The organism is Pseudoalteromonas sp. BMB (assembly GCF_001709235.1).
Lineage (GTDB): Bacteria > Pseudomonadota > Gammaproteobacteria > Enterobacterales > Alteromonadaceae > Pseudoalteromonas > Pseudoalteromonas maricaloris.
In genome coordinates this window covers 1-114,144 of sequence record NZ_MBQA01000167.1, presented here as the reverse complement: position 1 = coordinate 114,144, position 114,144 = coordinate 1, and the positions used below count along the sequence as shown (strand labels likewise).

Below are 114,144 nucleotides of genomic sequence, written 5' to 3'. Positions count from 1 at the left end.
CGCATCAAACCCTTGCTCACCATCCACCTGATTCCGTAGCGCCAAGGTGTTCACAAACATCCCTATCAGCCCTTCCGTTTCTATATGTTGCCTATTGGCGATAGGTGTCCCCAAACAGATATCATGTTGTCCCGTGTAACGATAAAGTAGTCCATTAAATACCGCCAACAACGTCATAAATAATGTGCTGCCGCAATGATCTGACAATGACTTTAATTGCTCAGTCAGTCGTTCATCGATTGCAAACTCGGCCGTAGCCCCTTGAAAGCTTTCTTCTCTGGTTCTTGGGTGATCGGTGGTCAGTTCAAGACTTGCTGGTAACTTAGCAAGTTTTTCCCGCCAATAACCTAGCTGTTGCTCCAGTACGCCTCCTTCATCAAGATGCTTTCTTTGCCACACACTGTAATCTGCATATTGGATTGGCAAGATCGGTAAATTCGGCTCTTTATCTAGGCTTAGCGCGCTCAAAATCTCGCTAAACTCTCTGACCATAACACTTGTAGACCAACCGTCACTGATGATGTGATGCAGTGTGATGATTAGAACATACTGCTGTTCTTTTAACTTTATAAGCTTGGCGCGAAGTAGTGGTCCCTTAGACAGTTCGAATGGTGTTTCGGCTTCTAATAGACAAATCGCTTTGGCCTTTTCATGACGTGTGATGATATCGTTATGATGACTCAAATCTATCTGGGTCAATCGAAAATCAACCTCACCCAAAACCACCTGCTGAGCTTTACCTTGGTGCTCTGTAAATACGGTTCTAAGCACCTCATGACGGGAAATTATCAGCTTAAAGGCCTGCTCCAAATGTACAATGTCTAGATCACCATTAATCAATACCGTCTTTGGAATATTGTATGTCGCGCTGTTAGGCTCTAATTGATCAATAAACCATAATCTTTCTTGGGAATAACTAAGTGGAAACGAAACAATCTCATTTCCTGCCGGTGTTGTTCTATTTACTTTTTGGACCTGGGATGTGTGACTTCTGCTGGAAACCTGTTGCAAAAAAGCAATGATCTCTGGCTTATTTGCAATGAGTTCATCTTTTAACTCATTGGTTAATGCCCCTTTTGGCGCTTTAAATTTAAGCTGCCCATCCTTAACGAATAGATTTATGCCTTTTGCATTGAATTTATTAATAAGAGCATATATAGACATGAAGTACTCCTCACACGGTCCAATTGTATGTATTGAACAATCTTCCCTAAGCTTGCTTTGATAGGTAGGATTTATTGTTATTGTTATTTTTTTACTATTGATATTAGCCAGTCTGAGTATGTGTACCATATGCTCAGACTGGCTAATTAATATCTGTAATGTAAGTTATCTCAGATCGCTCTCGACCATAGGATCACCCAGTGCCACTCGCACTTGACGCTCTCCTTTATAAGGCAAACGACAATGTGCAACCAATAAATTATCAACGTAGATAATGTCTCCTTCCTTGGCATAGATAGTCTCACTTTGCTCTTGTAGAACCTGAGAAATCAAGGACAGTGTCTCTTGCGGTATCGGCGTCCCATCACCGAAGCAAACATATCGAGGAAAATCAAATTCCTCATAGCTTTTACGAAACACCTTATAGATTTTTTCTTCCATCATTCCAGGGTGATGCAGCTGGATTTGATTAAACCAAGTTAATTCTTTCGTAATGGGGTGCGTAATAATTGCTGGAGCAACTCGTCTGGTGGAGAAAATGTCTCCTTTTTTCCACTCAAACTCTAATCCGTCATCGTGGCATGCCGCTTCTAGCTCAATTTTGCACGTGGTTTTAAAGAAATCCTGCCACTTCACATCAACATAAGGTATGAAATTACGACAATACATCAGCTTTTTCGCTGCAAACTCTTCAACCAGCTCTGGGGGTAAATTGCGTAGTACATTTCGCCCATCGACAATGCTTAACCCGCCCCCCTCTGGGGCGGCTTTAATACATAAAAATAGCTGCTTAGAGGGGAACGTCGGTGTGTGTGAAGCCTCATTGTGAAAGTAAATGGTTTTGTCTGGGGGGTAAGGTGTCGCACCATAGACTTTCTTACTTTCTGCAATCGAAGGTAAATCACCATACTTGGTGTATAGGTTCTCACAAAACAGCTCAGAAACGTTTTCAAATTGAGATATCGCGTCAATCCCGAAACCTTTGAAATAAATGGCACCATGTTCTCTTAGTTTTAAATCAATTTCTGATTTATGGTCTCGGATCAATTGTTCTACCGTGATTTTCTGATCACATTCGATTGTAAGAGGTATACCGTTGCCAGGCGACAACTTTGCAATAGTCATTAAGTTACTCATCACTTCCATCTTTTAGTTTTGATGCTTACACATCGTTTATTGTTATTTTTTAGGGGCTCTTACAGAGCCCCTTCCTCAAACTCAATATCTTCTGACTCACCATCAGTGACTGATGCTTCTAGTTGATATTGCGCAGCAGCGACAAATTCAGCGATTCCAGCGATAGTCGGTAAGCCAAACACCTCTGCGATGGTCAGCTTAACTCCAAATTGGCTCTGAATTTTATACACTAATCGAGTAACCGAAAGTGAGTGCCCACCCAGTTCAAAGAAACTATCGTTAATACCAATATTAGCTGGGTTGAGCTCAAGTACCTCAGCCCAAATATTGACCAGCACATGCTCAACCTCAGTGCAAGGCGCGACATAGCTTCGGCTAGAGGTAATAGTTACATCAACTTGCTGCAACGCGTTTCTGTCTACTTTACCGTTATGTGTCAGTGGGATAGATGTCAAGCTAACAAAAGCTGCAGGCAGCATATAATCCGGTAAAACTTGCTGAAGATGCTGCCTAAGTGCAATCGCGTCAAGTTCAACTACTTCATTTTCAGTTGAGCTTTTAGCGACATAGAAAGCAATGAGTTTACTATCTTGCTGCTGTCCTTGCATAACAACGACACAATCCTTAATCGCATCAAACCGATTTAATAGTGCTTCTATTTCGCCGGTCTCGATACGGAAGCCTCGAACTTTCACCTGATTGTCAATTCGGCCTAAGTACTCAATATTGCCATCTTCCAACCAGCGCACGAGATCGCCAGTTTTATACATTCTAGAATCTGCATTGCTAACGAATGGATTAGCAATAAATTGCTTCTCCGTAAGCTCAGGGTGATTTAGATACCCTCTCGCGACGCCAACACCTGCGATGCATAACTCTCCAGGAACACCTATGGGCTGAGGGTTGCCATAAACATCCAGCACATACGCTTGAGTATTAGCCAAAGGCTGACCTAAATGCACAGTTGTTGTATCAACTAACTCAGCACTGCTAAGTGCTGTTGAGGATAGCTTTGAAACCGTCGTTTCCGTAGGGCCATAGTTATTGAACACTTTACAGCTTGGGTTTTGTTCATTAACCAGTGCGACGATTTGCTGAGATAGCGGCTCGCCTGCAAAAATTAGCGCCTTATTCACCGTTATGATTTCAGAATCAGATAACTTAAACATCTCAAAATGTGATGGCGTTATCTTCATACAATCAATCGGATGAACCGCCACATAGTCATGCAGTGCTTTTGGCTCATTTACGGTGGCATTTGCAATCAGATGTAATGTTTTACCAAACAATATAGGTACATAAAGTGCCAAGTTCCCCAAATCAGCAGAGAAGCTGGACACAGCCGCAAAGGTATCACACGCTCGCAAGTCCATTTTATCGACTACACTGTAGGTATAATCAACCACCATTCCATGTTCAATCATTACCCCTTTAGGTTTACCTGTAGAACCAGAGGTGTAGATAACGTATGCCAAGTTATCGTGACTCACCTCGCGACTAAGCTCCATGCCTTGCATTAATGCCAGCTCTGCTGCCTGGGCTTCGGCCAGATACCCATCTTCATCTAACCCGATGACTTGTACATCTTGGCCCACAAGTGCTGTTACTTTATCTTTGCTGTGCTGATGGGTAATTATGATTTCAGCTTGGCTATCTTCAAGCATCATCGTCAATCTATCCACGGGAAGCTCAATATCTAGAGGTAGATAAGCTGCACCGGCTTCCAATATGGATAAGACACCTACCATCATTTCCACTGACCTTTCTACACATAAGCCAACGAGCGCATCTGGCTTAACTCCCTGCGACTGTAGATATAATGCAAGTGTCTGGCTTCTTTCATACAACTGTTTGAAACTAAGCGTACGATCATCGCAAACCAAAGCAAGTTTATCAGGCGTATTCATCACCTGCTCTTCAAACAACTGATGAATGCACTTGTCATGCGGGTAATCAGACTGAGTTCCATTGCGTTCAACTAACAGCTGATGTCTTTGCTGCTGTGAAATCAAACTTACATCGCACAGCGACGACTCTGGATTAGCAAGGATTTGTAACACCAATCTTTCAAATTGTGCTAGCAAGGTATCAATAGTGCCTTCGCTGTAGTAGAACTCATCCCACGTTAGATTAATTTTCAGCGTCTCGTGTAATACAGCAATCATCGACAATGGATAGTTCGGAGATTGATAGCCTGACAGTTCCGTTATTAAGCTATTCGCTTCTGTAATTTTCTCGACCGGGTAATTCTCATAAACCACCAAGGTTTGGAAGAACTCTTCGTTTGAACCTTTACCCAGCAACTCTTGTATTTGCACCAGCGGTGTAATCTCATGATTTAACTTTTCAGATTCTCTTACTTGCATCTGTTTAAGGTGCTCAAGTAGGTTAAGCTGAGTGTTAAAACGAATACTTGTTGGCGTTGTGTTGATACATAGTCCAACCATTTGATCGCTGTGTTTAGTGTTCAATATACCCGTTCGACCAGAGCTGACACTGCCGAAAGTCACTGCTTCATTGCCACTTTGCAGATGCAGCAATAACCCCCACACATACTGCAACACGGTATTCATCGTCAACCTGTGGTCTTTTAGTAATTGCTCAAGCTGTATCGTCGTATCAGCAGATAAACTGAGTCCTTTTTTACGGAACGAAGTTTTTGCAGTCTCAGCTTTGCGCTCATCGTGCTTAAACAACTTAGCCATTGGCAGTGGCGTCGACTCATCATGATACTTCAGATACGCCTGCCAGTACTCATTCTCTTGTTGTTGATCGCGACTCATTAACGCATTGACATAAGCACTATATGGCGCGGTTGCTGGGATTTGGTAATCCACCTTTTTGCTCAAAGACTGGTACAGTTTGAATAAATTGGACAAAATAATTCCCTGTGACCAACCATCCATCACGATATGGTGCTGTTCAAAAACCAGCCTGCTAGAATCTCTACCTTGGAACAAGGTCATACGCATTACAGCTGTGGTGTCGAAACTAATTCCAGCACGCTTACTTCTTTGCATCCAATGCTCACACGCCTGTTTGAGTGCAGCATCATCTTTTTCAGACCAGTCCACATAATCAATGTGTACATCTACTTGCTTAAGAATAACTTGTAGTCCAGCATTGATATTAGCGGTATTATCTGTGATCAGCTGCATTCTCAATGCATCGTAGTGATGCACTATGGTGTGCCATGCCTGATTCAAAATGGTCATGTCCACATGCCCATTTATCCCAATCATCAGCTGTGATAAATACATACCATTGTAATCTTCGGTTTGTGCATATAGTGTTTCGTACAACATCCCTGATTGCAGTGGCGTCAATGGATAGATGTCGTGGATATTATCCAATGAGATCTGTGTACGTTGCGCTAACTCAGGTATGAGTTTGTCTAACTGTGATAATGACGCTGGCAACAGCGGGAAGTCATCTGGTGTATAGCCCTGTCTAGGCATATCACAACAATGCTCAAGCAAGGCTTCCAGTGCTGTTACAAAGTTGTCTTGCCATTGACTGATCGGCTTCCCTTGCCATTGTTGTGGGTAATTAAATGTGAAAGATAACTGCCCAAATACAACCAAGCCATTAACGGTAACCAGTTTGTCAGCTTCTCGTTTGTCTGAGCTACTCTCACCGCTGGAGTGTTCACTGAACTCAAAATGGCTATCTCCCGACGAAGGATTATTCGACTGGAAATCACCTAAGTAATTAAACACCACCTGAGACTCAGGCATACTACAAATAACCTCATCACAATTGATGTAGCGGAAGATGCCATAACCAATACCTTTGTTAGGAATTGCGTGTAACGCCGCTTTCACGTCCTTAATACATTGGCCAATATCACTTGGGCTAGACAACGCAAAATTTGCGGGATAAAGACTGGTAAACCAACCAACCGTGTTAGTGATATCAATCGCCGAGTCTAACTGCTCTCGACCATGCCCTTCCAAGTCAATCATCAACTGCGTGCTGCCTGTCGATTGGTAATAACTAATCATCAGAGCCGTCAATAGTAAGTCATTGATGTCCGTTCCATAAGCCTGATGACAGTGCTTGAGCAACATCGTCGTGTTGGTTTTGGATAATGAGACTTTACTACTTAGTATCTCGCTATCTTTATAAACATTAGGACCGAATGTATCGTTTACGTCTTGCACTTGCTGACTTTGCGCCTGCCAAAATGCGAGATCTTTCTTTCCTTGTTCAGAGTTTTTGTATGCTGATAACGAGTCAACCCAGTTACGATATGAACTGCGCTTTTTAGACAATGCTAAGACTTTATTATCAAGCAGCTGCGTGATCAGTTGATTGAGGTCTTCGAGAAGAATACGCCAAGAAACACCATCTACAGCTAAGTGGTGAATGATAATTGCTAATTGATCTTGGCCTGTTCCTTTCGCATCGAAGTAGACCCACCTCATAATTGGACCATGAATGAGATCTAAACTGCGTTGCCAGTGATCGCACGTCTCTCGTACAGTCTGTTCAGCCAATTCCCGTTGCATATTTGAAATATCTTGATACTGAATACCCAACTGTTCAGTGTCTAAAGCAACTTCGCCGACATAGCGCTGCTGCCAACATACCTTGCCACCATCATCAACCGAGCTGGTATATCTGAATCTCAGCACATCATGCTGCTGCGCCAACATAGCAACCAACTCCTGAAGCTGTGTAATAGATAGGTTGACATTTAAATTCAGCAACACCGACTGATTAAAGTGATGCAGATCAGTCTGAGTATGACTGAAGAAGTCTGATTGAATAGGACCTAATGGCACATTTCCATGTAGCACTCCGTCTTCTTTAATCACCTGCTTAGATTTCGATGTATCACAGTTTGCTAGTAATGCTCTGATCGTCGGATATGTGAACATATCGCGTACATCAAAGTGAATTCCTTGCTCAATTGCTTTAGAGACAACTTGAATGGTCTTAATTGAATCACCGCCTAATTCAAAGAAGTTATCATTGACTCCTGTAGCTTCAATAGCAGTGCCGAGCACATCAGACCAAATCGCGGCGAGTTTACGCTCTATGGCATTACCCGGAGCGACATACTGTTTGCTAGCTTCTAGTCCTACTTCCATAGTCTCTAGTGCTTTACGGTCCACTTTACCATTATGGTTTAGAGGCATAGCCTCCAAGCAAACCAATATGGCTGGTACCATATAATCTGGGAGTGACTGATGTAGCCAAGCTTTTAGTGCTTCTGTCGAAAGCTCAACGTCATTTGAAGCCACTGTATAAAAGGCAACTAACTGTTTACTTTCTACGTCTCCTTGCGCCACAACGGTACAGTCTTTCACCTCGCGATGCTGATTCAGCTTAGCCTCGATTTCACCCGTTTCAACACGGAAACCGCGCACCTTAACCTGAGTATCAATACGGCCGATATATTCAATATTACCATCTTCCAACAAGCGTACTAAGTCACCGGTCTTATACATCCGAGTGCCGCTTAAGAATGGATTAGCGATGAACTTCTCGTCGGTAAGCTCAGGGCGATTGAGATAGCCTCTTGCCAAACAAGCACCAGCAATATGCAGCTCTCCCGGAACGCCTTGTGGTAACAAATTACCGTACTGGTCAAGTACATAAGCATGAGTGTTACTGATTGGTGTTCCAATTGGAACTACCTCATATTGACTGATAGCATCTCGCGTAACGGTCATTACGGTACTAATGATCGTGGTTTCCGTCGGTCCATAAGTATTGTATAGAGTACAATTCGGGTACTGAGTCACAAACGTTTGAGCTTTATCGTAAACTAGCTTCTCACCACCAATAATCACCGTTTCCACTGAGTCCATAGGCATCTCGGTGGCAACAAGTTGATGGAAGAAGGCCGTTGGAATATTTAACACGGTAATGCCATGATCAACAATCAAGCTTTGCAAATGCTGAGGTGATAGCAGTTTATCTTTTTGCTCAATCACTAACTCAGCCCCGTTGTTCAATGCAACGAACACTTCTTCGATAAACAAGTCAAAATTCATAGTAGAGAACAATAACTGCTTATCAGTCTCAGTAATCTGGTAGGTATCACTAGCATATAGGTTGTGATTGACTAGACTTCGGTGTTCAACCATGACCCCTTTAGGTTGACCTGTCGAGCCCGAGGTATAAATGACATAAGCCAAGTTGCTCGGTGTGCATAGTCTCTGTAGCTCAGCCTGAGATGCAGCCACATCTGCTTGCTCGGTACTTGACGGTTCAAGGGCTATGATTTGTGTTTCTTGCGAAACTAACGCACGGAGCTTGCTTATCAATCTCGGTTGACTTAACACAATCTCTGCTTGGCTGTCTTCAAGCATGAAACGCAATCGCTCTTCTGGATAATCAGGGTCAAGTGGAACATATGCACCACCGGCCATTAAAATACCCATTATGGCTATTATCATTTCAGGTGAGCGCTCGACACATAGTCCCACTAACGTATCAGGTGCCACACCGTTCGACTGTAGATGTAAGGCCAAAGCGTAGCTCTTATCATAAAGTTCTTGGTAGCTTAATTGCCTTTCCTGATAAACAATCGCTGTATTTGTTGGGCTTTTAAGCACCTGCTCTGCAAACAAGTGATGAATACACTTATCTTGTGGATACTCTGCTTTAGTTCTATCACAGTCTTGCAATAACCATTGTGCTTGAGCTTCAGAAGCCAACATTACCTCATGAAGATGTGCTGTTGGTTTTGCAATAAGTTGCAAGATCAGTCGTTCATACTGCGCAATAAGGCATTTCACTGTCTCGTTATCATAGTAATAGGTGTCAAATTCAAAAGAAATTGACAGCTTCTCAGCAGGCTCACCAATAATTGCCAGTGGATAGTTAGGCGCTGACTCATCAATTAGATCTATGAATAACTCACTGGTATTTGATTCTTCATCTACCGGATAACTCTCATAAACAAATAAGGTTTCAAAGAAGTCTTTATTAGTTTTGATACCCAGCAGCTCTTGAATACGTACAAGCGGAGTTATTTCATAACTGAGCTTTTCAGATTCACGACCTTGCATCTGCTTAATTTGCTCTATCAAGCTCCGTTGTGTGTCAAAATCAATAGAGGTCGGGATAGTGTTGATACACAAACCCACCATTTGATCGCTATGCTTAGCGTTTAGAATCGCAGAACGCCCTGAGCTAACACTACCAAAGGTCACTGCTTTGTGGCCACTATGTAAGTGCAGCATCAATCCCCACACATACTGCAATACCGTGTTCATGGTCAGCTGATTTGTTTTCACCAGCTGCTCTAGCCTAGCTGTATCCTCGTCAGTCAGACTGAATGACAACTTATCGAAAATATCGCCTGGCTGAGCTGCTAGCGTGCAGCGCTTTAAACCGACTCCTTGTTTCATCGGTAGAGGTGTACGTTCATTATGATGACGAAGATAGCGCTGCCAGTATGACGCTTCTTCTTCTAAGTCTCTGCTGTATATCGCTTTGACAAACGCACCATAAGATGATGTTGGCGGTAAACTGTATTCTTGCCCTGCAACAATTGCCAGATATAGCTTGAACACATTAGCCAACACCACGCTCTTAGCCCAACCATCCATAACAATATGATGCTGCTCGTAGATGATATAACCCGTTTCTTTTCCTTGAATTAATGTCACTCGCATTAGCGGTGCACTAGTTAACTCAATACCAGAACGTTTACTGTCATTCATCCATTGCGTCACCGCCGGTTTCATCTCTGACTCAGATTTATCAGACCAATCGACTTTATTCACCTTTAGATCAACATGGTTAAGAATGACTTGAACATCCATTTCGGCGTTACCAATATTCACCGATACAATTTGAGTTCGGAATGCTTCATAGTGGTTAACTATCTCCTGCCATGCTTGCTGCAGGGCATTCAAGTCAGCTTCACCACGAATACCAAAACCATATTGCTGCAAGTACATGCCTTTATTTTCGTCGGTTTGTGCATACATGGTTTCGAATAAAATACCAGACTGTAATGGCACCAGCGGGTAAATATCCTGAATATTATCCAACGGAATATGTTGCTGCCTTTCTAGATTCGGCAACAAATTATCCAATTGTGGTAACGAGACAGGAAGTAGCGGGAAGTCTCCTGGTGTATAACCCAACCTGTTCGTGTCGCTACAATGCGCCACTAAGGCTTGCAATGCAGAGATAAAGCGTGATTGCCACAATGCCATAGTGTCGCTTTGCCACGCTTTTGGATAGTTGAAAACAAATGACAACTGCCCATCCTCTGTCACCCCATTGATAGTTACTTGGCGGTCAATCTCAGTGCGTTCAGAAAGCGGGGTACCGCTTGAGTTCTGGCTATAGCCGATATGGTGGCTCGCAGCGTCTTGAGAATTTGAACCAACTTCGCCTAAGTAGTTGAACTTCACTTGTGGCTTCGTCATGTTTCTTATTGCTTCAATATTATTGATATAATTGAAGATAGAGAAACCCACACCCTTATTTGGAATCGCATGTAATGTTGTTTTTACTTCCTTGATACACTGGCCAATATCCTGCGGATCAGACAACTCAAGACCAACTGGATAGATACTAGTAAACCAGCCAATTGTCTTAGTGATATCGATTGCCGGATCTATCATATCTCGGCCGTGCCCTTCCATTTCTACCATCAGGGCAGTATTTCCAGTAGCCTGATGGTAGCCTTGTATCAATGCGGTCAATAACAAATCATTGATATTCGTTCCATAAGCATGGTGACAATGCTTCAATAGCTTTTCGGTATCAGCAGTTGATAGCTGTACTTTTGCTGGCTGAATATCTTTGTTCTGCCAAACTTTTGCCGAGAACGCTTGCTCTATGTGCTTGGTCTTCTCACTTTGATCCAGCCAATAAGCCAACTCTTGTTTGCCTTGTTTAGAGTCTTTATACATCGCTAGCGAATTTACCCAATCACGGTAAGAACTGCGCTTTTGTGATAGTGACAGTGATTGCTCAGTGGCTTGCTGACCAATCAGCTGATTAAGGTCTTCCAATAGAATGCGCCACGATACCGCGTCAATCATTAAGTGATGAATGATTATCGCGAGTTGATCTTGACCCATACCGTTAGAGTCAAACCATACCCAACGCATAATCGGGCCCTGTTCGATATCTAAACTCGCTTGCCACTGATTACAAATTTCTTCTATGTGGGCTGGAAGCTGGGCAGGCTCAATAGCAGAAATATCATACGCATGTAGCCCCAACAAATCTGACGAAATCGCTTCTGCGCCGAGATAGTGCTGCTGCCAGCCATCATCTCCATTGACATATCTGAACCGCAGAGCATCGTGTTGCTCCACAAGTGTAGAAATGATCGTCTGTAGCTTTTCAACCGACAGACGAGTATTCAAATCAAGTAATACCGACTGGTTAAAGTGATGTAGATCGGTTTTAACTCGTTCAAAGAAATACGTTTGGATCGGGCTTAAATCCACTGCATCAACGAGAATACCTTCTTCTCTGATGATTTCGCGAGCATCTTCAATTTCACAGTTATCCATCAAACTTTGAATGCTTGGATGATTGAACATGTCACGTATCTCAAAGTAGATTTCGTGATCAACTGCGTTAGACACCATCATAATCGCCAATAGTGAATGACCGCCAAGTTCAAAGAAATTATCATTGATACCGATTTTTTCAGGCGCTATTTCTAACACTTCCGCCCACAGCTCAACCAGTTTCTTTTCTGTTTCGTTACGTGGTGCAACATAGTCTTGACTCGATGCAATCTCAACATCTAATTGTGCAAGTACACGGCGGTCTATTTTTCCATTTAATGTCAAAGGGATAGCATCCATACAAACAAAGGCAGACGGCAGCATGTACTCTGGCAAGGTTTGGAGTAAATGTTCCTTAAGGTCATCACTACTCACCTTACCCGCGTCTTCCATTACCTCGCTATAAAAGGCGATCAACTGCTTGTTCGCATCTTGTCCTTGAACCACCACAGCACAGTCTTTAATAGCCACAACATTTCTCAGTTGTGCTTCAATTTCGCTCAACTCAATACGGAAACCACGGATTTTAACCTGACTATCGATACGACCTAGGTACTCAATATTGCCATCATCAACCCAGCGAACCAGATCTCCTGTTTTGTACATTCGTGTACCATGACCATTCATCTCGACAGCAAATGGATTGGCCACAAAGCTAGCTTCAGTGAGTTCCGGACGATTCAAGTAACCTCGGGCTACCCCGTCACCAGCAATGCATAATTCACCGGGGACCCCTATTGGCTGCAACTGACTCTGTTTGTCAAGCACATACATTTGTGTGTTATGCAGCGGCTTACCTAGATAAATCATTGAAATATCGTTTGCTACTAGCTGATCTGAAGACAGCTTTGAAATCGTTGTTTCTGTCGGGCCATAGTTATTAAATACCCGACAACTAGGCACAAGATTATTAACAGTTTCAACAACACGTTTTGTCAGTGGCTCACCTGCAAAAATTAAAACTTTTGATGGTGCGACTATTTCACTATCTGAAATTTTAAACATTTCAAAATGTGAAGGAGTGATCTTCATACAATCAATCGGATGGTTGTCTAAATACTCCTTCAAACGGATCGGATGATGCACGTAGTGATTAGAAAAAAGGTACAGTGTTTTACTAAATAGCATCGGAACATACAGAGAAATGTTACCCAAATCCGCCGAGAATGTAGAGACGGCACCAAACGTATCACAGTGCTGTAGATCCATTCGGTCAAATACAGAGTAGCAATAATCGACAACCATGCGGTGTTCTATCATCACTCCTTTTGGCTGACCTGTCGATCCAGAAGTGTAGATAACGTACGCGAGATTATCTGACTTAACTTCATTGTTTAAGCACTGATTTTCATCTGTTAGATACGTGCTAAACCCTGACGGTAAGCCTTTTGGATCATCTAGTACAATCAGCTGCGTATCTGAGTCGAGCAATCCCTGCAACTTATCTTTATACGCGCTTAACGTAAGCACAACACTTGCTTGGCTATCCTCAAGCATGTAAGACAAGCGTTCATCAGGATAGTCAGGGTCAAGAGGCACATACGCACCTCCTGCTTTTAATATCCCCAAGATCCCAACCATCATTTCTATGGTTCTATCGACACACAAACCAACCAAGCAATCCGGTTTAATTCCCAAAGACTGCAGATATAGGGCTAAGTTATGACTATGCGCTTGCAGGTTTTCAAAGCTTAGGGTTGATACCCCGGCTGCGTCAGAATCCCCTTGCGCTCCCACTTGTACCACCGCGGTTTTTTCTGGATTGAGGCTAGCCTGCTGCTCAAACAGTTGATGGATGCACTGGTCTTGTGGATAAACTCCTTCAGTCCTGTTGAACTCTACAAGTAATTGTTGCTTTTCAACGTCACCAATAAACTGTAACTCATCTAGTTTGGTATTAGGCGCTTGGCTGATCGCCTCACACAAAGCAACAAAGTGTTCAAGTAAACGCGCTATTGTATGTGCTTTATACAGTGATGTTCGATAACCAATGAAGCCTTCTACACCGGCGGCTGTTTCTTTAACATGAATAATTTGATCAAAACGGCTAAAGTTAAAATCTAGAGGATACGGCTGAATAGAATGTTGCGCTGAAGCCAGTGGATCGCTGTGCTGAATAAACATTATCTGGAACAACGCACTGATACTCATGTCTCTTTCTGGCTGCACCAACTCTACCACCTTTTCAAATGGTGCATCTTGATGGTCGTATGCTTCCAAACATGTCTGCTTAACTTGACCGAGCAAATCAACGAACGAATTATCACCTGAAATCAGGTCACGTAATGTTATCGTGTTAACAAAAGGCCCCAGTAAACCCTTAGTTTCTTCGTACTGTCTGTTGGCAATAGGGCTACCAAAGCAAATATCTTGCTGTCCGGTGTAGCGATAGTAAAGCACCTTAAATAGCGTTACTAAGGCCATATAAAGCGTGCACCCCTGCTGTTCTGCCAGTCCTTTGATCTGCGCTGTAAGCTTCTCGTTTAGGTAAAATGTTGGACTAATTGCCCCTGCCGAATCCTGTACTGCTGGACGCGGGTAATCGGTTGGGAAGTCCAACAACTCTGGAACCCCCGCTAACTTGTCCTGCCAGTAAGATAACTGTTGCTGAATAGCACCGCCGTCTTCAGCAAGCTTACGCTGCCAAAGACTGTAATCAAGGTACTGAATTGGTAATACAGGTAAAGTAAGTGCATCTGGGCACAATCCCTTAGATAGATGCTCAGTAATTAGTCCCAATTCCCTGATCATGATTTCTAGGGATGTCTCATCAGTAATGATGTGATGCATGACAACAACGAGAATGCTTTGTCGCTCATCAAGTCGAATGACTTTGCCCCGCAATAGTGGCGCTTTACCTAAATCAAATGGTATTGCGGCTTCGTACTGACAAATGCTTTGCGCCATTTGGTGACGACAAGCTGAGTTAGCTTCATGTCGTAAATCCACCAGCTCTAGCTTGAAATCAACGCTGTCTAAAATGACTTGTTGAGGCTTCCCACCCTTGTTAATAAATACGGTTCTCAGTATTTCATGGCGTTGCATCACAAGGTTAAAGGCATGTTCTAAATGTGTTAGTTCAACAGTGTCATCAAGCATCGCTGCACCCGCGATGTTGTAGCTCGGGTTATTTGAATCTAATTGACTAACGAACCAGAACCTTTCTTGCGACAAACTCAGTGGTAGTGGCTGTCCAGCTATCAGACTGCGATCTGCCGGGGTAATGGCAGGTATTCTACTTCTTTCTGTTTTGATTATCAGTTTAGCCAAGTCAGCAATCGTAGACTGCTCAAATATTGCTGTCATTGGCAAGTCGATATCCATCAGGCTGCGTACTTTGGCCGTGACCTGAGTGACCATCAGAGAATGACCACCAAGCTCAAAGAAGTTATCGTTGACACCTATTTTTTCTACCGCACACCTGAGTACTTCAGACCAAATAGTAGTCAACTGTTCTTCTATCTGATTTCGAGGTGCAACATATTGCTGGCCTGACGTTAATTTCACATCGATGCTTGCCAGCTTACGACGATCCACCTTTCCATTTGCCGTTAGCGGAATTTGCTCTAAGGCCTTAAAGGCCTCTGGAACCATGTACTCGGGTAATGTGTTGAGTAGATGGGCTTTTAGATCATTACTATTTATGGGTTGCTCAATTGTGCAATGACTCTGACGATAAAATGCCACTAAGCGAATGTTTTCTTCACTGCCTACCGTGATCACAACACTGTCTTTGACACTCGGATGTTGATCTAGCCTTGCCTCGATTTCTCCAAGTTCAATACGGAATCCACGGATCTTAACCTGATGATCGATACGACCAATATACTCCAGATTACCAGCCAATTCCTCTGTGTCTGGTAGCCAACGAACAAGATCGCCAGTTTTATAAAGCCTATCACCGGCTTCAGTAGAGAATGGGTTAGCAATGAACTTTTCTTCTGTAAGCTGTGGAAGATTCAGATACCCTTTAGCCAAGTTATCACCACCAATGTGGAGCTCTCCTGGCACACCAATTGGCACTGGATTTAAATGTTGATCTAAAACATACAGCTGGGTATTACTAATCGCACGACCAATAGGAATACTATTCAAGTCACAGCGTTCGCTACACTCCCAAAAGCTGACATCGATTGACGCTTCGGTAGGCCCATACAAGTTGATTAACCTTGTATTGGTCGATTTCGTCGCGAGAAAATCGTTAGCCAATTTCTTCGGTAATGCTTCACCACTACAGAACACACAACGTACAGAAGATAGCTCTGAGAAATTCACTGTTGCAACCATACTCGCTAGCATTGATGGCACAAAGTGCAATATTGATACCTGTTGCGTTTGGATGAGATTACTCAAGTAGGATGGGTCTTTGTGTCCTTCTGGTTTAGCCACTACTAGCTGAGCTCCGAAACCTAATGTCCAGAAGAATTCCCATACAGATACATCGAAGCTATACGGTGTCTTTTGTAAAACACGGTCTCCAGTCTGCAACTGATACTTCGAGTCCATCCACTCAATACGGTTCATCATACCTTGATGAATTGATTCAACCCCTTTCGGCTTACCCGTACTTCCTGAGGTATAAATTACATAAGCTAGATGATGTGGCGTTAGACCTATCGCCTGAGGAGCAATGTTATCCGCTGGAAAGTCAACAAATGTCTCAAACTTATCCAAATATGCGAGCGTGTTAGCTTCGCCACTAAATAAGGTCGCAAACTGATGTTGAGTCAAAACAATGTCGACACTCGAATCTTGTAACATGTATTCAAGGCGTTCTTTAGGCAAGCTTGGCTCTAACGGTACGTACGCCCCACCAGCTTTAACAATGCCTAGTAAACCGATTACCATCTCTATTGAGCGCTCAACGCATAATCCGACCAAAGAGCCTGTCTTCACACCTTGCGCCATTAGATAATGTGCGACTTGGTTTGCCTTGGCGTTCAGTTCTGCATACGAAAGACCCGCTTCATTCTCACCATCAAAGACTACAGCTAGCGAGTTGGGTTGTTGTTGCACTTGTGCTTCGAACAATTCATGAATACATCTGTCATGACGATATTCTGCTGCTGTGCCATTCCACTCTGTGAGCAGCTGAGATTTTTCCTGATCTGTGAGCAACGGTAGTTCAGCTACATACTGGCAACTTTGTTGTGATAATCCACTGAGAATGACTTCTAGGTGACTTAACAGGCGTGCCACCGTAGCTTCGCTAAAGCGCTCAGCTCGATAGCCCAATTCAAACCCTAGCTTGCCATCGACTTCTGAGTTGTTAGGCAATACTGTCAGCGTGAGTCCGTAATTGGTTTGTTCGTCATTACGAATGTCTGAAACTTGTAAACCTGAACCTGAAACTATGTTTTCAATTTCTTTGTCCACGGGATAGTTTTCAAATACTACTAAGGTATCAAACAAGTTGCGATCACGATCCAACTTAGTGCTTGTAGGTGCTTGATTTTGGATCTCTGTCAAAGATAGGAAACCGTTCTCAACGCGACCCATACTTGCCTGATGCATGGATTGCAGTAAATGACGAATAGTCATGCTTGAATCAACGTTCACCACTACTGGCAGACTGTTAATAAATAGCCCCACCATTTCTTCAACATGTGCTATTTCAGTCGGACGACCGGAAATTGTTTCACCAAACACTAGTTGCTCATTACCACTGTAACGGTGCAGCAAATACGCCCATGCCGCTTGAACAACTGTATTCAGAGTGACGGCATACCTTCTCGCCACAGTCTGGAGTTGCTGGTGCATATCCTTGGTCAACACTAAGCTTTGCTTTCTCGGCCCGTGTTCACTGTCTACTGCTGCCGAGTCAACATTAAGCTGTGTAGGCGCATCTACTGTGGACAATGTCTGTTTCCAAAACGCTTCTGCTTTACTTTGATCTTGTTGCTGTAACCAAGCGATATAGTTTTCATAAGGCTGTGATTTTGATAATACAGAAGAAAGCTGAGGTACATTGCCACTGGCAGCTACATATAACGAGATAAGCTCTTTGAACACCAGTGGGAAAGACCACCCATCGGACAATGCATGGTGGCTTGTCCAGACTAAACAGTGCTGCTGCTCACTTAACTTAATCAATGTTATCCGCATTAACGGAGCTTTGTCCAAGGCAAAGCCCCTAGCCTTATCTTGCACGGAGAACTGAGTTAGCTGTGACTGTTGCTCCTGCTCGGATAATTCAGACCAATCCAGAGTATTAAAATAGCCACTCGCTTGTGCCACCACGAATTGATATGTGTGCTCCTCGGTAAATACTGTTCTAAAGACATCATGACGACTCACAATTTCAGCTAACGCTTGCTCCAATGCCGCCTCGTCCAGCTTTCCTGATAACTTCACTGATAACTGAGAAACATAAGCAGAAGCGTCTAGACCACTATGGAACAACATCCCTTTTTGCATTCCAGTCGTTGGGTACAACTTCAAGAGTGTTCCGTGCTGGTTAGCCATGTTTTGCAGTTGGCCGTAAGCGAATTGAGTTAACCAAGTTGCTCGTTGCGCAGACAGTACGTCAGCCGAAACTTGTTCGGCCACAAATTGCTGCCACATTTGTGCCTCGTCAGCCTCAGTTTGTGCATCTTGCCAAGAGACGAAGCTCTCTAGCAATTGCTGTAATGGCATTTCATTCACATCACTAATTACGGTAGAGTCAGGCTCTGCGGTGGTTACTTCTAGCGCTAATTTTTCAATGGTTTGACACTCAAATAGTTGCCGCGTGGTGAACACTAAATCTAGCTTTGCTGCACGAGTCACGGCTTGAATCGCAAGAATCGAGTCACCCCCAATGGTGAAGAAATTCTCACGAATACCTACTTTGCTTAACCCTAGTAGGTCACCCCACAGTTGACACAATTGCTGCTCAATTTCAGTATTCGGTGCCACATATTGGTGAAGTAACTGTAATGAAACCTCTTTTTCCTGCAAGGCGTTGCGGTCAACTTTTCCATTTGGTGTTTGCGGAAGTTTTGCCATCAATACAAAGACAGACGGCATCTTATAGCTCAGTAAGCTCTTCGAAAGCTGTAGCTGTAGCTGCTCTCGATAAGCTATTTCATTATTTTGCGCTTCGTCAAAGTTCTCAGGAACAATGTAAGCCACTAGTTGAACGTTGGTTTGACTAGCATCGATAGCCTTAGCCAACACCACAGCTTCGGTGACCTGCACCTGATCAGTGATGACACCTTCGATTTCTCCCAGCTCGATTCTAAAGCCGCGGATCTTAACCTGATGGTCCTGACGTCCGATAAACTCTAGATTACCGGGAGCACCTTCTGTATCAGGTACGCAACGTACCAAATCCCCTGTTTTGTATAATCGTTGGCTACTGTCGAACGGACTGACAACAAATTTTTCTGCTGTCAAATCTGGTCGATTCAGGTAGCCTCTAGCCAAGTTATCACCACCGATATACAGCTCGCCTGTTACACCTAACGGGCACAACTGCCTTTCACTGTCTAATACAAAAAGTTCAGAATGCGGTGTGGTTTTTCCAATTGGAACACTGCCACCACGGTGTCCAGTACACTCATAAAAACTACTCCACACACAAGCTTCTGTTGGTCCGTACTCATTGAATAGGCGGCAACCTTGCCATTGTGTATGGGACTGATGCTGTTCGACCAGATGCGTATCACATGCTTCACCAGCCACAATCACTGTCTTCATCGCAGGACCTGGGTTGATATCCCCGCTTAACATGGCTTGATAAACACTTGGTAACGTCAAGAAATGACTAACCGCTTCTTCAGCCATCATGGCTTGAAAGGAAGTGAGGTCAACACCTTGTTTAATGTCTACGATGCACAGCTTGCCTCCCGCACTGAATGTCCAGAATATGCCAGCAATTGAGCTGTCAAATGCGATAGAAGAAAACAGCGCGAAGCTCGAAGGCGCCTCTTGGTAAACCTTGAACCTAGACAATGTAGATTGCATTAACGCTTTATGTTCGACGGCCACGCCCTTTGGCATGCCTGTTGAGCCCGAGGTATAAATAACATATGCCAGATTAGCTGGCGAAAACTGTATCTCATCTCGTAGCGGATTAGTTTGCGGTTGCTCTCCTAGAAAGCTATCCCACATTTCTTCATCCAGTGGCAGGATCTGCAAATCATCGAAAGGAAGCTCAGAAAGTAGCTCAGAGCTAGTCAGAATGATTTCAACTTCAGAGTCGTCCAAGATGTGTTCAATATGTTTTTCAGGATAATCTGGATCAATGGCAACATATGCAGCGCCAGCTTTCAAAATACCCCAAATGCCCACAATCATTTCTAATGAACGTTCGACACATAAGCCAACCAAAGTATCAGGTTCAATCTCCTGCTCTAACAGATAATGAGCAACCTGATTTGCTTTGTAATTAAGCTCTGCATAACTCAAACTGACGCGAGATTGTGTGGACTCATCATATGTAACTGCAATCTTTTCAGGGTTTTTAGCGACTTGATCTTCAAACATCTCAATAATTGAATGACCAGAGACATCACTAAGACATTGATTATTAGAATCACTTTCTTGACCCAGCCACTTAGACCAACGTAATAGCTCAGTTTGCTCAATGTCGGTAACCACAGGTAATTCACTCACCTTGGCACTCGGATCAGCAATCACCCCTCTTAACAATACTTCAAAATGGCTAGCTAAACGCTGAATGGTTGCTACATCAAATAAGCTCGTAGCATATTCCCAATTAAGCTCTAATCCTTTATTTTCACCAGCTTCTTGCAATTCATAAATATCAAGACTCAAATCGTGAAGCGCAGCTGAGTGAGATGTTTCAAGCTGCTTAATAGCCAAACCTGGCATATCAATCTCAGCAAGCTCATTATTCTGCAGAGCAAGCTTGATTTGATAAAGTGGTGAGTAACTCAAATTTCGTTGCTGTTGTAACTCATCAACGAGCTTTTCAAATGGCAATTGTTGGTGCTCATAGGCGCCAACTAAATAGTCTTTACTGCGTTGCAACAGATCAATGAAGTTCGGGTTATCTGATAAGTCTGTTCTGATCACCAACGCATTAGTGAAAAAGCCGACAAGCGAAGCTTGTTCTGCATGATCACGATTTGCTACTGGCGTACCAAAGACAATATCAGTTTCCCCAGAATAACGTGATAACAATACCGAATATGCTGCACTCAGTACCATGTACAATGTTGCATCGTACTTACGAGCCAGCGCATTTAAGCCACGTTGAATATCTCGGCTGAGGGTCTGACGAAACACTTTACCTTGGTGATCTTGCTCGACGGGACGAGCATAATCCAAAGGTAGGCTGTGCACTTCAGGTAAACCCTGTAGTTTGTTTTTCCAAAAGCCTATCTGCTGCTCTAATACTTCACCGGTTAACCATTGTCGCTGTGCAATCGCATAATCACTATATTGAACAGGTAACTCATCGAGTGCTGCCACTTTCTCGCCAAGTGCAGCACGATAAAGCGAGCTAAACTCACGCAATAAGATATTATGAGACCAACCATCAGAAGCTATGTGATGCATTGTAACTAGTACAACATGACGTACTTTCGACAATTTGAGAAGTCGTACACGTAGCATTAAATCACGACTAAGATCGAAAGGCATCTCTGCCTGCTGGCCACTTAGTCGCGCAACTTCTACTAACTGCGCTTGTACCGACAAATGTGATAGGTCTTGCTCTGGAATATCAAATGACACATTTGCTAGTACATGAGGTTGTGGCTCACCCGACTCAGACAAGAGTACCGTAGTTCTAAGTACTTGATGACGCTCAATGATCCCTTCAAATGCGGACTTTAACGCCTGAGTATCCAGCTCACCATCCAGCTGTATAGCTAGTGGAATGTTGTATTGTGTATGGTCAGGGTTGATTTGATCAATCAGCCATAAGCTCTGCTGGGCATATGAGAGTACCAAAGGCTGATCAGATTCAGCTTGACGCAATACAGGCATAGCCGCCGATTCTGCTTTGTTGATCAACGATGCCAGCTGCGCAATCGATGGCAGCTTAAATATGTCACCAACAGTAATGTTAACAGCAAAGCGCGAACGGATCTCAGATACCAAACGAACTGCCAGTAATGAGTGACCACCTAGTTCAAAGAAGTTGTCATAAATACCAACGCTTGTCTCACTATTGAGTTTTAACAAGGTTTGCCAAATCTCGCTCAGCTGAACTTCAGTGTCATGACTAGGTGCAACAAATTCGCTACTCAGTTGGGCTTGTACGTCTGGCTTCGGTAATGCACGGCGATCAATTTTACCACTGGCCGTCAATGGCAAACTATCCAAAATTACAAAAGCACTCGGGATCATATGCTCAGGTAGAGATAGTTTAAGGTGGTGGCGGAGCTCCTTAATAATTGAAGATGTTCCTCCGTTAACCTGATCAGAGACGACATATCCGATGATATGTTGTGGCCCATTTTGTTCATCACCTTGAGCAATGACAACGGCATCCTTCACCTGTTCATGTGCCAATAATACCGACTCAATTTCACCCAGTTCAATACGGAAGCCACGTACCTTAACCTGATGGTCAATTCGGCCAATAAACTCTAGATTGCCCGCTAACTCTTGTGAATCAGATAACCAACGAACCAAGTCTCCTGTTTTATACAGTTTTGCATCTGGGTCACTAGAAAAAGGATTAGCTACAAAAGCAGCGCTGGTTAATTGTGGTTGATTTAAGTAGCCACGAGCTAAGCCATCTCCTCCAATGTACAGCTCACCCGTAACACCGACAGGTACTGGGTTCATTTGTTTATCCAGCACGTGTAGCTGAGTATTATAAATCGCTTTACCAATCGGAATGTTGCTTAATTGGTTGTGTTCATCACATGCCCAATAGCTCACTTCAATAGAAGCTTCAGTTGGACCGTACAAATTAAACAGCTGAGTATTTGCAGGTTTATTCGCATTGAAGTCATCTGCGAGTTTCTTAGTTAATGCCTCACCACTACAGAATACATAACGAACCGACGACAACGTTGAAATACTTACTGCATTGAGCATATTTGCGAGCATGGACGGTACAAAGTGGATGATTGACACTTGCTCTGACTGAATAACCGCACTTAAATACTCTGGATCTTTATGTCCCTCAGGTTTTGCCATCACGAGCTGTGCACCATAACCAAGTGGCCAGAAGAACTCCCAGACGGACACGTCGAAGCTGTAAGGCGTCTTTTGTAACAACTTATCTTCAGGACGAATCTGATACTCAGATTGCATCCAGTTTAAGCGGTTCATCATGCCTAGATGAGTTGATTCCACCCCTTTAGGTCGACCTGTACTACCAGATGTGTAAATAACATAAGCTAAATGTTTAGAAGTTAAACCTAATGCAGCTTTATCTGGATTTTGGGTTGGATAATCAGCACAATTTGCAAGTTGATCAATCTGCACTACAACCTGCTGGCCGCTAGAGAAAAGCTGAGAAAAACGCGTTTGTGTCAGTACCACATCTACCTGTGCATCTTGCAACATGTAGCCCAATCGCTCTGCAGGCAGACTTGGATCAAGTGGTACATAGGCTCCACCGGCTTTAAAAATAGCCAACAATCCAATGACCATCTCGATAGAACGCTCAGTGCACAAGCCAACCAATGAATCCGGTTTAATCCCCTGCGTCAATAGATAATGTGCGAGTTGATTTGCCTTGGCATTGAGCTCTGCATAGCAAATCGTTTGCCCCTCATAAATGACTGCATTGGCACTTGGAGTCGCTTCAGCATGTGCCTCAAATAATTCATGAATACATTTATCTTTGGGATAGTCTGCAGCAGTGTCATTCCACACGCTCAATTGCAGCTGTTCTGTTTGAGTCAACAGAGGCAACTGATGAATAGTGGCGGTAGGTTTGTCCAGCAATCCATTTAACAAGACTTCAAAATGCCCAGCCATACGCGCAATTGTATCACTATCAAACAGCGCTGATGCATATTCCCAAGTTAGCCTCAAGCCATTTTCATTACCCTCTGCTGAAACGTTTTCGGTTACGCTCAACATCAGGTCATATCGTGCAATGGTATTACTTGGTTCATATTCCGACACAGCAACGTCTGATAACTGCAACGAACCCTGCTCATTGTTTTGCATCGAAAGCATAATTTGAAACAGTGGTGCGTAACTTAAGCTGCGCTCTGGTTGAAGTTCTTCAATTAATTTGTCAAACGACAGCTGCTGGTGCTCATATGCTTCCAAGAGATATTCTTTGCTTTGCTTTAACACACTCTCGAAGCTTGGGTTACCTGATAGGTCACTCCGTAACACCAGAGTATTAACGAAAAAGCCAACCAATGGCGCTAAGTCTGCTTGTTCACGGTTCGCAACCGGGGTGCCAATCACAATATCTTCTTCGTGAGAATGGCGTGCGATCAGTATCGCCAATGCGGTATTCAGCACCATAAACACAGTCGCATCGTATTGGTTCGCCAAATTTTGTAGTCGAGTATGCACTTCAGCGCTCAGGTATTGCGTGTATCTGCTGCCTTCGTAAGTCTGCATCGCAGGCCGTGGTCGATCTAGCGGCAAGTTATGTACCTCAGGCATACCGTCTAAGCGCACTTTCCAAAACTGTTGATGCTGTTCAATCGCTTTACCTTGCATCCACTCGTTTTGCCAACGCGCATAATCTACATACTGAATTCTCAGTGCCGGTAAAGTGTTTTCTTTGGCCTGATAAAGCGCATTAAGTTCTTCAATAATAATACGCTCTGACCAACCGTCTAAGGCAATATGGTGAATGGTAACCAGTAGCGCATGCTGATCTTCTGAGAACTTAAGTACTTTCACACGTAGCATCAGATCTTGGCTAAGGTCAAAGGTCTGATAGCTCTGTTGCTGCATTGACTCATGTACAGCATGCTGTTGCTGAACGGTATCAAGCCCAGTTAACTCCTCAACTGGTATCGTAATATTTGCGTTAGCGTTGATCACTTGAATAGCATCACCCGCTTCACTATTTTTATACACAGTGCGCAGTATTTCATGGCGTTCTACAATGGTGGCAAACGCAAAACGTAATGCGGCTATATCGAGTTTGCCGCTCAGTTGGAAACCTCGACACAAGTTATATTGGTGGCGACCTTCTTCTATTTGGTCGATAAACCAAAGCCGCTGCTGCGAGAAAGACAGTGGGGTTGCATCTTTACTCGCCCCCGGAGATATTTCAGGAACTTGACTCGTAGCGGCATCATCAATTGCCGCCGCTAATTTACGAACTGTCTGCTGTGCAAACATGGTTCGCATCGGAATATCAACATTCCACTGTTTGCGAATCTGAGAAATTAAATTGGCAGCAAGTAACGACTGTCCTCCTAATTGGAAGAAGTTACTTGTCGCACTGATATACTGGCCCTCTTGTACTGGGATATCCAACAACTTCTGCCACATTTGGCAAAGTTGTTTTTCCGTTTCGCTATCAGGCGCTACAAACTCCATTGCGTCGTCAAATGTTGGCTTGGGCAACGCGTTACGATTTATTTTTCCATTCGGTGTTAAAGGCAACTTATCCAAGCGAACAAATGCGTTGGGTATCATGTAAGAAGGTAAAATAGTTGCTAAATAATCCGCTAAGTCCTGCTGCCAACTAGGCCCCATTTTACCAGCGAGGCTAACAATGTAAGCCACTAGACTGGTGCTTTCTGCTTCTCCATGTACCTGTACAACAACATCTTCCACATCTGGGTAACGTGACAAAGTCGTCTCTATCTCACCTAGCTCAATACGATGCCCTCGTACCTTAACTTGTGCATCCATACGACGCAGATACACCAACGAACCATCAGCTAACCAGCGAACTAAATCTCCAGTTTTATATAAACGAGTGTCAGAGTAAGGACTTTGAATAAACTTCTCAGCAGTGAGTGCTGAACGGTTGAGATAACCCCTAGCAACACCTTCCCCACCAATATAAAGTTCACCAGCTACACCGACAGGTAACGGAGCTAAATGTTCATCCAATACGTAGAACTGGGTGTTGGTAATTGGCTTACCCAAAGAGACTGAATTGTCGATCCGGCTTGTTGCGGACCACACAGCGGTTTCCGTTGGACCATACATGTTCCATAGCTCTAAATGCTGACAGGATAGCATGGACTCCTTAAGTTCATCATTTAACGCCTCGCCACCGCACAATGCTTTGAAGCTGCTTTGAGGCTGCCAACCATGGCTTAATAACATTTTCCAAGTCGCTGGCGTTGCCTGCATACAAGAAACTTGTTTGGCTGCAATTAGCCCAGCCAATGCATCAGGTGACTGCACATCGCTGGTTGTAGCAATAACCACGCTCGCTCCCACAGACAGTGGTAGGTACAACTCTAAGACATGAATATCAAACGACAAAGAAGTCACTGCGAGTAGCGAATCCGCAGCAACTAGGCCAGGCTCTTGTTGCATCGACACCAAGAAGTTCACCGCATTGCGATGCTCTAACATCACACCTTTCGGCAGCCCGGTTGAACCTGAGGTGTATATGAGATAAGCCAAATGATTGGCATTGAGACCCAAACTCGTGGTGTCTAAATTACCATGTTCAAATTGCGCTAATTCAGAGTACAATGTATCGTCATCTATGCAGATGACTTGCTCTGCTGTTAGCTGATTACTCAAATTGCTTTGGGTGATCACCCACTGCACGCCAGAATCTTCCAACATATACGACAATCGCGCTTGCGGATATGTAGGATCTAAAGGTAAATAGGCACCACCCGCTTTCATAATTGCCAATGTGCCAACAAGCATCTCTAAACCGCGTTCGACACCTAAAGCGACCACAGAGTCCGGTTTCACGCCTTGCTGAACTAGGTATCTTGCCAGCTGGTTAGCACGCTGATTCAACTGCTCATAGGTTACTGTATCGTTGTGGAATACAACAGCGACAGCATCTGGAGTGCGCTCTACCTGCTGTTCGAATAGTTCATGGATACAAAGGCCTTGATGGTTATTTTCGGTTCGTCCCACTCCAATACTAACCAGCTTTTTAGATTCTGACTGGCTGATCAGTGGCAATTGACTGATCCTAATTTTCGGATTTTCAATAACCCCATTCAATAAGGTATCAAAGCTTTCTATCAGCTGTTCAATAGTGGCTTGTTCGAATAAATCCGACGCATATTGCCACTCCATCTCCAAGCCATTACCGTTATCATTGAGTGTCAATGCAAGATCATACTGTGCATATGTTTTCGATGATTCTAGTTGCTTTATCTCTAGCCCCGGCAAGTCCAAGGGCTCTACTTGTTGATTGTGTAAAGTCAACATGACTTGGAACAAAGGAGCGTGACTGAGATTACGTGCCGGCTGCAACTCATCCACTAGCTTTTCAAACGGCACTTGCTGATGCTCATATGCCGCTAGCAGCATGTTGTTACTTTGTGCTAATAAGTCGACAAATTTCGGATCATCCGATAGTTCCGAACGCAGCACTAAGTTATTAATAAATAGACCTATTAAAGGAGCAACTTCAGCTTGCTCTCGGTTCGCTACTGGCGAACCAATCACAATGTCTGTTTCGCCTGAGAAACGGCTTAAAAGGCTAGCAAAAGCGGCCTGTAGCAAGACAAATAAGGTGACCTCATTTTGCTTCGCTAATTCCTTCAGTGCCTGTAATTGGTCATCACTGAGTTTATGCTTCAACGTCTTACCTGCAAAGCTCTGTACAGCAGGCCTTACGTGATCTAATGGTAGACTGTGAAGCGCTGGTAAACCTTGTAACTGGCTTTGCCAGTAGGCTAAATGACTCTGCAATGTATCGTCGTTTAACCACTTGCGTTGCCAACAAGCGTAATCAACATACTGAATATCCAACGCATCTAACGCTAGGGATGAACCATGAACTTCAGCGGCATACAACGTATTGAGCTCTTTGGTAAAGACGCCTAATGACCAACCATCAGCTGCAATGTGGTGCATCGTCAGCAACATGATACGTGACTGAGCACCAAGCTGTAGCAAAGTGACTCGGAGCATTAAGTCATTTGCTAGGTCAAACTGTTTAGTGGCTTCTTTACGACTGAGCTGCTCTACCTGTTTAGCTTGTTCCGCAGAAGAGAGCGCAGTTAAATCAAGCTGTTCGACGACGAATGAGGCTGGCTGCTGAACAAACTGGTAAAGCTGCCCATCTTGCTGCTTATAAGTTGTTCTTAATGTCTGATGTCGAGTGACAATAGTCGTAAGTGCTTGCTGCAATGCTGACACATTCAACTCACCATAAAGCTTTAACGCAAACGATAAATTATAGTGAGCAGATCCAGACTCAATATTGCTAGCAAGCCACATCCGCTCCTGTGCAAAGGATGGTGTGACAAAGCCATGAGTATTTGCTGGCTGAATTGTATTTAGTTGACGCGTAGGTGCAGTCTCTATTAAACAAGCTAACTTGCGAATTGTATTGGCAGTAAAGAAATCTTTTATCGAAACTTCTACTTGCCACTTCTGTTCAATTTGGGCGATTAACGTTGTAGCCAGTAAGGAGTGACCACCCAATGCTAGGAAGTTGTCTTCTACGCCAATGCTATCAACACCGAAAACTTCGCGCCACAATGCACATAACTGTAGTTCGATTTCGGACTCTGACTGAACACGACTAACTTCTTGCTCACTGTCAATATCGTTTCCTACAAGTCCCCCTGATAAAGCGCTATAGAGATATTCTATATCTCCCGCAAGGTAACGTTTTTGAGACAACGAACGCTGAATTTTTCCACTTGAAGTTCTGTTAATTCTACCAGCCTTTAGGAACAGGATATCTTCTACAATGACTTCAAATTGTTCAAAAATGGCCGCTTTAAGCGTTTCAACTGCGACAGAAAAGTCGAACTCTTTCATTTCGTTGCGACTGACTTCTAGCAGTAATACAGCCTTACCATTAACTTCAAACGCAGCCGCACCATTTTGGTTTAAGCCAGGATATACATGATAAGCTAATTTCTCGAAGTCCTGCGGGTAGTAATTCCGGCCATTGATTATAATGACATCTTTGATTCGACCAGAAATAAATAGCTCACTATTATGGATAAAACCAAGGTCACCAGTACGTAGATAGCTGTTGTCATCATTTTGCAAACGAGCACCAAAGCTAGCTTTGGTTTTTTCTTCATCGTTCCAATATCCTACAGCAAGACTCGGCCCTGCAAACCAGATTTCCCCCACCTGCCCGTCAGCCACTTCGGTAAGCGTTTCTGGCGACACGATTTTAAGGTGGTGCTGCGATTGAACGTGACCATGCCCAACTAACAGCTGTTGCTTGGCTACATCATCTTGAATTTCAGCCTTTCCGGTTTGCAATGAGTCACTACTAAAAGGGACTGCCGTATACGGTGCCTGATGAGTACCGCCACAAATAAACACTGTCGCTTCAGCCATACCGTAAGCAGGAAATATCGAAGATTCTTTAAACCCGGCGCGGGCGTAACGATCGCAAAAACGCATTAAAGTATCTGCATCTACAGGCTCTGCAGCATTGAACGCAATGCGCCACGAAGACAGATCGATCCCGGCTAATTGATGAGGCTTGATACGCTCTAAACAATGATCAAATGCGAAATTAGGTGCGCCACATATGCTAGCGTTAAATTCGGTAATGGCTTTAAACCAAGTAAGTGGATTTTTGATAAACCTGACTGGCGACATCAACACGGAATGCGCGCCCAAATAAATAGGCAGCAACAAAGTATTTACTAAGCCTAAGTCATGAAATAGCGGTAACCAGTTGCAGAACACATCTGTTTCTGAACAATCTGTCGCTTGCTGTAAAGTTTTTAAGTTAGCAACAATATTCTCGTGAGAGACCACAACTCCCTTCGGTGTCCCCGTTGAACCAGACGTATACTGAAGGAATGCAACTTGGCTTGCATCAGGAAGCGCGATTGCTTGTGCTTTTTCGCCTTGCTGTAGATCGCTAAACCCTTTGATAGGTAAAGGAGCTAATTCCGCTTGCAACTGAGGTTGTAACACATTCGAAGTAAGCACAACACTAGCTTGGCAGTCATCAATGACGGTTAACACTCTACCCGCGTGCTTTTTGCTTTGTGGTGGATACAAAGGAACGGCAACCATGCCAGCATATAAACAACCTAAAAATGCCTGAATATACTCAAGGCCAGGAGGATACAATAAAACTACTCGAGATCCCGCTTCAAGTTCTGCTGTCAAAGTGCGAGCAATAGAATGCGCACTTTGGTGCAAATCATTAAAACCAATATGTGATTGCTCACCGTTATCTTCAATAAAAGTAAAAGCCTGATTATCAGATTTTGAATCAGCATGCGCAGCTAAATAATCGTGAATAGTTTGCATCAGTGTTCCCTTCCCAGTATATATTTTATTCTTTTTAGTTATTAAATAAGGTTGATTGCTTTTTTGCAGAACAGCATTTCAGCTGGTACATTTCTCTCTTCACAAGCCGCCAAAAACTTACTGGACTCCATGACTTGTCTTGAGTCTTCTTCGTGCTCCAACCCATTGAAATATTTGAAGCAAGTTTCTAAGCCAATCGCATATACACAAACTTGCTTTGCGTTAAAGGCTTCCACCATTGGAATTGCCTGTTCACAATCTGAACCATCTAGGCGTCGAGAGTTTTTGATCGCTTTTGGAACTTTTTTCGTGTGTAGTGCTCCATAGGCCCATGTATAAGGCGCTCCAACACACTCCATGCCAATCGCAAGGACATCGAGGTCAGGAAACATACTTCCCAGCTTTTCATATAAATTGCGATCAGGGTTTGATGAATCTGCACCAAAAAAGCACTTTTTACCGTAAGCTTCGATATACCATGCAGCTTTAGACCGGATATTCAGATCACCGTGCTCACCGAGGAAAGGTAAGCTCACAATACGGCCATTGGGGATTGCGATTTCTTCTAAATCATCGACCTCTATCACATCAAAGTTGAGTTGCCGTAACATCAATCTAAGTGACGGATCAGGTAATGTGCCACCATTGTTTTTGGGCACCACCACTTTTTTGGTTTTGTATCTAAGCTGCAATAACGTTTCGATGTTGGCATGGTCCATGTGAGTGTGAGTTAGCAGAATAAAATCTATTACTTGAGGAAGCTCACTGAAGCCAATCATAGTGTCGTCATTGTTGTTCTCTCTAGATGCAATAATTGGGTCGACTAAAATGCTGGTATCTTTTGTTTCAATTAAAAAGCCCGCATGACCAGTGTAGTTAAGCCTCACCCCTTCGGTAACTGGAACATGTTTAATCGTCGGTGCTTCTGTAGTGAATAAATCGCGATACGATAATCCTCCTTTTTGTTCGATCCCGTTAAATAGTTCATCAACGTGCTGCGCTGATATCGGCAACTCTCTGGCCTTGAATAGCGCATCAACAATCTCAGCATTAAAGTCTGCGTCCAACTGTAGATGATTCTCATCGGGTAGCCTGGGTGTACTCAGAACAAAGGGACGTTCGCCAACTCTAGATAGCAATCCAAAAGATAAGCTTTGTAAAGAACACTTATAGTATGGGCTGCGATACATCAAAGGCTCGATAATACGAAAGGAAGGGCGATGCTCCATATCTAAAAATAGCTCAACACAACCCTTTAGAGGATCCGGCACTTTTGCATATAAGTACTCAATGCTCTCACCGCTAGTGTGCTGATATAGCAGATCATCCAAATATTTAACCGCATCAGATAATTCAATTAGGTCACCGCATCTTTCATCCAACTCGGTGATCAATGCTTTGATATCATCAACCTGCTCTTCAGTACAATTGAGAAACTCACCGCCTGTTAGCACGGATTCTTTTGAAGCAAGAATATGTAGCTTATAGTTCTTTACAAATGACTGCATAATCCGGCGATGCGTATTCACAATATGACGAGCACATGTCACTGGAGGAATTAAGTAAGGCCACGCATACCAATGATTAATAAGTGGTTCAAAGTAAGCATCAGGTTTTAGATAGAGCATTTCGTTATTCATTTTCTTCTACTCTTTGTTAATTCGTAAAACAATCTCGCAGCCGTATTGAAAAGACCGCGTAATCTTTATTGCCAACTAAATTCTTTCCCTAATAAATCAAAGAGCTTTTGATTGTAGGGACGATAGAATTCGGCTAATTTCGCTTTCGTTTCTGGGTCTGCGGGTGGCAACTTGATAGGATTTTCATTGGCTTTCTTTCCGTATTCAGGAATATCAACAACAGGCAGATCAAGGAAGTTTTGGATTTTTTCGAGTGTGGGTTGCCGCTGCGAGAAATAGTCACTGATGTTTAGCACCATGACATTTTCTCTGCCAAACAAGTTGATCCATTGCTCAACTGCTTTGCAATAAATCCCTGTTTGTAAAATGGGATAACCGCAGGCACTTTCCACAGACACACAAGGAAATAGATCGATTGCACGATCAATGTAAGCTGCAAAACTGTCATAAAACCGGTACTTCTTCACCCGGCTCCCACCGAGAAAAATGTCCCACTTATAATGAGAATAAGCACGATCAACTGGGTCTCTCAGCGTAACAATGACCTTTGCATTTGGGTTTAATCTATGTAGGCCACGCATCATGAGTAAGTTCATCAGCACAGGCTCTAGATAACCGCACCTCACAGGGCCGTTCAATTTGGCCTCGCGCTTCTGCTTTTCTTTGAGCGTAGGATAAAATGCATGAACATCATTAAACGCCCAAGATTTCACTTCTTTTGCAAGTGGGTGCATCACATTGGGGTGTGTCAGCAAATGGCTAACTAGATCACTAGAGCCACTCTTTGGCGTCGTTGTCATAATATAGTCAGGCACGATGCGCTTGCTTTTGGGAGTCAGCTTTCGTGCTGCAAGCCGCCATTTTGGTGGATCAGAAAAGTAGTAAGTCAGAAATTGATATTCGATATGTCCTGCAATCACCTTAGGCAGCTCAGAAAACACCGATTTCCCAGAAAACTTTAATTCTCGCCACTGGGAGGTCATCTCAAACGCTCTGAAAAACTTTCCGATTTCTGGATTGTCTGTTTGTTGTTTATTAGCCGACATTCTCTATCTCTTTATTTTTCTTTTATTGCCAATCAAAGTTAGTTTCGATGATGTCGAAAAGTTGTTGATTGAAAGGTTTGTAGAATTTTGCAAGCATGTGCTTCGCTTCTTCAGTCGGACGCGGCAACTTGATAGGGTTTTCATTCGCCTTTTTTCCATACTCTGGGATCTCAACCAATGGAAGACCTAGAAACTCTTGAATTCTTGTCAAAGTCGGCTGTCTTGCTTTGAAGTAGTCTGCTACATCTAAAACCAGTACATTTTCTTTGCCAAACGTTGTTATCCAGTGCTGTACAGCTTTGTAGTAAATACCGGTTTCTAACACCGGAGAGCCACAAAAAGATTCCATTCGAATACTCGGGAACAGATCGATGGCACGCGCGACATAGTTTTCATATTCTTTGAAATAGGGATGGTTTTTGATCACCTCACCCCCTTGAAAATGTTCCCACTTCCAATAGGAATAGGCTCTATCTACGGGATCTCTTAAAGTAATAACAACTTTAGCATTAGGGTTAGCTTCATAGAGCTTTTTCATCCCTGACATATTGTTTAGGTAGGGTTCCAAACAACCACACATAACAGGTTGGCCCATTTCCTGCTCTAAGCGTAGCTTTTCTTTTTCTGTCGGATAGAAGTCTCGCCAATGTTTATTTCTATGTACCCGAATTTCTTTTGATAATGGGTGCATAACATTTGGGTGCAGTAATAAATGACTTACCAAATCACTAGAGCCACTTTTAGCAGGACCTGTCATGATGTAGTCAGGCGCAATTCTGGCTTCTTTACGAAGCCTTCTTGCTAGTAAGCGCCATTTCGGTGGATCAGCAAAATAATAAGAAAGAAACTGATACTCAATAAAACCAGCGGCAATCTCCGGCAGCTTTTTCAAGCCCAAATTTTTACTAAACTGAAGCTCGTTCCAGTCTGTAGAAATTTCAAATGGCCTGAAGAACTTATCCATTTGAGCATCTTCTATGGATGCTTTCGTCTTAGTTGACATCTACTGTCTCCTTAGTATTTTTATCATGCTCTATCGTTTTTATGGTCGAAGACGAGTCCTCATTTATTACTTTGCCGCTTTCCATCTTCACTAGCTTGTCCGCGACATGGAAATACCGATCATCATGGGTAATCACGATCACTAGCTTATTTCGGCTTTTCAGCTCTGGAAGAATTTGGTTATAGAAAATATCTTTAAACTCTGGATCTTGGTCTGCCGCCCATTCATCAAAAACATAAATAGAGCGGTCTTCTAAATAAGTCACCAGCAAAGCGAGGCGCTTTTTTTGCCCCGCAGATAGGTTTGTGGTTGAAAACTCACCATTACGGATAGCGACTTTCTTGTCCAAACCAAGCGATTTAAGATGTGCCGATGCTCGGCTATCTAGCTCCTGATCTGATAACCCAAATAATTTAGAAAATAGGTGAAAATCTGAGTAGATTGCTGAGATGCTTTGTCGACAAGCGTTTCGGTTATCCGCTGTCACTTTGTGACCATCGAAATGAATCGCACCTTTCTCGGGGATGTAATGCAGTGAAAGTAGTTTTGCTAGTGTCGTTTTGCCTGAGCCATTTCCACCAACAAGGAATGTCACCTCTCCACGATGAATCGATAGATCGATAGTACCCAACTTAAAACCATCTTCGGTGTTCTTATTACCACCATATGCATACTCAACACCTTTGACATGTATCGTGTCACAATCGATGGGTTTAGTTACTTCAGTTTGGTGCTCTATTTGCATATCATTGAGCAATTTATCTAGCTTTTTAGCTGCTACTTTAGCCATCAAAATATTTGGAATGATATTGGTCATCGCAGTAATGGGCCCCGTGATATACAAAAGCACCATCACCACAGCAACCGTATCTTCAAGAGATAATGCATAGAAATTAGACATCACGTAAGTAACTGCACCAATCGCCAAAAAGGCCATTAAGTTGCTCCATGTCATCGCGAAAATTAGCAACATGCGTCCACGTTTATAATCTGCACCAAAGCGATCTTCGCTCTTGTGAATACTTTCGTTTAGGAAGTCCTGTCTTTTTTGTTGATTGAGTTTTAGCTCCTTTGAACCATACACTAACCCCCTCATTCCTTCTTGAATATCGTCGTAACTGTCACGCGCTTTCACTAAATACATGCGTCCCAACTTGGTAGGGATCTGATAAAAAGCCAATCCAAATAGAAGTACCCCCATCACAAAAAGAAAGACTTCAAATTTCAAGTAAACCAAAAAGCCAAGCAGCCCAAGAAACGTGAACATCGCAATCAATAAACCTGGTATTGCAGAAGCACCATTAGTGACTTCTTTGATGTCATTATTCATGGCAGTAAGTAAGCGTGATGGACCGATATGATCTAGGTTCTGAATGGGCAGTTGAGTGATGCGCTCATAGAATCTTTTTCTCAAACCAACCGTGGCATCAACTGCAACCTGCGCCATTAAGGTGCCTGACATCACTCGACAAAAAATAATGACCAAACATATAAATACAAAAAACAAAGCCTGCTTCGGGGAGGTAACCTCAAATACGCCAAAAACCCAATACGAGGATTCGAAACCCGGCTGCATTAGACGAGAAATAGATGGCTCTAAAGCAAGAAGGATTAAAGGTACAAATATCGCGTAAGCGAGCCCCCCAATACATCCTGATAGAATAGAAAAAAACACTTTACTGGGAGCAACGTCACTCAGAAGTTTAAACAGTACTATTGATGACTTTTGATTCGTTTGTTTCATCAACACAGTCCTTTTTATCTTAGATTCTTATTGGATTGGCTTTAAATGTAACGTGGGTGCTTCACTGGAGTTCAACTCAGCATCAAAGTGCATAGGTAACAGCTTTTGATCTTTGAACGGCTGGATGTTGTCGTCGTAATGTGGGCTAAACACGTTGCCACTTTGCCCGGTACTGTTGATAAAACCGCTATTTTTCAAATTACCTAAATCGATTACCTGACGATATGCAGCACTAATAAGTGTTCTATATTTTTCTTGCTGAGAGTAATTCCAGGTACCTGCATTCAATGTCGTTCTATCGCCTCCCCAACCAGTTTTACGGTTGAAAACAAAGTCTAAAATTCGCACATTCGAAAAAATACTGTGGCCATAATTGATTTCATGTATATCTTTCCAACGCTTTCCGGCCGTAACGAAGCGGCTTAGCTCCTCATTCGTTTCATCAATTGCAAGCAGTGCAATTTCTTCACATGATTCTCTTTCTGTCGTGCCAATGCGATCGCACCAATCAGAGCGCAGTTGTTTATCTTTATTCAGCACTTTTCCAATAAGGCTATATTGCACAGCGGAACCGACATAGTGTTGTAATTCATTAGACCTTCTCTCGTGGAGTAAACTACCTCTAAGGTCATCACCAACCAGTAACATGTTGAAATGCTTCAACCATACTTGGTAGACAGCCGCCTCTTCACTATCTTCGGACATCACACCATCCCACTGCGACAACCTCTCAATAACCTCTTTCTGCTCAGGTGTTTGTCCGGTTAATTGTTGTAGAAATGGCTGTACCTCTTTGAACTGTAAGCTTTTTACATCACCTTGCATGCGAGAAAAGAGTTGACCGTCGAGCTTTTTCCCTGACTCAATCTGGTCATTTAATATCTCGTGAATACGATCTCCTCGGTATGAGAGTCCCCAATGATTGGCAACTAAATACGGGTAATCATCTGAGTGATTCTTGCTGTTTGCATTAACAATATAGCCTTCCTTTGGATTGAGCTGCTGTGGTAACTCAGTAAATGGGATGTATCCGCGCCAATCATAACGAGAATGCCAACCTGGGGTAGGTAACCTGCCATCACTATCACCGCGGATAGGAACTTTCCCAGCCCCGAATAAACCTATATCTCCGTGAACATCGGCATATACAAAGTTGATTGCAGGAGCAGAATAATCCGATAGTGCGGCTTTGAAGCTATTCCAATTGTTTGCGTAATTAACCTCTAGAAAACTCTGAAAAGTCTTATCTTGTTTATCTAAAGCGGTCCACCTTAGCGCAACAGGAGTCGATGCTTGTGTGTTCACATCCGAAATGAGAGGCCCATTACGAGTACTGCGAACTTGCCAAGACACAGGGGTTATCGGGTCTGTCAAAAATGCGGGAAAATTAGGCTTTACATGAATAACTTCATCTCTGATATCCATATCAAGCCATTTACCGTCTAACTCATACTGATTTTCATTTAATGGATTAATACGTTCCAGATACAGGTCTTGCGTATCGGCGTACATATTGGTTGTACTCCAAGCAATCGAGTCATTGTGACCCATTAATACAATAGGAACACCTGGATACGTAGCGCCAGTCACATGAAGCCGATCACCTTGAATTTCAGCCAAATACCACACTGAAGGCATCTCTACCCCCAGATGAGGGTCACCAGCTAAGTAGGGCAAGCCACTGTTAGTAAACTTTCCTGAAACAGCCCAAGCATTACTGCCAATACCCTCTTCACTAAAACGTAAGTGAGTCGATAACTGCTCACCTTGCGCCAACATATCTGTGATTAAACTGGCATCAATCAAATCATGCGTGTTTGCAATCAAGGCTTCGTCTGTATCGTTGGAATTGATATTCGGCATAAACTCATCCGCCTTATCGATTCCTAGTTCTTTGATTAATAAATCTAGACTGAGTTCTCGCTGATAATTCTGGCCTAAGGTTAAAGACATTAACTTGATAAGAAGTAATGAATCGGCCGGTTTCCAGTGTTCAGGCTCAACACCTAATACATAAAACTCAATGGGTAGAGTGTGTTGCTCATCGATCCATGCGTTCACTCCGTTGGCATAGGCACTTAAGCTTTTCCGAGCAGGCTCATCTAGGGACTCAAGTGCATTTTCTGCAGCTCGATACAAACCGAAAGTTCTCATTAGCTTATCAGCGTTTAATGCATCCAAACCGATGATTTCGCTTAATCGCCCCTGCCCTAGTCGCACGGAAAAACTCATTTGCCACATACGATCCTGAGCATGTACATACCCCAATGCAAAGAAGGCATCTTCATCGGTTGAAGCATTAATTCGAGGGACACCATGTTCATCTCGAGTTATGGCTACTGGTGCTTGTAGCCCTTCAACACTAATCACACCTTGCTGCTTTGGGAGACTCTGCAGAATGAATAGATAACCAGAGATCAACATCAACGCTAATGGTAAGAAAACCCAGATAACGAAGCGGGATAATATGGGATAAGATCGTGTAAACATTCCATCCTTTCCTATTTTTATTATTATTTCCGTTAACAGCCATATCGATTAATCGTGTACAAACTCACATTACAATTAACCTCAGACGAATCAATTCAAGCCTAGAAATGAAACCAACTCATCAAGCGCAAGGTAAAATCTTTCAATTTCTTCAGTGGTGTTGTAGATGTACGCTGAAATTCTTAAGATTTCACCTCCCATCTGATCATCCACTATAGGTTGTGCGCACATATGGCCAGTACGGCACATAATGCCGTAGGAGTCACTTAGAGCTCTGGCAATATCAGAAATATTGTCACAACCAATGACCTTCAGGCTGCCAATAGCACAGCGGTTTTCAGCATTGTGCGAACCTAGAAGTTGTAAATATTCTCGCTCTGTCGCACCTTTAATAATCGCCTTGGTTAACTCTTCGGTATGTTCCAATGACTCTTGATCGTCAAACTGTTTCAGGTATGTAAGAGCCTCACCAAATCCTAATGTAGAGGCAATAGGCGGTGTACCCGCTTCAAAGCGATGTGGGATTTTTCGTTCTTGTGAACCATTTGTATCAACCCAATCAACCATTCCGCCGCCATACATAAGCGGGCGCAGCTCATTCAATCTGGCACTTTTCCCATACAAACACCCGACCCCTGTCGGTCCCAACATTTTGTGTGCGGAAAACGCCAGAAAGTCGACATCAATTTTAGAAACATCAATACGTAAATGGGGATGAGGCATTGATTGGGCTGCATCCACAACCACTATCGCATCACATGCTTGTTTTGCTGCAACCGTCATTTCCTCGATAGGGGCAACATTCCCCGTGACATTAGAACAATGTGTTAAAGCAACAACTTTTGGATTCAACTTAAGTAATTCGTGATAATGATCCATATCAATTTGGCCATTACTGTCGATGTTAACCAACTTTAAGTTAGCAACTCTGCGCCAAGGCAGTAGCTGAGCATGATGCGAGTCCAGACAGCCGATAACAATATCATCAGGCTGTAAATTTAAGCCATGAGCTACTAGGTTTAGCGCCTCAGTAGTTCCTTTTGTAAAAACAATCTCATTACCAAAAGCTCCTAAATATTGAGCTATCGCGGATCTTACTCTTTCGTATGCGTCAGACGCTTCTTCGGACAGGTAATACTTGCCTCTGTGGATATTTACACCACTTTGCGAATAGTAGTTAGATACAGCATCAATAACTGATCGCGGTTTTAATGATGTTGCCGCACTATCTAAATACGTTATTTTTTGTCCATCAAGTAAGCGTTCCAATACTGGAAAGTCTGATTTACATGTGACTAAACCCATGATATTAACCTTCTTTTTTCTTCTCTCATTGCCACACTAGATATACATGATAGGAACTTTCCACCCCTATCCGCAGGTAAGTAGCTTTTTGCATCACAGCTGATATTTTTTGTCTTCAATGTTGCTTGCAGCTTTGCTAACAATTCATCCTCAGCACCTTGTGTCCAGGCATCATTACGTATGTATTGAAACGAAAACTCGTCATCGTTGGTCTGATTCATCTGGTACATGTCAATCCACTGCGCGGGCCCGATTAACTCATCTAACTCTTTGGGCGTTACCAAAGAACCATCGTGTAACCAAAGCACGTTCTTAGATCTACCCTCATGACGTACAACTGGAGCAGTACTCCCGCAAGAACAAGCATCTGAGCTCAATCGGTAGATATCACCAGTGGCATAACGAATGTGAGGGGATAAACTATCTCCAAGGGTAGTAATTACCAACTCAGCCAATTCACCTGGTTCAGCAGGGCGGCCGTCTCTAATAAATTCAATATGGAAATCTTTAGTATTCATGTGTTGTTGACCCGCTGGACACTCAAAGCCTAAGTACCCCAGCTCAGACATTCCGAGCATGTCTGCAAATGCAACCTTATCACCGTATACTTCGGTTATTTGTCGTCGAGCAACCTGAGTACAAAGGGTAAATCCCGACATGATGCAAAAGCCATCCGTTTTATGAGGTGTACGACCAGATTTACGCATCTCTCTAGCCAAAAACGCAAAATGGGTTGGGTCAACAAACAACAAATGCGGGTCATAAATCTCAATTTCGTCCAGAGCCATGTTAATCATTCGCTCTGGTGTTGTAAGGAGATCGTGATAGACAGGAAGCACCAACGTTCCATCGCACAGTAGGCGACTTTCCATCGTACTATTCGGATTTGCACATTCCACATCTGAGCAATTAGGTGCTGCAAACCTACATGTTCGAAGCTTAAGCCCTGGTTTCCAAAGCGGTTTAAAAGCGGAATTGAGCGAGATGCTATTTGCCTGTCTACGTGCCAGATCATAGGACAAAGACACACTGATAAGACGATCCCCTTCTGTGCCGGAGCTCTGAGTACGCAGGACATGATCACTTTTGAGGTTATAACCAGAAGCAATAACATCTACAGGAAAGCCCTTCCGATAATCTCTTTTCACAGTTGGTGGTATTTTGAGTAAGTCCTGGGGTGTCGATATATCTTCTGGTGATAGCCCAACCTGCTCTAAATGCCTCTTAAAAAACTTCGTGTTCTTATAGGCATACTGCACTTCGTTTTTAATTCTCTTAAAAGTCGAATCCTTGATGATCATAAGTCCACTTACATTACTGAAATGATAAATTCGATGATAAAATGCACACATAAAAATAACAAGATAAATATCATGCATTTATAAAACATTATCATTTGTTAACATTTTTGATATTTTGAAAACAAAAACATTTAATTTTTCACAATATTGAGAGGACTAAGGTGAATTGAATGATTAAAAATTGACTTATCGCCTTAAAAGGACACTAAATGAACACCTAACCAAAAAAACAAAAAACACTTGATTTTAAAACTTTTTATTTATGAAATATTTATTAACACCACAACAAACACACAACTCATTACACAACATTACAAACCAGAAGCGACACAAAAGAAAAAAACATAAAATAAACACACTGTTAACACAAAAAACATAAAACAAACTTAACCCCCCTTTGGTATGGTTGTTTTTTGAGCTAAAAAACAACTTTGTATATCTGTAAAACCGTTTAAATATGGACTTGTTAACCTTTTTAGTGGATATGCCTAAAAGATGGATTTATTCGTAGAGGGAATTGGTCATCACAAGTTATTGATAGGGGCGAGAAGCTCGCTTATGCGAACGATTGGATAAATTTTGATATTAGGATTTTTAACTTAAAATATCATAATCTTAATAAAGATTTCGGACTAAAAAAACTCGGTTTAAAACGCATTGTTGTCGTTGTTCCACTTACCAAGTAGATACCTTCAAAGCAACGATTCAGATGAGTAAATTGCTAAGCTCTAAAATGTGGAGATATCCGGGTTACTTCAAGGCTTCTAATGTATTGCGATACGTGATTTACATAAATAATTATATTTGTCACTAATAGCCAACACTAAAAGCCCTTGATGGGAAGAAAAAGAGTATTTATAGGTGCTCAGCACTTGCCGCCACCTTATAGGCAATGAGTGCAATGAAACCGATGATGAGTGGTATCGGTGCTGCGATATAGCCAAAGGTATCTGAGTTTGCGATGCTTGCGCCAGCTAAGTGACCTACTAGCCCAACAACAAAAGCCACTAAAGCGATAACAACGACGACGAGTTCCATTTTATGTTCTGATTTTGTTTTGCCTTTCATACTCATTTCCTCAAGTAGTAGACACCGCGTTTTTTGTGTCTTGATGAAATGATTATGCGCTTATAACACGGTGATATTTTGACCTAAATCAAGTTTAAAACCGCCAAAACACGAACGAGATTAAACACTTGTCTTAGATCAAAAACTACGCGCTCTGGTAAGATTTTGGGAAAAGTTGGCAAGCTTTATTCCCGCCAAGTATTCATGTCACTTTCTTATTTTTTAGCGCTTTTGGGGATTTCATCTTGTTTTTAACCACGCTCATCCCAACGTTATATTGTATTAATATTTGATATGTTTTTATTTTATTGATTGATTTTTCCGATTAAACACTTTGATTTTAATCATTGGGCAATCACCTAAGGTTGCGCCATACTGACTGTGAATCAACAAGGAGCATCGCATGACAAACATTAATTCTATCGGTTTAGACAAAGCCAAGAGCCAAGCGCTGGTAACGTCACTTAATACGCTACTAAGTAGCTACCAAATTCAATATATGAATGCCCGTGGTTTTCACTGGAACATCAAAGGTCGTGAGTTTTTTGAACTACACCTAAAATTTGAAGAAATTTATACGCTATTACTTGAGAAGGTAGACGAAATCGCAGAGCGTATTTTGACGATTGAAGGCAATCCATTGCATGCATTTTCTGATTATTTGGAAACCAGTAAAATTCAAGAAGCAAAAGGGATCAGTAATGGCACACAAGCACTAGAAACCCTGCTTGATGGCTACACAACGCTTATTTCTATGCAGCGTGAAATTTTAGCACAGGCCGGTGAAGCCGAAGATGAAGGGACAGCTGCGCTAATGAGTGATTACATCAAAGAGCAAGAAAAGCTGGTGTGGATGCTTAAAGCATATTTAAACTAAGATAGACGGTAGTTCGGGCTAAAGCTGTGATGTACAAGTCGAGCTAAAGCTACGACCTACAAGCGAGCCAGCTCCTACCTAGGCTCTTCTTTGGTAGGAGCGAGTTTACCTCGCGATCTTTTATCGCTTTTTGTCGAGCTAAAGCTACGACCTACAAGCGAGGCAGCTCCTACTTAGGTTCTTCTTTGGTAGGAACGAGTTTACCTCGCGATCTTTTATCTCGCTGTTATCTAAAGCTCCGACCCACCATCCAATAAACTGATAAAGAATGCCATTTCTAACGCTCTTTCATGTAGGCTTTTAAATCGGCCTGAGGCACCACCATGACCCGCTTCCAAGTCGGTTTTAAAGAGCAGTACATTATCATCCGTTTTATATTCTCTAAGCTTAGCAACCCACTTCATTGGCTCCCAATACTGCACTTGCGAGTCGTGCAGACCCGTGGTGACTAGAATATTTGGATAGGCTTTGGCTTCAATATTGTCATACGGCGAATACGCTAAAATATTCTGGTAGTCCGCTTCATTATTCGGATTACCCCATTCATCATACTCGTTGGTGGTCAATGGGATTGACTCATCCAACATGGTAGTTAACACATCCAAGAAAGGCACATGGCAGCCTAACCCTAAATACAGCTCTGGAGCTTGGTTTGCAATTGCACCCATTAACAGGCCACCTGCACTTCCACCTGATGCAAACACTTTGTCTTTATGGCCGTAGCCCTGCTCAACCAAGGCCTTGGTAACATCAATAAAGTCGTTGAAGGTATTTTGCTTATACGCTTTTTTGCCTTGCTCATACCATTCACGACCAAGCATCTCAGAACCTCGAATATGCGCAATCGCGTATACAAATCCTCTATCTAACAAGCTTAGAATTTGACTAGAGAAGTTGGGGTCGATAGTAATACCATAAGAACCATAGCCATACTGCAATAATGGATTGCTACCATCTTGATTAAACTTATCTTTGCGATAGACCAAAGATACAGGGACTTTAACGCCATCTCTGGCGGTTATGTGCAAACGTTCAGAGTGATAATATTCTGGTTTAAAATCCCCTAACACTTGCTGCTGCTTTTTCAGCGTTTTCTTACCAGTGGTTAAATCACAATCGTACACTGAGCTGGGAGTTGTCATACTCGAATAGTGGATACGAATATTACTTGAACTTGGCTCAGGGTTATTTCCTACCGTGGCAAAATAACAAGCATCATCAAATCCAAGGTGATAGCTCTGCCCTTGATAATCGTGGACAACAAAACGGATCTGCCCTTGTTCACGCTCAGTCAGCACAAAGTGACTATGGAACAGCTCCAAGCCTTCTAATAGTACATGGTCGCGATGGGCAACCAACTCTTCCCATTGCTCGACATCACCAACGGTTGCCGCTGTTGCACGCATTAACCTGAAGTTTTTAGCGTTCTTATTACTCAGGATGTAAAAGAACTCTCCCATTTTTTCAAGACCATATTCATGGCCAATTTCTCTTGGAATAAGGGTGCTAAACTCACCGCAAGGATCGTTTGCATCCAGTATTAACTGATCGCTCGTTTCCGTCGCAGCAAGATAGATATAAATAGCGCTTTCGTCACGACTTTTACCCAATCCCATATAAAATTGGCGATCTTGCTCTTCAAACACCACAATATCATCACTTTGTGGCGTTCCCAATACATGACGATACACTTGGAAGCCGAGCAACGTTTGCTCGTCTTTTTTGACATAAAATACGGTTTTATTGTCGTTCGCCCAAATTACCTGACCTTCCGTGTTATACAGCACGTCTTGTAGTAATGTATTGCTGTTTAAATCAAGAAACTTGATGGTATAAATTCGACGCCCGTCGGTATCTTCACTATAGGCAAGCAGTTGCTCATCTGGGCTTACAGTAATATCACCGATGTCATAAAACTCGTTGCCAGCGGCTAATTGATTAATGTCTAACAGCAGTTTTTTATCCGACAAATCTTCTTGTGATGCGCGATAATACCTAGCATATTCCTCATCACCACTCACTTCACTCACATACCAATAGTTGCCATCTTTTGCGGGCACTGAGCTATCGTCTTTTACGATACGACCTTTCATTTCTTCAAACAGCTGGGTTTGCAGCGCTTGGTGAGACGCCATTTGCGCTTCACAGTAATCATTCTCTGCTTTGAGGTGTGCCAACACATCAGCATTTTTACGCTCGTCATCACGCATCCAGTAGTAGTTGTCGATACGCTCATGATTATGGTGCCGCAAGGATTTCGGCTGCTTTTTGGCTAGCGGTTGAGTTTTTTCCATCACCAAGTTGTCATCCTAAATTCGTTATTTTTCGCCAGTGTATCATGATTCAAGAGCCATACCAGCGCGCAAAGAAAAAGGCCGGGCATCACTGCGCGGCCTTTATATTATTGAGTGTAAATGAGAGTTTCTAAGCTTCTGCTTTCTCTAGTTGGCTATCGTCAGATTTAGGCTTGCGTCTGATCTTCGCTTTTAAGCGTGAACCCGCACCCTGCACATCCGTTAAGATGATGTATAAGGCAGGCACTAACACCAACGTGATAAGCGTTGCGAATAGCACTGCAAAGCCAAGTGATACCGCCATCGGAATAACAAACCTTGCTTGTAGACTCGTTTCAAAGATGATTGGCATGACACCGGCAAACGTCGTGATAGAGGTTAGCGTGATTGCCCTAAAGCGTGCACAACCCGCTTCAATAACTGCCTCTTTAAGCTTAACGCCCTCGGCACGTGCTTGGTTGATATAGTCCGTCATTACCAATGAGTCGTTGATCACGACCCCTGCGGCGGCTACTAGTCCAAACATAGACATAGTACTCATATCTAAGCCAAACACTAAGTGACCCCATAGCGCGCCAACTAAGCTAAACGGAATAACCGACATCACGATAAGCGGTTGCGCATAGCTCTTAAGCGGCACAGCCAATAGGATATAAACCATCAACATACCTGCGGCAAAGAATAAGATCTGCTCACTGGTTTGTGCTTGGCGCTCTTCCACACTACCACCTAGCTTAGTTTTTACGCCTGGGAACTGTTTTAGTAGCTCTGGTAAGATATTTTCTTCGATATTCTTAACCACGGCATCTGGCTCAATCAGCTCTTCATCGATGCTACCGTATACATATACCGTTCTAAAGCCATCTTCACGACGAATATAATTGATACCCGGCTTCTCGGTAAACTCTACGACATCGCCTAGCATCACTTCTTTGCCTTTTGGCGTTGTGATGATAGTACGCTTAAGTGAAGCCAAAGCTTTACGATCTAGTTCAGGATAACGCACCATCACTTTGATCTCTTCGCCATCACGAATAACACGCTGTGCTTCGCCACCGTAGAAACTATTACCAACCTGAATCGCAACATCAGCAAGTTGCAAGCCAAGCTCATAAGCCACTGGCTTAAGCGCGATCTGCATTTCTTTACTCGCAGGGTCAATACTCGAGCTGATATCAAATAACCCGGGTTGCTGCTGCAACATAGAAATAAGCTGTCTGCCCGCCGCATTGAGGGTCTCGATATCAGAACCTAGCAAGCGATAACCAAATTCACCCTCACCACCACTTTGATCGCCAACACTGTCATACACAATGATTGATTTCACAGCGGTGATCTCTGGCATTGCCTCGCGCCAACGACGTGCAAGTTCAAAAGCCGTAAATGGTCTTTGCTCTTCGTCAACTAACGTCGATAACACTGAGCCCTTAGTGCGGCTTTGGTTCCAAGAATATACATCCTTAATCATGCCTTGACCGAACTCTTGAGCAATCTCTTTATCGACATTGCGTACCATTAACTCAATAGACTGCATCGCTGTAATGGTCTGCTCGTCTGATACGTTGTCGTTCATGGTAATTTCGATCTTTGGATAGTCTTCTGGCACCTTAGGGAATGGAATAAAGCGCACTAAATTCGAAGTCACTAAGCTAAAGCTAAATACCAGCATCGCCACAAAAGTTAATAATACGGTCCAGCGCCAGTCAACACAGCGCTGAATAAAGCGTCTGTATGGTCCGTTTACAAATGCGAAGAACTTCTTGTTAAATGCAGCACGACGACTGTTTGGACGTAGTGGTTTAATCTTAGTGTGAGCAATGTGCGCTGGCAAAATCCATTTGGATTCAATCAAGCTGAATACCAAGCACAGAATAATAACGCCCGAGATTGACTTAAAGAATGCACTTTCAGGACCAGATGAGAACAACATAGGTGCAAACACAGCAATGGTTGTTAATACACCGAAGGTTGCTGGCGTTGCAACACGCTTAGCACCAATTACCACATTCTTAACGCTGTGGCCTTTGCGTTCAATTTCGGAGTAGGCGGACTCCCCTATGACAATGGCGTCATCCACCACGATCCCAAGTACCATGATAAAGGCGAACAGCGATACAATATTAATACTGATCCCAAGTGCTGGCATAAATAGGAACGCACCGAGGAAGCACACCGGCAAACCAATCATTACCCATAGCGCTAATTTGAAGCGTAGGAAAATAGTCAGCATGATTGCGACGAGTAACGCCCCTTGGATCATATTGCTCTTCATCATCTCGAGTCGAGCGTTCAGGTAGTACGTCATATCAACAATTGGTTCTAATCTTAAGCCTGCAGGTAATTTAGCGTTTTTCTCTTCGATATATTTATGTACCGCTTTCGCGATTGGGATCATATTTTGGTCTTTGGTCGCTTTAACCGACAGGAATACCGCATTTTCACCATTCAAACGGAAGTAATATTCACCTTCAGTTAGACCGTCTTTAATTTCTGCGATATCTTGAAGATAAATTTTGGCGCCGTTATCGCCGACCTTAACAGGAATGTTTCTAAACTCATTACCGCGGTACATTTGATTTTCAACACGCACTGCAATAATGCCAGATTCGGTCCTGATTTGACCTGCTGAAATGTTGGTCGAATAACGTCTAATTGCGCTACTTACATCACTAATCGTTAGGTTGTAACGGCGCAGAGCATCTGGATCAACTTCAATGCCAATCTCGTAATCAGGGGTTGAACGGTCAACCAGTGAAATCGTTGAAATTTCTAGTAATTCATCCTCGATTTCTTTGGCAATTGGCTTAAGTGCATTCAACGGTAGATTACCAGCCAGCGCGATGTTCACCACGTCTTGACGAAATTCTATAAGCTGAACCTGCACAGGCTCCATGGATGCTGGGAAGGTCGCGATACTATTCACACGCGAGCGAATTTTATCTTCTACTTCCGTTAGGTCTTCATCTTTATAGATTTCAAGTTGCGCACTACCGCTGCCTCTAGCGGCACGGTAAACCCCTTTTTTGATTTCTGTAACGTCTTTTAATGCTTCTTCAATTTTGATCAAGATCCCCTCTTCAATTTCTTGAGGAGACGCGCCAGGATACACGGCTGACACCGTCACATAATTGATCTCAAAGTTTGGAAACATTTGCCTTTGGATAGTCATATAACTGATAAAACCCATTATCAGTATGAAGACCATCAACAAGTTTGCCGCTACCGTATTATTCGCAAAATAAGCGATAATACCGCGCTGCGATGCTTTTTCTATATCACTCATGGTCGCTCCTTGCTGTTACAGCTTTTCCGGCTGACTACTTGGCTTTGATGAGGAGTCCGTGCCAGCAACTTTAACTTCCATGCCTTTTTGTGGATACTCAGGTGGTGTCATGACCACTTTATCGCGACTTGTGATGCCATCGCCGATTAAGAAGAACTCACCCTCTTCGCGGATAACTTGCACTTTACGTGGCTCAAGCTGGTTATCTTGACTAAGTAACCAAACCGACTGATTATTCACGATATCTTGAGGTAGACGGTAGATTTGTTTTAACGTTTTACCCGCAAAGCTAACTTGTACATACGTACCGTATTTTATCGCTGGCTGGCGCGTTGTGAGACCGTACGGGTCGTTAATACGCACCACCAAGTTGTTCATACGCGTTTGTTGGTCAACAGTACCTAAATCTCTATCAATTACCGCTTCTCGAGTGAAGGCATTCACACCACGCTGATAAACCGTAGCGGCAAGACCTGACACTCGCTCAGGTAAAAACACAGAATCAAAACCCGCGATAGGAATAATCACTTCGGCAGTTTCGATGTTGTTGACCGTACCAACTGAACTACCCATAGACACGAACTGGCCAAGACCAACGTCTTTTTTCACCACTAGTGCGTTATAAGGCGCGATAACTTCGCAGTTTTCTAAGTCTCGCTTTGCACGCTGTAGTGCAGCTTTTGCCGATTTTACTGAGGCTTTGGCACTCATGACCTGCGGTTTACGTAAAAATAGGTCGGTATGCTTTTTATTTGGAAATCTTCTTGCTTCATCAGCAGCTACATCAGCTTGTGCTTGCTCTTCGATAAGCTGCGCCTCGGCTCTGGCAAGTTCTGCTTCTGCTTGTAGTAACGCGGCTTCGTAGTTATCTTGCTCAATACGCAGTAACACCTCGCCTTTTTGTACCACACCGCCTTCAACAAAGTTAGGGTGCCAGTATTCAACTTCGCCCGATACTTGAATAGAAAGTTGTGTACTTTCTAGCGGTTTTACTTCGCCATAGCTTTGGATCACAACTTGGTGATCTTGCGCAGCGAGAGTTTCAACTTCAACAACAGGACGAGAATCGACTTCTTGCTTCTCAGGTTCACTCTTAGCAACGGCATTGACGAACATAAATCCGACAACACCGACTATAAGCACGGTAAAGGGTAGAATCCATTTTAAAGTTTTAGCTTGCATGACAGTACCTATTGATAATTTCCTGACCGTATAGTACCAAGTTTAGCGCGTTCTCGGATGTGACATTTGTAAGAATCTGTTACACCTTTAGAACAACTTTTTATAACTATCGAAAAACAGCGGAAATTATAAAGTAATTTCAAACAATTAAGCACCAAAACCTTTGATTTATAAAGATCTTTCTAAGTGCGAATTTTGTGAGTTATATAACAATTTTTTCGGCTTTTTGTCACATTTATCACCCTAGATCTGCTTAGTGACATGATGAAGCTCAAGCACTAGAACAATACAGCCTACCAATACGATAGAGAACAACAGATAGATCCCAAGCAGCGGACTCAAGATGCCAAACATACTCGCCACAACTAAAGACAAGAAAACAGCAATAACCACCGCGACTAACACGAGAGAAGCCCGACTCCAACACTGCTCAATAAGAACATCGCGTACCTTAGCACCGACTAAACGCTTAATATTAAAGACTGGCGCATTCAATATGGCGGCGAAAGCGCCGCTCAATAACACGACTAGCGTTAGATTTAGCCTATACCTCATTAGCCCCAATAGCTTATGCCAGAATGTCATGCTTATCCCTTCACTAATTCAGATGGGTTGATTAATGCGTTGAGTGGCCTGCGCAGTATTTGCTGTAGTGAAAAATACAAACACAAACTCGACACCAACACTATCCCCACAGCCGCAATCGAAAACTCTGCCACATTAAATGTTTGCTGAAAGTATGGCGACAATAATAAACACCCTGTCAGGGAGATCATTAACGCAATACCTATGTGCTTAAAGTGGGTAGTAAGGTCCTCTCGAGTGAGATCGCTGTGTTTGGCACCCAGCACCATTTTCGTACCGTAATAAGAAGCTTTGAGTGATTGGCTATAACGAAAGACACCAAACAGGCCAATAATCACGAGCAACAACGCCAACACAAAGATAAATAGTGCTCCATAGGTGACCAAGGTATCGGTCAACAGGTATTGCTCACGCTGCGCCGTAAGTGATTTAAAACTAAAGATTTTCAATGCTGGATGAACTTGTGTAAGCAGCGCTGAAAAATGGGATTTAGTAACTGGCTGCTGAGTCTGAATTAACGCCGTATTACTTCCTTGTACAGCTCGATACACATGGGGCAGTGCGGGTTCGCCTGGCACGGCTAAATCAGCAACGACACCAATAATTTCAAACGCCGCATCTTCGTCTGTAATGTTAAAACTCAAGCGCTTGCCTAGCGCCTTTTCCTCTCCACCTAGCTGCTCAGCAAAGGTTTTATTGATAATTAACTGCTGCTCACCGCGGCGCACCGCTTCACTATCGAAAAACTGACCTTGTAGTAACGGCAAAGAAAAAAACTCAAGATAACCACTATCCACAACTCGGCCAACCGGATGCACGCGTTCAAGCGTCTCGACTTCTTGCAATGACCAAGTGCCAACACCTTGCCCGATGGGTGAACGGCTTCGACTCACCGCGATTACTTCTGCGGTATTCCATAGGGCTTCACTGGCTTGACGCATTACCTCTGTGTATTCGTCTCTCGGCATTGTGTCAGGAGCATAAAACGTGACTTCGTATTTATTCTTGAGATCTACCGCATAAGCATTTTTGAGATGGGATATGGCAGCAATACCGACATTAAAGCAGAAGAAGGTCAAGATAATAGAAATACTTAACTGACTCACCGCCATGATCCGTTGCACTCGCGCACTCACAACAACGGCATTCCCCTTACCACTTTGTTTTAGCATGTGCGTTAAGTGACGAAAGCGTATTGCTGACATTCCAGCTAACAACAATAACCAGCTCGTCAATAAAGCGACCAATCCCAGTGCAAGCACACTTTGCCAGGTTAACGAAATCAGCTGCGCTTGCGGCAACAGCCCTACTAGTTCTTGCTGTAACCACTGGCAGATAACATAAGACACGCCAATTGCAACCACGAGTGATACTAAGCAAAGTGCTAGCAGCGGTAACCACTGCATCAGCGCAATATCTCTTATTTTTGCTCCCACCACCGCTTGAATTGCCAGCCGGCGCTGGATCTGACTGAGTCTTGCAAGGTATAAGTTACTGATATTTAAGAGCGCGATACCAAGTAAACCAAGCGATACCACAAACATTCCAAATAACAATAAGGGAGACTTACCGAGCATAATTGATTTCAACGGCATCGCGCGAATGCCAATATGCCACTTCGCAAAATACTCACTGTCGCTCACTTTGCTGCGCCAAAGTGTGTTCATTTCGTTGGAAAGCGAGAGGCTGACTTGTTCATGCTCCACCCCTGTAGCCAGTTTACCCACCATCAAGTTAAGCGCATAACGGTTCCACCAGTACGGCTTTGCTTCCTCTAAAGTTAGGTTATATTGCCAAGGTAGCCAAACCGCAGTGTTGTGCGTGAGCTTTTTTAAGTTAGGTTCATAAAATTGCTCTGCTGCGACACCGACAATCGTAAACTCTTGCTCATCCAGACGCAGCGTTTTATTTAAAATATCAGGGTCACCATTGAAGTGACTTTGCCAAGCTTGATAGCTCAGCACAGCGACAGGGCTACTCTCATCGACCGGTTCAGTAATAACCCGCCCCATCGCAAGCGGCATATCAAAAATACTAAACCACTCGGGCGAGACATAAGCTGATTCAACTTGAGGGGCATCGGCATCCGAAGTAAGCAATTGCTCGGCATAATGCACCATCGCCAGTTGCTCCATTGCGGCAGGTTTATGCTCGTATAAATGCATCAATGATGGGTAGTTAAAGGCTTCGCTGCTCTCGTTGCCATTTTCATCAAACATCGGGTATTCAAGTTTAACAATACGTTCTGAATCCGGGTATGGTAGAGGTGAGAAATACAGGCTATGTAACATCCCCATTGCGACCAGCATCACAACGAATACGCAGCTCAGCGTAGTCACCACACTAACATGGTAAATATTTGCACGGTCTAAGTTGAACACTTGCATGGTGCCCTCTCTATGCTCGTTGACTAACAGGTTGAGCAGAAGCGACTGTGCCTAACAGCTCACCATCAAACAATTTCACCTGCCTTGGAGCCATATCGGCATAACGTGGATCGTGCGTCACCATACAAACTGTGGTGCCTTGCTGATGCAATTCAGCGATTAATTGCATCACCTGATCACCACTTTTCGAATCTAAGTTACCCGTCGGTTCATCCACCAGTAGAATGCTTGGCTCGGTCACCAAAGCACGGGCAATCGCGACACGCTGCTGCTGCCCGCCTGATAGCTGATTTGGCTTGTGTTGAACGCGATGTGACAGTCCAACCTTTTGTAAACAAGACTCGACTCGCAGCTTTACTTCAACCTTACTCAGCTTTTCAGAGCGATACTTTAGGGGTAAAGCGACGTTATCGAATACCGAAATTTCATCAATGAGATTAAAAGCCTGAAAGACAAACCCAATATGCTCATTGCGAAGCTCGGCGGCCTGATCAAGCGTCAGAGTTGTCACATCATGAGCACTAATCGTATAACTACCACTTGTTGCTTGGTCAATTAAACCAATGATGGATAGCAAAGTAGATTTACCGCATCCAGATGGGCCAGAGATCGAAATAAAATCACCTTTTGCTATTTCCAGTGAAATATTTCTCAGTGCGTGTGTTTGCAGTTCTTCGGTTTCGAACACTTTATTGATATTTTTAAGCACTATCATTTTGATATTCCTACTTTAATAAGATTGTCTCATCTAGGCTGGCAAGAAAGGCTAGATCAGAAATGATTAATCGTCTCCCGGCTTCAACGCCAGAATCTATAACAATATATTTCCCAGTTGAAGCACCAAAAGTGATTTCTACTGGCTTTGCGCTATCATCACTAGTCAGGGCAAATAAGGTCTGCGTTTGATTTTCTTTGGCATTGGCGGGGCGCTGCACATAGGTGGCATTGGCAAGATGCTTAATGGCGATGCTGGCAGAGATACTCAGCTGCGCTCGCGCCTGCTTCGGTAAGGCATTAGGTAAACTCACCTCGACTTCCACGCTATTGTTTGTCACTACCGGGTCAACTCGGATCACTTCGCCTTTTACTTTATTGGCCTGCATGTTCACCATCACCTCTTGTCCAGTTTCAACCCAGCGCACTTGAGATTGTGGCACAGACAATACCGCCACCAACGACTGGTTAGAGCCAATTAATGCTAACTCGTCACCAACATTGACTCGTTGCCCAAGCGCCAGAGGCATGCGCTCAATGATCCCTGAAGTGCTGGCTTTAATCTCCAGTTGTTGTTGTTTTTCCAGCAAGTTATTGAGTTCTTGTTCACGAATATTGATTTCCTCGTTGGCAAGAATAAGCGCCGAGCCATGTAGTGCTTGTAACTGTTTAGCTTGCTGCTCTAGCATGGTAATTTCATGTTGTAAGGTACTCAAACTGGTTTCAGTTTGGGCAAAGTTCAGCGCGGAAATAATGCCTTGTTGTGCAAGGTTTTGCTCCGCGCGGTGACGCAATACTAAGGTTTTGAGCGCGCCTTGTTTTTGCATCAGCTGTGTTTGCTCGTTTAACAGCTCCCTTTGTTGAGTGAGTAGCAGCTGCTCTTTTATTGTCCGCGACTGGCGCAGAGCTTGTTTGGCTTGTTGAACCTGTAACGCCAGATCTGGGCTCACAAGCTCGGCTATCACATCTCCTTTACGAATAATTGCGCCTGCTTTGTGATGGATCACCTTAACAATAGCCGCACTTTGCGCGTTTAATAAAAACTGCTCAGCACTACGTAATTCTCCAAAGCTATCTACTGACAACGTAAGCGGACCTTGTTTGACCTCCGCTACCAGTATTTCAGCACGCATCACACTAGAATGAGACGCCCACTGTTGCCACAGCAAATAAACGACTATCACCGCCACTAAACAAGCAACCACAATATAATGTTTGGTTTTTTTTGGCTTTGCCGGTTTGACTAGATCCATTTCCCCTCCTAACTGACTAAGCACTAAGAGCGAGATTTATGCCAAAATTTAATAACTTTAAATTTCAATAATTTAAAATCACTATAACTGCGAAAGTCAGCGGATATTCCGAAATCGAAAGTTGTACTCCGGAATCGAAAATACATTTTATGTAATTAAAATTTTGTCGTTTATCTTTTGTTACATTCATTTTACCTTGAGTTTCTGACAGGCTCTGATGTTTTGGGTACACTCGAGTTTTTACTATTTCGAGTCAACATTATGAAGAAAACGGCATTAAGCATTGCCCTCGCGCTCACCTTTGCAAGCGCCCCAAGCTTTGCTAAAAAAGACAAAAAAGAAGAAGAAAAAACCATCGCTTCAATTATCGAAAATAAAATCAGTATTGATGGCCTATTCCCACTTTATCAGGACAAAGAAAGTGGCGAGTATTTAATGCAGCTCAATGAGTCGCAACTCAACACTCCTTTCTTGTACTTCGCACATACTGTTGATGGCGTTACCGATGCTGGTCATTTCCGTGGTAGCTATCGTGAAACGAAGCTGATTGAATTTAGAAAGCACTTTGACCGCATTGATATTATCAGCAGAACGCCGCGTTTTATTTTTGATGAAAACTCAGCTATTGCCAACGCAAGCGATGCCAACATCAGTGAAGCAGTACTCGCCAGTATCGAAATTGAAAAAGCCGAAGACGGTAACATTTTATTCAAAGCGGATAAGCTATTTTTAAGTGAGTCACTACACAAAGTATCTCCTTGGAAACGTGCGGATGACAAAAACGCAAGCAAACGTTTTGCCCTTGGTAAATTAGACGACAAGAAATCTCGAATCGTCAAGCACCGTCCATACAGCAACAACTTAGATATCGTTGTTGATTATGTCTTTAGTAACCCAGACCCAAAAGTTGCAGGCTCAAATGCAGTAACAGACTCACGTTTTGTTTCGCTAAAAGTACAACATAGCTTCGTCGCTCTGCCAGACAATAGCTACCAACCTCGCTACGATGACGCACGTATCGGTTATTTCACCAATCAGTTTGACGTGCAAACATCACCGGATTGGGCGCCGTATAAAGACGTTATTAAGCGTTGGAACTTAGTGAAAAAAGACCCGAGCGCAGCGCTTTCTGAACCCGTTGAACCAATCGTATGGTGGATTGAAAACACCACGCCAGCCGAATGGCGTGACACGGTTCGCGATGGTGTACTAGGATGGAATAGCGCGTTTGAGAAAATCGGCTTTAAAAATGCCATTGTGGTTAAAGTACAGCCTGACGACGCTACTTGGGATGCAGGCGATATCAACTACAATGTCCTACGTTGGACTTCATCACCTCGCCCACCGTTTGGCGGCTATGGTCCGGCAACTGCCAATCCGCTTACTGGCCAAATTCTTGGTTCCGACATCATGCTAGAGTATGTATTTATGCGTAACCGCTGGATATATGACTCACTCTACTCTCAAGGGCAGATGAGCCATGGTGCTGAAGCATCAAGCGATACATTACACTGTTCGCTTGGACATGAAATGCAAGGTCAATTGATGACGGCAAGCCTTGCAACAGGTGCTGACATCGAACGCAAAGAAATGCTACGACAGGGCTTAGTACAGTTGGTTCTTCACGAAGTAGGACACACCTTAGGCCTCAACCACAACATGAAGTCTTCGATTTTGTGGGGGCCTAAAGAAGTACACGATAAGTCAAAAACACAAGGTATCGTAACCGGCTCTGTGATGGACTACGCAGCAGCTAACATCGCCCCTCTAGGCGTTAAACAAGGTGATATCTTCCAAACCAAACCAGGTCCATACGATGACTGGGCGATAGAATATGGCTACAGCACGGCACTTAACGATGACACCCAAGAGCAACAGCGCCTTGAAAAGATCTTATCTCGCTCTAGCGAACATGGCTTAGCGTTTGGCAACGATGCCGATGACATGCGAGCGCCAGGCCGTCATATTGATCCTCGCGTGATGATTGGCGACTTATCGTCAGATCCAGTGACATACGGCGTTGACCGCATGACTCTGGTCAACCATTTATTCACCGAACTAAAAGGCAAAGCGCGTGTTGAAGGTCAGTCTAACCAACAGTTATTAACCTCTGCGAATATGCTGTTTGGTCAATACCGCGCTCAAGCAACTGTGATTTCACGCCAAATTGGCGGTGTATACGTTGAGCGCAGCGTAGTAGGCACTGAAGGTGAAACGAAACCATTTACACCTGTACCACTTGCGCGCCAAAAAGCAGCAATGACCGCACTCAAGGAGATGGTTTTCGCACCGACCGTGCTTGAAAATATGCAGCCTCTTTATAACTACATGCAAGCACAGCGCCGTGGCTTTAACCACTATGGTAAGAACGAAGACCCTAAAGTCCATAAGATGGTACTGGGCATGCAAAAGTCGGTACTAGACCAAGTACTACACGCGAATGTATTACAACGTATCAGCGACTCTGCGTACTATGGTAACGAATACAGCCTAAACGAGGTTATGAACGACCTAACTGCCGCTATTTTCGTTGCTGATAAGAATGCAACGACACTAAGCCAAAACCTGCAAATAGAGTACGTTTCTCGCTTGATTAATGTCGCAGGCTTGAGTAAAGCGAGCAAATACGACAATTTGGCAAAAGCCGCTGCACTATTCCAGCTGCAGAGTATTTTGGATAAGAGCACAACTTGGGGTGCCGATCAGGCAACTAAGGCACATAAAGCGTATATCGACCGTATAATCACAAAAGCGCTAGAAGCGTAACTCGAAAATTTTTGTATTACGCGAGTGAAATGAGCGAAAACGTTAAGGGCTAGCAATTTGCTAGCCCTTGTTTTGTCTGGTTATATCACTAAGCTAAAGCAGGTTTAGAGCGATAGTACTGAATACAACCTAATTGTGCGGCATTAGTCAGTAAAATCATCACAAACATCAACACGTGAGCGACACTCACATGACCAAGACTTAGCTCTGCAGCCAATCCAATTCCTCCCGCTAAAAACTGCAGTGAGAAATACCTAGCGCTTAAGTTAGAGACATCACCGCTTTTAATCGTTTTATAGGTTTGTGGCATAACGCGAATTGAACTCATCACTAGCCCTAAGTAAGTTAACGCATTTAGCAACGCAGCAGCTTCGATGTCCTTTGCCAATAAAAGCCCAAATGGCAACGTCGACAAAGCAAGCAAGAGTGCTAATTGATTACGCTGTTTCGAGCTTGCGTTGTACCGAATAAAATAATATAAAATAAGTGCACTTAAAGAACCTGTAACAGCAAAAGGCAGCACCATAAAAAAACGTTCAAAGAAAACGTTGTAGGCAATAAAGTAAGAGCTTTGTGCAACACCAAAACTCATCATTAACAGTGATACACCTGACACACTGCGATTTTTACGGATCTTCCTAATCAAAGGAACAAAGCTTAAAACCAAAACGAAAGAAGAAACGATCGGTAAATATTCGCTCAATGCCAACTCCAAATGTCTAAATTGTTGCAAAGTTAAAGTGCTGTAAAACCTTTAAAAATACATTGTAAATTTATGATTTTTAAGGTTTTATTTTTAAAAGCGCGCATTTTAAGAGCTAACTTTAAAAATACAACATAGCCTATAGAATCTATTTCCCACCTCTTGGCAAGGCTCAAATACAACCGTATAAAAATAAGTACACTTTAGAAGACTTAGAAGTGCGGCGGCATGAAAACATCTAGCTATCAGCCGGCATGGAATTAACAAAGTAAAACTTATGTTAAAATAATATATATAAAACTTTACAAAACGAATTATTGTTTCTATTTTGGTGTGTGGATGTTCAAAAAACATACCACTCATTGGTCGTGCTCTACAGTGCACCCAAGGCTTGGTTCGGTATTGAACGACGCCCAACTTTTTAATTTCAAGTTGGATAACCACACACTCAAAAGGAATAACAATGAAACGACACATTCTTGTCACAGCATTAGGTTTAGCATCTGGTATCGCGATGGCACAAGCGCCATTAACGGAAGCTCAGATGATGGAGTATACCAGCAAAGCTAGCAAGGCAATGATTGGTAAAAAGTACGATCTCAACCTTCCACTTATTACTCAAAACAGTGCTACAAATACTTCAACGTCTACACAGACCATTGTGCAAACAGTTTCACACCCAGATGCAAGCTACATCAAACTACACTTTAAGCACCTCAATCTTGCAAGCGGCGGTAAACTCGTTGTTCGCTCGGAGGATAGTGGCGAGCGCTATGAATACACCCAAGCAAACCTTCGCGCAGCAACAGTTGATCCAAGCCTCGGTGATGACGGCGTTAAACAGTTTTCTGCTATGTCAGTCTCCGCTGATAAAGTCATCATCGAATATACCCCTGGCCAAGGTAATGCTGGTAAAACACCCGAAATCGATTTTTACTATCATGGTACTGAAGGGCAAGCAACTGTTGAGGGCTTGACCGATGTGACGCCTATGTCAACTTGTGGCGCAATGGAACGTAAAGACGTGCAGTGCTGGGCGCAATCGCATCCGGTAGAATTCGAGCGCTCACGTCCAGTCGCCAGACTGCTTATGAACGGTAGTGGTTTATGTACGGGTTGGCGTGTTGGTGCAGATAACCGCATGTTTACCAATAATCACTGTGTGGGATCAGCATCGGAGCTGACGAATACTGAGGTATGGTTTAACTATCAAAGCACGAGCTGTAACGGCAGCCAGCGCGAGACCGTGGTTAAAGTCACAGGTAAAGACTTCCTTAAAACAGATTACACGCTAGATTATACGCTGTTTACCATCAATGATTTCGCGAAGGCCCAGCCGTTTGGTTACTTTGGCTTAGATGTGCGAAATCCATCGCAGGGCGAGCGTATTTACATACCTCAACATGGTTCAGGTAACCCTAAAGAGCTGTCGATTGAGTCTGATCAAGACACCAATGGACTATGCTCTGTTAACCAAGCAACGGCGAATGGCCGAGGTACTGGTACAGATATAGGTTATTACTGCGACACTATTGGTGGCTCATCAGGTTCACCAGTACTTGCAGCCTCAACCAATAATGTTGTTGCGCTACACCACTTAGGTGGCTGTACCAATAAAGGTGCTAAAATTAGCTTAATTTGGCCTCAGGTTTCTACTCACTTTGGTGGCCAAATTCCTGTTGGTGATAACGGCACTACCGATCCATTGCCTGTTGCGTTATTTACTTACAGCTGTAATGACCTAAGCTGCAGCTTCGATGGTTCAGGATCTAGCTCACCAAACGGCTCTATTACACAGCATAGTTGGCAGTTTGGTGACGGCGCATCCGCTTCAGGCGCGCAAACTTCACATAGCTTCACAAACTCTGGCAGCTATACCGTAGAACTCACCGTGACAGATAGTAATGGCGACACCGCGTCAACAACACAACAAGTTGCCGTGACGCTGCCAGGTGAAGAGCAAAAGCTTATCAAGGGAGTTGCAAAAACGGGGCTTTCTGGAGCGAGAAGCAGTGAGGTATTCTTCTATTATGATGCACCTGCAGGCGCGAATACAGTGACATTTAACACTAGCGGTGGCACTGGTGATGCTGACATGTACGTACTAAAAGGTGCTGAGCCCACCACCAGTAATTGGACTTGTCGTCCTTATCGCTCCGGTAATACTGAGTCTTGCAGCCTAAATGAAGGGGCTGGGCGTTATTGGGTGATGATCCGCGGATATAATGCTTACTCAGGTTTGCAAATCGTAGCAGATCACAACTAGCCTAAACTTCGAATAAACAAACTGAATGATTTGCGGGGGCTCGCCCCCGCTTATTTGATAGCAATCTTCAGCGATTATCTACAACTCATACCAAACACTAAACCAAACGCGGTTTTCATTAGTCATATTACGCCCCTCTATACGACCCACTCCGGCACCAAACTGTAGATCGGTTAATCCTGCAGGAGCAAAATCGGCGGCCTTGTCTAATATAACTCGAGACAAAGGTAAGCGCATCTTAATACCGTAATTTTGCCCAATTACTTCTCCATCTAACTGATGCTGCTTATAAAATAACTTAGGTTTGCCCTGCTGCCATGACGTTGCAAATTCATAGCCTAAATAGCGGCTTCCCGTTGCAAATAGATGCGGCAACATAGGTTCACTGACAGTGTGTAAACCGTTACTAATACTAGTGCTGGTAAGCGCTCCACCACCCAAAGATAAAGGCAATTCGCTGCTGTAGCGGCTATCGACCGATGCATAGAATGGAATTTGCCATGCTTTAGCGAACAAGCTCAGCTGATAATCAAAACCATCTAATTCACCTAGCCACTGAGCTGCAGAGACTTGCAGTGCTACACCATGCTGCTGTGTATCCCACATTGCACGACCATTAAAGCCGTAGCGCCCGCCGCTCCAAGTATTTTCACCATGTTGCACACGAATAACCCCCAATTCGGGAGCGAGGTAATTCAATGCGTCTCCAAAACGATAGCTAGATGACAAGGCAAATTGCTTAAAGCTACCTTCATTCGAGGTATTTGCTTGTAGCGAGCGAGACTGCTTATCCGCTTCTAGCTCTTGATATCCAGCATCAAACGTCGTTTTCCAGTTTTCATGACGATATTCGAATTGGGCAAATGCACCCATCAACGCGCCATTATTGATACTTTTCTCGGCGCCAAGCTGCCAAGCAAGTTGGCGCAGCACATCCTGCCCTTTTAATGCCACGCCCAAACTATCAAAAGAGGCACTATTTAATGCGCCTGATAAGGCGACAGAATAAGACTGTTCGAACACAGAATAATCAGAACTGGGCAGCGCGGTTTGATCTATCTTAGCCGCAGGTAATTGATGAGGATGTAGCTCTTTTTGTTCCGCCTCATTCACTTGCTCCAACACGCTTACGGTGCGCCAAGCCGGAGACACTATTTTGTTAACCTTGACCCCCTCAGGGGTCGCATAGCTCACCAGTAACTGCTGTGAATGGGTAATAATTTGCTCAAGCGGTTTAGCACTCACAGGTAAGGTTTCAAGTATTTTACTCGCCACATCATAACGCATCACCGCTAAGTGGCCTGCGACTCCGGAAATAAAGTACAACTTGTCATCATCATGAGACCAAGTTAACCCCGAAAGGTATTGATGTGACTTGGGTAAATAAACAATTTCGGTTGTATCGTGGCTAAGATCTTTAACAACAAGTTGCCAGCGCTTGTTAGGAGTAACATGCACATAGGCCAATGTCGTCTTTTTATTAGAGAGCACAGGAAAGTCATGGACATCCCCAAGCTTACTTGTGGTGATCGGCGTTTGCTTGCCTGAGTCCAGCTCTATGGTCACTAACTGTGAGTAACCCAAACGAGACACCTCCGCAATAATGGTATTAGCATCAACAATACTAAAGCGACGAATACCCGCTCCTTCGGTTAGTTGCTTAGGCTTTCCAGTACCAACTTTCCAGACAAACAAATCATTGATAAAGGTATCGTCTGCAGCTGGCGTTTTTGCAACGAAATAAATATGGCTGTCATTCAGCCACTGGGGGTAATAGATACCAGCAAAATTGTGAGCATCAAGCTGCGCAAGTCGCTTTTTTGGAAAGACTTCGGGTGCGATATCCACAATATCTTTAGGATCGGCATTTAATATCGCTTCGTTGCGCTTATTAAATTGCTCAATGGCTTCTACATTTTCTTTGTTTTCGTAGATATTGAGTGTGACTTGGCGTTTACGATTTTGCTCTACCACCAAAAACTGACTGCCATCTGAAGAGAATGCAATATCTCGAGCAGCATATGCGAACCGCTGCCAAAGCTCACTCTGTGTCGGAACCAAGGCCAGCTCTTGCTGCATAGCCTGATAGCTATATTCAACAATAAAGCGACGATATAACTGGCTGGCTGGCGCTCCAAAAGCACCACTAAATGCGGTTTCAAAACTGCGTGATTCCACCGCCTGCACTCTTGTCCACACGGCATCTAGCGTCTGTGCACCATAATTATCCTCAAGCCAAGCTAGAAAACGTACGCCGACTAAGTACGCCATGGAATTGGAAAGGTAAGACTTGTCGCCATTATCTAAAGCGCTATAGGTCGGTAATGCGCCTTGCTGCGCGTAATAACGCACAATGCTCTCACTGTAATTATCGTATAAACGTCCTCGTCCCGTTAATCTAGACTCCAGCAAGGTCGCATAGCCTTCGCTGACCCAACGCGGTAATACTGCATCGAGCAAGTCGGTAATATCGTGCCAATCTCTGATATGTTGTCGCCATTGATTACGGCTAGGCTGTGATAGGTGAACGAGATGAATATATTCGTGCAAAATGAGCAACTGCTGCCAACTGGTGTTATTTGCGATGACGGAATCAGCTTGAGGCGGCGTTGCTTGCAGTGCCATCATTGGTTTATCTGTGCTGGGTAATGCAAAGCCATTGGCCGTATTTTCTGGATCGTAAATAATCACATCAGCACGTTCACTCAAGGCTCTACCTTGTTGTGCCAGCACTTTATCTCGCACTACCTCCAGCTCATTTGCTGCAGAATACGCCCATTGCTGAAGCGCCTGAGGATAATGCACATTAAAGTTTTCGGTTTTGATGGTTTGCCACTTAGCCTGTAAACCAAAGCTCGTAAAAGCAACAAAAATTATCAGTAGCGCTCGCATTACCTTTCCTAAATAAATCCGGTGGCGCTAGCTTAACAAGAGATGTAAAGAAAAAGTGTGCTTTTTAGTAACAATTTCTTGCGCACGTTACACCTTAAAACGTCTATTTTGAGGCAAGCAACATGTTAGCCGCTCTAAATGCGCGTAATTTTTCAGTGCTTTTGTGGCTGTGCAAGGGTGATAAACAAGCTAAGTACCGCAAGAGATACTGCAAACACAAAAATACCACGGTTGAACTCAACCCCGCCTGCCATTTTGCCGCGGCGATTAAACCCGCGCTCAATAACACCGCCAGTTTTGCCTTGGTATGTGCATGTGGTTTGAATGATTTGGAGTAGCTATACGCAATAAAGATAAAGCCGCTGGCCAACAGATAAGTGACTAACATGGTAGCTCCTTGCCAAGGTTTTGAAGGAACTTCAATTATATGCTAATGATAATTATTATCAATAAGGTAAAGTGATTTTTATCAATCCTCCTGAGTCTGTGTTGTGACAACTCAGTTGTCCATCGTGTAACTCTATAATGGTGCGGCTAACGGTTAAACCTATTCCCTGCCCACCTTCTTTGGTGGAATAGAAAGGAATAAGCATGTTATCTAGGTTGGCAAAGCCTGGGCCATTGTCTTGCACATCAATCACCGCTTGTTGCTGCTGATAATAAGCATGTAGCGTCAACTTGGCATTTTCACCACTGGCCTCAATGGCATTTTTAACTAAGTTAATCAGCACTTGTTCAATTAAGGCTTTATCAAGATTGAGCGTATTCACGGAGCAATTTACTTGGATGTCGGTATCCTCAAATAACGCCGCAACAGAAGACAGTAACAGCATGATAGAGACAGACTCCCGATCTAGCCTTGGAGTTTGCGTAACCTTGGCGTATTGGCTCACAAATTGTTGTAAATGTTGGCAACGCTGACCAATAACACTTAGCGCATGTTGCTCTTTTTCGTCCTTTGCTCTTGCTAATAAGGTTTGCGCTAGGGAGCTTACGGGCGTCAAACTGTTGTGGATCTCATGACTTATTACTCGGATTAAGTGTTGCCAAGCAGCCAGCTCCTTTTTACGTAATGCCTTAGTAATATCGAGTGCGACAAGTAAAGAAAACTGCTTACCCTCTTGAAAGAATTCACTACTTTGTAGTTGCCACCGAGATTGCTGCGCTGTATCTGCAAAATGCCAGTGATTATCTTGTTGCACCAGCCCAAACTGAGCCGCGCTTATTCCCTTACACTCTAACCAAGGGCGATGATAAAGCGACTCAAATGCACCATTGGCATAGGCAAGTTTGAGTTTTTCGTCAAACATCATAATTGGCGTATTAAGGCTGTCTATTAGCTGATAAATGATAAACTGCTGACTATGATAGCGGCGCTTTTGACTGTGCAGCTGTGCACTTAAGGCCAGCAAGCGCTGTTCAAATTCGGCTACCACGCCCGCTGTGTAATGTGGCTTAATGGTTTGCGTAAAATCACTTTGTGCAATCGCTTCTAGCTGCCAATTAGCACGCATGGCAATGCGCTTAAGGTGAGACAGCAGTATTTTTTGTAACCCGCCCAATAACCCCAATACACTCACCGATACGACAGCCACCCACATTACCCCAAGCTGTACTTGCAGAAGCAGTAAAGTCAGTAAAACCGTACAGCTAATGGTTAACAGCGTACAGTAAGCCCCAAACCGCCACTCGGCGCTAGCCAGATGTTTTAAGGCCATATTTTTCCAAACGCCGATAAAGAGAAGAAGCCGTGAGTCCAAGTATTTTAGCGGCTTCTGCGACATTGCCTTGGGCCCGTTGCATCACCTGCTCCACCATTTCTTGCTCCACTTGTTGCAAAGTCTTGCTTGGCATATCACTGATCACTTTCGGTGCGGCGGTAAAGCGTAGTTGGCAATCACTGAGCTCAATCTGCAAGCCCTCCGCCATTAACACGGCACGCTCCATGACGTGACTTAACTCACGCACATTGCCGGGCCAAGCGTGTTCAATCAACGCAGCTTTAACCGCTGGGCTAAGTTCACGAATTGGCTCACCATACTGCGCACAGAATTTAGCGACAAAATACTCAGCCAAAGGTACGATATCGCCAAACCGCTCGGCAAGCCTTGGCACTTCAATCACAATCGTATTGATGCGATATAACAAGTCTTCTCGGAACTCACCGGCTTTCACTAAGTCGTCAAGATTGGTATTGGTTGCGCAAATAAGTCGACAATCCGCTTGTTGCGTCTGACTGCTACCCACAACTTCATAACTGCCATTTTCCAGCACCCGCAGTAATTTTGCTTGTAAAGGAAGTGGAATAGTCGCAACTTCATCCAAAAATAATGTGCCCTGCTTTGCCATTGCAAAACGACCAACACGATGCTGCTTTGCATCTGTAAACGCCCCTTTGCTATGACCAAACATCTCACTTTCGAACAAGGGCTCTGGCACCGCGCCCATATTCACTTCAACCCAAGGTCCTGCTGAACGATTAGATTGTTGGTGTAACCACTGAGCTAAATGACTTTTCCCCGCGCCACTAGGCCCAGTAAGTAGCACCCGAGCGTCGGTTTTTGCTACTTTAGCAAGCTGCTTATATAAAGATTGCATCGCCTGAGAGCGCCATTGAAACGCGCCGCGCTCGCTGTGTTTTGCTACGCTATTCGCTTGCTTTAATGATATTTTGAGTTGTTGCTGCACGGCTTGCAGCAGCTGCTGATTGTCCCATGGTTTTTCGATAAAGTCGCTCGCACCAAGCTGCATTGCAGACACCGCTAACGCAACATTTCCCCAACCGGTAATACAGATCACAGGCACATTAAGATTGGAGTCACGTAGCCAGCGCAAAAAGTCCAGCCCTTCATTGCCTGAAGTGGTGTCTCGGGAGAAGTTCATATCGAGCAAGGCTAATGACACTTGCTTAGCGGTGAGCAGTGGCTTGGCAAGCTCTAAGGTTGCCGCCTCAATTACATTGAAACCTTGATCTTCTAAAAAGAATACGGCGCTGAGGCGTACTTCGGCGTTATCATCGATAACCAGTATTGTGGGCTTTTCCATAGGGAGAATTTTTATTGTTATCGGGTTTCAGCGGAGCATAGTGTGCTCCGCGAATATAAAATTATAACCAACGGATGATTGTACTTAGGGTATGGCTTTCACCCGGTGCAAGTTGCACGGCATCGTCCATTACGTTACAAGCTTCTAAGCACAACATCTTATGGTATTCATCATCATTAAAGTTACTTAAACGCTGTGACTTTTCAATCCATGGGTTCCAAAGCACACAAGAAGTTGAGTTTTCACGTTTTACTTCAATAATGCCCGCAGGCGTGTTGATGGTTTGCACTGGGCTTGCTTGGGTGTATACCATATCGGTTTCGCGGGCAAAGCTAACCACTTCGGTTTGCTCAAATGGACCTTCACCAAATTCGATATATTTCGCGCCTTGTAACCCGTCTACCGTGGTATTACTGACTTCTGGCGTTGGGAAATACGTATGTAAGGCTTGCGTTAACGTAAATGGCGCATCACCAGTATTGATATTGGTCAGTCGCACTTCAAGCTTGTCTGATAACACAAACTCGACCTCTAATTGTGACGTGTGTGGCCAGTATTGCGCTTCAACTAAGGTCATCGGTAGTGTGAGTTTAACGGTAATTTCATCGCTTTTTTCTTCAACGCTGTGCGCACGCCAAAGTAGCTTGCGAGCAACCCCATGGATTGGCCAATCCGCTTTGCTATGTACACCAAACCAAGGCCAACAGATTGGAATACCACCGCGTACTGGTTTGCCTTCAAGGTAATCTTCCGCCTCAGAAACCCAAATTAAATTGCCTTTTCCTGCTGGTGTAAACTCAGTAAGTTGCGCGCCTTGTAAAAAGATCTTCGCTTGGCAAAATGCACTGTCGACCCAAATATACTCAAGTCCAGACTCGGTGCGCTCGATTGAAACTGAAGGTGATAATTCCATGGTGATTCCTACGTCAACTCAATGATATGCCTACCTTACCACTTAAATACTACGAGTAAACTGTTATCCATCCAATTTGAAAGTTATTCAATTATACCAATGCTGTAGCACCGTGAGAGTGTTGCTCTCACGGTTTATGGAACTTGAGGATTGGGCTAAAACTATACTTTAAATTTGCCCACCAGCTCTGTGAGCGTGCTCGACAATGAATGTAATCTCACGCCATTTTGATTGGTATTTACAGCGATATCACTCACGCTATCCGCAGCATTTTTAATTTCCACCACGTTGCGATTAATGTCTTCAGCAACATGTTGCTGCTCTTCAGCTGCGGTGGCGATTTGCGTGTTAAGGTCGCTAATATTGACAATCGCTTGGGTAATTTCACTAAATTGTTGTTGCGCTGAGTTTGTCAGTTCAACCGTTTGCTCCGTACGCGTTAGGCTGCGCTTCATTTCTCCCGACACCATTTCTGTCATTTTTCTAAGCTTATCAAGCTGAGAGGCAATTTCTTCCGTCGATTCAGAGGTACGCTGTGACAACGCGCGTACTTCATCAGCCACGACAGCAAAACCACGACCATGCTCACCTGCCCGTGCCGCCTCAATTGCCGCATTTAATGCCAAAAGATTAGTTTGCTCTGCTATACCTCGGATCACGCTGAGTATCGACATAATATTTTCGCTTTCGGTGTCGAGCTGCATGATATCTGCGGTTGCCTTATTGATCACTTCGGATAATGTTGTGACGCTCTCGACAGACTCTGTGATCACCCTTTGGCCCAGCTCAGATGCTTGCTGAGTTTGTCCGGCAAGCTCAGCCGCATTGGCGCAGCTTGCCGCCACTTCGTTTGCGGTTGCCGCCATCTCATTAATTGCGGTGGCAGCCATTTCAAGCGCTTGCTGTTGTTGACTGGTAGCGCCCGTGAGCTGATCAGACTGCGAAGCGGTTTGTCTTGAGGTTTCATTAACTTGCTGTGCACACTCATTGATTTGCGTCACCAACTCAGCAATGAGATTTAAAAACAAATTAAAGCTCGTCGCCAGTTTGCCTGTTTCATCCTGAGCTTTAATGTCTAAACGCTGCGTTAAATCACCACCGCCTTGTGAAATTTCAGTTAAGCCGCCACTTACTTCTACAATGGGTGCTGAAATCAACTTAGAAATATAACTTGCCAGTAACAGGAACACGGTGATCAGGACGGCACTTAAAATCAATATCGTCAGCGTCATCGCATTGGCTGCAGCCATTACCTCACCTTTTTCAACTAAACCAATAAACTTCCAGCCTAATTTGGGTGCTGTATAGATGTTAGCAAAGTAGTCTTGCCCGTTAATTTCGAGCTCAAATAGCCCATCTTTATTTTGAGCCAATTCACGATAGCGACCGTTCGCAATGTCTGCCAACTTTTTAAATCTATGTTCGGAGAACTTGGCATCGACCAACACATTTCCGGTGTCTTCCACTAACATCAAATAGCCAGTCTCGCCCAACTTGATATTGCGGATGATTTTGGTCAGCCCTTGCAGTGACACATCCATACCTTGGACACCCACGGTTTGACCATTGGCAGTAACCGCTTTTACCGTCGACACAATCACCATATCATCCGGCGCCCAATAATAGGCGCTAGTGCGGATCGTCTCGCCATTTCCTGATTGTCCTGTTTGATACCAAGGACGCTGTCTAGGGTCGTAGTTTGCATTCACTTCACCTAGAGGCCATTGAATATAACCACCTTGCTGATTCCCCATGTAGATATAGGCAATACCGGGGTGCGTGTTACCAAAGTGCTCAAATAACGAATATGCTGCTTGCTCTGTTTTACTTCCTGCTTTGGAATTAAGTCGAGTGGTGCTGGTTGAATCCATATAAGTTTTCACATCTTGCTGCGCACTCAAGACTTGTGCATGGGTTGCTAAATAGTCTACGTTTTTTGCAATTTCATCAAAAAACATCTGAATACCATTCTCAACCTGTAGCGCCTCTCGATCACTGAGCTCCGAGAAGGTCTCTATCCCCTGCTGCCGAGTTTGACTGATAATAAGCCCCGCGATGATTAACAAAGGAAGCGCGATTGCCGTTGCGAAAGACAGCTTTAATTTTTGCGATATATTCATGAATAAACACCATTTCACAGATAGTAAAAATATAGTGAGGGATAGACTATTGGGCAAGAATGACATACAAATGTGATCACTTGTTCGCCTTATATTCATCTTAGATATGGTTAAATGTTGGGTAACTTTGAGGTCGGATAGGCCACAGTGTTACTATGGATAATTCAATCAAGGGCCATAAAATTTACCTGCTTTCTGCAATGATAGCTTTGGTGGTCTACAATTTGTAAGAGGTTTTGCGCTCAACCATTTAACAACGGGACAACTATGTTAAAACTTTCAACCATCTCACTCGGATTAGGTCTAGCACTTTGCTCTAATTCAGTGCTTGCCGAAAACTCAGAAATTGACGCGTTAAAGCGCCAATTGGCTGAACTTCAGAAGAAACTCACGCAGCTAGAACAAAAAGAGCAGGCGCGAGCACAACAGGAAAAAATCGCAAAGGCTGAAAAAGCCGAAGCAAAAGCTGAAACTAAAACTCAAGTTGCAGCAGCTGAAACAAAACCGGCCATCAAAGTCGGCGGCGCGATCAGAACAAACTACAGCCATACGTCTTATGACGATGACAACAAGAACCGTGGCGGCGATTTTGACTTCGATATTTTCAGATTGAACTTCTCTGGCAATGTCGGAGGCTTTGGCTTAAATGCTGAAATCCGCTTTTTCGACTATATGACTGCGGTAAAATACGCTTACCTAGACTATGACTTTGCCGATCATTGGCAAGCTCAGGTAGGTATGACTAAAGTACCTTTTGGTAACTCACCTTACAATTCGCACAACTGGTTCTTTAACACTACCTATTATATTGGTCTTGAAGACGACCACGACATGGGGGTGGTATTTAAACGTAAAGTGGCGGACAACTGGCAGCTTGATCTTGGCTTTTTCAAAAATGATGAGCTAGGTGGTGTCGATGGTTACGTGGATGACCGCAGCGATCGCTACTCTTATGACGTGGTAGGTTTCCGTAAAGCGGGCGATGGCGTTTATGACGACCCTACGCAACCAATCGGCGAATACAACACCTTTGTTGGTCGTTACGCGTATCATATTGAACACAACGGTGGCACAACTGAAATTGGCGTCTCTGGTCTTGCCGGTGGCCTTCACGATGGTAATGACCGAGCAGGTGATTACAACGCGTGGGCACTGCATTTAAATAGTAACATTGGCCCTTGGAACTTACAGCTACAACACGGTGAGTACCAGTACGATATTGATGACGTAAACCGTATGGCGGTAGGTGCTTATGCGTTTTATGATTCCATCGCAGCAGAAGCCACCATGTCGAACTTTAATGTAGCGTACAACCTGCCAGTTGAGTTCGGTCCAATTACCGATCTGCAATTTTATAACGACTTCGGTATTATTTACGACAAATCCGATAACACCGAAGACACTTGGATGAATGTCACTGGTGTGTCACTCGCTGCGGGTGCATTCTTCACCTATGTTGATTTAGTTCACGCGAAAAATCAGCCATTTATTGGTGGTTCAATCGCCGGCGATAGTGACGAAAGCGAGCGTCGCTTCAATATTAACTTCGGTTATTACTTTTAATCTAAGGGATTAATCTTAGGTATTAAATGAAAAAGGCGATGCACAAGTTGATGCATCGCCTTTTTATTTCCTTGTTTTGTGTAATACCAATAAGACCAACGTTAGTTTGTGGCTGCCCTCCAACCAAGGCGTTCCGCTTCAGCGGCGGCAAATTGAGGTAAGTCTGCGGCGATAAATTGTTTGTGCAGTATTTGCACACCAAGCAAGTGATTGATCACGGCATCTAGTTGCACTTTGAGTGAATCATCTGCGTCTGGCGATTCATGTAACTCAAATAGCGCATTTACCGCTTCAAAGTCTAATAAACCTGCGGCTTCTACCGCTTGTCTAGATAAGTATTTATCAGCCAGCACACGCATTGCCGCCCATTTTTTCTCATCCGAGTGCGCCGGTGGTGCCATAAAAGCAAACTTTTCTCGTTCATACAGCACTTCTGGCAGCAGCCCTTTCATCGCTTCACGTAACACATACTTTTCTTTACGGTCTTTAATGCGATATTGCGGGGGAATGGTAAAGGCAAACTCAGCAAGGTGATGATCCAAAAAGGCAGGCCTTGCCTCCATCGAATTGGCCATGTCGACCCTATCACCGCCCCAAGTTAATATTTGTCCCTCAAGCATGGTTTTAATCCATACATACTGGGCTTTATCGAGTGGATGGCGGGACTCTAACATGGCATCATCTAAAGTCTCAGCGATTGCTTTGCCTGCGTCATAACCCGTGAGTAGCTCTCTGTGTTCGGCGGCAACGAGTTGATGGGCAAAGTGACTGCACGACAGCCAAGGCTGTAAACAGCTCGGCGTAAAGCCTACAATTTCGTCTAATGCCGCACTGTCGTATTGCTCACGCGACAACATCGCCCCCTTAAATAATTTATTGCTGTCTTCCAGCATGGTTTGCCACTGGGCTTTTTCGGTGTCATCAAGTTCATCTAAGCCATATAAAAACAGGTCTTTTCTAAATGCAGGATAACCCGCAAAAAGCTCATCGGAGCCCTCCCCAGTCATCACAACTTTATAATTAGACTCATTAACTTGCTGACTCATCAAATACTTAGCAACACCAAGCGTGTTATAAATGGTTCGTTCGGTATGCCATAAAGTTCGCTCAAAATGGCCATATAGCTCGTCACCGCTTAACGACATAATATGATGATCGGCATTGGTGGCTTGTGCCATCTGTTGTGCAATCGGCGTTTCGTCGTACTCTGCACTATCAAAGCCTATGGTAAAGGCTTTAATTGGCGCCTGTGCAGCGGCCGAAGACAAGCCCAAAATGGCGCATGAGTCTATGCCACCACTTAAGTAACAACCTACCGGGACGTCTGCGGTGAGTCTCAACTGCACCGCTTCTAGCAACTGTTTGCGCACGCCATCAATGTAGTATGCTTCATCTTTGCTATTTAAATACGCTTGCGCCGTCGGAAAGTTAACATCCCAATAAGGTCTATCTTCAATGCTAAAACCTTGTTCGCTTCTGGTGATACTAACAACATGTCCAGGTTTGATTTGATGCACATTCGCAAACGCCGTGCTGCCGGGCACCATGACTTGGATCAGTTGATGAAATAGACCTTCACTTGAGAATTGGCGCTTAACTTTAGGGTTGGCAAACAGCACCTTCAGCTCTGAGCCAAACACTATTTCGTCTTCTGTTTGGGTGTAGTACAAAGGTTTAATACCAAAGCGGTCTCGCACTAAGTGCAACGTATCGGTTTGTTGGTCATACAACGCAAACGCAAACTCACCGCGCAGATGCGTCAGCATCTCATCAAGGCCAAGCTGCTGATATAAGTGCATAGCAATTTCTGAGTCGCTCTTACTTTGGAACCTTGCCCCTTTTGCTACTAGCTCAGCTCGGATCCGCGCGTAATCGTAAAACTCGCCATTGTGCGCCAACATTAGGCGCTTATCAGAACTAATAAAGGGCTGTCGCCCTCGTTGCTCGTCGAGGTCGATTATCGACAGTCTGGCGTGACTAAATCCCACGCCAGCCATTTGTTTATAGCCAAAACCATCAGGACCACGATGATGTTGAATGGCTGCCATGTTTACCAATAATTGATTATCTATTTGTGTTTGCGCTTGCGTTGAAAAAATACCAGCAATTCCGCACATAATATCTCCCTAAATCACATCCATCACAGTACTGGCGCGCTGCACCATACAGGTCAATAAGGCTTGGCGTAAAAAGACGGCACCACGTGCCTGACTAAAATACCAATTGTGTGGCGTGGCATCTAAACTGGTGCACAGCTCTTCACCTCGAGCCAAAGGATGAAGCACTATCGCATCAGGCTTAAAGGGGGAATCTGCGCTCAATTTAAACGACTTTCCATAGGTTTCGAAGCTTTCACCAACCCATGCAATGGAGTTGATATACACCACATCAAGCTCAGGTAAAACGGCGTTCAAGTCATGGCCGATAGACACCTTAACCCCCGCCTCCTCTAGCTGGGCTAATTGCTCGCTTGACACTGCGTCCTCGACACTCTCGTCGTAGAGCAGGAATATTTCGTCCACAATGCGCGGAAAATGCGTAAACATTTTCAACAGGCTACGCACCGTACGCATTTGGCTCGGCACGCCAATCACGCCAATTTTTATAGGGCTAAAGGCTTCGCTGTCAGGGAGTAATAACGACGGCCGCCATTTGAAGATAGTGTAGAGATCAGACATTGCTTGTGTTGGGTGCTCATCAATGCCATTACCAGCATTGATAATTGGAATGCGTAGACTGTGGATCATCTCTTCAATAGACTCCACTGAGGTGTCACGTAAGACGACACAATCGCCATAATTATTGAACATCTCGGCGACATCCTGCAGCGACTCCCCTTTCGCAATGCCCGTAGAGGAGCGATCAGTGATCGACATAATATCGCCCCCTAAGCGGTGCCATGCACTTTCAAACGACAGACGGGTGCGGGTGCTGGGTTCATAAAACGCACTGATCAAAATTTTGCCACTAAGCGGCGAGCTGAACCTTGCAGGATTACTTTCATACTTCGCGGCGAGGCGAAACAACTGGATCAGCACGTCTCGGTCAAGGTGGTCGACACTGATAATGTGCTTATTCTCCAAACAATGCAGCCTGTCACCGTCTTCTTGTATCGCTCTGAGTAATGCTTTGGGATGTGCATCCCCGTAAACATCCGGCTGCGCTCGATTAAACTCTACTTGCTGCGCACTTACCATAACTGCCTCTTTTTAAAATCAATAAGGAACATAACGACAAGGACAACAGGACATAAACAACTGAGCACTATGGCCAGCCAAATTAAACTAGAAAATGCGCCCAACGAGATCATACATCCTCCACTTTGCTTTGCGTGCCCAACGCTTGCCAATGGAATGATTGCTGACTAAAACGCCAAGCAATCACACAAATTAATAACGACACCGCACAAGAAACTAATGCGGCGACATAAAAACCAATATAAAAATACCCAATCAAACCTGATAGCGTGCCAAGCAACATAGCCCAGCCAGCGCTATTTCCCGTCATTCGCGCAAAGTACAAACCAAATACGATAGGCCAAATAGTGCTGGCGACGAAGGCGCCAGCGAAGTTCAACAAGGCACCCAGCGTGGCGATTTTTGGTAAACATAAGAGCCAAGTCACGACGCCGAGGATGACAATAATCCACTTAGCACTTTTTAAGCGTTCACTATCGCTCGCCTTTGGTTTGATGTATTGCAGGTAAATATCTTGATTGATGAGATCTGACGTTGCGGCGAGCAAGGAGTCCAAACTCGATGCCAGCGCTGAGAACACCACAATGAACAGAATGATCGAGCCGGTATAGCCGAGCACTTGGCTTGCAACCAAGGGTCCCACCATATCGGCGCTAGCGGGATACAAGCCTAAACTCGGCGCTGCCAGCGCAATAAACCCTGTCACGATGGGGATCGGTAGCCACAATAGACCTGCGATAAAATACGCCTTTTTGCCCACTCCACCTTTAAATGCAAACGCCCTTGACCACCATACGTTGCTGTGAAAAATCTCTCCTAAACCAAAAAAGATATTGTTGAACAAAAACATCACAGCAGCAGGAAAAAGCAGGTCGAGTAGTTTAGGATGGTCACTACTGAGTTTTTGATGAATTGGTTCAAGCCCAACATTCATCGCCACGACAATGGCAATTCCGACGACACCTACCAAAATAATAATGGCCTGTAGAAAGTCCGTGGCGATCACCGCTTTTAGACCGCCAAACAGCGTGTAGACCACACACATCAGCAGAATAATAGACATACCAAGGTGATAATCTAAGCCACTTAGGGTGTGTAGCAAAATGCCACCGGCCATGCCTAGGCTAACGAGCCAACTCATGGCATACACGAAAGAGATCAGCAAAAAGACCCACCAAGAGAAACGCCCAAACCGCAACCGCATAAAGTCGCCACTGGTGTAGCCGTGGGGCAGTAAAGTTTTGATACGTTGGCTAAGCGGCGCAAATAGCAGCAATCCGAATGCGGCACAGGCGTAGCCAATCATGCCCCAAATACCAAACTGATAAGTGAGCTGTGGCGCAACTAAAGTGGTGTTACTGGTGACCCAAGTTGCCATCGCAGTGGCGCAAGCAAAGGCCAACCCAACATTTCTACCGGCCAGCGCAAATTCATTATGTGACTGTACGCGCCTGCCAATCCACCAGCCAAAAAATACCCATAGCAAAGCAAACGCCAGGGCGAGACCGAGCGCCAATGAAGCATTTATCATACGCTTTCCTTATCGTGCGTTTGCTTATTACCCACCACAATCATTCCTACAAGCAGCACAAATAAGCACAAGCCCAATACAAACAGTGCAAGCGCCAGCGTTAACTGATGATGTTTGACTGTAAATGAGACCGACGTTTGTGCCGAGTTAGCTGAGAGCCCACCTAAGGTTGCGAGATAATCACCATCAGCCAAGCCACTAATGGTTACCGCTTGTTGAGTCGGCTGAAGCGAAAGGGAGAGGGAGTAAGGTTCTGAAAGATGTTGAATAGATAGCTGTGTTGATTGCTTTAGAGGTGGACCTGTGCGCTCAATGTGTAGCGTAATAAACCCAGCAGTCACGACCTCATCGCTCACCCTCAGCGAGGCGGCAAGCCCATTAAAGCTTGCAGCAAGTAAGACTAAGGTTACTACTCGGGCGATCCACATCCTCATAATCCCTAACTGCGGTTATCCAAGTCCGAATTCGCCGCAAGTTTTGCTATCCACATTATTCTAGTAGTAACAAAGACTAGCCCAAGGATCAAATTTGTCTAGTAAACCTTCACCCAATTTGATCCTCACTTTACATTTATTCTTTTGTTTTTATTGCTCTTTTTTGAACACATTGCAACAGTAAATTACTCCCAGCTTCAACATCATGCCAATGACTCCACTCGTCTGGCGCATGGCTAACGCCGTTGAGTGATGGAATAAATATCAGCCCCGTGGGACACACTTCTGAAAAAAACTGGCTATCGTGACCAGCACCACTTGGCATGATTTGATAATTCAGCGACAAGGCCTCTGCCTGTTGACTAATAAATTCAACCATCTCAGGTGTGCACTTCATTGGAGACAACCAACTCACCTGCTCGTATTCAAACATTAAATGGTGTTTCCGAGCGATGGCTGAAAGCGCTTTTCGACAGGCAATTTCAAGGTTCTCCATCACCGTTTCGTCCATATCACGCGCAACGATGGTGAAATCCACCTCTCCAGCAATCGTATGTGCAAAACCCGGCTTTAATTCCGCCTTACCGACGGTGATCCTCGTGGTATCCGTACCGTCCTCTGCAATAATGCGATCTAACTGGTAAGCAAAATCAGCCAGCCCCATAAAGGCGTCGCTGCGCATCTCCATAGGGGCTGTGCCTGCGTGGTCGGCTTTCCCAATTAATTTCACCATCCATTTAAATACCCCTGAAATTCCTTCCACCACACCAATTTGAATGCCTTTTTGATCAAGCACAGGCCCTTGCTCTATATGTAATTCAAAAAAACTATTTATTTGCTCAGGCTCTAGCCTTGCATTCAGTGCATCCATGGGATCTAACCCTTGCGCACGCATGGCATCGCTAAGCATACAGCCATCCGCATCATGACTTGTGAGTAATTGGTGAGGCGTTAACTTTCCTGTGAGCGCTTGTGCCCCGATCATGCCACCAAAACGCCCTTCTTCTTCACTGGTACCGATGACCCAAATCGGCCTATCCAATTGCACATTGTGCTCTTTTAAAATACGAATACACTCAAACCCCGCAATGACGCCTAGGGTGCCATCAAACATGCCACCTGCTGGTACACTATCGAGATGAGAGCCAATGATCACCGCGGGTTTTGCTGCAATATCCGGGCTGGTCATTTCAATAATCACATTGCCAGCGCCATCCATACGACTCACAAATCCTTCGCTTTGTGCACATTCCATCAGCCATTTACGCGCTGCAAAATCCTCATTGCTAAAACCTTGGCGATAAATTCCCTTATCCTCATGGTTATAGCCGAACTCCGCGAGCGCAAATAAGGTAGACTTAAGACGTTCTAAATTTACTTGCATACTTTGCCCCTCAACGTTTCAGTCGCACCACTTCCCTGTATTTAACCTGAGATCAGATTCGCTATTTTAAACACTGACGTCCGACTGATAATCTCTTTGCTTTAGCTTAGTTGAAAATTCGCGAATTTCAGCCGCTGTGATATGCTTTTAATAATTGGCTTCTGGTTAACAATGTTGGCTCAGGTCATCGTGATGCGCTGTCAGTTCAGCACTCCCGAAATATGAGGATGCCTATGCGTAAAAAAATCCCCTTATTCAATCGTTGTTTTTGGCTTCATGTTGCTGGCATCGTCTTTGTTGGTCTCGGCTTTATCGGCATGGCACTGCCTGTTATGCCTACCACCATCTTTTTTATTCTCGCTCTCGCTTGCTTTACCCGCTCTTCTCCCAAGCTAGAAAATTGGCTGCTCACCCACCCCAAATTTGGCCTGAGTCTGGTTGCATGGCGGCAACATCAGGTGATCCCCATAAAAGGCAAGATTGGCGCTGCGGTTGGCATGAGTGTTGGTTTACTGGCTTTGAGTTTCAGTAGCGCGCCTGTTTGGGTAGTGTGGTCTGTCGCGATAACTGAGGCTGCCGTACTCAGCTATATTTTTACACGTCCATCAGTCATTCCTATGGATGTAAAACAGCCTCACTTATAGCAAAATAAATGCCTCTCTACTAATTAGCTAAACGCTTTAAAAGCATCATCCAGCGGAGTATGCGCGATATGATTCACGTAGTTGCTCATCACTTTTTGACTTAGCGCTAAGATAATTTCCAGCAGATTTTGTTTAGTATAACCTACGGCAAAAAACGCTTTCGTTTGTGCATCGCTCAACTTGCCACGCTCGCGCAGCATTTCAAGTGTTGTGGCACGCAGCACTTCTAGTTTCTCATCGCCAAGTGGTGCTTGTTCACGCAGCGCTTTGACCAATTCATCACTTACTTTCATTGATTTTGCGATGGCAGAGTGAGCTGGCACACAGTAGTGACATTCATGTTCTACATTAATCGCTTGCCACACCACAGTTTTTTCATCGTTATTGAACGAGCTATTTAAAAAAGCCTCATGTAACACTTGATAACCATGCAGATGCTCTGGTGATTCCGCCATGACACCATGAAGGTTCGGAATACGTCCAAATGCTTGCTGGGACTTCTCAAGTAATGGTTTACCTTTTTGCGGTGCAGATTCTACGGTATGGATTGTAAAGTCAGTCATCAGTTGCTCCTCTTGGTGCATTTTGTATTGGTATAACCTCAGGTTAGCTACTCATTGGGTGCTAGACTAACCTTACTTGAATGATCATTCAAATAACTATTCGCTATAGTAAACACCATAACTGTCTAAATTAATATGAAATTTAATTAGCTACTGACTGGTCTGGTCAAGCCAGCAGCGTTAGGATCAAAAGTAAATTTTGTTCTCAGCGTAGTCGATAATGAGCTTATCATCATTAAAGTTACTTAAACCCAGCAGGATAAACGGCTCGTCTTTATATCCAAGCACCTCAAACACTGGCATATCCGATAAGTGACTTTCGGTATTGATGATTTCCTTGCCTCCTAAGCTAAAGCGCAGTGATCCTATGGCCACCTTTTTAGTTGCTTGGTCGTTTAACCCGCGGCTGATGTCTTCTTCGCCCAGCGTTAATGTTAGTTTATTGGCCAAATGTGAGTTGATGTAGTTGGTTGGAGCGCCGGTATCAAGCACGGCGTCTACTTCTACGCCATTAAAACTTGCTGTCAGCTTGATAAAATTGTTATCTATTTTAAAACTTTCACTCTCCAAGCCCTGTGTCACGCTACTTGGGCAAGCCCCTTGATACAAACTCAGCTCATTATTTTTAAAATCAAACACATTACAATATTGCGACATGTATCCATGCCCCAAAATTCCAGGCAAGACGCCTTCCACATCTAAGCGGGTCATATCTTTAAATACATATGGAAGCGACTCTGCTGCTAAGTGGCCGACGCTGGTGTGGTCTATCGTTGCCAATACTAGCTCTGAGCTACCACTTGCGCCTTGTACGTCCATTTTGCTTAGCTTATCTTCTGGCAAGGCAAGTGCTGCTTTCAGATTAACCGGTAAAATACCAACATTCGCAGCACTATCTAAAATCATAGGATGGGTAACCGTATGGTTAAGCGTTGCCATCACATAGGCATGACCTTTCTCGGTGTACTTCATCGGTAAAGTGAGTGATTGTGGCGCGGTAGACGCGGTGATCCCACAGCCAACGGTGGTACATGCCAATGCTGATAAAATAATTGCTCTCATATTCTTGCTCTCAAACTGTTGATGTCGTTGTTGAGCTAACTATGCCGAGCAATTGTCAAGCAATTATCAAGTTAGTCGAGAAAACCTCAGCGAAAAGCTTGCCCCTTGATTTTCAGCACTGGTCGCGGTCAATGTCGCGCCCATTAGCTCGGCAAGTTGACGGCAAATTGGTAAGCCGAGCCCCAAACTGGATGTATCGTGGCGCGACCCCTGCGCACGATAAAAGCGCTCAAACACCTGCTCGAGTTGATTAGGCGACATACCTTGGCCGCAGTCAGCAACCGTAATCACCAGTTCATTGTCTTGATAACTGAGCTGTAAGGTCACAACGCCACCATCAGCGCCATATTTAAAGGCATTATCTAATAAGTTCACCACTATCTGTCTGACTCTTCCGGCATCAAGCGTCACGGTCACACCTTCTTGAATATCTGCGTCCAATTTCACGCCTCGCGCTTCGGCCTGTGCTTGGTAACGCACTAAGGTCGATGTTAACAGCTCAGAGAGATTTACCCGTGTCGATGACAACGTCAGCTGCTTTGACTCGGTTAATGACAACAAACATAAGTCGTCGATGATACGGTTAACATTGTGAAGGTCTTGGGTTATCGCCGCTAACTGAGCCTTATCCATCGGGACTATACCGTCTTCCATCGCCTCCAAGCGCGAACGAATGCCGTTAAGTGGTGTTCTAAGCTCGTGAGATAAGTCGGAGTTCATTTGTTTATATTGCTGATGCAAACCTTGTAGCCAAGCCGCAAGATTATTGAAACTACTGATGATTTCACCCACTTCATCATGACGTTTTAGCGCTAAGCGGGTGTCTAACTCGCCCGACTCTATCGCCTTAAAGCTACGTTTGAGCTGTTTAAGTGGCGACAAAAAGTACCACGACCCCAACCAAGCAAGTAATGCAGCAATAATCGATAAGATGACTAAAGTAAGCATAAAATCATCCAGCATAGCTTGCTGCAGCGCTTCCTTTTCAAACGACCTATCTAGCAATATCTCAGGCAACCAAAACAACTCACCATGTGGTGATAACACATATTGCGCCTCATTAAATTGCACCACAAACGCCGCAACACTGGGGTGATGGATAGAAAATTGATGACCGGATTTGACCTGCTCATAGTCTATGGTGAGATCGGGGTTGAGGATCTTTACATTCGCTGTTGAGTTAGCATCTCGCCAAATAAATAGCTGCTCAGGAAAGGTTGATGCTAAAAACGTTAACGTCGCTTCTGGGCTCGCGAAGGTGTTGCCAGCTAATGCTTCTTCCACTAAGTCATCATCAAGCAATGAATGACCAAACGTTACCGCACTTTGCTTATTAAATGCTAAAAAGGTGCGCTCGGCTGAGTTTTTAGATAGTTGATAGAAGCTCCCGAGTAGCGCAAAGGTACAAAGCGCCACGAGTAAGGTAAATTTAGTTTTTAGCTTCATGAAGACACCTTACGCGCGATAAATTGATAGCCTTGCCCGTAACGAGTGGCGATAAACTTGGGCTCAGCCTTACTGTCACCTAGTTTTTTACGCAAGTTAGCCAAGTGAGTATCGACTGCCCGATCCGTAATAGGCGCATCACTTCCCCATACTTGTTCAATTAATTGCGCCCGACTAAATACTTGTTGCGGTTGCTTGGCCATGGTCAGTAATAACTCGAACTCCACAGCCGTTAACGCTGGTGTTTGCTGTGTTACCGTTACGGATTTGCTCTCAAGGTTGATACTTAAGCCATCAAACAACAAAGTAGCACTCTGCTGACCGCGATAGCTACGCTTACATAGTGCCTTTGCTCGTGAGATCACTTCTCGTGGGCTGTAAGGCTTACATACATAATCGTCCGCACCAAGCTCAAACCCTTCAAGACGATCGGTTTCAGACACTTTGGCGGTCACCATAATGGTAGGAATGTTGCGCGCAACGGCGTCTTTGAGTAGCTCACGACCATCACCGCCAGGTAGCATGACATCTAAAATAGCGAGTTGAAATGTTAGATTTTGCAGCGCCCTATGGGCATCTGGGGCGTTATCGAAATGGACAACCTGCATATCCGCTTGTGCCAGATATAAACGTAAGATCTCAGCACTGCTTGGGTCATCTTCTACATATAAAACTGTATATTGGTCAGACATAGGGAGGCGCTTTTTGTACTGATTGTAATTATTAGATGTACAATTGTGAAGTACAAAAGTCGCGATGGCTGGAACCTATCGCGACCAAAAAATAATTGAGAACAACAATGGAATCTAACTAATTTGCGCGCCGATCAAAGCTCTGATCTCACTCAAAGTAGTTTCCTTTAGTAATTTTCCATCTTCAAACACCACTTCTAACAAGCCTTGCTTTTCTTCTTCCTCGGTCACATTGTCCTTGCAGATCAACTCACCGTTTACGCGTTCTACTTTCAGCAGTCCCTTTGCTGAGCGCTTTTTGCTGTCGGTTTTTGGCTCTTTAAAAATTGCCACACGCTGGTTGTTTTTAACCACACTGGTTGCTTTTACCGCAGAGCCATGGGTATCGCGGGTGACATATTGGTAGCTGTATGAGCCAATGCCTAGCACCACTTTGGACGCAAATCCCTTATCCATTAGCCGCTGTAGAATTTGACGCTGACGCTCAAGGGTAATTGCATCGCCATATATTGCGCCAATATGCTCATCTAGCAATTTAAAGCCTTTATCAGTCAAAGTGCCACCAAAGGTATCCCAGAGACATTCAATCAGTCCTTTTACTTCACACTCTTGCAGCAGCCTTGGGTGTGATTCAACTGAATAGTAATTTCCCTGCCAACGATACGCTTCAAAGCCATCTATCATTGCCTCCGAGCGTGAACGAATGCCATTTAGTTGTGTTCTAAGCTCATGAGATAAGTCAAAATTTATTTGTTTATATTGCTGATGCGAACGTTGTAGCCTAGCCGCAAGATTATTGAAATTACTGATGATTTCACCAACTTTATCATGGTGATTTAGCGCTAAGCGGGTGTCTAACTCTCCCGACTCTATCGCTTTAAAGCTACGTTTGAGCTGTTTAAGTGGCGACAAAAAGTACCACGACCCCAACCAAGCAAGTAATACAGCATAGCTTGCTGAAGCGCTTCCTTTTCAAACGTAAAGCCCTTGCGTAATTTTGTACATATAGTAACCCACAAAGGGACAAAGTGTTTTTTATATGAGACAATTAAATTTATTAAAAATATAACATTTAATAAACACAAAAGGGACAAAGTTAAATGAAGATAAAATATTTACTATTTTTTGCCGTGTTAATCTATAGCTTTAGGAGTTACGCTAGCCCGCCAAGTACCCCTTCATTTTTAGATAACGGTCAGCCCTATCATATATTTCGTGGAACATATACTTACCGTTGGAATAGTGTTAGTAACGCGACGAAATACGAAGTAGAAAAAACGATTGACGGTTCAACATCTCGCCATTCTCTTGGCTTAAGTACCTCTTACTCTGAAACATTTACGCGCACTTTAACATACGTTGCACGCATCCGTGCTTGTAACAACTCAGGCTGTAGCCCATGGAGTGCTAACGAAGTTAATATCGTAAGACCCTATACAAAACCAAATGATACGGCAGTTTCAGCGCCGAGTAGCTCATCAACTGGGCGCTACACGTTAACTTGGTCTCAGCCATGGGGACATGGTATCAATAGCTATAGATTAGAACGCTCAGTGGATAGCACATCGAATTGGACTGTACTTAGTACAGCAAACACGAGAAGTTATTCAGAAAGCGTGAGTTCGAGTGGAACTTATAATTATCGCGTGATCGTATGTAATGTTGACAATAGATGCTCGAACTACTCACGTGTAGCGACAGTAAACGTTGACATACTGACACCTCCAGCCACCCCTACCTTTTTAGATAACGGGCAGCCTTACCACATTTTACGTGGGACTTATACGTACAGATTTAGTAGTGTAAACAAAGCCACTCGTTATGAAGTGGAGAAGTCATACGACGGTTCAACGTCCATAGTAAACCTAGGCTCGAATACTTCATACTCAGAAACATTCACCCATACACTAACATATATTGCACGTATCAGAGCATGTAATGCAGCTGGTTGTAGCGGATGGAGCGCAAATGAAGTGAATATTGTTAGGCCATATACAAAGCCAAACGATACAGCTATCACTGCCCCGACTAGTTCAAGTACAGGTCAATACACCCTTACATGGAAACAACCGTGGGGGCATGGTATTACTGAATATCAATTAGAGCGCTCAATTGGTTCAACAAATAACTGGCAGGTGATTAGTACTAGCAATGCGTTAAGTTATTCTGAAAATGTTACGTCAAGCAACACATATTATTACCGTGCTATTGTTTGTAATATCGATGATCTATGTTCGAACTATTCTCAGATAGTAGCTGTGAATGTCAGCATTGCTCATAAACCTGTAACCCCAGTAACAAAACCAAACTTTCATGGTGATCTCTACTACCCTATAAACACTTCTGTGCCGTTTTGTATCCACGATCAACGCTCTGGTGACCCTGCAACTCAGTACAAAATTTTTATTGCGCAGGAAGGTAGTGCATTTGACTATAGCCACACCATCGATAGAACCCAATCGTGCACGCCCACGAGCTCGGGCTTTAGTACATTAAAGCGTTATAACATCGCATATCAGGCCTGTAATAGCGCTGGCTGTAGTGCCATGAGCCCAACGGAAAAGATCGTTATTTTCGACAAGCCACATACGCCTTCTGTCACTATGAGTCAAACCCAAGTAACAACCGATGAAAAAGTAAGCGCCACTATCAATGTTGGTGCGGGCACTATTTGGAGTGGTGCATTTGTTAAGGTATCGCACACTACGCCATCAGGCTCGACTTCACAGTTAGAACAACGCTTTAATGACGGCCACCCAGCAATAGAATGGGTTAGCTCGCTTCTAACGCAAGCAGGGAACCACACCTTCTCGTTCGTTACGTGTAACAAAACTGCCGCTTATTGCAGCCAAAGCACGACTTCTGTAGTGAAAGTCCAAGGTGAAACACCAAGTGTCACGTTCGTTGACTCAAATTTAGGTAGTTTTATATTTAGTGTTGGAGCTCAGTTAAGTACAACCACAGCAGAAGCGGTTAACCGGGTTGAATACAAGCTACCAAACGGTACTTGGACTCAAGCTAACGCAAGCAATGGATATTACTCTATTCCCTTAACAGGCCTAGAAATTGGCAAACACTCAATATCTGCACGTGCTGTATCAACAAGTGGTCAAGTGTCTCGTATCACGACTCAAGATATTACAATTGCGCCTATCAGTGTGAATGACAGCATCATCAATCTGCGCGACTTCAACATATCGTTGAAAACACCTAACGAAACATGTTTAGCAAACATGAATACCTCTTATGATCAAAATAACAAAGCATTGGCACTGGCATTAGAAGTATCTGGTAAATTGGGTAAAAAGCTTGCACTGCCAACGGGTAAACTGTGCGTCAGCACTCATTTTAATATTACTCAACCTACGGTAATGATTGGTAGTGCAATGGCAAGTACCCATTTAGTCTATGCTTGCCAACAATCTGAACCACTTGCTTGCGCGAGCACACCTTTTATCTCTGTTAATGCAAATCTACAGCTGATAGGGATGACGATTTCTCATGGTAAAGTTACTTTTAATGCAAGTAAGGAAAAGGAAGACGAGAGTGCTACTAGAAAAGAGCTAATTAAAGCAATTGGTAATACTAATCCAACCCGCTCTCAGCTGCTCGAACTGGCGAATGAGCACCTTGGTAAAGTTACAAATATCGATGGCTTAAGTGTTGGAAGTTCAGATATAAACCTATCTCTAAAAGGGGTAAGATTAAAAGAATTTAAACACGGTATCATTGCTAATAACTTCTCACCGGCAAGTAGATTAAATATATACAATACTGAAATCGTGTATATGAAAACAGGTATTAAGCTGCATGCAACCCAACCAAGCCAGGTGGTTCAGCTTTCTGCCGAACGTTTACTTGTGCAACGCGTTATAGATGGCGCTTTTATCGACTTACGCAATGTAAGCAGTCAGTTCGATACTTTTAATATTCAACATAGCTATCATGCAGAACTAACGTTTGATGCCATAAAAGGCGTTAAATCTTCAAGTGATAATGGTTCATCAACGCTCAATGTAAGTAATTTCTACAGTGAATTCGTCCATAATGCGTTTTCGTTATCAAACTTAAAACGAGCAGATCTAAGCAACCTTTATAATCAGGGTCGCGATTACGGCAAAGTTTATCGAAGTGGTAACACGATTTTTGACATCAATGATGTGTCGACACTCAATATCGACGGTAACACAGGCTTTCATCATTGGGATCATATGTGGAACGTTCGTGGTAACTCAACTGTCAACGAATTTGCAGATCAGCGCGCTTATAGTGCAATAAACACAATGGAACAAAGTGCTCTACTAACGAAACCTCTATTCTCGTTGGAAAAAACCTTTAGCAGTATTCAAAGCACCGTCACCCTACTTTCAGAAAAACAATTGTTCAAAGAGAACATGTTGAAAGTGGAAGTACGCTATGCCGACAAGCGAAAAGAAGTACTCGTTTATACCTCACCGGCCAGCAGTTCAGCACAATTTACAACATCTTACGACAACGGCGCCGAGCTTTCTTTGAGTATAGACTCTGAGAAACAACTCGTGTTAAGCGCATCGCGCGCATTATCAAATGTCACAGTTGTGATAACTCAAATTCATTAATGGAATACGAACAATGAGAATACTATCAACTTTTTCATTATTACTTATCGCTGCAACAAGCCAAGCCTATGCAGCCACCAACTACTGTAAAAGCCAGTATGGTGAAAACTATATTACGCTAGATTCTGCTTCACAATTTCAATCGGTGATAAACTCAGCAAAAGCAAATGGCAAGTTTATTTTTATTCCAAATGGAGAATATACTATCGATGCCATGCTCGATCTTAATACGGGCAATCAAATTACGATTTGTGGCGAGTCAAAAAGTGACGTGATATTAAAAACCAACATCAGCGATCCATTATTTGGCATTCACACCCAAACCATATTAGACAATATGACCTTAATTAATACAGCATCCAAAGGTACAGCCATTTATGTGCGCTACTCCACTTCATTTAGTGAAATGAAAAACTTGGCTATTTCGGGTTTCCATACGGCGTACTCCGGACGTAAACACCTGTACAGCGCGTTTGAAAACATTGATATTAGCAATGTAAACATTGGTATTGAATTACATAGTGATATGTATAGATATTATGTTGATCACAAAAGCGATCAATATGGTTCACGTATCCCAAAAACAGATGGTAAATTTAATCATAATTGCTATCTTACGGACGAGCATCCCTGTAAGACCACCGATGACAGTGGCAATTCATTTTTTTATGATAAAGGATGGTTTAATAACGTATTAAGATTTAAAAACATATCCGTGTCTAATTTTACTGATTATGGGATTAAATTACAGGCCATGACGGTGAAGTTGGACAATGTTAATTTAACTGGCGCATCGATAGACCATAGTGTGGGGCTAATCATTGATTCTCCCCAAGCACACCCAGATACGATGCTGGAACAAAAAGAGTCAGAAGAGCTAAGAACATACAACCTTGCATTTAACACTTTAAAACTCAGCAATCTAAAGACGGGTATCATCGCGGATGAAGTACAATACATTTCACTCAATACCGTCAATAAAGTTGGTGACGTTTTAGAGCTAGTTAATGCAAAAAATGTGGATTATTTGAAGTTAGTGAATGTGCCAAGCTCTGAGCGCTATCGTTTTGAAAATACAAAAGTACACGTTGATTCAAAGCTGACTAATATTGACTCAACAAACTCAATGTTCTTTATCGAAAATGAGGCGAATAAAGCAAAGAGCTACCAATTTGCACTTGCAGCAAGAGACAATTCAACGCAAGTTGCCGTTCCTGCAGGCTATGAGTGCCTTGCTATCTCAAGCTTTATTGATGGGGGGGACTCTAAGCACGTGAGCCTTTGGCGCAAAACCAATGGCACATTTACAAAAGTTGTCGGTCCTGACAATATCGCTGTAAGCACCACAGGTAGCCTCGTGAAACTCACATTAAAGGCTCCCTCTTTAGTCAGAGGTAAGGCGACATTCTTGCCACACAGTTACTGTGATTAAAGGTGAGTGAAACAATTAAATTGCACATGTATAACATAATACATCGCCATTTACTGTAACCACTCATACACCTATCCGGCTCTAGAACTCAACTAACACTAGAGCCGGATATTTATTCCCACTAACTTAATGTGCTCAATGTATTTTCGCCGAAAAATATCGACCTCATTTCTATATATCATTTGGCTTTGACACCCTTTCGTAGCGTATGCGCTCCCAAGTATCATTTCTCCTTTGCATAAAGAAACAAGTTCTATTTATAGCGACCGAAACGGCACTCTAGTGGAAAAAATGTTAAGTGGACTACAACAGACTTGCGAGCCACTTCAAAAAAAGGGGCTAAACACCTAGATGCTGAACATCCACCGCCATCAGTAAACGCATGATATGAGAAGAATTGGTTACTCTGGCTGTGATTTGAACTTTTTCGCAATCACGGAAATCAAATGCCTTGAAACGAATATGCTCCTCCCCACCAGAGAAGGTAAATGCTTCATATTGAACATCTTTTTTGTTTCCAGAGAATTCATAACTCGTGACTTTCATAACCTTTCCTTAATAATGTCCCTAAGACACAAATAAGGTATCAAACATTTTTTGATCAATCAACAACTTTATGTCTAAAAGACATTTAATGTTTATTTTTAACATAGGGATATTCAGTATATTTGCCATACTGACTACAATTGTTTATTGTGTCCAAAAGACACAAATTAAAAATCTCATGAGCCCTGATTACGATTTAACCCAATACCAAAACCCACTGTTCACGGTAGACAGCGTGTTATTTACAATTTTGCAGGACAGCTTAAAAGTGCTGCTGGTGAAACGCGCTAACGCTCCCTTTAAAGGCCGCTGGGGATTACCAGGAGGGTTTGTTGATGTTGAACTGGATGACAACACGGATATGAGCGCGCTGCGTAAGATCAAAGAGAAAACCAGTGTTGCCCCACAATACCTAGAGCAACTTCAGGCCTTTTCTGGGATCAACCGTGATCCGCGAGGCTTTAGTGTCACCTTGGTTTATTACGCCTTGATTTCACCTCAGCAAGTGGCAACGCAAATAGACTCGGTAGATGATGTGAGATGGGTGGATCTTAACGAGATCCCAGATCTTGCTGTGGCTTTTGATCATAAGCATATTATTGAAAAGGCCAAGGCAAGGCTGCAGCAAAAGGCGTTATATTCCATGATCCCGGTTTATTGTTTGCCTGATCAATTTACCATTGGACAACTCAAAACCGCCATCGAAGCCATTATCGCCAAACCCATTCAGCGCAAGAGCTTGGTAAGACGAATTGAAGCTTCAAACATGTTTGAAGCACTGGATGAAAAGGTCAAGTCAGGCGGACGTTTAGCACAGCTCTATAAGCTAAAGCCTGATGTCGATATCGTGCATTTTGAGCGAAATCTGAGCTTAGGATAAAATGCGATTGTGCGGTGTTCATTACAGAGCTATCACTGTCCCTTGCAGATAATCAAGCTCCTGACACCGTATTTGTAGTAACTCAATAAAATCTCTGGTGTAAGTCGGTGGAGTTCGTTGATTTGGCCAAAGCGCGTAGATGTTGCGAGTAAATTGGCAGTCACCGATATAGCTAAATGCGGTTTGAGATTGCGCTGCCAACACTGCAATTTCTGTCATCGGCAATACCCCCGCACCGTTAGCCGAGCCTACCAATTTACGCACTAAGGTAATATCACCCACATAAGAAACATGACTAAACTGCGCCAGCAGTGCTCGCCACGCGTCGGTTGCAGGCAGTTGCGATGCTTTAAAGGGCAAAAACAGGGTTTGTGTAGTCGCAATTTCCGTGGCGACCACTGCTCTTACCGCGATTTTCCCCAGCCGTTTTTGATAGACGCTTGAATCATCCAGCTCCCCAACTCGCACGGTTAAATCAAACCGCTTTTGGCTGAGTAAGGCCACACTATTGGCAGGCTCCACATGCAATTGGATCTCAGGATGCTGGGCCTGAAACGATTGCAGCGCATTATACAAAGGACCAATCATTAAGTTTTGCGGACATAACAGATGGAAAGTGGACGCTTCTAGTGTTGATAGCGCCTCACTTTGCGCTTGCAAGGCGAGCAAAGACTCCGCCATTTTATCTACCACCGCCTGACCATGATTCGTTAATGTAAGTCCTCTGGCGCTGCGCAGTAAAAGCGGATAACCGAGTTTTTCTTCCAGCGCTAACATCCGCTTAGATAAGGTCGGCGCGCCTATGCCAAGGTCTTCTGCCGCCTTCGCAAAACTTCCTCGGCGGCTTACCTCAACAAAGAGTCGTAAGTCATCTAGCATGGTTATCTCCGCAATCTTAGCTTTCCATTTTTGCCATTCTGATCGGCTGGCAATTCCCTACAATCATACCAACAGCCAAAGGAGGAAACATGCAAAAACTCATTTTTACATTACTGCTGTCATTGTGCCTGTCGTTTATGGTGTCTGGATGGGTTACGTACATCAATTTGGGATTAGTGGCGGACTTTACCACGCGATGGGCGCATGCCTTTGCCAATGCTTGGCCGGCCTCGTTCATCGCCGCCTATGTTTTATCAGCCCCAGTCACCGCCATTACTAAACGCATTATGGAGAAATACCATGGCCAACAGCCACAATAACGTCAACTTTATCGCCCATATCACACCTAAAACCGAGCACTATCAAGATTGTATTAACGCCATCCAAGAGATCTTGCCAGCCACTCGAGCAGAAGCAGGATGTTTACGCTTTGAACTTTATGAAAGTGAAAACCGCACCCAGCTTACCTTAGTTGAGCGCTTCATCGATCAAGCCGCGTTCGATTTTCATCATCAGCAAGCTTACACCAAACAGGTATTTACACTGTATCAAGGATGGTTGGCAAAAGCGGTGGATATAATCGCCATCAAACCGCTTTAATTTGCGCTTTTAAGAAGTTAAGCGCTTCTTCACAAGCAATGATAGAAGCGCTCAGCGTTAACTATGTATTTGACGCCAACTTAAACCAAATTTAGCGAGATATTTTTGCAGTCTTGTGGAGTCATTAACCTGTGACTTTTTGGTGCGGCTCACATTAAACAACTCTCTGCCTGCAGCCGCCATACTGGAGTGGCGAGCACAGATAGTAAGCACATAATTTAACTGGTTTATATCAAACGTATCTAACTCGGCAAGCTGTGCTTTGGATAAATACCTATCTAGATTTTTATCTCCCGAAACCTGTTCTCCTGCATACCAATTTTGCTCAAGCCGCTGAATTTCTTCCTGTACGTCGCTAACTGCTATCCGAGAGGAATCTGCCAAAGTGCACAAACGCGTGATAGCCGAACTTAAATCACGAAAGTTGCCTGACCACAAGGCTCGCTCCGACAAGGAAAAACGTTCAAATAACGTTTTTGCTTCTTTATTAAAGCGCACCCTTTCACCCATTTTTTGCGCGTACAAATCTATCTCGTAATCTATATTAGCCGGAATATCTTCCTTGCGGTCTCTTAACGCTGGTAATCGATACGTCCATAGGTTGATCCGTGCGAGCAAGTCTTCTCGAAATCGGCCTTTGCAGACCTCTTTAAACAAGTCGCGATTGGTTCCTGCGATTAACTGAAAGTCACTGGTTACGGGTTGATCGCTACCGACTGGGTGAAACGACTTATTTTCTATTGCATGCAATAGCATGGCCTGCTCTTCAAGACCTAACTCACCGATTTCATCTAAAAACAACACGCCTTGGTTAGCAGTGCGTAAATACCCGTCTCGCGCTTGTTGTGCCCCTGTGAACGCACCTTTGGTATGACCAAACAATGCTGCCATGGCATTTTCGCCCTTGAGCGTAGCGCAATTTACCGAAACAAGTCTTCCGGCCAGCATCGCCCGCTTTTTCTTTAATTGAAAAATACGTGTTGCCAACTGGCTTTTCCCTGCACCAGTAGGTCCTGTTAGCAACATGGGATCTTTAGCGCGTATCGCCACCTTTTCAACTTGGGTGATCAGCTGGTTAAATGCCTCATTTTTAGTTTGGATCCCACCTTTTAAAAATGCTTTACCCTCTAGGTGCTCACTGTCGAATCGAGTAGCTAGCTGGTCGTATTTGGATAGGTCTAAATCGATTATTTGAACTTGCCCAACCGATTTGTTTTTATTGCTGTTGTCGGGAGAGGTTTGCACCAAGCGGCCAGGAAAATGACGGCTCTCAGTCAATAAAAAGCTGCAGATCTGTACCACATGAGTACCTGTGGTGATATGAAACAGGTACTCACAGTTGTCGGTATCGAATGCTTGAGCTTGGCACCAATCAAAAAGTTTGGCATACACCTCCTCAAAGTCCCATGGGTTACTGAAGTTGAGGTTGTGCAATGTGACTGTCGACTCTGGCGACACACTTTCAATATCAACGGCCACATTGTTGGCCAGCCGTGTACTGTGATTGTCGTGTAATAAATGCAATTCATCAATGACCAGATCAGGTTGGCTACATAGGCTTACATTGGGCCGCCAACGCGCCCACCTATCCACTCGCTTACCAACAAAATCGAGCTGAGTACCAATCAAACTTACTGCTACTGTCTTTTTCAAAATCATATCTATATAGATATATTATATATCCTAATGATTATATTTAGATACTTTTCAAATCTCCACCAATTTCATAAACCATCACAAAAAACAAAAAATAAACCAATAAATTCAAAATGTTATTAATTTACTTTTAATTAATCTTCGTTATTGGCACATAGCTTGATATCTATAGGCTGTCTGGTTCTGTGGAAGTGACTCAATCCTCACTCCGGTGCGCTGAACACTGTGACTGCGTATACCTAACCACACAATAATTTAAGTAGCTCAGTCTGGTAGAGCAACGAAACACGATTTCGTCGGTCATGGGTTCAAATCCCATCTTAAACCTTGGTAGCTCAATGGTAGAGCCGTGAACATTACTTCGCTTGTTGTGGGTTCGAATCCCACCCAAAAACTCATAAATATACGTAAATACATATTGTTAGTAAGCCGTCATGGCCGCTGACTGATAACCGCAACATGTCGTCGGATTGGCATAGGCAGGACGCCACTTCCAATCACTAAACATGGCGCCGTTACCACTCAAGCCAGCGACCCTTACTAACACAACATAAAGGAAAACTAATATGTTAAGAAAAACAATTACGGTCAAAGAGAACGAAAGAGCTTTTGTATTCAAAGAGCAGCAACTAACACAGGTGTTAATACCAGGCAAACATGCTTTTTGGGATGTGCAAAATACTCTTTCGTTTCGCACTTTTGATATTAACGGCTTGTATTTTTCTGAGCCAAATGCGGAGCGTTTATACCGTAATAACCCAATACTTCAGGAACACATAAGCCACTGGAAATTAAATAGTAATGAAGTCGGCCTGTTATACATTGATGATTTGCTACGCGGCATTGTGGCACCGAGTGAGCACCTGTATTTGTGGCTAGATGCTGGTGAAATACGGCTTGAGCGGATCGCTATTGATAGTCAAATAGAGCTCAATGAACGCATACTATTTTTAATCAACCGAGCGGGTGCAAACACAGCCTCAAGATTAATTAGAAGTGATCGTACCGTTGCGATGAAACCCATTGCCGATGTCAGCGTGGCCGCAGAACATGTGGGATTACTCTATGTTGATGGCCGCTTTGTTAGACGCTTAGCACCTGGACAACACGCATTTTGGCAATTTAACCACAGCATCACGTTAAAATCGTTTGATACCCGAGCACAACTACTGGAAATATCTGGCCAAGAAATTTTGAGCAAAGACCGCGTGAGTTTGCGAATAAATTTAACCGCAGGGATCAAAATTGAAGATGCCGAATTGCTCGCCCAAAGCGTGGAGAAAGTCGACGAGTACATATATAAAACGCTGCAATTGGCCTTGCGTGAAGCGGTAGGAACCAAATCATTGGATGATATCTTATTGGATAAGTTATATATCAATGAAACCGTGAGAGAACTTGTGACTGCGTCACTGGCAGGCATTGGCGTATCTTTACAAAGCGTCGGCGTGAAAGACATTATTCTGCCTGGAGAAATTAAAGCCATTTTAAATCAAGTGGTTGAAGCGCAGAAAGCAGCTGAAGCTAATGTCATTAAAAGGCGAGAAGAAACCGCAGCGACACGGAGCCTGCATAACACCGCAAAAGTGATGGAAAACAACCCAACATTACTTCGCTTGAAGGAGCTTGAGGCATTAGAAAAGGTTGCAGACAAAATCGAAAACCTAACCGTCTACGGGGGCTTAGAAGGTTTGATGAATAACACAGTCAAAATTGTCTAACGATAAAAAGAAAAATAACGATAGCATAAGGAACAAATATGTGTAGTAACTACAACACCATCCACAATGATGGAAACGCGCCCATTAAGGCATGGACGCAAGGCGTACCTTTTGAAATAGAGGCGCAGCAACAGCTTAATAATATTGCCAGCTTGCCGTTGATCCATTCGCATATTGCGGTAATGCCTGATGTGCATATGGGCAAAGGCGCAACGATTGGTAGCGTGATCCCCTCGGTAGATGCAGTGATCCCCGCAGCGGTAGGTGTGGATATTGGCTGCGGCATGGTTGCCACCAAGACATCACTCACAGCCAACCAGCTACCAGATAATTTGGCTAGTATTCGCCATGCATTTGAAGCGGCTGTGCCACATGGTCGTACCGGAGGAAAACGTGGAAAGCGTGACCGAGGAGCCTGGCATAACATCCCTGACATTGTTACCTCTGAATGGCAAAAGCTAGTATTAAGATTTGAGAAAATTTGCGCCAAGCATCCCGCTATCAAAAAAAGTAATCATGTGAACCATCTTGGTACAATGGGAACAGGCAACCACTTTCTAGAGCTTTGCTTGGATGAGCATAACGCAGTGTGGATTATGCTGCACTCAGGCAGCCGAGGCGTTGGTAATCGAATTGGCACCTACTTTATAGAGCTGGCTAAGAAGGAAATGCAACGTCATCAAATTCACCTTCCAGATATAGACTTAGCCTATCTAAAAGAAGGAAGTGACTACTTTGATGATTACGTTGAAGCGGTTGAATGGGCGCAGGACTTTGCCGCTAAAAATCGTGAAATCATGATGTTTAACGCGATAAAAGCTTTAAGGTCGCAGATCTCAACGCTATTTACAACCGCAGAAATGGCCGTGAACTGCCACCATAATTATATCTCTCGCGAGCACCATTTTGGTAAAGACTGCTACGTCACGCGCAAAGGCGCAGTACGTGCACAAAAAGGCGAAATGGGGATCATTCCAGGCAGCATGGGCGCACGTTCATTTATTGTAAGAGGACTTGGCAACCCCGACAGCTTTAATAGTTGTAGCCATGGCGCAGGGCGCATCATGTCGCGCACTAAAGCCAAAAAAGTATTCAACGTGAAAGATCAAATCGCTGCAACTGCAGGGGTAGAATGCCGCAAAGATGAAGCCGTTATTGACGAAATCCCTCATGCGTATAAAGACATTGAAAAGGTCATGGCGGCACAACATGATTTAGTAGAAGTAGTACACACACTGAAACAGATTGTGTGCGTAAAAGGATAAGTTTTGAACATGTCATATTTAGTTATAGATGGCGCACAAGGAGAAGGAGGCGGACAAGTATTACGCACCGCCTTAACCCTATCGATTTTAACCGATCAGCCAATTGAGCTGATAAACATTAGAGCCAATCGCAATAAACCCGGCTTACTGCGCCAACACCTTACTTGTGTACTGGCCGCACAGCAGATCTGTAATGCAAAAATAGAAGGTGCAGCGCTTGGCTCTGCACGCATTCGCTTCACCCCTGGTAAAATAAAAGCAGGGAACTATCGCTTTGCCATAGGTACGGCTGGTAGCACCGTATTGGTTTGCCAGACCATTTTACCCGTATTGGCAATGGCTTCTGAGCAGTCTCATGTCATCTTTGAAGGTGGGACGCACAACGGCATGTCTCCTTCTTTATGCTTTTTAACGCGCTCTTATTTACCAATCTTAAAAAAGATGGGTATTGATTGCCAAATTGAGACTGAAAAGCTTGGGTTTTATCCAGCAGGTGGAGGAAAATGGACATTGACGATACACCCAACCAAGGCACTCAACGCGCTTCCAGAGCTCTCGGCGAGTAGCAGCCAGATTACCGCTGAACAATGTGCAATCACCGCTTTAGTCAGTAAGTTACCTGAACATATTGGCGAGCGAGAAGTGACTAAAGCAAAAAAGGAGCTCAATTGGTTTGGCGCAAAAACAACCGTCGCAAGCGTAGTCACACCGGGACCGGGCAACTCGCTACAGCTGATGATCAACCAAGGCTCGCACACGAGTTTGTTTGAGCAGCAAGGCGAATATGGCGTGTCAGCCGAACGCGTTGCCAAACGTTGCGCAGCCGAAGTAAAGCAATTTTTAAAATCAGAAGCCGCGGTGGAAGAACACTTAGCAGATCAGTTATTGCTACCTATGGCTTTAGCGTACAGCGGCCAGTTCACCACCACCAAACCAAGCTTGCACACGCTAACCAATATTGATGTAATTCAGTTGTTTATGGACGTTAAATTTGCAGTAACTCAGCGCACAGAAACACAATGGGATATTAGCGTGGTAGGAGATTAATGATGACAAGTGACTATCGACCAGAACTAATGAAAAACCTATTAAATATTTCGCCTATCAAGAATAAGTAACAAAACAAAGTTTCCCCCTCGTGTTACATTCATTTTGGAAACTCAATTGTATATTCCATTAACGGCACTAACGGTGCCTTTCCATCTCCAGTAAATGCCTTCATAATTGGTTGTTTACAGCCGCCCTCCAACCACAGCTTCTGTGCAATTTTAGAAGTCACAGCTTCGTACATCGAGTACATCACAAATTTATTCTCCTCGATATCCGGGTGCTGTTGCATTAATGTTTTGATAATCTCAGACATAACTTGACCAGCAATAAAAACATCATAATTAGCACTACCAGGAAGCCCGCAGTGCTTCATCTCGAAAAGCCAATCATGGACAATAAATGCTGGAGCATAACCCCAAGGAGAGTAATTTCGAAACGCCCAAAGAGGTCTTGGTATAGACCCACCGTCTGTATACATAGCGCCAGGAGAAATAGACTCTCCACTAGAGCGGTGAAAGGTTAGCGGGTCATCTTTGTCTGGAATAAACAAGAATTGATCTGGCTTGAGCCACTGTACCTTCAGTTTTCCAGATAGTTTACCTGCTTCAGTGTCGTTAAAATGCTTGGATGCACACCCACATAGGCAGAACGTTATAAAAAATAATATTCCTAACTGCTTCATATAGCTTCCCTACCTAGATTCAATGCTAGCAAAATAATCAGATTCTCAAAATTAGCATAGCTCGTAGGATAGCGCTCTGCCACTATTCACACTTCTATATTGGCTACTTGTCAGCTATCAAAATTAGCTGACAAATAAAGCTAATCTCACTGAACGGTGGCTAAAACGCCCCCTTTTGCCAAAGCACTTGTCCTTGTTCGCCAATCACCTGTATCCGATGCGCTTCTGTCACCGATGGCCACTCCAACCTTTTCAGCTGCTGGGCTATCACTTCATCTGGGACGACTCGTGCTCTTGCTCGGTTATTTTGCCGAAGTTGTACTTCACCTTGTTGAAATACAACTAACGTCACGAGCGCACCGTAGTCACACCCTAAATCGCAAAGTATCTTACGAAAATCTTTTCGCAGGTTTGTCGCATCCCACACAACATTTTCCTTCGCTGCTAATGCTTTTTTCAGCTTTTGCTTGGCGGCTTGTAGAACCTGACCACGGTTTTTTTGACTCGCGGAACGACCATTAATCTCGCCTCTTAGTTCATCCAAAGAGACCAGTGTAAATCCTTGAAGATGCTTTGCTATCCAACTGGATTTACCGCTCCCACTAGCTCCACACATAATATAAAAATGACCATAGTGCTTTGCCTGTTGGTAAAATTTGATAGGAGCTTCTTCTGGAACTGTGATTTCGCCAAAAGCCATTTGCCTAACTGTATAAGCAGCAATGAAGCACTGTTCTTCAACAGTTGGGTATCGCGATATATTAGCAAGTAGTGATTCAGCCGGATCTGCAACCGACCAAAGCTTATATTCTTGAGCAAACATTTTAAACAAGCTCAGCAGTTCAATTTGCATATTCTGATCTGGGCAGATACGACCTCGCATATCTGCAACTTCGAGCCAGTAGAGCATCTCGAGATCAGCATTTAGCGCTAAATTAAGATATTCACTGAAGCCTTTGTTTTTAACTACCAATAATTTGGGCATTTGATGAAAACCGACTAATGCTAAAATCGTTTGAATAGTCTGCATTGGCAACGGTAAGTCAACGAGTCTACTTGCTAGGTAACTCATCCCGATCGCCTCATGCCGCGGTGCAACAATCCGCCGTTGACCATCAATCTCCTTCGCTCTAGTCACGACAGGCTTGGCAATATCATGCAACAGCGCAGAGAGTATCAGCACCTGCCTTCGCTCCCCCTTTATATGAGAGGCAGAACTCTGCAGCAATGCATAAAGTGCTTCCAATACCATATTGGTATGAATGGCAACATTACCTTCCTCATGCCAAATAGTATCTTGTGGTGTTGCTTCAAGTTCGTGCAACAGGGGAAAGGTTTCCCCCAACATGGCTAAGCACTCTGTAAAATCAGGCTGATGTTGCTCTGCAAGCAAAGGCAACCAATCCGCTACTTTTTTCTTCGCTAACATACAGTGTTACTCCTCCATGAGTTTGTTTGGTGTAATAACGCTATGCATCCAATGCTTATCCGACACAATATGATCTGAGCGCACCCATTTGGCAACACAATTAGCAAACTCATCATAATGGAAGGCATCAGCCACTCTGACCACATAGCCTTCTTGTAAGTTTGTATCTACAACAATACTTTTGATGGTTTTTTCGCACCATGCCCCACGATAGAGCACCTTTGGATTATGCAGACCTAGCTCATTAAAAATAGCTTGGCTATCATCCCAACTTAAACACTCGTTACTCGCGTTCCACACAGAAAAAGCAAGGAAGTAGCTAGGCAACTTCTGATAATGAATGGCGTGCTTTGCATACAAGTTTTCACCACAGATACGCCATCCTTTTGGAATCTTTAGACCTATTTGAGCCTGTAGTGCTTTTACCCAAGAGCGAGATGGATGAAAACGACTGTCGAGTGAACGTGCATGCATATAATCGGCATACAAAGTGGTATTTTCACCATCCATTTTTTCGGTCACGACTACTTGTTTATTTTTAAAGTGTTCCGTGTTGGCACACCTTACATCATCACTTGTGATCCCTTTTGACCACACCAAGTGCGGAGTTCGAGGATATTTAATTCTCATCTTAGTTGCTCCATTTTTAAAATTAAAAAGCCAAGTTGGTACTTGGCCGCAAAATCAGCAATTAATAGCGACAAAACGACTTATTGTGTTCTCAATTGCTTGTTCCCGATGGAATTACATTGCTCTATCCTCTTCCCTACAACCTTATTAACACCCAAAATGGGCTGGGTTAAACCACTAAAATACTCGCGACGCTGTCTTGTAGTAGCGTCACTAGCTCGTCTTCCATAAATTGATATTCGTCAGGAATATCCAACACTTGAACATTTTTATAGCGCAATAGATTGGCGTATAGTGCACGCAGCCGCGATTTATGTTTTTCTTCCATGACTAAAATAGTATCGGCCCACTCAATATCACTCGCATTTACGCTGCGACGTGCTCTTGGGCTTGTGCCTGCCGATCTCACGCTAATACCCGGATGATTTTTCCAGATACGCTCAGCGGTTGGACTGCGCCACTGGTTGCGACTACAGATGAATAACACATTAGTTGTCATGCGGAGTGCCTTTATTAAATGGCAGCGTTGGGCTGAACTGGTTTCCTTTAAAAGTATTTTTAGGATTACCGCGTTGTAGCGCCTGATGCTGCTGCCACCTTGCTTTATCACAAGCCATTTCCTCAGCATCTCCCTGCGCGGCCAATTTCTGTAGCAATAACGCCTTTGCAACGCGCTTGTTGGCGTGCTGACTACGTTCACTCTCCACTCGCACACTCAATCCTGATGCTATATGCGTCGCTCGTACCGCTGAGTCTGTGGTATTAACATGCTGCCCACCAGCTCCTGACGCGCGACAAGTTTGATAGCGAATATCGGATGCCATTGCGACTTCATCTATCTCGGCCATGCTGCCGCTAAAGAACCAATTTTTCCGTTTATGTTTGGCACGAAATGGGCTCTGGCACACCCACAACTGCGGGCCATGCCAATACTCGGCAAGCGCTTTTGCGTCCCTCGAAAGCTGTAGCAATACGGATTTCATGCAGCCTTTGTGTGCATGCATTTCTTGCGCTAATACGGTACATTCTGCGCCTATTGCCTTGGCTTGTTTATCGACTAAGTTGAGCGCCAATGCAACAGCTTTCCCGCACTCTGCTGGGCCTTGACCGGCTGAAAGTTGCAACAAGATCATGATGAACAGCTCCCGTTGGTTTTAAATGTCAGTACCGGACGCAATATGGCGATCACTTCTATCAATCCAGCGTCAACCAAATCACTGACAATGGTTTCACACTTTTTATAAGCCTGCGGCGCTTCATCGTAAAGCAACTCCTTATTGCCACAGATCACACGACTCCCCAATGCTGTGCGATAAAGATCTTCGCGTTTATATTTGTGACTCAAGCGGCTTTGGCAGTCACCTCGCTTCCACTTTCGACCAGCACCATGAGCCAAAGAATATAAACTGGCCGTTAACGCAGGCGCATTGTGTAAAGGCTGAACCACATAGCTATAGTCACCTCGTGAGCCGGGGATCACGACAGCACCTTTGTCACTTGGGGTCGCACCTTTACGGTGCAGCCAACCAGCGCGGCCATCAATAACTTTTGGGCACACGAGGTTGTGATTAACATCTAGCGTACATTCACCATCGCTACGAATGGCTGCGAAAAATCTTTTTGCAATCAAAAAGCGGTTTAACTCAGCCCAGCGCACCGCTTCATCATGGCGTGCCAAATAGCGTGAACTTTCACTACCTTGAGCCGCTTCAGCCACCAAACCATCATGATTAAAACGCGCAACATGGTCGACTAAAATGGCTTGCCCAAGCCCACGCGAGCCTGAGTGAACCAGCAGCTGTAAATACTTTTTATCAAGGCCAAGCGCAGTAAACGCAGTTTCATTGTAAACACGTTCCACCGCTTGAAACTCGGCGAAGTGATTACCGCCGCCAATCGTACCCAGTGCACTTTCAAATAATCCGGCTGAAATATCACGATGTGTCATTTCAGCTTGAATCGTCTCTTGCCAACTGGCATCGAGCGGTTGCTCGATATCTTCTAGCCGTTTAGCAAACTTATCGACATTAACTTTGGCAACCTTTGTAGTGGTCTGCCACAGCGCCATACCACAGCCAATATCGTTTCCGACTAACGCGGGATACAGCCTATCTAGGCTAAAAAATGCCGCGCCGATTGGATAACCACGTCCTGGGTGCAAGTCAGGCATACCTGCAACACGATGCATACTGGCTAGTTCAGCGGTTTTTGTAAGTTGTTGGATCGCAGCGCCTTCAATCCAAGTGTCTTGAGATGCAAATAGACACACGCGATCAGAAATGTGTTGGACGGATCTGTCCATAGTTACCAATACCTTTCAATGAGGTTTAAAAATAATTGTGTATTGGCAGGTCTAGAATGGCTTAGTTATAGCAATCAAATGTTAGGTTACATAGGCAACATAAAATCGCTAAATACAGCTTTCACAAGCTAGGAAATATTTATTCGCGCTCGCGAATTACAGAGAAAGACCTGCAAAGGATAAAGTTGTTTGTGTCATGTTTTTTCTCCTCTACAGTGAATGAATGGTTAGAATCGCGGCAAGTGTAAACAGTTTGGGAACGTAATGCAACCTTGGATTGCCTGTGCACTGAATGATAGAATTGCAACTTGTGATATTAACCTAAACAAGGCAAGGATAGCAGCTAGATATTCAGCAACAAGCGCTTAATCACTCACTCCTGCGACTATTATCGATTAAGGAAAACAAATATGACGCAATTCTATTTTGGAGGTTGGTACAACGAGGATACTCCAACTCGCCTCGACGCCTTAAAACAAGCTTTATCTCAACAAGATAAGGCAAAGGTAGAAACCTTATCGGAAACCCTGTTTGAAAGTTATTTGGATGTCACCGCAGCACTCACGAAAGCACAAATTATCCAGTATGCCGACTTGATGGGTGATGAGTTGAGTACGATAGAGCTCGATATTTGTATGGGAGAATTAGTTGATCATCACCACCCAGACGATATCGAAACGGCCTGTCGTCATTGCCTAGAACTTGGCATTGATTTTCCATTCGCCGACTACTTTTTGATGGAAATGACGGCGAATCGCTCAGAGTTCGACATTGAGTTTTTTGAGCGCACCGTAGCCCCCTCTTTTGTGGAGCTGCGCAAAGCAGGCAAAATGTCTGTCACAGACTACTTTGCACTGATGTGCGAAGTTGTTTGTCGCCTTGATAAGTGTGAATATGGCGCGAATTGTTTAGAAAAGTTACTTAAAGACCCAGAACTCGATTTAAGTCAGCTAACCGAAAACGACTATACTGCGTGTTTAGATACCTGCCACTACGGCTACTTTCTCAAACCTGAACTGTTTCGCTTGTTTGTGAAGAAAGCGAATGGTCGCCAAGTAATCGAATCCACAACAGAATGGCAAGAATCGGGGGAGTACTTTCTTATCACCTATCAATTTACGTCCATTTTCGGTGAAGCCAATGCATATTGTGGCGGCTGGGAAGAATATAAAGACAATTTTACCGATGCCTTTATCGAACTAAAGCGCAGCAACTTAGTTACTCAAGTAGAACCACAAGTTATCGATTGCTTAGAAAGAGATGGTCACCATGATCTTGCCCAAGCTTTTATCACTGCGTAGTCAAGCTAGCTAAATAGAAGTACCTAAAGCAATGGAAGGTGCGCACACTTTCCATTGCGAAATAGCAAAGCTTAGAAGCTTAGCATTTTTTTAACATGACAAACTTGAGGTAATACATTTTTTTGCACCTCAAATTGTACTCTGTCGCCTTCAGAAATTGTCGCTGCGATGTTCGTTACTCTTTCAAGAATAGTAGGATCGCTGTAGCTTACAGTGCCATTCATTACGCAGCGGAACTTACGTCCATTGGAGTCTTGAGCATTAACAGTTAAATGGTTTTCGCTCACATTCATAGAGAAAGTGCCTGCTTGGCTGTGGTTTAACACAACTTCAGCAGTTTGGATGACCACGCTACCATAATCTACTTCTGTGATTTTTACTTCAGCAGCAGAAGCCGACCCTGCAGATACACCTAACGCTAAAACGGTTGCACCCAAAACTTTGTTCAATACTTTCATTGTATATTATTCCTTTATACATTTATTAAGTTCATTTATTAGAAAAGCCCTTGAAATTTAAGGCATTGCAAACCTAACACATAACAAATTTAAATAAAACAAAACAAGTTTAAATATTTTTTAACGCGCCACGTAGTTAGTTTAAGATTCAATTTGAACAAGCACATGCAGACACCATTACCGCATTAATAGCCTAGGGCGCAGTATTCCCCGTTGCCGTGCGCGATACACTAGTTTTAGTGTCGAGAAATACGTAAACACCAACAGCTACCTTATTTTAGAAGCGCTTTTGATACGAATAATGAACAATTTAGTGCAATGCTAAGCCGAAACTGTCATAACCATGGTAAGCAAATAATAGTGGGTGTCGGTGCTGCTTTTAGAAGCGCTTTTGATACGAATAATGAACAATTTGTGCAATTCTAAGTCGAAACTGCCACAACCATGGTAAACAAATAATAGTGGGTTTCAGTGTTGTTTGCTGCAGTGTTATTCTTGCGAAAGCAAGATAGTTATTTCACCCAATTATCTATGGTCTCATCAGTAATATTTACCAGCATTCACACTAAAAAAGTACAAATATATTGTGTGAACCTTAATAACTTTGTAGATTCAATGGGATATATGCAGTAACCCTTGAGGCAAGTCAACCCGTGAGAAAAATTAAAGAAAGTATTAAGACGCATTTCGATTCACTGAATCTCGATCTTCGTCTTAATGGTAATGGCCGATACATCGACCAAAAATGCACACCAGACATGTTCTCTTCCGTAAGTGATGTGATTTTGGAAATGTATGAAAATGGTCAACAATCGTTCACAGTGCGTAACATTATGGACTCAGATGAACTCAACGAAGTAATGGTAGAACAGTTTAAGAAACCGCCTATTGATCACCCTGGAGCAGCCAAGGAATACGATAAAGTTGCCTCGCAACAAATCAAAGCACTCGCACAAGCTGGTATTTTACTAGAAGCTGGCAAGTCAGGAAACTCAAAACTATACAGCGTTGCCAATGAGAGCTTTCTTCGCTTCATAGCAACCAGCGAGCGTAACGCTCTGAAGTTTTTAACCATCTATCTAACAAAAGCGATGCAAGATAGCGGACTTTATCCTAAATTCGAGCAATATTTTACTAGCCCTACCAAACCTAATTATATCGACCTTAGAGATACCTACTGTGATTTTATCATCGACAACACCAATATTAATGGGGTTACAGAATGTCGTCGAATCTTCGCCAAGGTTCTCAACCCAATCGCTTTTTCAAATTCCTCTCATGGAACCATTGATGGGCGCCCGTCGCCTGAACCAATCCAATACCAAGATTTGTTCTATAATCGTCCTAACTTTAGAGACCTTAACAAGCCGAAAGGCATGCCAAGGAACACGTTCCTTGAGCAAATTCCAGAGGAAACTAGCACTGAGATCTACCACGTCAACAAAGCGAAGAGGTGTATACGTCGCTACCACGAGGATAAAAGTGAGGTGAATCGCTTCAAGGAGTTGGAAGCTAGCCATGTTCATCACATTTTCCCTCAGTCAGACTTCCCTGAGCTTTCGGATACGTTCGAAAACCTGATCTTACTAACGCCAGGTCAGCACCTTGCGTACGCGCATCCAAATGGCAATACTCAAACTGTATCGAAGTCTTACCAGCTTGTTGCTCTACTCGCCAAATTAGATAGTATTGAACGTTCCGTCTTCTCTCTACTTGACGAGTTTTATAACTTGAGTGATTTCATTAATGTAGTCAACATTGGATTAGATTCTGAGCTTCTCACAGAGGGGATGGGAGTAGAAGAGATCAGGTATAAGATTGCAAAAGCGTATATTTAGATGAAACTAAAATTGGGCAAAAGCAAAGTTACTATGCAAAGGCAAATAATCATCGAGTTTACTAATGAAATGATTGAATAATCAATGATTCAACTATAAAGAGACCCACTGTTAAAACAGAAAAATATACACCTTTATCAATGTTCAATTACCAGCTCACCAAATAGCATGGTGAGCTGGTAATTGAGAAGATACTAACGCTTCACCCCAAAGTAGTTCACCGAAACACTGTCGATATTCATCGAACGTGTGCCGTAGTTTCTCGCAATGCGATAAAACGTATTAAACTCCTGGCTAGAGAAGTAATCAATATCGTAATCGGTGATCACATCGTCAGTGTATAAGATTGCCGCAGAGCCGTCAGCAACGCAGCCTTTGGGTAGGCGTGTTGCGCGTGGGTTATAGGTCAGATTTGGTACCAAAATCACGTTGGCATCGAGATATTTTTTGACTGCGAATTCAGAAATATCATCCACATAACAATCATAATTTTCAATGTCTTTGATGCATCCATGGCCAATATTTCGAGACTTAATCACACGATATTTTCCCTGTTCCTTGGTGTGTATTTTTGTAATTTGACGGTCGCGAAATACCTTAAACTTACCAAACTCTAGGGTCTGAAAGATCTCGTCAAACCATTCGTTGCGATAAAGTAACCAACTGTTGAAATCATTATGTGTTAAATAATCTTGCTCTAGCACAAAATAAACCTCGTTCAGGTAAGAATAAATGCTCACCTGACTGTGTTTCTTCGGCTTTGAGGTTGTATAAGTAACTGAAATAGTTTCTATTTTCACATCAAACGCTTTTTCATTGTAATCATTAATATGCAGCAGCGTATGTGTTTCTAACAACTTTCGCGTCTTCATATATTCCGGCGCATTTAGTAGCGCTTTCGGTACAATCAATGAAACATGCTTGCCTAACTTGCTACATTTTTCGATAAAAAACGAGAAGATGTTGTTCGTGGTTTGGTTCGCCAAACCACGACGATACTTACTAAGTAGATTATTATCTTTGATTTTCATGTATGGCGGATTACCAACAACCACATCGTAGATTTTGTTGGTTTCAAGCAGTAAGAAGTCTTCATTAAAGAAATTGATCTCTACATTATCAAGTGAAATGTATTTGCTAATCAGCAATTTACAAAGCTCAATCGAGTCTTTGTTGATGTCTACGCAATCAATGATCAGTTTCTTACCTTGATACTTTTTGACAATTTGATGTAAGAAGTTACCTACACCAACCGACGGTTCTAGTACACGCACATTTTCCGAGCTAATTTCTGGCAGTGGCGTTACTGCTGAAAAACATATTTCTTGATCGGTGTAATATGCTGCGGTATCAAGTCGCTCTGCGTTGGCTAGCTCACAGATTTTGAACATATCTTGTGGAGCATAGTCTTGCCAATTCTGTTCTACGAATTGGTAAAGCGTCGCCATATCTTCCAAGTGATACTCGCTGATGGTATCTGCGATCTGTTTTTTCGATAAACGAGCAGGCGTCATTCCCATGATCTTACGTCCTATTTCACCGAACACGGCGCTAGGGACAGCTTCCCCCAAGCATTGACGAATAGTGATATCAGTCATCTTTCTAAACTGGTTTTTCACTTCATAATTAGCAGTGTTGGCTGGTACAGTGTCGCTTGGGAACCATTGAAAAGACTCAGGGATCGACATCATCAGCATCAATTCACGAATACTGAAAACGCGGTCATCCACCGGATGGACAGTATTTTGGCTCGGCAAACAATCGTTACGCGTGTGAATACAAGGCGCGACCTTATCCCAAAGCTGGCGCTGATACTTATCTCCATTCTTGCTTTGGTTCACAACAATTTGTCCATCAACAACCTTGTGTGGCTTTAGCTTATTGTCGGTATTATCAAATGCACTCTTGCCGTAAGGAGTAGCCTTAATCCAAGGCAACATTTCTTCTTTATACGGTCTGAATGAGTGGAAGAAATCATCCTCAGAAAATTCACCCATTTCTTTTAGGGATGGTAAGTGGCCAATAACGTCTTGCAGTGTTTTTTCAGGACGAAAATCTGGATAAAGATCGAGCGGCGTCACGCCTTTTTGATCTCTTCTAACACCAATCACAAGTGTACGGGTGCGACTCGAGTTCGCGCCATAGTTCTTGAGGTTAAGAACTTTGCTTTCAATTTGGTAGCCTGGGCCCAAGTTGGTATGTATTGCCTCTTTAATTGGCTTATCGACACCATCGAGGTCAGTACAAACTGATTTAAGAAACGCGCGTACATTTTCAAAAATAAAAAACCTTGGCTGCTGATCTTTAACAATTTTCAAAGACTCAACTACAAGCGAATTACGCCCAAGCTCCTCATTTTTCTTATGGTTAGCAACACTCATGCCTTGGCATGGAGGTGTTGCCACAACGAGGTCAATACCTTTAAGTTTTTTACGCTTTTTGTAGGCATTTATTTCACCGTAAAGCCTGTCATGCGTGTCTTTCCGAGTAAGATCACCACAGATGTATCCAGAATCATACTCACATTTATTGTTGTATTTTTGAATGTTTAAACGCTTTTCTAACAGTTCAGCTGTGGCGATACATTTAAACCCAAGTTCTTTTAAACCGAAGCACCCAACTCCTGCGGAACTGAATAGACTGACGTACGTTAGCATGATATACCCTCATTTAGTGACATACACATTCTAACACAGCCGACCTCAATTTGAAGGGAAAAGAATTATAAAAAACCTAAAGTATTGATTAAAAGAAAATTATTTTTATTTGTGGGTTTTTATATGTAAAACTCATGAAAAAGCCAGCATATTACTGGCTTTTAGAGTGTGGTGGAAAGGAGTGGGTTAGAACTATCAAATGCAGTGCGGCAGATTTACAGTCTACTTTCTTTGGCCTCTCATCACTCTCTCCGAAATGTGTATGGATAATAAAGAACAACTCAGGCTTAGTTCAAGGAAAAACCCTTCACTTTAGTTCTGGTGCCTAAATTTAATATCATGTACTATAGCCGCTTTCGAAATCCTGTTGATAAGCAGTTGGCACCGTAGCTTTTACCGACTGATAATCAGGTTCAGACTGAAAGCTAAAGCAATGGTGTGAAGTCAAATACTCAAGATATTGGTTACAATTGATGCGGCCCAAAATTTTACCAACTCCAGCACTTACGCGGCCACTATATAAATTTTCGAACTTAGCGAGACGCTCAAAAATTTGAATACGGCACTCATGTCCCCAAGCACCTTGATTTTGATTGTTTTCCCAAACTAACTTACAAGCTCCAGTTTCAATTGAACGAACTAAAAAGCCTAAAGCATAATAAAAGCGCTTCTCGTCCGAAAACACCAAGTAAGGGCTACGAGAACCAAAAGTTAACTTCATAATATATATCCTTTATTTTTATATAAGACAGAATACCATATGATTTCTGTGATTAATCTGACCTAGCAATGACTTAGAGACATTCTCTAATTAACTCCAACACGGGATGAGAATGTGAAAAACTAGGGAACCATAAGCCTTATCCAAGATCATATCTTTCAACCAAAAAAGAAAGTGACCTACTAATGGGCTGGCATGGACAAATTAGTTGAGTTATTTACCGATGTCGATGATTTTTTTTAAAATTTACCGAAATGGTGCACCTGAGAATCATACAGCCCCTGTGGAAAGGCTCACTCAAAACTTTATATGGTGACAAGAGTTATATCAGCAGCAAACTGGAGCACCCACTATCAGAAAAGGAATCCAAGCTTGTCACGAATATGCGCAGTAATATGAAAGCTAAAGCTATTCCCACCGAGGATAAGCCACTCATTTGAGGCAAAGAAAAGCAAGTTTCTTTACTATGATTACATACCGTCGACTTGAGAATAAGTTAAGAAGCCGACACATGTCGGCTTTCTTGTATTACCTACCTAGTGAAACTATATTTATAAGCTATAAAAACATAAAAATCAACATCTTAAACTATTCCACAGTGACCGATTTTGCCAGATTTCTCGGTTGGTCAACATCGGTGCCTTTGATTACGGCTACATAATATGAAAGTAGCTGTAGTGGGATGGTGTAAACCACTGGGGCGATGATGTTTTCTACGTGGTTGACGTTCATTACTCGCATGGTGTCGTCTGAGGCAAAGTTTGAGTCTTTGTCCGCGAATACGTAGATGATACCGCCGCGTGCACGCACTTCTTCAACGTTTGATTTGAGCTTTTCAAGCAGCTCGTTGTTTGGTGCAACGACGATGATAGGCATGTCTGCGTCGATAAGCGCTAGCGGGCCGTGTTTTAGCTCGCCTGCCGCATAGGCTTCGGCGTGGATGTAAGAGATCTCTTTAAGCTTAAGTGCACCTTCCATTGCGATTGGGTATTGTGAGCCACGACCTAGGAACAATGAGTGATGTTTGTCGGCAAATTCTTCTGCAAGAAGTTCAATACCATCGGCCATCGTTAGGGTTTCTTCAAGCTTGGTTGGCAGGGTTTTGATGGCGTTGACGATTGCGCTTTGATCACGGCCTTTTTCCTGCGCGATCGATGCAGTTAGCATCAATAAGCCAACTAATTGAGTCGTAAATGCTTTGGTTGATGCCACACCAATTTCAGCGCCTGCTTTGGTCATAAAGACAAGATCTGACTCACGTACTAGCGATGAGCCAGGTACATTACAGATGGTCATCGACGCCATATAGCCTTGCTCTTTGGCAAGACGCAGCGCTGCAAGTGTGTCTGCGGTTTCGCCCGATTGTGAAATGGTTACCAGTAGGCTGTTTTCGTGAACGAATGAGTCGCGGTAGCGAAACTCTGAGGCGATTTCAACGTTACAGCTTACGCCTGCAAATTGCTCTAGCCAGTAGCGCGCCACCATGCCTGAGTGGTAAGACGTACCACACGCGATGATCTGTACGTGTTTTACATCTTTAAAAATTTCGTTGGCTTTGTCGCCAAATGCGTCGATACTGACGCGATCGTTATCTAAACGGCCTTCAAGCGTATTACGTACGGCCATTGGCTGCTCGTAGATTTCTTTTAGCATGTAGTGGCGGTATTCGCCTTTGCCCGACACATCTTGAGTAATGTTAGACTCAATAACTTCGCGCTCTACAGGATTGCCGTTAATGTCGAAGATTTCCACCGTTTCGCGAGTAATGCGTGCTACATCGCCTTCTTCTAGGAAGATAAAGCTACGGGTTACAGGTAATAATGCGAGCTGATCAGAAGCGATAAAGTTTTCACCTAGACCAAGGCCAATTACCAGTGGGCTACCTGAGCGTGCCACGATGATTTCATCTTGGTTTGCTTTATCAAATAATACCGTGCCGTATGCACCTTCAAGCTGTTTTACCGCTGCTTGCACGGCAGCAAGTAATGTAGTGTGCTGTTGTCTAAGCTGATGGATCAGGTGCACCATCACTTCAGTGTCGGTGTCAGATAAAAACTCGTAGCCGTCTTCTTTTAATGCCGCGCGCAAACCTTCGTGGTTTTCAATAATGCCGTTGTGCACCAGCGCAATTTCGCTGTTAGAAATATGCGGGTGCGCATTAGCTTCTGTTACGCCGCCGTGTGTTGCCCAGCGCGTGTGCGCGATACCGGTAGTACCTTTTACTTCGGCATTTTCAAGGGCTGACTCTAGGTTTACCACTTTACCTACGGCTTTCACGCTGTTGAGTGCGCCGCCTTCGCAAAGCGCGACACCTGCAGAGTCATAACCACGGTATTCAAGGCGTTTTAGGCCTTCGATAAGAATTTTGTTTACTGGACGCTCAGCAACAGCGCCTACGATTCCACACATAATCTCTCCATTATTTGCACGTTGTGTGTAGTTCAGCACAGACAAGTTGTATGCCACGCGCTTCGATCGCTTGGCGGAGGTCATCGGCCAAGTTGTTGTCGGTGATCAAAGTGGTGATCTGTGCCCAAGGTATTTCTAAATTTGGAATTTTACGGCCAATCTTGTCGGATTCGACCATCACAATCACTTCACGGGCTGACTTTGCCATCACACGGCTCAGCCCAATTAATTCGTTGAATGTGGTTGTGCCGCGCTCTACATCAATGCCATCGGCACCAATAAAAAGCTGATCAAAGTCATAGGATTGCAGTACTTGTTCTGCTACTTGCCCTTGAAAGGATTCTGAGTGCGGATCCCATGTCCCACCGGTCATCAATAAGGTTGGCTCATTTTCTAGTGATAACAATCGATTAGCGATATTCATCGCATTGGTCATCACGACTAAACCGCGCTTTTGTGCAAGCTCAGGAATTAGGGTTTCAGTGGTTCTGCCGCTATCAATAATGATGCGATTGTGATCTTTAATCAGCTCAGCGGCCGCTTTGGCAATGGCCGTTTTACGTACCGAGTCTTGCTCGTCTTTACCTGATGCGGTGATCTCTTTAGGAAGGGCTATCGCACCGCCATAGCGGCGTAGTAACAGGCCACTTTTTTCTAGTGCCGTTAAATCCTTACGAATCGTAACTTCTGACGTTTCAAACTCAGCGGCAAGTGATTCTACGCTTACTTCACCGTATTCATTCACCCATGAAAGAATGGTATGTCTGCGCTGTTGAGTGTTTCGTTTAGTCATTAAATAAGTTTCGTTTCGAAATTTAAGGCAATTATAGTCGAAACTTCAAAACCTAAACAAGTTAAATTTTGCACTGAACAAATTTTAACTGGAAATATTATGAACATCAGGATACATTTCCCAGTTGAGGTACTTAAAAGGATAATTAAATGAACAAAAACTTAATAACATCAATACTTTGTTGTTCACTATTACTAGCAGGATGCGGCGGTTCAGGTGGTGACACTACACCTGTCAATCAGGATAGCGGCAAAAATGGAAATAATGGCAACACGGATTCAAATAACGATAATACAGATTCAGGAACGGATACCACGACTAAGCCAGTCGCTAAAATTCAGGCTAGTGCCTTTGGGGAGGCGGGCAACGTCATTCAGCTTAGCACTGCGGGAAGTACGATCCCTGAAAATGCCGAAATAACATGGCAGTGGAAAGCCAAACCTCAAGGCAGTAACGCTCAGTTTTCTAACCCCAACGCTAAGCAAGCGTACTTTACCGCTGATGTTGCAGGTAGTTACATTGTAGGGCTAACAATCAAGTCAGGTAGTAACGAATCGACAACACAGTTTGAGATCCGTGTAAAAGAGAAAACCACTCCAAATGTGAACACACCTCCTGTCGCCGATTTCACACTCACAAAACAGGAAATTGCCATCAACGAGCATCTACAGTTAGATGCGAGCAACAGCTCAGACTCAGACGGCGATAATCTTAGCTATAAATGGCAAGTCACTGCACCTGCTCATGTTGATGAATACACATTGGTAAGCCCTAACAATAACCTTGCCTCTTTTGCCTCTAAATTTGCGGGTGAATACACCATTACTTTAACCGTTTATGATGGTAAATCGTCACATAGCAAATCGGAAAAAGTCATTGTTGTGGATAACCAACCAGCTCTTAAGGCGGCTATTGCTGCACCTTCAGAGGTTACATTAAGCTCAATGACTTTTGTTGAGCTGAAAAGCGATGGTAGTCAGTATCAAGGCGCAGTAACACCGCTTTGGAGTTTTGACAGCAAACCGAGCGGCAGCCAAGCGGTAATGGCTACGCCAAACGGATTTAGCACCTCACTTAAAGTGGATAAGGCAGGACAATATAAAATCCGCTTTAGCCTTAAAGACAAACAAGGCCGTTTAAGTGAAGCAACCCATACCTTAACGGCCAAATTAGGCGAAGCAAACAAACCGCTTGTATTCGTCGACGCGCCAGAGTCAACCAAAATCAATGAAGCCATCGAGCTTAGTGCCAAGCGAAGTAGAGATACAAGCGGAAGAACACTCTCCTTTAGTTGGACGTTTGAGCCATTTGAAGCCGGTTTGACCTATTCCGTTACGAATGAAGATACCGATACGGTGATTTTTACGCCTCACGGAGAGGGGAGTTACCGTTATTTTGTGGAGGTAAGTAACGGTGAGCTAAGCCAAACCGCCAGTGGCGTGATAAAGAGTTACCCTGAAAATTATGGACCTACAGCGTCTATGAGCCCACAAATATCTACAGCTACGGAAGGGGAAACCAAAGTCTTTGTGGTATCCGCAGAAGATAAAGACGGCGATCCGCTCACTTATCGCTGGTCGCTTGAAACGAGGCCAGAGAATAGCGCAGCAGTGGTCAATAATGCTGATAATCGCGCGTCTCTTACCTTCGATGAAGCTGGTAACTATGTGCTGAAATGCATCGTGTCTGATGGCAAGGTTGAACTAGTGGTTGCAGCATTCATCACAGTAAATGCAGTTCAAAATAGCGCTCCTGTAATTACGGCACTGGACTATCATGGTGTACTGAAAACAGATGCTGCACTGCGGATAACTCCAGAGGTTATAGATAGCGACAGCAATGCAGGCAATTTGACCTATTTTTGGAAGGTGGTTGCTCCGTCAGGCGAAGTGATTGACAGTACCGCAGCTCATGGCTCGAACCTACAATTCACTCCTGTAGCATCAGGCGACTACCAGGTAAGTTTAAGTGTTGTTGATGAAAAGTCCGCTTCCGTTGCAACTAAAACGATAACACTTTCAGTAGAATAAGATCTCTCTACTCGATAACTTTTAAGGCTTAAGCGCTCACTGGTGGGCGCTTAAGCCTTTTTGTTTAAGCTGTTATGTCGGATGGAGTTAAGTGACGGATCTCCATATTGCTGATATGCGTTCCCGAAGAGTCCTCAGGACCAATTTCATCATAGGCTGACTCAACTCTAAGGTAGGCTTGAGTTGCGCCGAGCTCCGCCAGCTTTGTCTCGGCCTCTCGCAGCGAGTTAAACGGCGTTAGTTTACCCTCGGTATGCATTAAGATATGCAAGTTCCCATCAACATCCTGACCACCCGCAAGATAGTGATTTGAATCCGCGTAGCTAAGCACGATGGCATGGAGTTCTTTATTAGCGATTTTTTCTTTGAGTGTGGCAGCAAGCATAATGCTCTCCTCGTTTAACCGATTAATAATTAAACGACCCTTGTGCGTGTTTGGTTCACCTTGGTTGTCGTGAATGTTTTGTCGAAAATCTGTTGTCGTGATAAATCACGACCTACCACCCAACCGTAGGTCGAGGTTTACCTCGACAGATTTAATCGAAGAGATTATCTTTAAAATTCATCTCTCAATTGCAAGGAATGCACATGAGCTGGAATAACCTGAGAAAAGGCAGGATATCAATCCCGTACGCGGAATACTTCATTACGTTTAACTGCCATAAACGCACGCCCTATTTTACGGATTATCGGCTGGCACGATTGTTTTGCCAATCTATCTCACATAATGAACAAAAGTTTAAGTGCTGCTGGCAAACATGGGTGTTATACCAGTTGTATTAAGT

Annotated in this window: 66 protein-coding genes, 1 tRNA gene and 1 pseudogene; 18 read left to right on the top strand and 50 right to left on the bottom strand. The window is 43.7% G+C overall.

Annotated elements, in window-relative coordinates:
- The 11 genes and pseudogenes from BB427_RS13725 to BB427_RS13675 form a co-directional block, all read right to left on the bottom strand.
- A partial coding sequence (locus tag BB427_RS13725) for a condensation domain-containing protein (protein ID WP_254663636.1) occupies positions 1-1,164 on the bottom strand: 1,164 nt, incomplete at its 3' end.
- A gap of 165 nt (positions 1,165-1,329) precedes the next feature.
- Entirely contained in the window at positions 1,330-2,301 is a 972-nt protein-coding gene (locus BB427_RS13720) for a TauD/TfdA family dioxygenase (protein ID WP_069021222.1), read from the bottom strand.
- Positions 2,302-2,420: 119 nt separating this feature from the next.
- Positions 2,421-30,089, bottom strand: a pseudogene (locus tag BB427_RS13715) (non-ribosomal peptide synthase/polyketide synthase); the annotation flags it as partial.
- Positions 30,090-30,130: 41 nt separating this feature from the next.
- The gene (locus BB427_RS13710) at positions 30,131-31,729 is read right to left on the bottom strand and encodes an MBL fold metallo-hydrolase (protein WP_069021218.1); all 1,599 of its coding nucleotides are present in this window, start codon (positions 31,727-31,729) and stop codon (positions 30,131-30,133) included.
- Between the two features lie 65 nt (positions 31,730-31,794).
- Complete coding sequence (locus BB427_RS13705) at positions 31,795-32,775, bottom strand: sulfotransferase domain-containing protein (protein WP_069021216.1); 981 nt, start codon at positions 32,773-32,775, stop codon at positions 31,795-31,797.
- Positions 32,776-32,797: 22 nt separating this feature from the next.
- Positions 32,798-33,778: a sulfotransferase domain-containing protein gene (locus BB427_RS13700; protein ID WP_069021214.1), complete on the bottom strand. Its 981-nt coding sequence runs from the start codon at positions 33,776-33,778 to the stop codon at positions 32,798-32,800.
- Positions 33,768-35,522, bottom strand: a complete 1,755-nt coding sequence (locus BB427_RS13695; RefSeq protein ID WP_083229878.1) for a cyclic peptide export ABC transporter — start codon at positions 35,520-35,522, stop codon at positions 33,768-33,770. The genes BB427_RS13700 and BB427_RS13695 overlap by 11 nt, the downstream gene beginning before the upstream one ends.
- Before the next feature lie 27 nt (positions 35,523-35,549).
- Positions 35,550-38,012 carry a penicillin acylase family protein gene (locus BB427_RS13690; protein ID WP_069021212.1) on the bottom strand — a complete coding sequence of 821 codons (2,463 nt, stop codon included), beginning with the start codon at positions 38,010-38,012 and terminating at the stop codon, positions 35,550-35,552.
- A gap of 90 nt (positions 38,013-38,102) precedes the next feature.
- Entirely contained in the window at positions 38,103-39,317 is a 1,215-nt protein-coding gene (locus BB427_RS13685; RefSeq protein ID WP_069021210.1) for an aminotransferase class V-fold PLP-dependent enzyme, read from the bottom strand.
- Positions 39,308-40,189: a hypothetical protein gene (locus BB427_RS13680; RefSeq protein ID WP_217492910.1), complete on the bottom strand. Its 882-nt coding sequence runs from the start codon at positions 40,187-40,189 to the stop codon at positions 39,308-39,310. Before BB427_RS13680 ends, BB427_RS13685 begins: the two co-directional genes overlap by 10 nt.
- A 1,284-nt stretch (positions 40,190-41,473) precedes the next feature.
- Positions 41,474-41,686 (bottom strand): hypothetical protein, encoded by a 213-nt coding sequence (locus BB427_RS13675; protein ID WP_069021206.1) that lies wholly within the window; start codon positions 41,684-41,686, stop codon positions 41,474-41,476.
- Positions 41,687-42,089: 403 nt separating this feature from the next.
- On the opposite strand from BB427_RS13675, the gene BB427_RS13670 reads away from it, so the two are divergent.
- Positions 42,090-42,563, top strand: coding sequence for a Dps family protein (locus BB427_RS13670; protein WP_010376518.1), 474 nt, complete (start codon positions 42,090-42,092; stop codon positions 42,561-42,563).
- A 230-nt stretch (positions 42,564-42,793) separates the two neighbouring features.
- Here the strand turns inward: BB427_RS13670 and BB427_RS13665 are convergent, their stop codons facing one another.
- From BB427_RS13665 to BB427_RS13635, 7 genes are all read right to left on the bottom strand, one after another.
- Positions 42,794-44,857: a S9 family peptidase gene (locus tag BB427_RS13665; RefSeq protein WP_069021204.1), complete on the bottom strand. Its 2,064-nt coding sequence runs from the start codon at positions 44,855-44,857 to the stop codon at positions 42,794-42,796.
- A gap of 130 nt (positions 44,858-44,987) precedes the next feature.
- Positions 44,988-48,140 (bottom strand): efflux RND transporter permease subunit, encoded by a 3,153-nt coding sequence (locus BB427_RS13660; protein ID WP_069021203.1) that lies wholly within the window; start codon positions 48,138-48,140, stop codon positions 44,988-44,990.
- A 15-nt stretch (positions 48,141-48,155) separates the two neighbouring features.
- Positions 48,156-49,322 carry an efflux RND transporter periplasmic adaptor subunit gene (locus BB427_RS13655; protein ID WP_069021202.1) on the bottom strand — a complete coding sequence of 389 codons (1,167 nt, stop codon included), beginning with the start codon at positions 49,320-49,322 and terminating at the stop codon, positions 48,156-48,158.
- Between the two features lie 243 nt (positions 49,323-49,565).
- On the bottom strand, positions 49,566-49,907 hold the full coding sequence (locus BB427_RS13650; RefSeq protein ID WP_069021200.1) for a hypothetical protein: 342 nt from the start codon (positions 49,905-49,907) through the stop codon (positions 49,566-49,568).
- Positions 49,908-49,909: 2 nt separating this feature from the next.
- Positions 49,910-52,294 (bottom strand): ABC transporter permease, encoded by a 2,385-nt coding sequence (locus BB427_RS13645; RefSeq protein WP_069021198.1) that lies wholly within the window; start codon positions 52,292-52,294, stop codon positions 49,910-49,912.
- Between the two features lie 10 nt (positions 52,295-52,304).
- Positions 52,305-53,009 (bottom strand): ABC transporter ATP-binding protein, encoded by a 705-nt coding sequence (locus tag BB427_RS13640; RefSeq protein WP_069021196.1) that lies wholly within the window; start codon positions 53,007-53,009, stop codon positions 52,305-52,307.
- A 10-nt stretch (positions 53,010-53,019) separates the two neighbouring features.
- Positions 53,020-54,261, bottom strand: a complete 1,242-nt coding sequence (locus tag BB427_RS13635) for an efflux RND transporter periplasmic adaptor subunit (RefSeq protein ID WP_069021195.1) — start codon at positions 54,259-54,261, stop codon at positions 53,020-53,022.
- Between the two features lie 261 nt (positions 54,262-54,522).
- Here BB427_RS13635 and BB427_RS13630 point away from each other — a divergent pair, with 261 nt between their 5' ends.
- Positions 54,523-57,027, top strand: a complete 2,505-nt coding sequence (locus tag BB427_RS13630) for a zinc-dependent metalloprotease (protein ID WP_069021193.1) — start codon at positions 54,523-54,525, stop codon at positions 57,025-57,027.
- 88 nt (positions 57,028-57,115) lie between these two features.
- Here the strand turns inward: BB427_RS13630 and BB427_RS13625 are convergent, their stop codons facing one another.
- Positions 57,116-57,730 carry a PQ-loop repeat-containing protein gene (locus tag BB427_RS13625; protein ID WP_069021191.1) on the bottom strand — a complete coding sequence of 205 codons (615 nt, stop codon included), beginning with the start codon at positions 57,728-57,730 and terminating at the stop codon, positions 57,116-57,118.
- Between the two features lie 463 nt (positions 57,731-58,193).
- Here BB427_RS13625 and BB427_RS13620 point away from each other — a divergent pair, with 463 nt between their 5' ends.
- Complete coding sequence (locus BB427_RS13620) at positions 58,194-59,996, top strand: PKD domain-containing protein (protein WP_069021189.1); 1,803 nt, start codon at positions 58,194-58,196, stop codon at positions 59,994-59,996.
- Between the two features lie 78 nt (positions 59,997-60,074).
- On the opposite strand, the gene BB427_RS13615 is transcribed toward BB427_RS13620, so the two are convergent.
- The 6 genes from BB427_RS13615 to BB427_RS13590 form a co-directional block, all read right to left on the bottom strand.
- A complete protein-coding gene (locus BB427_RS13615; RefSeq protein ID WP_069021187.1) occupies positions 60,075-62,888 on the bottom strand; it encodes a TolB family protein in 2,814 nt (937 codons plus the stop codon).
- 103 nt (positions 62,889-62,991) lie between these two features.
- Positions 62,992-63,276 carry a hypothetical protein gene (locus BB427_RS13610; RefSeq protein ID WP_254663635.1) on the bottom strand — a complete coding sequence of 95 codons (285 nt, stop codon included), beginning with the start codon at positions 63,274-63,276 and terminating at the stop codon, positions 62,992-62,994.
- Positions 63,277-63,334: 58 nt separating this feature from the next.
- Positions 63,335-64,606: a sensor histidine kinase gene (locus tag BB427_RS13605; RefSeq protein WP_069021185.1), complete on the bottom strand. Its 1,272-nt coding sequence runs from the start codon at positions 64,604-64,606 to the stop codon at positions 63,335-63,337.
- On the bottom strand, positions 64,584-65,933 hold the full coding sequence (locus tag BB427_RS13600) for a sigma-54-dependent transcriptional regulator (protein ID WP_069021182.1): 1,350 nt from the start codon (positions 65,931-65,933) through the stop codon (positions 64,584-64,586). Before BB427_RS13600 ends, BB427_RS13605 begins: the two co-directional genes overlap by 23 nt.
- A gap of 61 nt (positions 65,934-65,994) precedes the next feature.
- Positions 65,995-66,846, bottom strand: coding sequence for a D-hexose-6-phosphate mutarotase (locus tag BB427_RS13595; protein WP_010606928.1), 852 nt, complete (start codon positions 66,844-66,846; stop codon positions 65,995-65,997).
- A 161-nt stretch (positions 66,847-67,007) separates the two neighbouring features.
- The gene (locus tag BB427_RS13590) at positions 67,008-68,966 is read right to left on the bottom strand and encodes a methyl-accepting chemotaxis protein (protein WP_069021180.1); all 1,959 of its coding nucleotides are present in this window, start codon (positions 68,964-68,966) and stop codon (positions 67,008-67,010) included.
- 267 nt (positions 68,967-69,233) lie between these two features.
- Here BB427_RS13590 and BB427_RS13585 point away from each other — a divergent pair, with 267 nt between their 5' ends.
- A complete protein-coding gene (locus BB427_RS13585; protein WP_069021179.1) occupies positions 69,234-70,529 on the top strand; it encodes a porin in 1,296 nt (431 codons plus the stop codon).
- A gap of 101 nt (positions 70,530-70,630) precedes the next feature.
- Here BB427_RS13585 and asnB read toward each other — a convergent pair whose 3' ends face one another.
- The 5 genes from asnB to BB427_RS13560 form a co-directional block, all read right to left on the bottom strand.
- On the bottom strand, positions 70,631-72,646 hold the full coding sequence (asnB, locus tag BB427_RS13580) for an asparagine synthase (glutamine-hydrolyzing) (RefSeq protein ID WP_069021178.1): 2,016 nt from the start codon (positions 72,644-72,646) through the stop codon (positions 70,631-70,633).
- Positions 72,647-72,655: 9 nt separating this feature from the next.
- Positions 72,656-73,726: an aspartate/ornithine carbamoyltransferase family protein gene (locus BB427_RS13575; protein WP_039493315.1), complete on the bottom strand. Its 1,071-nt coding sequence runs from the start codon at positions 73,724-73,726 to the stop codon at positions 72,656-72,658.
- Between the two features lie 109 nt (positions 73,727-73,835).
- Positions 73,836-75,257 carry a sodium:solute symporter family protein gene (locus BB427_RS13570; RefSeq protein WP_069021176.1) on the bottom strand — a complete coding sequence of 474 codons (1,422 nt, stop codon included), beginning with the start codon at positions 75,255-75,257 and terminating at the stop codon, positions 73,836-73,838.
- Positions 75,254-75,685, bottom strand: a complete 432-nt coding sequence (locus BB427_RS13565; protein WP_069021175.1) for a hypothetical protein — start codon at positions 75,683-75,685, stop codon at positions 75,254-75,256. The genes BB427_RS13570 and BB427_RS13565 overlap by 4 nt, the downstream gene beginning before the upstream one ends.
- Before the next feature lie 142 nt (positions 75,686-75,827).
- Positions 75,828-77,075: a Zn-dependent hydrolase gene (locus BB427_RS13560; RefSeq protein WP_010606935.1), complete on the bottom strand. Its 1,248-nt coding sequence runs from the start codon at positions 77,073-77,075 to the stop codon at positions 75,828-75,830.
- 233 nt (positions 77,076-77,308) lie between these two features.
- Here BB427_RS13560 and BB427_RS13555 point away from each other — a divergent pair, with 233 nt between their 5' ends.
- Positions 77,309-77,719, top strand: a complete 411-nt coding sequence (locus BB427_RS13555; RefSeq protein WP_069021173.1) for a YbaN family protein — start codon at positions 77,309-77,311, stop codon at positions 77,717-77,719.
- A 23-nt stretch (positions 77,720-77,742) separates the two neighbouring features.
- Here BB427_RS13555 and BB427_RS13550 read toward each other — a convergent pair whose 3' ends face one another.
- The 5 genes from BB427_RS13550 to BB427_RS13530 all read right to left on the bottom strand — a co-directional run bounded on the left by BB427_RS13550 (position 77,743) and on the right by BB427_RS13530 (position 82,394).
- The gene (locus BB427_RS13550; RefSeq protein WP_069021172.1) at positions 77,743-78,282 is read right to left on the bottom strand and encodes a carboxymuconolactone decarboxylase family protein; all 540 of its coding nucleotides are present in this window, start codon (positions 78,280-78,282) and stop codon (positions 77,743-77,745) included.
- 186 nt (positions 78,283-78,468) lie between these two features.
- On the bottom strand, positions 78,469-79,344 hold the full coding sequence (locus tag BB427_RS13545) for a retropepsin-like aspartic protease (RefSeq protein WP_069021170.1): 876 nt from the start codon (positions 79,342-79,344) through the stop codon (positions 78,469-78,471).
- Positions 79,345-79,410: 66 nt separating this feature from the next.
- Complete coding sequence (locus BB427_RS13540) at positions 79,411-80,790, bottom strand: sensor histidine kinase (RefSeq protein ID WP_069021169.1); 1,380 nt, start codon at positions 80,788-80,790, stop codon at positions 79,411-79,413.
- Positions 80,787-81,482: a response regulator transcription factor gene (locus BB427_RS13535; protein ID WP_069021168.1), complete on the bottom strand. Its 696-nt coding sequence runs from the start codon at positions 81,480-81,482 to the stop codon at positions 80,787-80,789. Before BB427_RS13535 ends, BB427_RS13540 begins: the two co-directional genes overlap by 4 nt.
- A gap of 114 nt (positions 81,483-81,596) precedes the next feature.
- Positions 81,597-82,394 (bottom strand): HAMP domain-containing protein, encoded by a 798-nt coding sequence (locus BB427_RS13530; protein ID WP_254663634.1) that lies wholly within the window; start codon positions 82,392-82,394, stop codon positions 81,597-81,599.
- A 188-nt stretch (positions 82,395-82,582) separates the two neighbouring features.
- On the opposite strand from BB427_RS13530, the gene BB427_RS13525 reads away from it, so the two are divergent.
- Together BB427_RS13525 and BB427_RS13520 are read left to right on the top strand one after the other, a co-directional pair.
- The gene (locus BB427_RS13525) at positions 82,583-86,080 is read left to right on the top strand and encodes a hypothetical protein (protein WP_069021166.1); all 3,498 of its coding nucleotides are present in this window, start codon (positions 82,583-82,585) and stop codon (positions 86,078-86,080) included.
- A 13-nt stretch (positions 86,081-86,093) separates the two neighbouring features.
- Positions 86,094-87,512, top strand: a complete 1,419-nt coding sequence (locus tag BB427_RS13520; protein WP_069021165.1) for a hypothetical protein — start codon at positions 86,094-86,096, stop codon at positions 87,510-87,512.
- Positions 87,513-87,851: 339 nt separating this feature from the next.
- On the opposite strand, the gene BB427_RS13515 is transcribed toward BB427_RS13520, so the two are convergent.
- Complete coding sequence (locus tag BB427_RS13515) at positions 87,852-88,058, bottom strand: hypothetical protein (RefSeq protein WP_069021163.1); 207 nt, start codon at positions 88,056-88,058, stop codon at positions 87,852-87,854.
- A gap of 178 nt (positions 88,059-88,236) precedes the next feature.
- Here BB427_RS13515 and BB427_RS13510 point away from each other — a divergent pair, with 178 nt between their 5' ends.
- Positions 88,237-88,938 (top strand): NUDIX hydrolase, encoded by a 702-nt coding sequence (locus BB427_RS13510; RefSeq protein WP_069021225.1) that lies wholly within the window; start codon positions 88,237-88,239, stop codon positions 88,936-88,938.
- Positions 88,939-88,959: 21 nt separating this feature from the next.
- Here the strand turns inward: BB427_RS13510 and BB427_RS13505 are convergent, their stop codons facing one another.
- Positions 88,960-89,817 carry a LysR family transcriptional regulator gene (locus tag BB427_RS13505; RefSeq protein WP_069021162.1) on the bottom strand — a complete coding sequence of 286 codons (858 nt, stop codon included), beginning with the start codon at positions 89,815-89,817 and terminating at the stop codon, positions 88,960-88,962.
- A gap of 89 nt (positions 89,818-89,906) precedes the next feature.
- Here BB427_RS13505 and BB427_RS13500 point away from each other — a divergent pair, with 89 nt between their 5' ends.
- Both BB427_RS13500 and BB427_RS13495 read left to right on the top strand, forming a co-directional pair.
- A complete protein-coding gene (locus BB427_RS13500; protein WP_069021161.1) occupies positions 89,907-90,137 on the top strand; it encodes a DUF2798 domain-containing protein in 231 nt (76 codons plus the stop codon).
- A complete protein-coding gene (locus BB427_RS13495; RefSeq protein WP_069021159.1) occupies positions 90,118-90,417 on the top strand; it encodes a putative quinol monooxygenase in 300 nt (99 codons plus the stop codon). The genes BB427_RS13500 and BB427_RS13495 overlap by 20 nt, the downstream gene beginning before the upstream one ends.
- A gap of 57 nt (positions 90,418-90,474) precedes the next feature.
- Here BB427_RS13495 and rtcR read toward each other — a convergent pair whose 3' ends face one another.
- Positions 90,475-92,076: an RNA repair transcriptional activator RtcR gene (gene rtcR / locus BB427_RS13490; RefSeq protein WP_069021158.1), complete on the bottom strand. Its 1,602-nt coding sequence runs from the start codon at positions 92,074-92,076 to the stop codon at positions 90,475-90,477.
- A 250-nt stretch (positions 92,077-92,326) separates the two neighbouring features.
- Here rtcR and BB427_RS13485 point away from each other — a divergent pair.
- The 4 genes from BB427_RS13485 to rtcA all read left to right on the top strand — a co-directional run bounded on the left by BB427_RS13485 (position 92,327) and on the right by rtcA (position 96,106).
- Positions 92,327-92,397, top strand: a tRNA-Arg gene (locus BB427_RS13485).
- A gap of 242 nt (positions 92,398-92,639) precedes the next feature.
- Positions 92,640-93,794 carry a slipin family protein gene (locus BB427_RS13480; protein ID WP_069021156.1) on the top strand — a complete coding sequence of 385 codons (1,155 nt, stop codon included), beginning with the start codon at positions 92,640-92,642 and terminating at the stop codon, positions 93,792-93,794.
- A gap of 38 nt (positions 93,795-93,832) precedes the next feature.
- On the top strand, positions 93,833-95,059 hold the full coding sequence (locus tag BB427_RS13475; RefSeq protein ID WP_069021155.1) for an RtcB family protein: 1,227 nt from the start codon (positions 93,833-93,835) through the stop codon (positions 95,057-95,059).
- A 9-nt stretch (positions 95,060-95,068) separates the two neighbouring features.
- The gene (gene rtcA / locus BB427_RS13470) at positions 95,069-96,106 is read left to right on the top strand and encodes an RNA 3'-terminal phosphate cyclase (protein WP_069021153.1); all 1,038 of its coding nucleotides are present in this window, start codon (positions 95,069-95,071) and stop codon (positions 96,104-96,106) included.
- A gap of 100 nt (positions 96,107-96,206) precedes the next feature.
- Here the strand turns inward: rtcA and BB427_RS13465 are convergent, their stop codons facing one another.
- The 6 genes from BB427_RS13465 to BB427_RS13440 form a co-directional block, all read right to left on the bottom strand.
- Positions 96,207-96,791, bottom strand: a complete 585-nt coding sequence (locus BB427_RS13465; RefSeq protein ID WP_069021151.1) for a DUF1353 domain-containing protein — start codon at positions 96,789-96,791, stop codon at positions 96,207-96,209.
- Positions 96,792-96,951: 160 nt separating this feature from the next.
- Positions 96,952-98,220 carry an AAA family ATPase gene (locus BB427_RS13460; protein ID WP_069021150.1) on the bottom strand — a complete coding sequence of 423 codons (1,269 nt, stop codon included), beginning with the start codon at positions 98,218-98,220 and terminating at the stop codon, positions 96,952-96,954.
- A gap of 6 nt (positions 98,221-98,226) precedes the next feature.
- Positions 98,227-98,850 (bottom strand): RNA ligase family protein, encoded by a 624-nt coding sequence (locus BB427_RS13455; protein ID WP_069021149.1) that lies wholly within the window; start codon positions 98,848-98,850, stop codon positions 98,227-98,229.
- A gap of 169 nt (positions 98,851-99,019) precedes the next feature.
- Complete coding sequence (locus BB427_RS13450) at positions 99,020-99,349, bottom strand: low molecular weight protein tyrosine phosphatase family protein (RefSeq protein WP_069021147.1); 330 nt, start codon at positions 99,347-99,349, stop codon at positions 99,020-99,022.
- On the bottom strand, positions 99,339-99,983 hold the full coding sequence (gene prfH, locus BB427_RS13445) for a peptide chain release factor H (protein WP_069021146.1): 645 nt from the start codon (positions 99,981-99,983) through the stop codon (positions 99,339-99,341). The genes BB427_RS13450 and prfH overlap by 11 nt, the downstream gene beginning before the upstream one ends.
- Positions 99,980-101,152 (bottom strand): RNA ligase RtcB family protein, encoded by a 1,173-nt coding sequence (locus tag BB427_RS13440; RefSeq protein WP_069021144.1) that lies wholly within the window; start codon positions 101,150-101,152, stop codon positions 99,980-99,982. Before BB427_RS13440 ends, prfH begins: the two co-directional genes overlap by 4 nt.
- 410 nt (positions 101,153-101,562) lie before the next feature.
- On the opposite strand from BB427_RS13440, the gene BB427_RS13435 reads away from it, so the two are divergent.
- Entirely contained in the window at positions 101,563-102,453 is an 891-nt protein-coding gene (locus BB427_RS13435; RefSeq protein WP_069021143.1) for a hypothetical protein, read from the top strand.
- A gap of 71 nt (positions 102,454-102,524) precedes the next feature.
- Here BB427_RS13435 and BB427_RS13430 read toward each other — a convergent pair whose 3' ends face one another.
- Positions 102,525-102,911 carry a hypothetical protein gene (locus BB427_RS13430; RefSeq protein ID WP_069021141.1) on the bottom strand — a complete coding sequence of 129 codons (387 nt, stop codon included), beginning with the start codon at positions 102,909-102,911 and terminating at the stop codon, positions 102,525-102,527.
- A gap of 758 nt (positions 102,912-103,669) precedes the next feature.
- On the opposite strand from BB427_RS13430, the gene BB427_RS13425 reads away from it, so the two are divergent.
- Positions 103,670-104,749, top strand: coding sequence for a hypothetical protein (locus tag BB427_RS13425; RefSeq protein ID WP_217492909.1), 1,080 nt, complete (start codon positions 103,670-103,672; stop codon positions 104,747-104,749).
- 194 nt (positions 104,750-104,943) lie between these two features.
- On the opposite strand, the gene BB427_RS13420 is transcribed toward BB427_RS13425, so the two are convergent.
- Together BB427_RS13420 and BB427_RS13415 are read right to left on the bottom strand one after the other, a co-directional pair.
- Positions 104,944-107,406, bottom strand: coding sequence for a DNA cytosine methyltransferase (locus BB427_RS13420; protein WP_069021140.1), 2,463 nt, complete (start codon positions 107,404-107,406; stop codon positions 104,944-104,946).
- Positions 107,407-107,743: 337 nt separating this feature from the next.
- The gene (locus tag BB427_RS13415; protein WP_069021139.1) at positions 107,744-108,127 is read right to left on the bottom strand and encodes a hypothetical protein; all 384 of its coding nucleotides are present in this window, start codon (positions 108,125-108,127) and stop codon (positions 107,744-107,746) included.
- A gap of 254 nt (positions 108,128-108,381) precedes the next feature.
- Between BB427_RS13415 and BB427_RS24900 the strand changes: the two genes are divergently transcribed.
- Entirely contained in the window at positions 108,382-108,567 is a 186-nt protein-coding gene (locus BB427_RS24900; RefSeq protein WP_083229876.1) for a transposase, read from the top strand.
- Between the two features lie 148 nt (positions 108,568-108,715).
- On the opposite strand, the gene glmS is transcribed toward BB427_RS24900, so the two are convergent.
- Both glmS and BB427_RS13405 read right to left on the bottom strand, forming a co-directional pair.
- Positions 108,716-110,536 (bottom strand): glutamine--fructose-6-phosphate transaminase (isomerizing), encoded by a 1,821-nt coding sequence (gene glmS, locus BB427_RS13410; RefSeq protein WP_069021137.1) that lies wholly within the window; start codon positions 110,534-110,536, stop codon positions 108,716-108,718.
- Positions 110,537-110,546: 10 nt separating this feature from the next.
- Positions 110,547-111,329, bottom strand: a complete 783-nt coding sequence (locus tag BB427_RS13405; RefSeq protein WP_069021135.1) for a DeoR/GlpR family DNA-binding transcription regulator — start codon at positions 111,327-111,329, stop codon at positions 110,547-110,549.
- Between the two features lie 149 nt (positions 111,330-111,478).
- Here BB427_RS13405 and BB427_RS13400 point away from each other — a divergent pair, with 149 nt between their 5' ends.
- A complete protein-coding gene (locus tag BB427_RS13400; protein WP_069021134.1) occupies positions 111,479-113,359 on the top strand; it encodes a PKD domain-containing protein in 1,881 nt (626 codons plus the stop codon).
- Positions 113,360-113,423: 64 nt separating this feature from the next.
- Here the strand turns inward: BB427_RS13400 and BB427_RS13395 are convergent, their stop codons facing one another.
- Positions 113,424-113,744 (bottom strand): DUF6482 family protein, encoded by a 321-nt coding sequence (locus BB427_RS13395; protein ID WP_069021131.1) that lies wholly within the window; start codon positions 113,742-113,744, stop codon positions 113,424-113,426.
- Positions 113,745-114,144 lie beyond the last annotated feature (400 nt).

Bases quoted from the DNA above. Each gene is read 5' to 3' on its own strand.
- BB427_RS13720 (WP_069021222.1), bottom strand. From the start codon at position 2,301: ATGAGTAACTTAATGACTATTGCAAAGTTGTCGCCTGGCAACGGTATA.
- BB427_RS13475 (WP_069021155.1), top strand. From the start codon at position 93,833: ATGTGTAGTAACTACAACACCATCCACAATGATGGAAACGCGCCCATT.
- prfH (WP_069021146.1), bottom strand. From the start codon at position 99,983: ATGATCTTGTTGCAACTTTCAGCCGGTCAAGGCCCAGCAGAGTGCGGG.
- BB427_RS13415 (WP_069021139.1), bottom strand. From the start codon at position 108,127: ATGAAGTTAACTTTTGGTTCTCGTAGCCCTTACTTGGTGTTTTCGGAC.
- BB427_RS13550 (WP_069021172.1), bottom strand. From the start codon at position 78,282: ATGACTGACTTTACAATCCATACCGTAGAATCTGCACCGCAAAAAGGT.
- BB427_RS13495 (WP_069021159.1), top strand. From the start codon at position 90,118: ATGGCCAACAGCCACAATAACGTCAACTTTATCGCCCATATCACACCT.
- BB427_RS13635 (WP_069021195.1), bottom strand. From the start codon at position 54,261: ATGGATCTAGTCAAACCGGCAAAGCCAAAAAAAACCAAACATTATATT.
- rtcA (WP_069021153.1), top strand. From the start codon at position 95,069: ATGTCATATTTAGTTATAGATGGCGCACAAGGAGAAGGAGGCGGACAA.
- BB427_RS13600 (WP_069021182.1), bottom strand. From the start codon at position 65,933: ATGGAAAAGCCCACAATACTGGTTATCGATGATAACGCCGAAGTACGC.
- BB427_RS13510 (WP_069021225.1), top strand. From the start codon at position 88,237: ATGAGCCCTGATTACGATTTAACCCAATACCAAAACCCACTGTTCACG.
- BB427_RS13610 (WP_254663635.1), bottom strand. From the start codon at position 63,276: ATGTTAGTCACTTATCTGTTGGCCAGCGGCTTTATCTTTATTGCGTAT.
- BB427_RS13650 (WP_069021200.1), bottom strand. From the start codon at position 49,907: ATGACATTCTGGCATAAGCTATTGGGGCTAATGAGGTATAGGCTAAAT.
- BB427_RS13460 (WP_069021150.1), bottom strand. From the start codon at position 98,220: ATGTTAGCGAAGAAAAAAGTAGCGGATTGGTTGCCTTTGCTTGCAGAG.
- BB427_RS13665 (WP_069021204.1), bottom strand. From the start codon at position 44,857: ATGGAAAAAACTCAACCGCTAGCCAAAAAGCAGCCGAAATCCTTGCGG.
- BB427_RS13395 (WP_069021131.1), bottom strand. From the start codon at position 113,744: ATGCTTGCTGCCACACTCAAAGAAAAAATCGCTAATAAAGAACTCCAT.
- BB427_RS13425 (WP_217492909.1), top strand. From the start codon at position 103,670: ATGTTCTCTTCCGTAAGTGATGTGATTTTGGAAATGTATGAAAATGGT.
- BB427_RS13690 (WP_069021212.1), bottom strand. From the start codon at position 38,012: ATGTTTACACGATCTTATCCCATATTATCCCGCTTCGTTATCTGGGTT.
- BB427_RS13590 (WP_069021180.1), bottom strand. From the start codon at position 68,966: ATGAATATATCGCAAAAATTAAAGCTGTCTTTCGCAACGGCAATCGCG.
- BB427_RS13615 (WP_069021187.1), bottom strand. From the start codon at position 62,888: ATGCGAGCGCTACTGATAATTTTTGTTGCTTTTACGAGCTTTGGTTTA.
- BB427_RS13560 (WP_010606935.1), bottom strand. From the start codon at position 77,075: ATGCAAGTAAATTTAGAACGTCTTAAGTCTACCTTATTTGCGCTCGCG.
- BB427_RS13565 (WP_069021175.1), bottom strand. From the start codon at position 75,685: ATGTGGATCGCCCGAGTAGTAACCTTAGTCTTACTTGCTGCAAGCTTT.
- BB427_RS13675 (WP_069021206.1), bottom strand. From the start codon at position 41,686: ATGAAAGGCAAAACAAAATCAGAACATAAAATGGAACTCGTCGTCGTT.
- BB427_RS13605 (WP_069021185.1), bottom strand. From the start codon at position 64,606: ATGGCCTTAAAACATCTGGCTAGCGCCGAGTGGCGGTTTGGGGCTTAC.
- BB427_RS13420 (WP_069021140.1), bottom strand. From the start codon at position 107,406: ATGCTAACGTACGTCAGTCTATTCAGTTCCGCAGGAGTTGGGTGCTTC.
- BB427_RS13700 (WP_069021214.1), bottom strand. From the start codon at position 33,778: ATGTCAACTAAGACGAAAGCATCCATAGAAGATGCTCAAATGGATAAG.
- BB427_RS13640 (WP_069021196.1), bottom strand. From the start codon at position 53,009: ATGATAGTGCTTAAAAATATCAATAAAGTGTTCGAAACCGAAGAACTG.
- BB427_RS13545 (WP_069021170.1), bottom strand. From the start codon at position 79,344: ATGAGAGCAATTATTTTATCAGCATTGGCATGTACCACCGTTGGCTGT.
- BB427_RS13480 (WP_069021156.1), top strand. From the start codon at position 92,640: ATGTTAAGAAAAACAATTACGGTCAAAGAGAACGAAAGAGCTTTTGTA.
- BB427_RS13710 (WP_069021218.1), bottom strand. From the start codon at position 31,729: ATGAATAACGAAATGCTCTATCTAAAACCTGATGCTTACTTTGAACCA.
- BB427_RS13620 (WP_069021189.1), top strand. From the start codon at position 58,194: ATGAAACGACACATTCTTGTCACAGCATTAGGTTTAGCATCTGGTATC.
- BB427_RS13520 (WP_069021165.1), top strand. From the start codon at position 86,094: ATGAGAATACTATCAACTTTTTCATTATTACTTATCGCTGCAACAAGC.
- BB427_RS13680 (WP_217492910.1), bottom strand. From the start codon at position 40,189: ATGGAAAGTCGCCTACTGTGCGATGGAACGTTGGTGCTTCCTGTCTAT.
- BB427_RS24900 (WP_083229876.1), top strand. From the start codon at position 108,382: ATGGTGCACCTGAGAATCATACAGCCCCTGTGGAAAGGCTCACTCAAA.
- BB427_RS13655 (WP_069021202.1), bottom strand. From the start codon at position 49,322: ATGCAAGCTAAAACTTTAAAATGGATTCTACCCTTTACCGTGCTTATA.
- BB427_RS13645 (WP_069021198.1), bottom strand. From the start codon at position 52,294: ATGCAAGTGTTCAACTTAGACCGTGCAAATATTTACCATGTTAGTGTG.
- BB427_RS13440 (WP_069021144.1), bottom strand. From the start codon at position 101,152: ATGGACAGATCCGTCCAACACATTTCTGATCGCGTGTGTCTATTTGCA.
- rtcR (WP_069021158.1), bottom strand. From the start codon at position 92,076: ATGATTTTGAAAAAGACAGTAGCAGTAAGTTTGATTGGTACTCAGCTC.
- BB427_RS13585 (WP_069021179.1), top strand. From the start codon at position 69,234: ATGTTAAAACTTTCAACCATCTCACTCGGATTAGGTCTAGCACTTTGC.
- BB427_RS13555 (WP_069021173.1), top strand. From the start codon at position 77,309: ATGCGTAAAAAAATCCCCTTATTCAATCGTTGTTTTTGGCTTCATGTT.
- BB427_RS13515 (WP_069021163.1), bottom strand. From the start codon at position 88,058: ATGAAAGTCACGAGTTATGAATTCTCTGGAAACAAAAAAGATGTTCAA.
- BB427_RS13455 (WP_069021149.1), bottom strand. From the start codon at position 98,850: ATGAGAATTAAATATCCTCGAACTCCGCACTTGGTGTGGTCAAAAGGG.
- glmS (WP_069021137.1), bottom strand. From the start codon at position 110,536: ATGTGTGGAATCGTAGGCGCTGTTGCTGAGCGTCCAGTAAACAAAATT.
- BB427_RS13630 (WP_069021193.1), top strand. From the start codon at position 54,523: ATGAAGAAAACGGCATTAAGCATTGCCCTCGCGCTCACCTTTGCAAGC.
- BB427_RS13575 (WP_039493315.1), bottom strand. From the start codon at position 73,726: ATGGTAAGTGCGCAGCAAGTAGAGTTTAATCGAGCGCAGCCGGATGTT.
- BB427_RS13465 (WP_069021151.1), bottom strand. From the start codon at position 96,791: ATGAAGCAGTTAGGAATATTATTTTTTATAACGTTCTGCCTATGTGGG.
- BB427_RS13535 (WP_069021168.1), bottom strand. From the start codon at position 81,482: ATGTCTGACCAATATACAGTTTTATATGTAGAAGATGACCCAAGCAGT.
- BB427_RS13405 (WP_069021135.1), bottom strand. From the start codon at position 111,329: ATGACTAAACGAAACACTCAACAGCGCAGACATACCATTCTTTCATGG.
- BB427_RS13685 (WP_069021210.1), bottom strand. From the start codon at position 39,317: ATGGGTTTAGTCACATGTAAATCAGACTTTCCAGTATTGGAACGCTTA.
- BB427_RS13660 (WP_069021203.1), bottom strand. From the start codon at position 48,140: ATGAGTGATATAGAAAAAGCATCGCAGCGCGGTATTATCGCTTATTTT.
- BB427_RS13400 (WP_069021134.1), top strand. From the start codon at position 111,479: ATGAACAAAAACTTAATAACATCAATACTTTGTTGTTCACTATTACTA.
- asnB (WP_069021178.1), bottom strand. From the start codon at position 72,646: ATGTGCGGAATTGCTGGTATTTTTTCAACGCAAGCGCAAACACAAATA.
- BB427_RS13450 (WP_069021147.1), bottom strand. From the start codon at position 99,349: ATGACAACTAATGTGTTATTCATCTGTAGTCGCAACCAGTGGCGCAGT.
- BB427_RS13500 (WP_069021161.1), top strand. From the start codon at position 89,907: ATGCAAAAACTCATTTTTACATTACTGCTGTCATTGTGCCTGTCGTTT.
- BB427_RS13595 (WP_010606928.1), bottom strand. From the start codon at position 66,846: ATGGAATTATCACCTTCAGTTTCAATCGAGCGCACCGAGTCTGGACTT.
- BB427_RS13430 (WP_069021141.1), bottom strand. From the start codon at position 102,911: ATGAAAGTATTGAACAAAGTTTTGGGTGCAACCGTTTTAGCGTTAGGT.
- BB427_RS13435 (WP_069021143.1), top strand. From the start codon at position 101,563: ATGACGCAATTCTATTTTGGAGGTTGGTACAACGAGGATACTCCAACT.
- BB427_RS13525 (WP_069021166.1), top strand. From the start codon at position 82,583: ATGAAGATAAAATATTTACTATTTTTTGCCGTGTTAATCTATAGCTTT.
- BB427_RS13695 (WP_083229878.1), bottom strand. From the start codon at position 35,522: ATGAAACAAACGAATCAAAAGTCATCAATAGTACTGTTTAAACTTCTG.
- BB427_RS13540 (WP_069021169.1), bottom strand. From the start codon at position 80,790: ATGAAGCTAAAAACTAAATTTACCTTACTCGTGGCGCTTTGTACCTTT.
- BB427_RS13705 (WP_069021216.1), bottom strand. From the start codon at position 32,775: ATGTCGGCTAATAAACAACAAACAGACAATCCAGAAATCGGAAAGTTT.
- BB427_RS13570 (WP_069021176.1), bottom strand. From the start codon at position 75,257: ATGATAAATGCTTCATTGGCGCTCGGTCTCGCCCTGGCGTTTGCTTTG.
- BB427_RS13505 (WP_069021162.1), bottom strand. From the start codon at position 89,817: ATGCTAGATGACTTACGACTCTTTGTTGAGGTAAGCCGCCGAGGAAGT.
- BB427_RS13670 (WP_010376518.1), top strand. From the start codon at position 42,090: ATGACAAACATTAATTCTATCGGTTTAGACAAAGCCAAGAGCCAAGCG.